102 protein-coding genes and 1 other annotated feature (1 of these 103 cut by a window edge) are annotated in these 115,343 nt (G+C 55.1%); of the genes, 80 read left to right on the plus strand and 22 right to left on the minus strand.

Going from position 1 to position 115,343, the window contains the following annotated elements; translation table 11 throughout:
* Positions 1–404: 404 nt before the first annotated feature.
* The 5 genes from pepV (at position 405) to NST29_RS04065 (ending at position 5,657) form a co-directional block, all read left to right on the plus strand.
* A complete protein-coding gene (pepV, locus tag NST29_RS04045; RefSeq protein WP_033020154.1) occupies positions 405–1,820 on the plus strand; it encodes a dipeptidase PepV in 1,416 nt (471 codons plus the stop codon).
* Positions 1,821–1,911: 91 nt separating this feature from the next.
* Entirely contained in the window at positions 1,912–3,120 is a 1,209-nt protein-coding gene (locus NST29_RS04050; protein WP_081897309.1) for an MFS transporter, read from the plus strand.
* A 5-nt stretch (positions 3,121–3,125) separates the two neighbouring features.
* Entirely contained in the window at positions 3,126–3,704 is a 579-nt protein-coding gene (thpR, locus tag NST29_RS04055) for an RNA 2',3'-cyclic phosphodiesterase (RefSeq protein WP_033020168.1), read from the plus strand.
* Between the two features lie 13 nt (positions 3,705–3,717).
* The gene (locus NST29_RS04060) at positions 3,718–4,635 is read left to right on the plus strand and encodes an NERD domain-containing protein (RefSeq protein ID WP_033020153.1); all 918 of its coding nucleotides are present in this window, start codon (positions 3,718–3,720) and stop codon (positions 4,633–4,635) included.
* A 227-nt stretch (positions 4,636–4,862) separates the two neighbouring features.
* Positions 4,863–5,657: a phosphotransferase family protein gene (locus NST29_RS04065; protein ID WP_033020152.1), complete on the plus strand. Its 795-nt coding sequence runs from the start codon at positions 4,863–4,865 to the stop codon at positions 5,655–5,657.
* 425 nt (positions 5,658–6,082) lie between these two features.
* On the opposite strand, the gene NST29_RS04070 is transcribed toward NST29_RS04065, so the two are convergent.
* Positions 6,083–6,352 carry a YtzH-like family protein gene (locus tag NST29_RS04070; protein WP_033844364.1) on the minus strand — a complete coding sequence of 90 codons (270 nt, stop codon included), beginning with the start codon at positions 6,350–6,352 and terminating at the stop codon, positions 6,083–6,085.
* Between the two features lie 295 nt (positions 6,353–6,647).
* Here NST29_RS04070 and trmB point away from each other — a divergent pair, with 295 nt between their 5' ends.
* Both trmB and NST29_RS04080 read left to right on the plus strand, forming a co-directional pair.
* Positions 6,648–7,298, plus strand: a complete 651-nt coding sequence (gene trmB / locus NST29_RS04075; RefSeq protein ID WP_033021986.1) for a tRNA (guanosine(46)-N7)-methyltransferase TrmB — start codon at positions 6,648–6,650, stop codon at positions 7,296–7,298.
* Between the two features lie 415 nt (positions 7,299–7,713).
* The gene (locus tag NST29_RS04080) at positions 7,714–8,565 is read left to right on the plus strand and encodes an MBL fold metallo-hydrolase (RefSeq protein WP_033021984.1); all 852 of its coding nucleotides are present in this window, start codon (positions 7,714–7,716) and stop codon (positions 8,563–8,565) included.
* Here the strand turns inward: NST29_RS04080 and NST29_RS04085 are convergent.
* On the minus strand, positions 8,560–8,856 hold the full coding sequence (locus NST29_RS04085) for a PepSY domain-containing protein (protein ID WP_033021981.1): 297 nt from the start codon (positions 8,854–8,856) through the stop codon (positions 8,560–8,562). The two genes, NST29_RS04080 and NST29_RS04085, sit on opposite strands and share 6 nt — an antisense overlap.
* A gap of 96 nt (positions 8,857–8,952) precedes the next feature.
* Between NST29_RS04085 and NST29_RS04090 the strand changes: the two genes are divergently transcribed.
* From NST29_RS04090 to NST29_RS04145, 12 genes are all read left to right on the plus strand, one after another.
* The gene (locus NST29_RS04090; RefSeq protein ID WP_033021979.1) at positions 8,953–10,029 is read left to right on the plus strand and encodes a M42 family metallopeptidase; all 1,077 of its coding nucleotides are present in this window, start codon (positions 8,953–8,955) and stop codon (positions 10,027–10,029) included.
* A gap of 84 nt (positions 10,030–10,113) precedes the next feature.
* Complete coding sequence (locus NST29_RS04095) at positions 10,114–10,644, plus strand: DUF84 family protein (RefSeq protein WP_033021977.1); 531 nt, start codon at positions 10,114–10,116, stop codon at positions 10,642–10,644.
* Positions 10,645–10,689: 45 nt separating this feature from the next.
* Positions 10,690–11,487 (plus strand): DUF1444 domain-containing protein, encoded by a 798-nt coding sequence (locus tag NST29_RS04100; RefSeq protein WP_033021974.1) that lies wholly within the window; start codon positions 10,690–10,692, stop codon positions 11,485–11,487.
* A gap of 18 nt (positions 11,488–11,505) precedes the next feature.
* Positions 11,506–12,111: a YtpR family tRNA-binding protein gene (gene ytpR, locus NST29_RS04105; RefSeq protein ID WP_033021972.1), complete on the plus strand. Its 606-nt coding sequence runs from the start codon at positions 11,506–11,508 to the stop codon at positions 12,109–12,111.
* A 141-nt stretch (positions 12,112–12,252) separates the two neighbouring features.
* Positions 12,253–14,814 carry a DNA translocase FtsK gene (locus tag NST29_RS04110; protein ID WP_033021969.1) on the plus strand — a complete coding sequence of 854 codons (2,562 nt, stop codon included), beginning with the start codon at positions 12,253–12,255 and terminating at the stop codon, positions 14,812–14,814.
* 147 nt (positions 14,815–14,961) lie between these two features.
* The gene (gene murC / locus NST29_RS04115) at positions 14,962–16,266 is read left to right on the plus strand and encodes a UDP-N-acetylmuramate--L-alanine ligase (RefSeq protein ID WP_033021967.1); all 1,305 of its coding nucleotides are present in this window, start codon (positions 14,962–14,964) and stop codon (positions 16,264–16,266) included.
* 105 nt (positions 16,267–16,371) lie between these two features.
* The gene (locus NST29_RS04120; RefSeq protein WP_231559903.1) at positions 16,372–16,809 is read left to right on the plus strand and encodes a DUF948 domain-containing protein; all 438 of its coding nucleotides are present in this window, start codon (positions 16,372–16,374) and stop codon (positions 16,807–16,809) included.
* Positions 16,793–17,428 carry a YtxH domain-containing protein gene (locus NST29_RS04125; protein WP_081897244.1) on the plus strand — a complete coding sequence of 212 codons (636 nt, stop codon included), beginning with the start codon at positions 16,793–16,795 and terminating at the stop codon, positions 17,426–17,428. Before NST29_RS04120 ends, NST29_RS04125 begins: the two co-directional genes overlap by 17 nt.
* Positions 17,391–17,720 (plus strand): bacillithiol system redox-active protein YtxJ, encoded by a 330-nt coding sequence (ytxJ, locus tag NST29_RS04130; RefSeq protein ID WP_033021963.1) that lies wholly within the window; start codon positions 17,391–17,393, stop codon positions 17,718–17,720. The genes NST29_RS04125 and ytxJ overlap by 38 nt, the downstream gene beginning before the upstream one ends.
* A 322-nt stretch (positions 17,721–18,042) precedes the next feature.
* Positions 18,043–19,125, plus strand: a complete 1,083-nt coding sequence (locus NST29_RS04135) for a bifunctional 3-deoxy-7-phosphoheptulonate synthase/chorismate mutase (RefSeq protein WP_033021961.1) — start codon at positions 18,043–18,045, stop codon at positions 19,123–19,125.
* 296 nt (positions 19,126–19,421) lie between these two features.
* On the plus strand, positions 19,422–20,414 hold the full coding sequence (gene ccpA, locus NST29_RS04140) for a catabolite control protein A (RefSeq protein WP_033021960.1): 993 nt from the start codon (positions 19,422–19,424) through the stop codon (positions 20,412–20,414).
* A complete protein-coding gene (locus tag NST29_RS04145) occupies positions 20,411–20,713 on the plus strand; it encodes a hypothetical protein (RefSeq protein WP_051985105.1) in 303 nt (100 codons plus the stop codon). The genes ccpA and NST29_RS04145 overlap by 4 nt, the downstream gene beginning before the upstream one ends.
* A gap of 7 nt (positions 20,714–20,720) precedes the next feature.
* On the opposite strand, the gene NST29_RS04150 is transcribed toward NST29_RS04145, so the two are convergent.
* From NST29_RS04150 to NST29_RS04160, 3 genes are all read right to left on the minus strand, one after another.
* Positions 20,721–21,890, minus strand: a complete 1,170-nt coding sequence (locus NST29_RS04150) for an acetoin utilization protein AcuC (protein WP_033021959.1) — start codon at positions 21,888–21,890, stop codon at positions 20,721–20,723.
* Positions 21,887–22,531 (minus strand): acetoin utilization AcuB family protein, encoded by a 645-nt coding sequence (locus NST29_RS04155; RefSeq protein WP_033021957.1) that lies wholly within the window; start codon positions 22,529–22,531, stop codon positions 21,887–21,889. Before NST29_RS04155 ends, NST29_RS04150 begins: the two co-directional genes overlap by 4 nt.
* Positions 22,532–22,699: 168 nt before the next feature.
* Positions 22,700–23,332, minus strand: a complete 633-nt coding sequence (locus tag NST29_RS04160) for a GNAT family N-acetyltransferase (protein ID WP_033021955.1) — start codon at positions 23,330–23,332, stop codon at positions 22,700–22,702.
* A gap of 185 nt (positions 23,333–23,517) precedes the next feature.
* On the opposite strand from NST29_RS04160, the gene acsA reads away from it, so the two are divergent.
* Positions 23,518–25,233: an acetate--CoA ligase gene (gene acsA / locus NST29_RS04165; RefSeq protein WP_339232747.1), complete on the plus strand. Its 1,716-nt coding sequence runs from the start codon at positions 23,518–23,520 to the stop codon at positions 25,231–25,233.
* A 503-nt stretch (positions 25,234–25,736) separates the two neighbouring features.
* Here acsA and NST29_RS04170 read toward each other — a convergent pair.
* Positions 25,737–28,508 carry a transglycosylase domain-containing protein gene (locus tag NST29_RS04170; RefSeq protein WP_051985104.1) on the minus strand — a complete coding sequence of 924 codons (2,772 nt, stop codon included), beginning with the start codon at positions 28,506–28,508 and terminating at the stop codon, positions 25,737–25,739.
* 186 nt (positions 28,509–28,694) lie between these two features.
* Positions 28,695–28,993, plus strand: a binding site (T-box leader).
* Positions 28,994–29,045: 52 nt separating this feature from the next.
* On the opposite strand from NST29_RS04170, the gene tyrS reads away from it, so the two are divergent.
* On the plus strand, positions 29,046–30,305 hold the full coding sequence (gene tyrS / locus NST29_RS04175; protein WP_033021952.1) for a tyrosine--tRNA ligase: 1,260 nt from the start codon (positions 29,046–29,048) through the stop codon (positions 30,303–30,305).
* A 116-nt stretch (positions 30,306–30,421) separates the two neighbouring features.
* Here tyrS and NST29_RS04180 read toward each other — a convergent pair whose 3' ends face one another.
* The gene (locus NST29_RS04180; RefSeq protein WP_033018017.1) at positions 30,422–31,990 is read right to left on the minus strand and encodes an IS1182 family transposase; all 1,569 of its coding nucleotides are present in this window, start codon (positions 31,988–31,990) and stop codon (positions 30,422–30,424) included.
* Positions 31,991–32,141: 151 nt separating this feature from the next.
* Positions 32,142–32,744, minus strand: coding sequence for a 30S ribosomal protein S4 (gene rpsD / locus NST29_RS04185; protein WP_033021951.1), 603 nt, complete (start codon positions 32,742–32,744; stop codon positions 32,142–32,144).
* Between the two features lie 141 nt (positions 32,745–32,885).
* Between rpsD and NST29_RS04190 the strand changes: the two genes are divergently transcribed.
* Genes NST29_RS04190 through NST29_RS04200 form a run of 3 tightly spaced genes read left to right on the plus strand, consistent with a single transcriptional unit; the run spans position 32,886 to position 34,902 of the window.
* Positions 32,886–33,098 carry a hypothetical protein gene (locus tag NST29_RS04190; protein WP_165570945.1) on the plus strand — a complete coding sequence of 71 codons (213 nt, stop codon included), beginning with the start codon at positions 32,886–32,888 and terminating at the stop codon, positions 33,096–33,098.
* Positions 33,070–33,444, plus strand: a complete 375-nt coding sequence (locus NST29_RS04195) for a hypothetical protein (RefSeq protein WP_339232749.1) — start codon at positions 33,070–33,072, stop codon at positions 33,442–33,444. Before NST29_RS04190 ends, NST29_RS04195 begins: the two co-directional genes overlap by 29 nt.
* A 3-nt stretch (positions 33,445–33,447) precedes the next feature.
* A complete protein-coding gene (locus tag NST29_RS04200; protein WP_339232751.1) occupies positions 33,448–34,902 on the plus strand; it encodes a diguanylate cyclase in 1,455 nt (484 codons plus the stop codon).
* A gap of 60 nt (positions 34,903–34,962) precedes the next feature.
* Here the strand turns inward: NST29_RS04200 and NST29_RS04205 are convergent, their stop codons facing one another.
* A complete protein-coding gene (locus NST29_RS04205; RefSeq protein ID WP_033021944.1) occupies positions 34,963–35,439 on the minus strand; it encodes a GAF domain-containing protein in 477 nt (158 codons plus the stop codon).
* Between the two features lie 16 nt (positions 35,440–35,455).
* Positions 35,456–36,295: a histidinol-phosphatase HisJ gene (gene hisJ / locus NST29_RS04210; protein ID WP_033021938.1), complete on the minus strand. Its 840-nt coding sequence runs from the start codon at positions 36,293–36,295 to the stop codon at positions 35,456–35,458.
* 189 nt (positions 36,296–36,484) lie between these two features.
* On the opposite strand from hisJ, the gene ezrA reads away from it, so the two are divergent.
* The 6 genes from ezrA to NST29_RS04240 all read left to right on the plus strand — a co-directional run bounded on the left by ezrA (position 36,485) and on the right by NST29_RS04240 (position 44,868).
* The gene (gene ezrA, locus NST29_RS04215) at positions 36,485–38,188 is read left to right on the plus strand and encodes a septation ring formation regulator EzrA (RefSeq protein WP_033021936.1); all 1,704 of its coding nucleotides are present in this window, start codon (positions 36,485–36,487) and stop codon (positions 38,186–38,188) included.
* Between the two features lie 509 nt (positions 38,189–38,697).
* A complete protein-coding gene (locus NST29_RS04220; RefSeq protein ID WP_033021989.1) occupies positions 38,698–39,861 on the plus strand; it encodes a cysteine desulfurase family protein in 1,164 nt (387 codons plus the stop codon).
* The gene (gene thiI, locus NST29_RS04225; protein WP_033021988.1) at positions 39,851–41,056 is read left to right on the plus strand and encodes a tRNA uracil 4-sulfurtransferase ThiI; all 1,206 of its coding nucleotides are present in this window, start codon (positions 39,851–39,853) and stop codon (positions 41,054–41,056) included. Before NST29_RS04220 ends, thiI begins: the two co-directional genes overlap by 11 nt.
* An 80-nt stretch (positions 41,057–41,136) precedes the next feature.
* Positions 41,137–41,340 carry an alpha/beta-type small acid-soluble spore protein gene (locus NST29_RS04230; protein WP_025949520.1) on the plus strand — a complete coding sequence of 68 codons (204 nt, stop codon included), beginning with the start codon at positions 41,137–41,139 and terminating at the stop codon, positions 41,338–41,340.
* 157 nt (positions 41,341–41,497) lie between these two features.
* Positions 41,498–43,066, plus strand: a complete 1,569-nt coding sequence (locus tag NST29_RS04235) for an IS1182 family transposase (RefSeq protein ID WP_033018017.1) — start codon at positions 41,498–41,500, stop codon at positions 43,064–43,066.
* A 206-nt stretch (positions 43,067–43,272) separates the two neighbouring features.
* Positions 43,273–44,868 (plus strand): acyl--CoA ligase, encoded by a 1,596-nt coding sequence (locus NST29_RS04240; protein ID WP_339232754.1) that lies wholly within the window; start codon positions 43,273–43,275, stop codon positions 44,866–44,868.
* A gap of 309 nt (positions 44,869–45,177) precedes the next feature.
* Here the strand turns inward: NST29_RS04240 and NST29_RS04245 are convergent, their stop codons facing one another.
* Complete coding sequence (locus tag NST29_RS04245; RefSeq protein WP_033844349.1) at positions 45,178–45,981, minus strand: NAD kinase; 804 nt, start codon at positions 45,979–45,981, stop codon at positions 45,178–45,180.
* 107 nt (positions 45,982–46,088) lie between these two features.
* On the opposite strand from NST29_RS04245, the gene sppA reads away from it, so the two are divergent.
* The 7 genes from sppA to NST29_RS04280 all read left to right on the plus strand — a co-directional run bounded on the left by sppA (position 46,089) and on the right by NST29_RS04280 (position 52,298).
* Positions 46,089–47,096, plus strand: a complete 1,008-nt coding sequence (gene sppA, locus NST29_RS04250; protein ID WP_033023438.1) for a signal peptide peptidase SppA — start codon at positions 46,089–46,091, stop codon at positions 47,094–47,096.
* Positions 47,097–47,110: 14 nt separating this feature from the next.
* Positions 47,111–47,581, plus strand: coding sequence for an RDD family protein (locus tag NST29_RS04255; RefSeq protein WP_033023439.1), 471 nt, complete (start codon positions 47,111–47,113; stop codon positions 47,579–47,581).
* 110 nt (positions 47,582–47,691) lie between these two features.
* Positions 47,692–48,375 (plus strand): DUF2953 domain-containing protein, encoded by a 684-nt coding sequence (locus NST29_RS04260; protein WP_033844347.1) that lies wholly within the window; start codon positions 47,692–47,694, stop codon positions 48,373–48,375.
* An 11-nt stretch (positions 48,376–48,386) separates the two neighbouring features.
* Positions 48,387–48,851, plus strand: coding sequence for a GerW family sporulation protein (gene ytfJ, locus NST29_RS04265; RefSeq protein WP_033023443.1), 465 nt, complete (start codon positions 48,387–48,389; stop codon positions 48,849–48,851).
* Positions 48,852–48,975: 124 nt separating this feature from the next.
* Positions 48,976–49,476: a thiol peroxidase gene (tpx, locus tag NST29_RS04270; RefSeq protein WP_033844346.1), complete on the plus strand. Its 501-nt coding sequence runs from the start codon at positions 48,976–48,978 to the stop codon at positions 49,474–49,476.
* Positions 49,477–49,637: 161 nt separating this feature from the next.
* Positions 49,638–50,627 carry a class I SAM-dependent methyltransferase gene (locus NST29_RS04275; protein ID WP_033844345.1) on the plus strand — a complete coding sequence of 330 codons (990 nt, stop codon included), beginning with the start codon at positions 49,638–49,640 and terminating at the stop codon, positions 50,625–50,627.
* A 480-nt stretch (positions 50,628–51,107) separates the two neighbouring features.
* A complete protein-coding gene (locus NST29_RS04280; protein ID WP_033023484.1) occupies positions 51,108–52,298 on the plus strand; it encodes an acetate kinase in 1,191 nt (396 codons plus the stop codon).
* Between the two features lie 131 nt (positions 52,299–52,429).
* On the opposite strand, the gene NST29_RS04285 is transcribed toward NST29_RS04280, so the two are convergent.
* Positions 52,430–53,035, minus strand: a complete 606-nt coding sequence (locus NST29_RS04285; RefSeq protein WP_033023486.1) for a TetR family transcriptional regulator — start codon at positions 53,033–53,035, stop codon at positions 52,430–52,432.
* Between the two features lie 97 nt (positions 53,036–53,132).
* Positions 53,133–54,644 carry a DHA2 family efflux MFS transporter permease subunit gene (locus tag NST29_RS04290; protein ID WP_033023452.1) on the minus strand — a complete coding sequence of 504 codons (1,512 nt, stop codon included), beginning with the start codon at positions 54,642–54,644 and terminating at the stop codon, positions 53,133–53,135.
* A gap of 640 nt (positions 54,645–55,284) precedes the next feature.
* On the opposite strand from NST29_RS04290, the gene NST29_RS04295 reads away from it, so the two are divergent.
* The 17 genes from NST29_RS04295 to NST29_RS04375 all read left to right on the plus strand — a co-directional run bounded on the left by NST29_RS04295 (position 55,285) and on the right by NST29_RS04375 (position 74,439).
* Positions 55,285–55,797, plus strand: coding sequence for a hypothetical protein (locus tag NST29_RS04295; RefSeq protein ID WP_033844993.1), 513 nt, complete (start codon positions 55,285–55,287; stop codon positions 55,795–55,797).
* A 135-nt stretch (positions 55,798–55,932) separates the two neighbouring features.
* A complete protein-coding gene (locus NST29_RS04300; protein WP_033844344.1) occupies positions 55,933–56,277 on the plus strand; it encodes an SCP2 sterol-binding domain-containing protein in 345 nt (114 codons plus the stop codon).
* A 112-nt stretch (positions 56,278–56,389) separates the two neighbouring features.
* A complete protein-coding gene (locus tag NST29_RS04305; protein WP_033023455.1) occupies positions 56,390–57,934 on the plus strand; it encodes a long-chain-fatty-acid--CoA ligase in 1,545 nt (514 codons plus the stop codon).
* Positions 57,935–57,979: 45 nt separating this feature from the next.
* Positions 57,980–59,104, plus strand: coding sequence for an acyl-CoA dehydrogenase family protein (locus NST29_RS04310; RefSeq protein WP_033023457.1), 1,125 nt, complete (start codon positions 57,980–57,982; stop codon positions 59,102–59,104).
* Positions 59,101–60,315, plus strand: a complete 1,215-nt coding sequence (locus tag NST29_RS04315) for an acyl-CoA dehydrogenase family protein (RefSeq protein WP_033023458.1) — start codon at positions 59,101–59,103, stop codon at positions 60,313–60,315. Before NST29_RS04310 ends, NST29_RS04315 begins: the two co-directional genes overlap by 4 nt.
* A gap of 171 nt (positions 60,316–60,486) precedes the next feature.
* On the plus strand, positions 60,487–61,278 hold the full coding sequence (locus NST29_RS04320) for an enoyl-CoA hydratase/isomerase family protein (RefSeq protein ID WP_033023460.1): 792 nt from the start codon (positions 60,487–60,489) through the stop codon (positions 61,276–61,278).
* 15 nt (positions 61,279–61,293) lie between these two features.
* Entirely contained in the window at positions 61,294–62,136 is an 843-nt protein-coding gene (locus NST29_RS04325; protein WP_033023461.1) for a 3-oxoacyl-ACP reductase family protein, read from the plus strand.
* 320 nt (positions 62,137–62,456) lie between these two features.
* Complete coding sequence (locus NST29_RS04330) at positions 62,457–63,599, plus strand: thiolase family protein (RefSeq protein WP_033023463.1); 1,143 nt, start codon at positions 62,457–62,459, stop codon at positions 63,597–63,599.
* 21 nt (positions 63,600–63,620) lie between these two features.
* Positions 63,621–65,366 carry an AarF/UbiB family protein gene (locus NST29_RS04335; RefSeq protein ID WP_033023464.1) on the plus strand — a complete coding sequence of 582 codons (1,746 nt, stop codon included), beginning with the start codon at positions 63,621–63,623 and terminating at the stop codon, positions 65,364–65,366.
* 221 nt (positions 65,367–65,587) lie between these two features.
* Complete coding sequence (locus tag NST29_RS04340; RefSeq protein ID WP_033023465.1) at positions 65,588–65,920, plus strand: hypothetical protein; 333 nt, start codon at positions 65,588–65,590, stop codon at positions 65,918–65,920.
* Between the two features lie 23 nt (positions 65,921–65,943).
* Positions 65,944–67,050, plus strand: a complete 1,107-nt coding sequence (locus NST29_RS04345; protein ID WP_051985134.1) for a Zn-dependent alcohol dehydrogenase — start codon at positions 65,944–65,946, stop codon at positions 67,048–67,050.
* Between the two features lie 376 nt (positions 67,051–67,426).
* Positions 67,427–67,855 carry a hypothetical protein gene (locus NST29_RS04350; protein WP_033023467.1) on the plus strand — a complete coding sequence of 143 codons (429 nt, stop codon included), beginning with the start codon at positions 67,427–67,429 and terminating at the stop codon, positions 67,853–67,855.
* A 57-nt stretch (positions 67,856–67,912) separates the two neighbouring features.
* On the plus strand, positions 67,913–69,400 hold the full coding sequence (locus NST29_RS04355) for an aldehyde dehydrogenase family protein (RefSeq protein WP_033023468.1): 1,488 nt from the start codon (positions 67,913–67,915) through the stop codon (positions 69,398–69,400).
* A gap of 243 nt (positions 69,401–69,643) precedes the next feature.
* On the plus strand, positions 69,644–70,582 hold the full coding sequence (locus NST29_RS04360) for a R2-like ligand-binding oxidase (RefSeq protein WP_268746106.1): 939 nt from the start codon (positions 69,644–69,646) through the stop codon (positions 70,580–70,582).
* Positions 70,583–70,937: 355 nt separating this feature from the next.
* Positions 70,938–71,543, plus strand: coding sequence for a DUF6230 family protein (locus NST29_RS04365; RefSeq protein ID WP_033023471.1), 606 nt, complete (start codon positions 70,938–70,940; stop codon positions 71,541–71,543).
* 587 nt (positions 71,544–72,130) lie between these two features.
* Complete coding sequence (locus tag NST29_RS04370; RefSeq protein ID WP_231559853.1) at positions 72,131–73,276, plus strand: DUF6114 domain-containing protein; 1,146 nt, start codon at positions 72,131–72,133, stop codon at positions 73,274–73,276.
* A gap of 14 nt (positions 73,277–73,290) precedes the next feature.
* Positions 73,291–74,439, plus strand: coding sequence for a hypothetical protein (locus NST29_RS04375; RefSeq protein WP_033023472.1), 1,149 nt, complete (start codon positions 73,291–73,293; stop codon positions 74,437–74,439).
* Positions 74,440–74,592: 153 nt separating this feature from the next.
* On the opposite strand, the gene NST29_RS04380 is transcribed toward NST29_RS04375, so the two are convergent.
* Entirely contained in the window at positions 74,593–76,116 is a 1,524-nt protein-coding gene (locus NST29_RS04380) for a response regulator transcription factor (protein WP_033844327.1), read from the minus strand.
* 313 nt (positions 76,117–76,429) lie between these two features.
* Between NST29_RS04380 and NST29_RS04385 the strand changes: the two genes are divergently transcribed.
* From NST29_RS04385 to NST29_RS04400, 4 genes are all read left to right on the plus strand, one after another.
* The gene (locus NST29_RS04385) at positions 76,430–76,942 is read left to right on the plus strand and encodes a molybdenum cofactor biosynthesis protein B (RefSeq protein WP_033023473.1); all 513 of its coding nucleotides are present in this window, start codon (positions 76,430–76,432) and stop codon (positions 76,940–76,942) included.
* A 423-nt stretch (positions 76,943–77,365) separates the two neighbouring features.
* Positions 77,366–78,568 (plus strand): MFS transporter, encoded by a 1,203-nt coding sequence (locus NST29_RS04390; RefSeq protein WP_033023476.1) that lies wholly within the window; start codon positions 77,366–77,368, stop codon positions 78,566–78,568.
* Positions 78,569–78,616: 48 nt separating this feature from the next.
* Positions 78,617–79,813: an ATP-grasp domain-containing protein gene (locus NST29_RS04395; protein ID WP_033023478.1), complete on the plus strand. Its 1,197-nt coding sequence runs from the start codon at positions 78,617–78,619 to the stop codon at positions 79,811–79,813.
* Positions 79,814–79,837: 24 nt separating this feature from the next.
* Positions 79,838–80,944 carry an ArsR family transcriptional regulator gene (locus NST29_RS04400; RefSeq protein ID WP_033023480.1) on the plus strand — a complete coding sequence of 369 codons (1,107 nt, stop codon included), beginning with the start codon at positions 79,838–79,840 and terminating at the stop codon, positions 80,942–80,944.
* A gap of 43 nt (positions 80,945–80,987) precedes the next feature.
* Here NST29_RS04400 and NST29_RS04405 read toward each other — a convergent pair whose 3' ends face one another.
* Both NST29_RS04405 and NST29_RS04410 read right to left on the minus strand, forming a co-directional pair.
* A complete protein-coding gene (locus NST29_RS04405; RefSeq protein WP_033023481.1) occupies positions 80,988–82,646 on the minus strand; it encodes an AMP-binding protein in 1,659 nt (552 codons plus the stop codon).
* A 199-nt stretch (positions 82,647–82,845) separates the two neighbouring features.
* A complete protein-coding gene (locus NST29_RS04410) occupies positions 82,846–83,181 on the minus strand; it encodes a hypothetical protein (RefSeq protein WP_033023482.1) in 336 nt (111 codons plus the stop codon).
* Positions 83,182–83,287: 106 nt separating this feature from the next.
* On the opposite strand from NST29_RS04410, the gene NST29_RS04415 reads away from it, so the two are divergent.
* Genes NST29_RS04415 through argH form a run of 3 tightly spaced genes read left to right on the plus strand, consistent with a single transcriptional unit; the run spans position 83,288 to position 86,144 of the window.
* Positions 83,288–83,479, plus strand: coding sequence for a hypothetical protein (locus tag NST29_RS04415; RefSeq protein ID WP_061912416.1), 192 nt, complete (start codon positions 83,288–83,290; stop codon positions 83,477–83,479).
* Positions 83,480–83,497: 18 nt separating this feature from the next.
* On the plus strand, positions 83,498–84,718 hold the full coding sequence (locus NST29_RS04420; protein ID WP_033019520.1) for an argininosuccinate synthase: 1,221 nt from the start codon (positions 83,498–83,500) through the stop codon (positions 84,716–84,718).
* A 49-nt stretch (positions 84,719–84,767) separates the two neighbouring features.
* Positions 84,768–86,144 carry an argininosuccinate lyase gene (gene argH, locus NST29_RS04425; RefSeq protein ID WP_033019518.1) on the plus strand — a complete coding sequence of 459 codons (1,377 nt, stop codon included), beginning with the start codon at positions 84,768–84,770 and terminating at the stop codon, positions 86,142–86,144.
* A gap of 454 nt (positions 86,145–86,598) precedes the next feature.
* Here the strand turns inward: argH and NST29_RS04430 are convergent, their stop codons facing one another.
* A complete protein-coding gene (locus NST29_RS04430; protein ID WP_033019516.1) occupies positions 86,599–87,045 on the minus strand; it encodes a universal stress protein in 447 nt (148 codons plus the stop codon).
* Positions 87,046–87,158: 113 nt separating this feature from the next.
* On the opposite strand from NST29_RS04430, the gene NST29_RS04435 reads away from it, so the two are divergent.
* From NST29_RS04435 to ald, 3 genes are all read left to right on the plus strand, one after another.
* Positions 87,159–87,299, plus strand: coding sequence for a hypothetical protein (locus NST29_RS04435; RefSeq protein WP_165570922.1), 141 nt, complete (start codon positions 87,159–87,161; stop codon positions 87,297–87,299).
* A gap of 94 nt (positions 87,300–87,393) precedes the next feature.
* Positions 87,394–88,158: an SDR family oxidoreductase gene (locus NST29_RS04440; protein ID WP_339232760.1), complete on the plus strand. Its 765-nt coding sequence runs from the start codon at positions 87,394–87,396 to the stop codon at positions 88,156–88,158.
* Between the two features lie 85 nt (positions 88,159–88,243).
* Positions 88,244–89,362 carry an alanine dehydrogenase gene (gene ald, locus NST29_RS04445; protein ID WP_033019507.1) on the plus strand — a complete coding sequence of 373 codons (1,119 nt, stop codon included), beginning with the start codon at positions 88,244–88,246 and terminating at the stop codon, positions 89,360–89,362.
* A gap of 241 nt (positions 89,363–89,603) precedes the next feature.
* Here the strand turns inward: ald and NST29_RS04450 are convergent, their stop codons facing one another.
* Positions 89,604–90,698 (minus strand): Xaa-Pro peptidase family protein, encoded by a 1,095-nt coding sequence (locus NST29_RS04450; protein WP_033019506.1) that lies wholly within the window; start codon positions 90,696–90,698, stop codon positions 89,604–89,606.
* Between the two features lie 138 nt (positions 90,699–90,836).
* Between NST29_RS04450 and NST29_RS04455 the strand changes: the two genes are divergently transcribed.
* Positions 90,837–91,517, plus strand: a complete 681-nt coding sequence (locus NST29_RS04455) for a metal-dependent hydrolase (protein WP_033019505.1) — start codon at positions 90,837–90,839, stop codon at positions 91,515–91,517.
* Positions 91,518–91,778: 261 nt separating this feature from the next.
* The gene (locus tag NST29_RS04460) at positions 91,779–93,086 is read left to right on the plus strand and encodes a CBS domain-containing protein (RefSeq protein ID WP_033019504.1); all 1,308 of its coding nucleotides are present in this window, start codon (positions 91,779–91,781) and stop codon (positions 93,084–93,086) included.
* A gap of 151 nt (positions 93,087–93,237) precedes the next feature.
* Here NST29_RS04460 and NST29_RS04465 read toward each other — a convergent pair whose 3' ends face one another.
* Positions 93,238–93,543, minus strand: coding sequence for a YtpI family protein (locus NST29_RS04465; protein WP_033019503.1), 306 nt, complete (start codon positions 93,541–93,543; stop codon positions 93,238–93,240).
* 101 nt (positions 93,544–93,644) lie between these two features.
* Between NST29_RS04465 and NST29_RS04470 the strand changes: the two genes are divergently transcribed.
* Complete coding sequence (locus tag NST29_RS04470; protein ID WP_033019502.1) at positions 93,645–94,592, plus strand: bifunctional oligoribonuclease/PAP phosphatase NrnA; 948 nt, start codon at positions 93,645–93,647, stop codon at positions 94,590–94,592.
* 220 nt (positions 94,593–94,812) lie between these two features.
* Here the strand turns inward: NST29_RS04470 and ytrI are convergent, their stop codons facing one another.
* Together ytrI and NST29_RS04480 are read right to left on the minus strand one after the other, a co-directional pair.
* Positions 94,813–95,316: a sporulation membrane protein YtrI gene (gene ytrI, locus NST29_RS04475; RefSeq protein WP_033019501.1), complete on the minus strand. Its 504-nt coding sequence runs from the start codon at positions 95,314–95,316 to the stop codon at positions 94,813–94,815.
* A complete protein-coding gene (locus tag NST29_RS04480; protein WP_033019500.1) occupies positions 95,313–95,654 on the minus strand; it encodes a YtrH family sporulation protein in 342 nt (113 codons plus the stop codon). Before NST29_RS04480 ends, ytrI begins: the two co-directional genes overlap by 4 nt.
* Before the next feature lie 101 nt (positions 95,655–95,755).
* Here NST29_RS04480 and dnaE point away from each other — a divergent pair, with 101 nt between their 5' ends.
* The 5 genes from dnaE to pyk all read left to right on the plus strand — a co-directional run bounded on the left by dnaE (position 95,756) and on the right by pyk (position 104,206).
* Positions 95,756–99,037, plus strand: coding sequence for a DNA polymerase III subunit alpha (gene dnaE, locus NST29_RS04485; protein ID WP_033019499.1), 3,282 nt, complete (start codon positions 95,756–95,758; stop codon positions 99,035–99,037).
* Between the two features lie 118 nt (positions 99,038–99,155).
* Positions 99,156–100,028, plus strand: coding sequence for an acetyl-CoA carboxylase, carboxyltransferase subunit beta (accD, locus tag NST29_RS04490; RefSeq protein WP_033019498.1), 873 nt, complete (start codon positions 99,156–99,158; stop codon positions 100,026–100,028).
* Complete coding sequence (gene accA, locus NST29_RS04495) at positions 100,013–100,990, plus strand: acetyl-CoA carboxylase carboxyl transferase subunit alpha (protein ID WP_033019496.1); 978 nt, start codon at positions 100,013–100,015, stop codon at positions 100,988–100,990. Before accD ends, accA begins: the two co-directional genes overlap by 16 nt.
* Before the next feature lie 239 nt (positions 100,991–101,229).
* The gene (gene pfkA / locus NST29_RS04500) at positions 101,230–102,189 is read left to right on the plus strand and encodes a 6-phosphofructokinase (RefSeq protein ID WP_033019495.1); all 960 of its coding nucleotides are present in this window, start codon (positions 101,230–101,232) and stop codon (positions 102,187–102,189) included.
* 253 nt (positions 102,190–102,442) lie between these two features.
* A complete protein-coding gene (pyk, locus tag NST29_RS04505; RefSeq protein ID WP_033019494.1) occupies positions 102,443–104,206 on the plus strand; it encodes a pyruvate kinase in 1,764 nt (587 codons plus the stop codon).
* A 161-nt stretch (positions 104,207–104,367) separates the two neighbouring features.
* Here pyk and ytvI read toward each other — a convergent pair whose 3' ends face one another.
* Positions 104,368–105,486 (minus strand): sporulation integral membrane protein YtvI, encoded by a 1,119-nt coding sequence (gene ytvI, locus NST29_RS04510; RefSeq protein WP_033019493.1) that lies wholly within the window; start codon positions 105,484–105,486, stop codon positions 104,368–104,370.
* A 106-nt stretch (positions 105,487–105,592) separates the two neighbouring features.
* On the opposite strand from ytvI, the gene NST29_RS04515 reads away from it, so the two are divergent.
* From NST29_RS04515 to polA, 8 genes are all read left to right on the plus strand, one after another.
* Positions 105,593–106,048, plus strand: a complete 456-nt coding sequence (locus NST29_RS04515; protein WP_033019485.1) for a DUF441 domain-containing protein — start codon at positions 105,593–105,595, stop codon at positions 106,046–106,048.
* A 290-nt stretch (positions 106,049–106,338) separates the two neighbouring features.
* Positions 106,339–107,457 (plus strand): citrate synthase, encoded by a 1,119-nt coding sequence (gene citZ, locus NST29_RS04520; RefSeq protein WP_033019482.1) that lies wholly within the window; start codon positions 106,339–106,341, stop codon positions 107,455–107,457.
* A gap of 94 nt (positions 107,458–107,551) precedes the next feature.
* Positions 107,552–108,823, plus strand: a complete 1,272-nt coding sequence (gene icd / locus NST29_RS04525; RefSeq protein WP_033019480.1) for an NADP-dependent isocitrate dehydrogenase — start codon at positions 107,552–107,554, stop codon at positions 108,821–108,823.
* A 171-nt stretch (positions 108,824–108,994) separates the two neighbouring features.
* A complete protein-coding gene (mdh, locus tag NST29_RS04530; RefSeq protein ID WP_033019478.1) occupies positions 108,995–109,933 on the plus strand; it encodes a malate dehydrogenase in 939 nt (312 codons plus the stop codon).
* 144 nt (positions 109,934–110,077) lie between these two features.
* Positions 110,078–110,545 (plus strand): MaoC/PaaZ C-terminal domain-containing protein, encoded by a 468-nt coding sequence (locus tag NST29_RS04535; RefSeq protein ID WP_033019476.1) that lies wholly within the window; start codon positions 110,078–110,080, stop codon positions 110,543–110,545.
* A 244-nt stretch (positions 110,546–110,789) separates the two neighbouring features.
* Positions 110,790–111,497, plus strand: coding sequence for a response regulator transcription factor (locus NST29_RS04540; protein ID WP_033019474.1), 708 nt, complete (start codon positions 110,790–110,792; stop codon positions 111,495–111,497).
* Complete coding sequence (locus NST29_RS04545) at positions 111,490–113,238, plus strand: ATP-binding protein (protein WP_033019472.1); 1,749 nt, start codon at positions 111,490–111,492, stop codon at positions 113,236–113,238. Before NST29_RS04540 ends, NST29_RS04545 begins: the two co-directional genes overlap by 8 nt.
* 152 nt (positions 113,239–113,390) lie before the next feature.
* Positions 113,391–115,343, plus strand: partial view of a DNA polymerase I gene (gene polA, locus NST29_RS04550; RefSeq protein WP_033019470.1) — the 5' portion only. Its footprint extends 684 nt past the window's final position; 1,953 of the gene's 2,637 nt are visible here — the first part of the coding sequence; its start codon is at positions 113,391–113,393; the stop codon falls past the right edge of the window.

Here is a 115,343-nt window from a genome sequence, read left to right on the forward strand (position 1 = left end):
AAAATTTAAACTTTTTGTTGCCGAATCGAAAACAAATGGTGACAAACGAAACATTTTGACTTCTTTTTTTTGATATGGTACGTTGACAACAGATGGAAAACCACGATGATACTGGACCGGAGACGGCTGGAAGATCGTTCGGACCCGAAGGCGGGGAAGCGATCCGGCTTGGCCGGTTTTTCCCGCGGTTGTCGACGGAGAAATGAGGCGAGCTGGCTGCGCTCTTGGCCGGCAGATCGTGTTTGAATGGCTTATCGGAGGCCGGTGATTGACTCGCGCAACCGCTTACCGGAACCGTTTCTCAAGTCGAAAAGCTTGTTTCATCAGCCTCTATGTTTGCGCGTTCCATCATCGATCAAGGCAGCGATTTTTCACCAACCTTATAGGACTGGAGGGGGAAGGGAATGACGGTAAACATCGATTGGTTCGAAGAGGCGCGGAAGCGGAAGGATGAGCTAGTTCGCGAGCTGCAAGCTCTCGTCCGCATCCCGAGCGTTCGCGATGACCGCAGCGCGGGTCCGGGCGCGCCGTTTGGCCTGAAGGTGGCTGAAGCGCTTGACTATTTGCTCCGCCGCGGTCGCGAAGAAGGATTTCGCGTGAAAAATGTCGATGGATTCGCCGGGCATTTGGAGATGGGGAACGGGGAGGCGCTCATTGGCGTGCTCGGTCATATCGATGTTGTGCCGGCGGGTGACGGCTGGACCGTTGACCCGTTTGCCGCCGAGGTCAAAAACGGTCGCCTTTACGGGCGGGGGGCGATCGATGACAAAGGCCCGACGGTGGCGGCGTTTTACGCGATGAAAATCGTCAAAGAGCTCGGGTTGCCGTTGAACAAGCGGGTGCGCCTTATCATCGGGGGCGACGAAGAGAGCGAGTGGCGGTGCGTCCGCCATTATTTCGAGCATGAAGAAATGCCGGACGTCGGGTTTGTGCCTGATGCCGATTTTCCGATTATCCATGCGGAAAAAGGAATCATTGACGCCGATTTGATCTACCGGCCGGACGGCGAGAAAGAGGGGGAAGGGGCGACGCTTGTCTCGTTTCAAGCCGGCCGCCGCTATAATATGGTGCCTGATGCGGCCGAGGTCGTCATGAAAGGGGCGAAGGGGGCGGACGAATGGATCCGCCGGTATGAAGCGTTTTGCCGGGCGCGCGGGCTAAACGGCACGGCGAGCCGGGCGGACGAAACGGTGACGCTGGCGCTTGAAGGAGTGTCGGCCCATGGAGCGGAGCCGGAGAAAGGAACAAACGCCGGTGTGGCGTTGATGGAGTTTTTGGCGCTTCTTCCGCTTGATGGCCGCAGCCGCCCGTTTGTCGAGTTTGTTGCAGCAACCTTTGCCGGCGATACGCGCGGCCGGCGGCTCGGCCTTGCCTATCGCGATGAGGCGAGCGGCGAGTTGACCGTGAACGTTGGTTTGTTGTCGTATGACCGCGAGCGCGGCGGAACCGTGGGGCTAAATATTCGCTATCCGGTGACGGCGGATGGCGAGTCGATCCGGCGCACGCTTTCCGACAAAGCGGCTCGATCCGGCTTGACGCTTGGCCGGTTTTCCGATACGAAGCCGCATTACGTTAAGCCCGATCAAGAGTGGATTCGCACGCTGCAGCGCGTCTATGAGGAGCAGACCGGCGAGCCGGCTCGCCTATTGGCCATCGGCGGGGGAACGTATGCCCGCGCGCTCAATGCCGGCGTAGCGTTTGGCGCGTTGTTTCCCGGTCGGCCCGATGTCGCCCATCAAAAAGATGAATACATCGACATAGACGATGTAATCAAAGCGACCGCCATTTATGCGCAAGCGATTTATGAATTGGCGCGATAGCCATCCCGGCTCGGCTCTCGCGACACGAGGGCGGCAAACGTTTGTGAAAAACGTGTTTTCTTGGCTTTTCACTAAAAAGGGCGGTGACGACATGGCACATGATGTTCTTGAGCATTGTTTCTCCGATCGAAAAGCTCTGAAGCATGCGGCGGAGCGAAAATCGATGTTCCCGCTCTTTTATTTCTTGATTTTTTTCGCGTTTGGCGCATTGTTTCCGCTGTTGTCCCTCTATTTGCAGGAAGAGGCGCGCTTGGCGGGGACGGCCATCGGCTGGATCATGTCGCTCCCCCCGATTGTGACGATGGCGGCGCAACCGCTGTGGGGGATGGCTGCCGACTATACGCGCAAGCCGGTCGGGTTGTTGATGATGGCGCTTGGGCTGGCGGCGCTGTTCGGATGGTTGTATTCGTTCGCCGATGGGTATCGGGCGTTTGTGGTGCTGACCGTTCTTCTTTCAGCGGCGCAAAGCGCCATCGTGCCGCTTTCCGATAGCATCGCTCTTGAGCATGTGCGGACGCGAGGGGGAAACTACGGTGCGATTCGGCTTTGGGGGTCGCTCGGATTCGCCGCAGCGGTTCTTTTGTCCGGTTGGTTGTCCGAGCGTTTCGGATTCGCCGCCATCTTTTACGCATTTTCGGCGATGCTGTTGGCGGCGGCCGCGTTGGCTGCCCGGCTGCCGCGCTCGCAGGCGGCGCCGACGGGGCGGTTGACGAGGCGCGCTATCGGCGGGTTGCTGTCGATTCGCCCGTTCCGTTTGTTGTTGGTGGCCGTCTTTTTGCTGTTCGGCCCGATTTTGGCCAACAACTCATATTTCGGGCTGCTCATTCATGAGCTCGGGGGAACGCTCACCGGCATCGGGGTTGCTTTTTTGCTCGCGGCTGGCAGCGAGGCGCCGTTTATGAAAGCGGCCGATCGCCTCATTCTGCGCTTCGGCATGGCCCGTCTGTTGCTGTTTGCGGCGTTCGTGTCGGCTGCCCGCTGGTGGCTGTATGTCGCCGATCCCCCCCTTTGGCTTGTGTATATGACGGCAGTGGTTCAAGGGTGTTCGGTCGGGCTGGCGATTCCAACCGCGCTCCAGTGGGCGCGCCGCTTGGCACCAGAGCCCGTGCAGGCGACGGCTGTGGCGCTGTACTCGGCAGTCAGCAACGGCTTGGGCGCGTGGTTTTGCACGCTGGTGGGCGGTTATTTGCTCGAGCGCTGGGGGATGGGCGCGGTCTATTCGTTTTTTGGTGTCTGTACGCTCGCTGGCGCCGCGGTGCTTTTGGCGCTTAGAAAACGAGAGGATCAAATGGGCAGGTGAACAGATTGAAACGGACTCATTATTTTATCGCGGTTCCATTGACGGATGAGGCAAAGCAAGCCATGGCTCGCTTTGCGGATCAGGCGGCGCCATCGCTGCCGTTCCGAACATGGGTGCACGAAAAAGACTACCATATTACTCTCGCTTTTTTGGGCGATGTGCCGCCGGATCAGATGGTGCCGCTTTCTGAGGCGTTAGCGGCAACGACCGCCCATCATGCCTCGTTTTCCCTTCAGCTCGCTAGATTAGGGACGTTTGGGGAGCGGAAGGCGCCGCGCGTTTTTTGGCAAGGCGTCATCGAAAGCGAGCCGCTGCGCGCGCTGCAGCGCGATGTGTACGAAGCGTGCCTCCGCCTTGGCTTTTCCCTCGATCGGCGCCCGTTTGCCCCGCATATTACGATCGCCCGCCGCTGGCAAGGGGAAGAGCCGTTTGCGCCGGACTGTCTTCGCCCATTGGCGCCCGCTTCGGCGACGTTTTCTGTGCCCGAAATCGTGCTGTATCGGACGAATATGGAGCGGACGCCGAAGTATGAAGCGATGGCCGCGTTCCCGCTGCTTGGGACGCCGACGGCCAGCAAGCGGTAGGAGGAAGGAGGCCATGGCACAGCTCATCAAGCTGCGGGATTGCATTTCTCGCTATGAAACGGACATTTATCATTATGTGCCGGAATTCATCCGCTTGAAAAGGCGGCAGTGGGAGCGGGCGAAGGCGCGATGGGAGGCGGAGCGAGAAGAGTGGGATAGGGGGAGCGGTGGCACGATTGAAATTAGGGAAGATTGGCTTGATCAGCCGTCGTGGTGGGAGCGGCTGTTTCGGCGGCGCGCTGATGAGGTCGCGGACGAGCCGCCGGCAGCGTCGCCGGGGGCTTCGACATTGGATGAATTGAAGCGGCAGTTTCTAGAGGAGATGTTCGCACTGCAACTTCGTTGGGCGAGTTCAACGGTCGGGCATGCTTCGTCTTTCGATGAGTCGCTATACAGAGATGAAACGCTGAAATATTTGTTGCAGCGGTTTCCAGACACGCATTTATGTTTTTATCGACCGGTCGCTATCGTTGGGCGGGCGGCGGTGGAATTGGACACGGTGGTGGTGACGCCGACGGCCGCTTGGTGTCTCGTCTTCGCTGAAGGAGCGCGTGATAACATCATCATCGCCTCGACCGGGCGCTTTTGGGTCGAGCGAGCTGGAGCGGTTGAGCGGAAGCGGGTCAGTCCGGTGGCGTCGCTGCGACGAACGGTTCGGGTCGTGACCGATATTTTTGAAAAAGAAGGGATCGATTGGCCGCTTCACCCGGTGCTCCTCAACCGGTATGGCTATGTCGACAGCGGCGGTTTGTTTCCGTTCGTTCACTATATTGATAAGCGAAATTATGATGAATGGTTTTCGCGGCTGCGCCGTTCTCCGCTTCCGCTTCGCCATGGGCAGCTGAAGGCAGCGGCCGCGTTGCTTCGCCATTGCGCCAGTTTTTACGATGAGCGGCTTGCCTGGGCGGATAGCGAGGAAGGCGGATCATGAGCGATGGAAGCGCGCTCGACGTATTTGGGGCACCGGTGGTTCGCTCGGAAGTTGGCAGTTTTCGGCATGGAGGCGGGCACGAAAAATGTTTGCATGCCGGGGCGGTATTTCAGTATAATACAAGTAAAATGAACGGAAGAAGGACGCGGCATAGCCGTCCTTTTTATTTGTGCGCAAGAAGCAAACGGACACGTTTTTCTATTTTTTAAGTCGCAGGTGAACAAGCTTTGGAACAGTTATTAGGTAAGGAGTGGGAGATCACTCCGGCTGGCGGCGCTACAGGGGATGCGTATTTTGCCGAGTATGAAGGGAAAAAGCTGTTTTTGAAGCGGAACTCTTCGCCGTTTCTTGCCGTTTTGTCGGCGGAAGGGATCGTTCCGAAGCTCGTCTGGACAAAACGGTTGGAAAACGGCGATGTGTTTACGGCTCAGCAGTGGCTAAACGGCCGGGAGCTCAAGCCGTGTGAGATGGGGAGCGGCCAAGTGGCAGCGCTGCTCCGAAAAATTCATACGTCCAAGGAACTGGCGGCCATGCTCATGCGGCTCGGCAAGTCTCCGCTGCCTCCGAGCGGGCTGCTGGCTGCGCTGGAACGGCAGCAGCGGCGCCAGCCGAGCGGGGAGCCTTTGGTTCGAAAAGCGCTGGACTGGCTCGAACAGCGCGTTTGGTCGCTGCCTGACGATCAGCGTGCCGTTTGCCATTGCGACATCAACCATAACAATTGGCTGTTGGCTGATGACGGCACGTTGTATTTAATCGATTGGGACGGCGCGGTCATCGGCGATCCGGCGATCGACATCGGCATGTTGCTTTATTTGTATATTCCGCGCGCTAGGTGGAACGCATGGCTTGACCGTTATGGGCTGGCGTGGAGCGAGGGGCTTGCCCTTCGAATCAAATGGTACACGCTTGCTCACGCGCTTCATTCGCTGTTTTGGCCGAAGGGAAAAGACCGCGACAAAGAGCGGGAGCAGTCGCTTCATTTAGTGAAACGGGTGCTGGCTGGCGACGAAGCGGAGCCATAAGCGAAAGAGGTCGCCCGTGGCGAGGATTGTCCGAGATGGCCCGGATCAACGGAGCGAGCCGTAAGCGAAAGGCGGTGATCGGCGGCTCCCTCGCCCCTTTGGCGCCCGGCGAGCGCGGATGGGCCCGGAACTTAGGAAACGTACGGACCCGTTGTCTAGAAGGCTGGTGACTTAGGGGCAATACCGCTTTCCAACATTGTTTCTCAAACAACGCTACCCTTTCACACTTGGAATTTTTAACCAATCGAGCGAATCGGTTGTTTTTCACCAGCCTTCTAGTTCTTGGCCACGCGGTCGCCCGCCGGGAGGGCGCTGGCGCGAGGGAGCGAAGAAACGCGGGGCCGAAACAAGATCGCCGCCTAGCTCCGCTGGGCAAAAAACCGATCCGGCCCAAGCCGGTCGATTAGCGGCCGAGCAGAGCCGGGTTACGACAGTTGGTCCACCCAGTCAGCCAGCTCGCGTTGGTGCGCGCTAATGTGGGCGTTCAGATCGGCGGTGAATTTCCCGCCTTGTCCGTAGGCATAAATGTTCGGCAGAATGTCCTTGACATTTGCGCTCACTTCGTTGTTCGCAAGCAGCGACTTGACAAGCCGTTCGATTTGCTCGCATTCGGCCACCGTTCCGCAGCAATCGAGTTGATGTTCCGACAAAATGTCGCGGAGGATGGTCAATTGGTGGGTGTGGTCGAGCGGCATGTCGGTCACCGTCCTTTCACAAAATGGGTACGGTTGTAGCATGCCCCGGCGGTGCGCCGTTTATAAGAGAGCGAGCGAGAAAACCCACTTTTTTCGATGGGGGATGAAAGCGAGCCCAACGATCTAACCCGATGGGACGGGCGATGACACACCTTTTCACTCGGGCGTTGTCCGAACCAGAAATGAATGAAGGCGTGAACGATCTTAGGATGAAATCACGAGTCTTTTGGGCTGTTTGCTTCTTTGACTGCCACTCCTTCAAGGCAACAAATCGAACATGAGTAGAGGTGTCCATATGCGTTTGCGCAACAAACCATGGGCGAAAGACAAAATCGCCGCTTATCCGCAACATGTCATCCCTGATCCGGAAGCCCAGCGCGGGCGCTGGCACGAGCTGTTTGGCAACGACGGGCCGATTCATGTAGAGATCGGCACGGGGAAAGGGAAGTTTCTCACCGAAATGGGCCGTCTTCACCCCGATATGAATTTTATCGGCATTGAGCTGTACCCGAGCGTGCTCGTGTCCGCGCTTGACAAGCTGATCGAAAGCGGGCTTCCGAACGTCAAGCTGCTCAATGCGAACGCCAAAGACCTCACCGCCTTTTTCGCCGAAGGAGAAGTCGCCCGCATTTATTTGAACTTTTCCGATCCGTGGCCGAAAAAGCGGCACGAAAAGCGGCGTCTGACGCATCGAGGTTTTTTGTCGCTCTATGAGCGCGTTTTGGCAGAAGACGGAGACATCCATTTGAAAACGGACAATCAGTCGTTTTTTGAATACTCGCTTGTCAGCTTGTCCCAATACGGATTTGTGCTTGCCGCCGTTCAGCTCGATTTGCATCGGAGCGATGTCGTCGGCAACGTCATGACGGAGTACGAGGAAAAATTTTCCTTAAAAGGGAACCGCATTTATCGCTGCGAGGCGGTGCGCCCGCCTAGGCGGCCATGATCGGCGCTGGCTGAAAAAGGGAACTGCTTTTAACCTAATGGAAGTAGCGGGCCAGCGCGGCGGCCGGAGAGGACGGATGGGTGACCGCCTGCTTTGAACCTAATGGAAGAAGCGGTCTCGCGCTTCTTGGGTAAGGCCGCCGATTCAGCCTGCTTTTAACTTACCTAACGGAAGAAGTCTCCCACTTCAAAACAAAGTGAAAAAAGGAGATGAATTCCGGTTCCATCTCAAAAAGGAAGGTCGGCTCCCTTCAATCACCAGCCTTTTAACCGTCCGCGTAGGCGATGGGAGTATGTCACGACATAACAACCAGCAAGCACATATAGACGAGAGAGGGCGCTCTTTTTGCATCCCTCTCTTTTTGATTTCCACCCGATGAAGAAAATGGTACACTAAAGATAGGGGGGAGAGGAGCATGGAGCAATTGACAGTCGGACAAGTGACATTGACTTGGCTGAACGGAGGAGTTACGCATCTTGACGGCGGGGCGATGTTCGGGGTTGTGCCGAAGCCGCTTTGGTCGAAAAAATATCCGCCCAATGCCAACAATCAAATTGAGCTGCGCACCGACCCGATTTTGGTCGAGGCCGGCGGCAAGCGGTTGCTCATTGAGTCCGGCATCGGCAACGGCAAGCTGACTGAGAAGCAAAAGCGCAATTTCGGCGTCACCGAGGAATCGGCGCTTGACGAATCGCTCGCCGCCCTTGGGTTGACGCGCAACGACATTGATGTGGTTCTCATGACCCACCTTCATTTCGATCATGCGTGCGGGCTGACGGTTTGGGAAGACGGCCGGCTCGTACCGGCGTTTCCGCGCGCGGCCATCATCACTTCGGAGGTCGAGTGGGAAGAGATGCGCCAGCCCAACATTCGCTCGCGCAACACGTATTGGAAAGAAAATTGGGAACCGATCGCCGACCAAGTCGTGCCGTTTGCGAAAGAAACGGAAGTCGTCTCCGGCATTCGCCTCATACATACCGGCGGGCATAGCGCCGGCCATGCGATCATCTTGATCGAATCGGAGGGGGAAATGGCGATCCATCTCGGCGATTTGCTCGGCACGCACGCCCATCAAAACGTCCTTTGGGTGATGGCGTATGACGATTACCCGATGGATTCGATTTTCGCCAAACAGCGCTGGCTTCCGTACGGCATCGAGCGGAACGCGTGGTTTACGTTTTACCACGATGCCTATTACCGGGCAGTCAAATGGGGGGAGGACGGCGCGATCGCGGAACAGGTGAAGCGCAACCGGCCGTCGCTATAACGGCCGCGTGTCAACGATGGCGCCGGTGTACGTGTTCACCCAAAACTCGTCATCCCCGTCATCGCGGCAAAGGCCGCCGCGGTAGACGGTGTACGTCCACCCGTTTTTTTCATAGCGCTCGGGATGGGTTTGAATCCAAGAGCCGCGAATCGGGTGCGCCCCGCCGAGCGCTTGTTTTGCCAGCTTCAGCGCGCGTTCGGGCGAAAGAAGCGCAGGGCGGCCGGAAGCGCGCGCCATGTACAGGGCCGCGGCACCGACGGCGGCGCCAACGAGCCACTTTTTCCAAGCCATGTGCACATTCCTCCTTTTGCTTTGCTATCGTTTAGTATAGCCGATGTTGGCGAACGATGTAAGCAAAGCGGAAGGGAAAAAGAAAGGAGAACGGTGATGAACGAAGACACACGGCAACTGTTTCAAACGCTGACCGAACTGCCGGGAGCGCCGGGCCATGAACACGCGGTGCGGCAGTTTATGCGCAATGAGCTCGCCAAATACGCGGATGAAATCATTCAAGATCGCCTCGGCAGCATTTTCGGTGTCAAGCGCGGCGACGAGACGGGCCCGACGGTGATGGTCGCCGGCCATATGGACGAGGTCGGGTTTATGGTCACGGCGATTACCGACAATGGCATGATTCGCTTTCAAACGCTCGGCGGCTGGTGGAATCAAGTGCTGCTCGCCCAGCGCGTGCAAATTATCACGAACGACGGACCGGTCGTCGGCGTCATCGGCTCGATTCCGCCCCATTTGCTCGATGACGAGCAGCGGAATAAACCGATGGAAATCAAACAGATGCTCATCGACATCGGTGCGGAAAGCCGTGAGGACGCCGAGCGGATCGGCATTCGTCCGGGGCAGCCGATCGTGCCGGTCAGCCCGTTTACGGTGCTGGCAAACGGGAAAACGGTGATGGCGAAAGCGTGGGACAACCGGTTCGGCTGCGGGCTCGCCATCGAGCTGTTAAAAGAGCTGAAAGAGGAATCGGTGCCGAACGTGTTGTATGCCGGCGCCACGGTCCAAGAGGAAGTCGGGCTGCGCGGGGCGCAGACGGCGGCAACGATGATCGATCCGGACATCTTTTTTGCCCTTGAGGCGAGCCCGGCAAACGACATGTCCGGCGACAAACAGGCGTTTGGCCAGATCGGCAAAGGAGCGCTCGTCCGTTTGTACGACCGGACAATGGTGATGCACCGCGGCATGCGCGAGTTCGTGCTCGATACGGCGGAAACGATTGGCGTTCCGTATCAGTTTTTCATTTCCCCAGGCGGAGGGACGGACGCCGGACGGGTTCATATCGCCAACCGCGGCGTGCCGTCGGCGGTGATCGGCCTTTGCGCCCGTTATATTCATACGCATGCCGCGATCATTCACGTCGATGATTATGCGGCGGCAAAAGCGCTCATCGTTGAGCTTGTCAAACGGTGCGACCGGGCAACCGTTGAAGCGATCCGCGCCAACAGCTAAACAAAAACGAATGGCGGCAAAGAGGCAAAACAGATCAGGGGGAGAAGCATCGGCTTCTCCTTTTCCATGCTAGGAGGTTGAGCAATGAAAACAATTGCGGTCGGAACAAAGAACGAAGCGAAAATCGCTGCCGTCCGCGCGGTGTTCGGGGAGACGGGCGATCGCCTCGTTCCGCTTGAGGTGCCCTCAGGCGTCTCCCGGCAGCCGCTTTCGGACGAGGAAACGCGGCGTGGCGCGATCGAGCGCGCCAAGCGGGCGCTGGAAGCGATAGAGGCGGACATCGGCATCGGGCTTGAGGGCGGTGTGATGAACATCGACGGGCAATGGTGGCTTTGCAACTGGGGAGCGCTCATTGACCGAAACGGCATGACGGTCGCGGCCGGCGGCGCGCGCCTCGCCTTGCCGCCGGAGCTCGGCGCCGGGCTTGAGGCGGGGCGCGAGCTCGGCGAACTGATGGAGGAGTATACAGGGCGGCGGAATATCCGCACAAAGGAAGGGGCGATCGGCGTATTTACGAACGGACGCATCGACCGCGCGGCGATGTTTTCCCATATCGTCGCGCTGTTGGCTGGCCAATACGAATTTTTTTGTCAAAACGGTCCGTTCACGGTATGATAAAGGAGAATCGCTGGCGCCGCCATAAAACAAGGAGGCAGACGGATGAACAGCCGGCAAATGTATGAAATGATCAAGGAACGTCTCGCAACTTATCCGCACTGGACGTTCCACTTTGATGCCCGACAAGACACGATGCGCATCGAAGACCGCCGCACGAACAAAGGGGTGACGATCTCGCTTCCCGGCGTGATCGCCAAGTGGCACGAACAAAAAGACGAAGCGGTGCGCGAAATCATTTATTACGTGGAAGAAACGCTGAAAACGATGGAGGAAGCGGCAACGCTTTCCGGAAACGAACGGAACATTTATCCCGTCATTCGCTCGACGTCGTTTCCGACGGAAACGAAAGAAGGCGTTCCGCTCCTTTATGATGATCATACGGCGGAAACGCGTGTTTACTACGCGCTTGATCGAGGGAAAACGTACCGCTTGATTGACGAACGAATGATCGAGAGCGAGCGATGGAGCCGCGACCGGGTGAAAGAGATCGCCCGTTTTAACGTTCGCTCGCTGCCGACGCCGGTCAAAGAAGACCGCGTCGCCGGCAACGTGTTTTATTTTGTCAACACGAACGACGGCTATGACGCGAGCCGAATCCTAAACGATGCGTTTTTGGCCGAAATGCACACGCGCATCGAAGGAACGATGGCGTTGGCCGTTCCGCATCAAGACGTGCTCATTCTTGCCGATTTGCGCAATGAGATCGGCTACGATGTGCTCGCGCAAATGACGATGAGCTTTTTTGCCGGCGGCCGCGTGCCGATCACGGCGCTGTCGTTTTTATACGAAAACGGCAAACTCGAACCGATTTTCATTTTAGGAAAAAAACGGAGAACGTAAATAAGGAGGAGCCAAGCGATGAACGTGTTCTACAACCGCGAAGGGATCGGTGATGTGCTGCTCGTATCGCTAAAGCCGACAGCTGACGAGGAGCGGGCGTTTACGAAACAAGGCGATGTCGTCCGCATCGTTTCTGAGCGCACCGGCGAGCCGGTCGGCTATAATATTTTTTCCGCTTCTTCCTACTATCCGTTTTCAGGAAACGGCCCGCTGGAAGTGAACGAGGAACTCGTCGGCATCATCAATGATATTTTGGCAAAAAACGGCTATGATGAACAGATTGACGCGGACTTGTCGCCGAAATTCGTCGTCGGGTATGTGAAGGAAAAAGCGAAGCATCCGAACGCTGACAAGTTGAGCGTCTGCCAAGTCGATGTCGGCGATGAGGTGCTGCAAATCGTCTGCGGGGCGCCGAACGTTGCCGAAGGGCAAAAAGTCGTCGTCGCGAAAATCGGCGCGGTCATGCCAAGCGGTCTCGTTATTCAAGAAAGCGAGCTGCGCGGCGTCCGGTCATCGGGCATGATTTGCTCGGCGCGTGAGCTCGGATTGCCGAACGCTCCGCAGGAAAAAGGCATTTTGGTGCTTTCCGACGAGTACGAAGTCGGTCAACCGTTTCGTTTTTAGCAGGCGGTGAACGAACGTCACTGGAAGTTCCGGTGGCGTTTTTTCCCGTCTTTTCCCAGCAGCAACCAAGCGGGGCAAGCGGCTCGGAACGGGTCACCGGACCGGCGTTCGGCCCCTAGAAAGAAAGCGTGGAATGAATCGATGAATTGGTGGAAACGATGGCTTCGTTTTTGGACAGGCGAGGAAGAGAGGGAAGAGAGCGGGGCGCCCATTCGTCGCCTTCCGTCGGCCGGAACGTTTGACGAGGGCGAGGCAAGCGGTGGCGATCGATATCCGCAAGGCCGTTTTCGTTTCCCGCTCATTCCCGATGATCCGCCTTCCGAAAGGCGGGAGGCGCCGCAGCGGCCCGCAGGAGAAGAAGTCCGGAACAATGTCAACCGTCAGCGAGCGGGCGGTGCGATGAGAAGAGAAGGAGAAAAGCGGCCGTTCCGACCGTCCGATGTGCCTTCTCCCGTTTTTGGCTATCATAAGCAGAAACGCGAACAACAGGAAGCGGCGGAGGAGCGGAACGCGGTCTCCTTGGCGCCGGAACGGGAAAGCGCTAGGCTGCGGACAGCGCTAGAACGCGGAAACGTTCGGCCGGGTGGGCCGTCGACCGCAGCGGAGGAAACTGAAGCGGACAAAAGCGCCGGCTCGCGTCGCCAGCCGCCGAACGAGATGAACGATGGGAGCGCCCAATCGTCTAGCGACACCGGAACGCGATGGCGCGCTGCGGAGTTGGGGGAGCCGGCAGTCGAAGAAGCCGTTCCGAACGCGGATCGGGCTCCGACGGAAGAACGGCTCGATGACAGCGGCGCCAGTGCGTTCGTTGGCGATGACAGCGGGCCGCTTGCCGAGCGAGCGGCGGGCTGCCAGAAGACGGCGGCGCACCAAGGGAACAGCGACACCGGTTTCGGTCGAGCCTCATTGGTCCCCTCCTTTCACCGTCATCAAATCCGGAACAGCGACATCGGTATCGATCGAGCGGAAGCGGCGCCGGTGACTGAGCCGCCGGTGGCCGACGAAGCGGAGGAGGCGGCGGAACAGGGGGACAGCCAGCACTTATGCGGCGTTGAGCCGTCCAAGTCGCCGACTGACGAAGGGAAAGCGGACGGCGAAGGAGACGGGCGGCTGCCGCAAGAGGTGCCGGAAGAAACGGCGGCACCATCGCAGGAGAACGATCAGGGTGGCGAGCTGGCGGCCGTTTCTTCCAAAGTGGAGCGGATCCGCATCCCGTATAATGTCATCATGTTGCAGCAGGACCGGCGCAAGCTGGCTGAGAAGACCGTTTCCAGCCCGAACCGCTATCGCCGGCCGCCGCTTGCGCTTCTTGACCCTCCGGCGGAACTGGACGTCCGCGATGAGCAATGGCTGGCGGAACAGTGCGCCCGTCTCGCCCGGACGTTTGAAAGCTTCCATATTGGTGCCAACGTCGTCGGAGCGACCCAAGGGCCGACCGTCACCCAATTTGAAGTGCAGCCCGATTTAGGGGTGAAAGTGAGCAAAATCACCAGTTTGCTCGATGACATCAAGCTCAGCTTGGCGGCGGAAGACATCCGGATCGAAGCGCCGATTCCCGGCAAGCGGACGATCGGCATCGAAGTGCCCAACCCCGCGAGCCGTCCGGTGCGTCTGCGAGAAATCCTAGAAAGCAGCGCCTTCCGCGATCGCCATTCGCCGTTGACCGTCGCGCTTGGACTCGACATCAGCGGCGCGCCGGTTGTCACGGATATTCAAAAAATGCCGCACGGACTGATTGCCGGAGCGACCGGCTCGGGCAAAAGCGTCTGCATGAACGCCATGCTGGTCAGCATGTTGTATAAAGCCGCCCCTCATGAAGTCAAATGGCTGTTGATCGATCCGAAAATGGTCGAGCTCGCTCCGTACAACGGTTTGCCCCATTTGCTCAGCCCGGTGATCACCGAGGCGAAGGCGGCAGCCGGAGCGCTCAAATGGGCGGTCGGCGAGATGGAGCGGCGATATGAACGGTTTGTCCATGCCGGCGTGCGCGACATCGAAAAGTACAACCGCCATCTTCGTGAAGCCGGCGGCGGTGAGCCACCGCTGCCGTATATCGTCATCGTCATTGACGAGCTCGCCGATTTGATGATGGCCGCTCCGGCCGATGTCGAGGAATCGATTTGCCGGCTGGCGCAAAAGGCGCGCGCGTGCGGCATTCATTTGCTGATCGCCACCCAACGGCCATCGGTCGATGTCATTACTGGGTTGATCAAAGCGAACATCCCGACTCGCTTGGCGTTTTCCGTCTCTTCCCAAGTGGATTCGCGCACCATTTTGGATGCGAATGGGGCCGAGCGGCTGCTAGGGCGCGGCGATATGCTGTTTTTGGAAAATGGATCGGCCAAACCGATTCGGCTGCAAGGCTGTTTTATTTCCGATGAAGAAATCGAGCGGGTGACCGCGCATGTAAAGGCGCAGCAAAGCCCTTCCTATCTGTTCAGCTCGGACGATTTTCGCCAAGCGGCGGCGTTTGGCGAAGAAGATGACGATTTGTTCGACGAAGCGTGCCGGTTTGTCATCGCGCAAGGCGGGGCATCGACGTCGAGTTTGCAGCGTCACTTCCGCATCGGCTACAACCGCGCCGCCCGATTGATCGAGATGATGGAAGAGCAAGGGCTGATTTCCGAAGCGCGCGGCAGCAAACCGCGCGAGGTGTTGATGAGCGAGGAAGAATGGGAGCGCCGGCGCGGGCAAGGCAGCTAAGCGCGGGCCGATCAAGGTAGTGTTTTGGCCGGCATCATGCTATAATGGGAAAATGAAACGACCGGCACAGCCGGATGAAAGAAATGGCAAAACGAGTGTGAGATCATATACTGTCTTACAGAGAGACGATGGTTGGAGGGCTTAGCGATGACCGTTTACCATTTTGTTGGCATTAAAGGCACGGGGATGAGCGCGCTTGCCCAAGTGCTTCACGGCCTTGGCCATACCGTGCAAGGCTCGGACGTGGAAAAATGGTTTTTTACGCAGCGGGCGCTTGAGGAGCGGGGCATTCCGATTTTGCCTTTTTCGAGAGACAATATTCGCCCGGGCTGCATCGTCATTGCCGGCAACGCGTTTCCGGATACGCATGAGGAGATTGAGGCGGCCCGCGAGCTCGGCGTTCCTGTCATCCGTTACCATCGCTTTTTGGGCGAGTTGGCCAGCCAGTTTACAAGCGTTGCGGTGACCGGTTCGCACGGAAAGACGACAACAACGGGGTTGCTCGCTCATGTGATGCAAGGAGCGCATCCAACGTCGTATTTAATCGGGGACGGAACGGGAAAAGGGGAGCCTAGCAGCCAATACTTCATCTTTGAAGCGTGCGAATACCGCCGGCATTTCCTATCCTATTTTCCAGACTATGCAATCATGACGAATATTGATTTCGACCATCCTGATTATTTCGCCAATATTGACGATGTGTTTTCGGCGTTTCAGGAAATGGCGAATCAGGTGAAAAAAGCGATCGTCGCCTGTGGAGACGATCCGTATTTGCCGAACATTCAAGCGAAAGTGCCGATGTTGTTTTACGGGCTTGGCGAAGAAAACGACGTTCAAGCGCGCAACATCGTGAAAACGTCGGACGGGATGGCGTTTGACGTGTTTGTGCGCAACACGTTTTTTGCTTCGTTTGCCATTCCGCGCTTCGGCACTCACAATGTGCTCAATGCGCTTGCCGTCGTCACCCTTTGCCACTATGAGGGAGTGGAGGCCGAGGTGATCGCCAAAGGGCTGCAAACGTTCCAAGGAGTGAAGCGCCGGTTCAGCGAAAAGACGGTCGGGCGCCAAGTGCTCATCGATGATTATGCCCACCATCCGCGCGAGATTACGGCGACGTTAGAAGCGGCTAGGCAAAAATATCCGGGGCGTGAAGTCGTCGCCATTTTCCAGCCGCATACGTATACAAGGACGCAAACGTTTTTGCGCGAGTTCGCCGAAAGTTTGCGGCAAGCTGATCACGTGTATTTGTGCGACATTTTCGGCTCGGCGCGCGAACATGAAGGCGAGTTGACGATCCGCGATTTGCAGGCGGAAATTCCGCGTTCACATCTGCTCGCGGAAGAAAATGTCGCCGTGCTCAAGCGACATCAAGACGCGGTGCTGGTGTTTATGGGCGCCGGTGACATTCAAAAATTCCAGCAGGCGTATGAGCGGGTCGTTCTTTCCGCCTGACGACCGTCAAGCAAGCGGGCCAAGGAGGGGAAGGCCCGCTTCTGTTTCAAGTCGAAACCATTAGGGTAAAAAAAACAGAAGAGGGGAGGAAATGGAGTGGAGTGGATGTTGTATGCAAGCCTCGCTGTCGTGGCGCTTGCTTTTGCGCTTTTGGCCGTTTACATAGCGAAAACGCTGACGGTGTTGCAGGAGACGCTCCGGCGCTTAACGGAAATGATCGGCCACACGGATGAGCAAGTGCAAGCGGTGGCGGGGGAAATGCGCCAGCTTTTGCAGACGGCTAACGGGGTTGCCCATGATGTGCAAAAAAACGTTCACGCCCTTTCCGGGGTGGTGGAAGCCGTTGGGGAAACCGGGGAGGCGCTGAAATTGGCCAATCGTGCCCTGCGTCAGACGGCGGCCACGCTTTTGCGCGCGGCCGATTCATCGAAAATGAAATGGTGGGAAACGCTGCAAAAGGCAAATGTTTTCCGCAAACGATGGGCAAAATGGAGAAGAAAACAATCAGGCAAGGAGGTTGAAATCAATGGGCAAAGACAATAACTTTTTGCTTGGCGCACTGGTTGGCGGTTTGGCCGGCGCGGCGGCGGCGTTGTTTTTGACGAGCGAAAAAGGGCGGAAATGGCTCGCCGAATGGGGCGATCAAGAAGCATGGAAGCCGGTCAAAGATACGGCGAACGACTTTTTGACAACGGCGAAAGAAAAAACGAAAGAAGTGGCAGAATACATCCCGATTAAAGCGAACGAAATGGTGTCGAATGTCGGTGCAGCCACAAAGGAAGCAGCCGCCAACGCCAAACAAAGACTCAAAGAAACGGCCAATCAAATGAAACATACGGCAAAAGAAATGATGACCACGGTGGAAAAAACGATCAGCGAAACGGCGCCGCGCGCCAAACAGGTCGCAGATCGAGCCGCCAAGAAGGTGGAACAAGCGGCGGATGAGGTGGCGGCGCAGGCGGGAAATGCCGTTGACAACGTGGCGAAGATCGCCGAAAACATAAAAGACGTGGCGGCGTCAGGAAACATGGACCGCGACACGCTCCAACGCCTTCTGAAAGAAGCGGAAACGGCCTTGGATGATGCCGAGAAAAACGTGAAGCCGCCGAAAGAAGGGGAGAGCTATGGGCATGAAGAAGCTGGAGACGATCGAACAGTTTGAACGCCTCAAGAGTGAAACGGGCCGCTTTTTGTTCGTCAAGCACAGCCTGACCTGCCCGATCAGTCGGGCGGCGTTCCGCGAATGCGAAACGTTTGCGGCCGACCATCCAGAGCTGCCCGTATATTGCTTGTACGTCCAAGAGGCGCGCCCGCTTTCCAACCATATTGCCGAGACGACCGGGGTGAAGCACGAGTCGCCGCAAGCGTTGCTGTTTGAAAACGGCCGCGTCGTTTGGCACGCCTCGCATGGGAACATCACGTACGCGACGCTAGAAACGGCGGCGGGAAGCTGATTTCTTCAGACGAGCGGACGGCTATTGTCGCCAGCACGGGATGAACGAGGTTGGCGGTGGCCGGCCGCTCGTTGTTTGACGCACAAAGCAAGTTCCTTCACAATCGCCGGCTGTCCGGCGCTTGTCTCGCCAAGCTCGTCTGCCCTCGTTTTTTGTTTTTTGCTTTAATGCTTAAAAGCGTTTAATTAAAAAAGCAATTTTTTCGTGACAACGATGCGGCTATCGATTATAATAAACACTAATTAAAAAACTCCGTTCGCCATGACGGGGATGCCGCTGGGCGGCGCAATGATGTACGATATTGGGAAAGGATGAGGGAAGCATGAGCAATGACAGATTAGACGAGCTGCGGGCGCGCGTGGACGAGATCAACTTGCAGCTGCTGAAGCTGATCAATGAACGGGGGCGGCTCGTTCAGGAAATCGGCAAAATCAAAGAGGCGCAAGGAACGCACCGCTATGACCCGGTGCGCGAGCGGAAGATGCTCGACCTCATCTCCGAGCATAACGACGGGCCGTTTGAAACGTCAACGCTGCAGCACATTTTCAAGGAGATTTTCAAAGCGGCGCTCGAACTGCAGGAGGACGACCATCGGAAAGCGCTCCTTGTCTCGCGCAAAAAACATCCGGAAAACACGATCGTCGAGATCAAAGGGGAGCGAATCGGCGACGGCAGCCAGTATTTTGTCATGGGGCCGTGCGCGGTCGAAAGCTATGAGCAGGTCGCCGCTGTCGCTGCCGCGGTGAAGAAGCACGGCATTAAATTGCTGCGCGGCGGCGCCTACAAACCGCGCACCTCGCCGTACGACTTTCAAGGGCTCGGCGTGGAAGGGCTGAAAATTTTAAAACGGATCGCCGATGAATTTGATTTGGCGGTCATCAGTGAAATCGTCACACCGGCGGATATTGAAACCGCCTTGGATTATATCGATGTCATCCAAATCGGCGCGCGCAACATGCAAAACTTCGAGCTGCTCAAGGCAGCTGGTCAAGTAAACAAGCCGATTTTGCTCAAGCGCGGTTTGGCGGCGACGATCGAAGAGTTTATCAACGCCGCCGAGTACATCATGTCGCAAGGAAATGGGCAGATCATTTTGTGCGAGCGCGGCATCCGCACGTACGAGCGGGCGACGCGCAACACGCTCGACATCTCGGCGGTGCCGATCTTGAAGAAAGAAACGCACTTGCCGGTGTTCGTCGATGTCACCCACTCGACCGGGCGGCGCGATCTGCTTCTCCCGTGCGCCAAAGCCGCCTTGGCGATCGGCGCCGACGGCGTTATGGCCGAAGTGCATCCGGATCCGGCTGTCGCCCTGTCCGATTCCGCCCAGCAAATGGACCTTGCCCAGTTTGATGAGTTTATGCGGGAAGTGCGCGCCTTCCAGCGCCAGTTTGTTCAAGCGTAACGCCGCTTCCCCGGCTTGCGCCGTACAGGGTCCGCCGAAAAAAGCCGTCCATTTGATGGGCGGCTTTTCTCATGCCCGGCGATTGTTTGGGGAAAGCTACCTGTGAACGGTCGTTTGTGAACCAATCCGCTGTTTCCGCCCGTTGTTGTCAAGCGGTGCCGTTCGTGAACGGTTTGTGAACAAACCGGCAAAATGGTTGCGATTTCGTTGCGAGTTGGCGATAATGTATCGTATGATAGGTGTACATACATTCGGAATTCACCGGGTATCGGATCGAGTAAAAAGGAGTGAACGGAATGACCGTAACGATTTACGATGTGGCCCGTGAGGCGAACGTTTCGATGGCGACCGTTTCGCGCGTCGTCAACGGAAACCCGAACGTCAAACCATCGACAAGGAAAAAAGTGCTTGAAGCGATCGAGCGGCTTGGCTATCGCCCGAACGCTGTGGCGCGCGGCCTCGCCAGCAAAAAAACGACGACGGTCGGGGTGATCATCCCGGATATTTCGAGCATCTTCTTCGCCGAGCTGGCCCGCGGCATTGAGGACATCGCCACGATGTACAAATACAACATCATTTTGAGCAACTCCGATCAAAACAAGGAAAAGGAGCTGCATTTGCTCAATACGATGCTCGCCAAGCAAGTGGACGGCCTTTTGTTTATGGGCGGGACGATCACCGAGGAGCACGCCGCCGAATTTCAAAAGTCGTCCGTGCCGATTGTGCTGGCGGCGACGATGGGTCCGGAGGAGATTCCGTCGGTCAACATCGATTACGAGCAGGCGGCGTTTGAAGCGGTGACGTATTTGTTGGAAAAAGGGAACCGCCGCGTGGCCTATGTGACTGGGCCGACCGACGACCCGATCAACCAGCGGAAGTTGGCCGGGTATCGCCGGGCGCTTGAGGAGCGCGGGGTGTCGTATGATGAAGAGCTCGTCATCGAGGGCGACAACTCGTACGATTCGGGCTTGGAGGCGTATGAAAAAATCGCCGAGCTTGCCGAACGGCCGACGGCGGTGTTTGCAGGCACCGATGAAATGGCGCTTGGCATCATTCACAGCGCCCAAGACCATCGGGTGCGCGTGCCGGATGACTTGGAAGTCGTCGGTTTTGATAACACGCGATTGGCGACGATGGTGCGGCCGCGGCTGACGACCGTCGTCCAGCCGATGTATGACATCGGGGCGGTGGCGATGCGGCTGTTGACGAAGTATATGAACAAAGAGCCGGTTGACAACCATATCGTTGTGTTGCCGCACCGGCTCGAGGTACGCGAGTCGACGAAATGACAAAACGGCTGATTCCACGCCTAGACGCGTTCGGAATCAGCCATTTTCGTTCGTGCGGGCAAAAAAGATTCGTTCCGCTCTTTTGCCAAGCGGGATGTTTGCCGATCGTGAAGGCCGTTGGCTTTCAACCAGCCTCAGAAGTCTTCATCCCAAGCGCCGGCGCGAAGCCGCGCAGGAAAGGAGGAGGCGCCGTTCGCCCGGCGAGCGGGGCGGACCGCCAGCTGCCGAAGTCGTCCGGCGTTGGGGCTGTCGGCAGCGGCTGGCGTTCAGGACATCGCCGCGTCCGCTTTGCCGCCTAACACACGGCTACAGCTGGTTCGAATGGGAACGGCGGATGAACGACAACGCCTTTTCCACCGTATGGGCGTTTTTTTCGTTAATTTCCGCTCGGCGCGGAATGGGCGGGTACAAATCATCCGGGTCATCCCACTCGAGCGGCAACGCGACGGGTGAAAGCGGTTGCCATCGTTCGCGCCAAGCGGCCGGCAATGGGCCGAATACATCGGCTTGATCGGTCATCTCCAGCCAAAGGAGGGCCCATGCCCGCGGCACGACGCGCCAGATGTCATAGCCCCCGCCGCCGACGGCGATCCAGCGTCCGCCGCAATATTCATGAGCGATTTGATGCGCAAGTCTTGGAATGACCCGATACGTTTTCATCGTCACCGACAAATGGGTGAGCGGGTCATAGTAATGGGCATCGACTCCGTTTTGCGTCACGATGACGTCGGGACGGAAAAAATCGGCGATTTCCCGGAGGGCGGTCGTGTAGGCGGCCAGCCATGATTCATCTTCCGTAAACGCGTCGACCGGGATGTTGAACGAATAGCCATACCCCGCCCCATGGCCTCGTTCGTTGACATTTCCCGTCCCTGGAAACAAGTAGCGGCCCGTTTCATGAATCGAGAACGTGCAGACGTTCGGATCATCGTAAAACGCCCATTGCACCCCGTCCCCGTGATGGGCGTCGGTGTCGACGTACAATACGCGCAGCCCGTATTTTTCCCGGATATATTGAATGGCGACCGCGCTGTCATTGTAGACGCAAAAGCCGGACGCCTTGCCGCGAAACCCGTGATGCAAGCCGCCGCCAAGGTTGAGCGCGTGCTCCACCCGCCCGGACAGCACGGCGTCGACGGCGGTGAGGGTGCTGCCGACCAACAGAGCGCTCGCTTCATGCATGTTTGGAAACACCGGCGTATCTTCTGTGCCGAGGCCGTAGTTGAGCGCCACCGTCTCCGGCAGTTCGCCGCGCCCGGCTGCTTTGACCGCCGCAATGTACGAACGGTCATGAATGAGCGCAAGTTCATCGTCCGTCGCCATGCGCGGGGCGATGATATGTCGATCATCCAAAGCGCCGAGCGTGCGCAGCAAATCATGCGTCAGTTTGACCCGCAGCTGGTTGAACGGGTGGTCGTCATGAAATTTGTACTGAAGAAAATCCTCGCTGTAGACAAAGGCGCAGTTTTGGCTCATGACGTAACCCCCGGCAAGTTCGGCCATAGCACGTGATAGCCGGCGTTTTGCAAGTCGCGGATCAACGGCAGCGGGTTCATCGTCTGCACGCGGAAAACTAAAATTTTGTCGTTCGGGTCCGGGTCCGGGTACAACAGGACGCTGGCGATGTTGACATGGCGCTCGCTGATGATGGCCGCCGCTTTGCTAAGCATTCCGGCTTCGTTCGGGACTTTAATTTCGATTTGCGATCCCGGCTGATGCACGCCGGTCAGTTCCACGAACGTGCGCAACAAATCCGTCTGCGTAATGATGCCGACGAGTTTTCCGTTGTTGACGATCGGCAGGCAGCCGATGCGGTGTTCGTAAAAGAGCGCGGCCACTTCCTCGACAAAGTCGAGCGGATGGCCGACGATGACGTCGGTGTTCATGATGGAGCCGACCGGTTTTTGCAGATCATCGAGCTGTTTAGGAAGATCGTCAATCGGCGGGCTGGCGCTGCGCAAATCGCGGCTGGTGACAAGCCCGATCAAGCGCCCTTCGTCATCGACGACCGGCAAATGGCGGATGCGGTGCGTTCGAAGCAGCTGCAGCGCCTCAGCGATCGTGTTCGCGGCGCGGAGCGTAACGACCGGCGATTTCATGATTTGCTCAACAAGCATCGTTTCCCTCTCCCTTTATGAGGCTGGTGATTTAGTGCAAAAACGACTGATTCCACTCATTTCTCAATTAGAAAAAACCTTGCAGAATCCGCTTTCTCTTCTGAATGAAAACGCCGCCGATCGGCGTGTGACAGCGGTTTGTCACCGGCTTTTTAGGCATCCGATATGTTAGTACATGTAGCGGTTCATAAACCGAAGCCGGTCGAACCGTTGGATCGATTCGGCGTCGACCCGTTTGCCGATGCGGACCATCAAGCAGTTCGCCGGATGCGAGCAAATTTCCGGGTCGTCGGTCGCATACCAGACAAGTCCGCCGGCGTTCATCATTTTCTCCATCACTTTTCGGTATTCCCATACGTTCAGCCCAGTGCCTTTTAGATCCCAATGCCAATAATATTCGGTTGTAATGATGATGTAGTCTTCCATGGCATCGTCCATCATCGAGACGATCAGCAAATTTTTGCCGACGCCAAACCCACGAAACTCGGGGATGACTTCAATGGCGCCCAGTTCAAGCAAATTTTCCATGTTCCCTTCCGACCACCGCTCGAGCGGGTCGGGATACAAAAACGTCACATAGCCGACGATCGTTTCGCCGCGGCGGGCGATAATGATGCGCCCCTCGGGAAGATGGGCGATGTCAATGAGCGCGCGGTGCTGTTTCTCGGGTTGGCGAAAGGACGTCAAATCATGGTGAAACGCATAGCGGGCCAACGCTTCCGGCGTCACTGGCCCTTCGATGAGCAGCGTTCCTTTTGGTGTTTTCAGCTCTTTGGCATTATACGTTTTTCGATGCTCCATTCGGTCACCACCTGAATCGATCGTTCTGCTTCCATTATACATGAAAACAGGAATGAAAACGCTATCATAACAAGCGATTCAAAAAAAATTCAAAAAGCGAGGACGATGAATATTTTAAAAATTGAGAAACTGTGAACGATCCACTATAATAAAAATGTAACCACTTACATAAGGGGGATCGGAGAATGAAGACGGAACTGTTGCCAGCCGTACAAGGGGATTACAACTTGAAAAGCTATGAGGACACATATCCCCATTTTCAATGGTCAGAAGCTGAGAAAGCATTTTCTTGGTATGAAACGGGACGAGTCAACATGGCGTACGAGGCGATCGACCGCCATGCCGAATCGTTCCGCAAGAATAAAGTGGCGCTTTACTACCGTGATGCGGTTCGGAAGGAAAAATATACGTTCAAAGAAATGAAAGAGCTGTCCAACCAAGTAGCGAACGTGTTGAGACAGACGGTTGACATTCAAAAAGGCGATCGCGTGTTTGTTTTTATGCCGCGTTCTCCGGAGCTGTATTTTGCCGTTCTTGGCATCATCAAAACGGGCGCTATCGTCGGACCGCTGTTTGAGGCGTTCATGGAAGACGCGGTGCGCGACCGTCTCGAAGACAGCGGGGCGAAAGCGATCGTGACGACGCCGGAGCTGCTGCCGCGCGTGCCGGTCGGCGACCTGCCGGAGCTGAAATACGTTTTCTTGGTCGGGGACGGCATCACCGAGGAAGGGCCGTACATCGATTTGAAAACGCGGATGAAGGAAGCGAGCAAGCACTTTGACATCGAATGGGTCGACCGCCAAGACGGGTTGATTTTGCATTACACCTCCGGTTCAACCGGCAAGCCGAAAGGTGTTTTGCACGTCCATAACGCGATGATTCAACACTATCAAACGGGGAAATGGGTGCTCGACTTAAAAGAGGACGACATTTACTGGTGCACGGCCGACCCGGGCTGGGTGACCGGGACGTCGTACGGCATTTTCGCCCCATGGCTGTGCGGAGCGTCCAGCGTCGTCGTCGGTGGCCGGTTCAGCCCGGACGCTTGGTATCAAACGATTCAAGATTTCGACGTCACCGTTTGGTACAGCGCGCCGACGGCGTTCCGCATGCTGATGGGCGCCGGCGATGAGATCGTGAAAAAGTACGATTTAAGCTCGCTCCGCCACATTTTGAGCGTCGGCGAGCCGCTCAACCCGGAAGTGATTCGCTGGGGGATGAAAGTGTTTGGCCGCCGCATCCATGACACGTGGTGGATGACGGAAACAGGGGCGCACTTGATCTGCAACTATCCGTGCATGGCCATCAAGCCGGGATCGATGGGGAAACCGATTCCGGGCGTTGAGGCGGCGATCATCGACGACCAAGGCAACGTCCTGCCGCCGTACCGGATGGGCAACTTGGCCATCAAAAAAGGCTGGCCGTCGATGATGAAAACGATCTGGAACAATCCGCAAAAATATGAATCATATTTCATCGGCGACTGGTACGTCTCCGGCGATTCGGCCTACATGGATGAAGACGGCTACTTCTGGTTCCAAGGGCGCGTCGATGATGTCATCAACACGTCGGGTGAGCGCGTGGGGCCGTTTGAAGTCGAAAGCAAGCTCGTTGAGCATCCGGCGGTGGCTGAAGCCGGCGTCATCGGCAAGCCAGACCCGGTGCGCGGCGAAATCATCAAGGCGTTTATCGCGCTTCGTGAAGGGTACGAGCCGTCCGAGGAGCTGAAAGAGGACATTCGCCAATTTGTGAAACAAGGGCTCGCTGCCCATGCGGCGCCGCGCGAGATCGAGTTCCGCGGCAAACTGCCGAAAACGCGGAGCGGGAAAATTATGCGCCGCGTCTTAAAAGCGTGGGAGCTCAACTTGCCGACCGGCGACTTGTCGACGATGGAAGACTGAACATTTGCTAGACGGCTGGTGAAAAGCGGTTGTTTCTTTTCGGCAATGGGGGAGCGTGTGAAAGGCGATCTGATGTGACAGGGTGTTTCTATTTGGGAAACAAGATTGGTGTGCGGCCGGCTCCCTTCAATCACCCGCCTTCTAGAGGGCTTGGTGAAAAATCATTGTTTGCCTTGATCAACGATGGAACGTGTGAACATAGAGGCTAATGGAACAAGCTTTTCTACTCGGAAAAGCGGTTGTGCGAGTAAATCACCTGCCTCCTAGAGCGGGCTCAAGAAAAGGATAGAATAAGGGTGGGCCGAAGCGCACCGTTGCATTTGGGGGCCACGCCGGGTGAAACAAACGGGGCGAGTAGGGTCGAACAAAAAATGAGGGAGGGTGTCCCAACGGGGGCGGGACACCCTCTTTATTTACTAGATACGAATCGGCTGCTTCTGTTGGCTGTTGTGCTCCTCTTAGGCTGGTGATGTAATCGTGGATACAGCTTTACAACGAAGGGATCAGTCGGCATCCGTCTCTTCCTCGGCTGCTTCCGAATGGGGAGGAGTGTCGTTCTTCGCCCCGTCCTCGGCGGCCGGCGGTGTGGGTCGTTCGGCCGCCGTCTGCGAAACGAGATTGGATGGCGCCGATTCTTGGCCGGCGATGTCCACTGCCGTGACATCGTACGATGCTCCGGGTTCGAGCGCGGAAAACGCCGTCGGCTCCCCGGCTTTCACCACCGCCACTACGCGCCGCGCTCTGCCATCGCCCACTCGGTAGACGCGATACCCGATGACATCGCGTTCGCGGTGGGGCGTCCAGACAAGGGTGTGGCCATCAAGACGCGCGGACGGAGGGGCGGGCGGATGGCCGTTTTCTTTGAGCACCGCAGCGGTGAAATCCATTCTGTCCCAGTCGTCTTTCGCCATTTCCCAAGCGGCGAGCAGCTCAGGCTGGGCGATGACTCCGCGGGTGACAAACTCCTCTGGCGTCGTCGCCAACGCTAAGTAGCGGCGTCCGTCAATGACCACGAGCCGGCTTTCCGTCAAATCGGCGCCGCTCCCTTCTTTGGGCGCAAAGCGCGTATTGTACAAATCGTAGCGGACAAGCCCGGCTTTTTGGCACGCCTCCGACGGGCTGAGGCCGGTGGCGGCGCAGTAGGCGCGCCGGACGATGCCTCCAGGCATGGCAAACCGCTCCCGCGGAGCGATGAGCTTCGGATGAACCCGATAGGCGGCGTTCATGAACTGCGCCCACAACAGTTGGGTACGTTTCCCATAGGAAAGCCCTTTATAATACGTTTCCAGCGGCGCTGGCCGGTCGTAGCCGATCCAAACGCCAAACGTAACGTTCGGGTTGACGGCGACAAACCACGAATCGCGGTTGGCTTGCGACGTGCCGGTCTTGCCGGCCCAGTCGGCGGAAAACGCTAAATAGCTAGGCAGTGAAGACGCCGTTCCGCCATGGAGCACATCGCGCATCATGTCGATCATCAAGTACGATGTTTGCGGGGAAAAGACGGAAACGGGCTTGCTTTGATGTTGATAGACGACGGTTCCGTTCTTGTCAACGATTTTTTCAATCATATAGGCATCGACAAACGTGCCGTAGTTGGCGAACGTTGCGTAGGCGTTGACGTTTTCTTCGACGGTGATGCCGACGTTTGTTCCGCCGATCGCTAAGGCCGGATGGCTTTCCTCTTGCTTGGTAACGCTGGTGATCCCCATTTTGTGCAAATAGTCGACCGGGTGGCGATGCTGAATTCGCATGTAGGCGCGAACGGCTGGGATGTTGAACGATTGCTGCAAGGCATAGCGCGCCGTGACGAGCCCGTGCGTTTTCCCATCCGCGTTTTTTGGCTTGTACGAGCCGATGGACAGCGGAAGGTCAGGGATGATGGTAGCGGGCTGGACGATGCCCATTTCCATCGCCGGTGCGTACACCAAGAGCGGCTTCATCGTTGAGCCGTTGGATCGGTGCGCTTGGGTGGCATGGTTCAGCTGTTCGCGCTTATAGTCGCGCCCGCCGACAAAGCTGAGGATTTTGCCGGTTTTGTTTTCGATGAGCATCGCCCCGACTTCCACAGGCTGGCGATGGGCGATCGTTTTGCCTGTTTGTTTGTCTTTCGCGTAATAGACGTTGTCGTTGCCATAGTATGGATAGCGGGCGGCGATGCGCTGCATTTGCTCATACAGGTCCTTGTCGATCGTCGTGTAAATTCGGTATCCGCCTTGGCGCAGCGCTTTCTCGGCTTCACCGACGTAGCGCTGGAACAGAGAAGGGTTGCGCTTCAGTTTGGCCGGTTGGTGGCCGTCGCGCTTAGCGAGCACCTCCGCTAAAATGTCTTTGGCTCGCCGCTCAATTTCCATGGTCAAAAACGGATACTGCTCGAACGGCGAGGGCTTCGGAGCGGCGAAATGCTTGGCGACGTCGTATGCCAGCGCCTCGTTGTACTGCTTCTCGGAAATGTAGCCGGCGCGTTTCATCCGGTAGAGCACGGTTTTCATCCGCCGCAGTCCGGCCGAAATGTCCGGTTTGACGCTGCCGTCTGGCGCAAACGGCGTATAGACGAACGGATTTTGCGGCAAGCCGGCCAAAAAGGCGGCTTGGGCGAGGTTGAGGTCTTTGGCGTTAACGCCAAACACTCCTTGTGCGGCGGCTTGAATGCCGGCGATGTTCCGTCCCGAGGAACTGCGGCCGAACGGCACGACGTTCAAATACGCCTCTAAAATTTGTTGTTTGGAAAAAAACGTTTCCAATCGCAGCGCCAAGAGCATTTCTTTCGCTTTGCGCTCAAACGATACTTCGTTGGTGAGGAGCTGGTTTTTGACGAGCTGCTGCGTAAGCGTGCTGCCGCCGCTTTTGATCGGCGAGTTGGTCAGCTCCTGGAACATGGCGCGGATGACCGCTTTCGGAACGACCCCGTGATGCTCGTAAAAATGTTCATCTTCGGTAGCGATGATGGCTTGCACAACATACGGGGAGACATTAGACAGCGGCACCGCCTCGCGGTCGAGGTCGGACCGGAAGCGCCCTAAATAGACCCCATTGGCAAAATACATATGGCTCGTTTCCTCGTAACTGGAAATCGCGCTGTACATGCTCTCGCGTGAAGGGGCGTCCATATCTTTGACCAAAAACGCGAAATAGCCCGCGCCCGCGCCGACAGCAAAGCAGGCGAGACAAAGCAGGGCGACGAGCAACGCGAAGACGGTGTTCCAAACGAGGCGGTAAGTACGTGAAAAATAATGCCACGTTTTTTCCAAAGAAAGTGGAAACGGCTGGTGTTTCATGACGGCCCCCCTATCTTGGCCAATCGGTGTTTCTATAAGTATACCATACCGATGGCGGCTGTTGTGGAATTTTGCCGTTTTTTCGCTGCTGAAGACGAAAAAGGACGCAAATTTTGGTCGGGGCGTTGCGTGCACCCGGTTGACATGGAGCGCCGCATATGGTAAAAGAAAGTATAGCTTCATCATGACAAAGCCATGACGGGAACAAGTAGCGGCTGTCTCCCTGGTGCAGAGAGCTGGCGGGCGGTGCGAGCCAGCCCAAAGGCAGGCGTGAATTACCTCCCTGAGCAGCGATGGCGAACGGTTTCGTTTTTTGCGGTCGGGTCAAACGAGGCATCGGCTCCGTTTTGCGACGGAGCTGGCGCGGAGGACCACGCCGCTGGCGGCCTAGTAGCCATTGGCCGGCATGCGCCGTTACCGAAATGAGCGAGAAAGCCTATGGCTTTCTAAGTAGGGTGGTACCGCGATGAACACTCGCCCCTTCATACAGGGCGGGTGTTTTCTTTATGTAGAACATTCCATAGAGAGGTGAAGGACATGGATTTGCTTGCAGAATTGCAATGGCGCGGGCTCGTCAACCAAACGACGGATGAAGACGGGCTCCGAGCGCTGCTGAACGAGGAAAAAGTGACGCTTTATTGCGGGTTTGACCCGACGGCCGACAGCTTGCACATCGGCAACTTGGCCGCCATTTTGACGCTGCGCCGTTTCCAACAGGCGGGCCATCAACCGATTGCGCTAGTCGGCGGGGCCACTGGATTGATCGGCGATCCGAGCGGGAAAAAAAGCGAGCGCACGCTCAATGCCAAAGAGACGGTCGAAGCGTGGAGCGCCCGCATTAAAGGGCAGTTGGAACGGTTGTTGGACTTTACGGCTGTAAACAACCCGGCGAAAATGAAAAACAATTACGACTGGATCGGGCCGCTGGATGTGATCTCGTTTTTGCGCGATGTCGGCAAGCATTTCAGCATCAACTACATGCTGGCGAAAGAGTCGGTGCAGTCGCGCATTGAAACCGGCATTTCGTTCACCGAGTTCAGCTACATGATGCTGCAGGCGTATGACTTTCTGAAGTTGTACGAGAGGGAAGGCTGCCGCCTGCAAATCGGCGGGAGCGACCAGTGGGGCAACATTACGGCCGGGCTGGAACTCATTCGCAAAACGAACAGCGAAGCGAAGGCGTTCGGCTTGACGATTCCGCTTGTGACAAAGGCGGACGGGACGAAATTTGGCAAAACGGAAAGCGGCACGATCTGGCTCGATCCCGAGAAAACGTCGCCGTACGAGTTTTACCAGTTTTGGATCAACACTGACGACCGTGATGTGATCCGTTACTTGAAGTACTTTACGTTCCTGTCAAAAGAGGAAATCGAGGCGCTTGAGCACGAGCTGCGTGAGGCGCCAGAGAAGCGGGCGGCACAAAAAGCGCTCGCTGAGGAAGTGACAAAACTCGTGCACGGCGAAGAGGCGCTCAAGCAAGCCGTCCGCATTTCCGAGGCGCTCTTTAGCGGCGATATTGCGAAGTTAACGGCGGCGGAAATTGAACAAGGCTTCAAAGATGTGCCGTCATTCGTTCATGAAGGAGGCGACGTTCCGCTCGTCGAGCTGCTTGTCGCCGCCGGTATTTCGCCGTCGAAACGGCAAGCGCGCGAAGACGTCCAAAACGGCGCCATTTATGTGAACGGGGAGCGCATCCAAGACGTGGGCGCCGTCCTGACCGCCGCGCATCGCTTGGAAGGGCGCTTTACCGTCATCCGCCGCGGAAAGAAAAAGTATTATTTGATTCGCTACGCGTAAACAAAAAGATGAGGCTGTCCCAAAAGGTCGGTAAAACGACCTTTTGAGGACAGCCTCCTGCTTTTGTTTTTACATTATTTGTCTATTTTTTACTTTCTCAAAGGATCTGCTTCTTCTTATCCCCGTATGTTCTCCCTTTTTCTTTTTATTGGGTGGACGGTGGCCGCCCACTTTCTCAAATTGTGGGCAGCACAAATAAGCCCCCATTCCACGGTAATTTTTGGGAGCCCCCTTAACAAAAAGCGCTGGAATTGCTGGTTATGCTTGATTTGCCCAAACACCGGCTCGTTTTCGATTTGCCGTCTTCGATATGTCGCCGCCCCTTCTTCCGTGGACAGCCGTTCCCGAATCTCCTGCCGTTGTTGTTGATTCTTCAAAGAAACGCGGATGGTTTTCGTGTCTTTGCCTTTGGCGCATGCCGTTTGAAACGGGCATCCGGCACATGCCGTACAACGATACGTCCGTTTGACGGTAACGTACCCATTGTCGGTCGTTTCCTTCCGTTCATACACAAACACCAACCGTTCCCCTTTGGCGCAAATCCACTCATCCAGCTCCTCATCATACGTCATGTTCTCGATTCGGCCGGTCTCTTTCGCCCACGCTTTCGTTTGTTCCCGGTCCAGCGTGTTGTACTTGATCAGGGCGACGATCTTCTTTTTCTCGCAGTACGTGTAGTTCTCCTCACTCCCATAGGCGGAATCCGCAATGGCCCGTTTGGGCATTGGGCGTCCATAGGCGGCCAATTGCTCCAAATGCGGAATGAAACATCCGGCATCCCCCGCCCGTTGATGCACGCTAAATCCAGTGATGAATTGGTTCTCTGTCCCAATCTGCACATTATATCCCGGTTTGAGCTGGCCGTTTTTCATATGGTCGTCTTTCATTCGCATGAATGTCGCATCCGGATCCGTTTTCGAAAAGCTGTTCCGTTCGCCCAACACTTCTTTGTATTCTTCATACTTCTTCTTACGGGGGAGAAGATCTTGCTCCAATTGCCGTTTTGCTTTCTTTAACGTGCGATTCTTCGGCTCTTTCTTTAGGCGTTCTTCCACTTGTTCGATGACGGCTTCGATCTTTTCGGACGTAATCGGTGAAGCTTCCAGTTTTTCTTGAAAATCCCCTTCTTGTTCCGCCTCTTCATCTTCTTTCGCCACCTGTTCGATCGAGGCAACGATTTGCCGGAATTTCTCCTCCAGCTTCTGATCGTACTTTTCCGTTGATTTGCGCCAAACGAACGTGTATTTGTTGGCATTGGCCTCGATTTTCGTTCCATCCAGAAAGTAATCCTCTAGTTTGACGAGCCCTTCTTGACGCAGAAGATCAACAATGGAGAAAAACGTTTCGTAAATGACGTCCTTCATCCGTTCCGAGCGAAATCGGTTGATCGTGCGGAAATCCGGTGTTTGATGGCCGGAGAGCCACATAAAGTAAATGTTTTCTTTCAACTGCTTGGCGATTTGGCGAGAGGAGTAGATCCGATTGGCGTAGGCATACAGGATGACTTTCAACATCATTTTCGGATGATAGGCTGGGCGGCCTCCACCAGGATAGAGGGAAACGAGCAGAGCCGGATCCATTTTTTCCACTGCCAGATCCACGATCCGGCAAAGATGATGTTCCGGAATGAAAATTTCAAGATCCATTGGCAAAATGAGTTGATCTCGGTTATAATAAATGTACATAAGAAAACCGTCCTTTCTTGGTAGGGTTATGGTGACTTTATTATACCAAAAGAGGAACGGTTTTCTTATTTTTTTTTGCGAAAAAAAGGAGGGTGTCCGAAAAGCGAACGCTATGCGAACACTTTTGGGACACCCTCATCTTTTTTGCGCCTTAACGCGAGTAGAACTCAACGATGAGCGCTTCGTTGATTTCCGCCGGCAGTTCGGAGCGCTCCGGCAGGCGGGTATACGTGCCTTCCATTTTTTCCGGATTGAACGTCAAGTAATCCGGAATGTAATTGCTCGCTTCGATCGCTTCTTTAATCACTTGCAAGTTGCGCGATTTTTCGCGGACGGCGATCGTTTGCCCCGGTTTGACGCGGTACGACGGGATGTTGACGCGGCTGCCGTCAACCAAGATGTGGCCATGCGTCACGAGCTGGCGAGCTTGGCGGCGCGTGCGGGCCAACCCTAAGCGATAGACGAGGTTGTCCAAACGCGACTCGAGCAAAATCATGAAGTTTTCGCCGTGTTTGCCCGGCATTTTGCCTGCTTCATCGAACGTTTTGCGGAACTGGCGCTCGTTCACGCCGTACATATGGCGCAGCTTTTGCTTTTCTTGCAGCTGCAAGCCATATTCCGACAATTTCCGCCGTTGGCCAGGGCCGTGTTGACCCGGCGGATACGGGCGTTTTTGCAATTCTTTCCCCGTGCCGCTCAACGAGATGCCAAGGCGGCGGGAAACTTTCCATGTTGGTCCGGTATAACGAGCCATGCACTGCTCCTCCTTATGCTTTTATTCCCGTAAAATAAAAGCAGATGTGCGCCAACAATTATGGCCATTTTGTTTTCATGCATCCTCGCTCTCGCAGCTAAGAGTTACGCGATGCACCTCGACGGGAAGCCGAGGAACAAAATGGGCCATAAAGGTGAGCACAAAGGCTGCTATATTTTACACAAAGGCTATTATATGATTTTTTGCAAACAAAGTCAACATTTTGTTTTCCCTTTTTCCGGTTTCTATGATATAATAAAAGATGCAATTTTTAGAAAAAATTCGCTTATATCTATTGACAATGCCAATTTAGGTGGAAAAGATGATGTGCATGGAAGAGATGAAGCGATATGAATCATTTAAACAAAAATTTTTCCACTGGTTTTTGGCGTTTCCTGACGACGAACCGTTTCTGGCGGCGGCCGACGAGCTGCTCGCGCTGTTGAAAGAGGAGATGGGGCTCGAGCAAGCCGTTTTTTATTTGTTCGATCCGGAGCGGGCGGCGTTTTATCCGGAAGCGTCCGCCGGCGGGGCGATGGGAGCGGGGGCGGTGGCAGCTGACGGAGGGCAGGAAATCGCTTTGCTCGATGGCGGCTCGCATGAGAAAGCTAGGCTCTTTTTTTCGCTTCCGGACGGAACGCCGGCGTTGCTCGAGCTGACATACCGCAAAGAACGCGCCATCGACCGACCGTTGCTCTAGGCGGTGCGGGCCGATTTTGCTGATTTGTTCGGCAAACTCGCCGCCATGCTTCAAGGGGAGGGCGAAGAAAAGCGGTACGGGCAGCTGCATCGGTTTGCGGCGAAAATCCATTCCTCCATGCGCATTGATGATGTGCTCGAGGAAATTATCCGCACGCTGCAAAACGTCTACCCATCGTTTACATACTATCTTCTCTTGTCGCACGACAACCACCTGCGCGATCATTTGCCGATCAAAGTGCTCGCTTTGGATGAAGGCGAAGGACAAACCGCGGCGTTGCGGGCGTTTTTGACCGGCCAAGTGCAGTGCGACGAGCTGGAAACGCCGCGCCGTTCCGTATTGTATGCGCCGATCAAAGGAGTTCAGGCCGTGTATGGGGTCATTCAAATTATCGCGCCGTATGCGGCCCCGTTTCCGCAGCGGGAGGTTCGTTTTATTTCCTTGCTTGCCGGAACGGCGGGCAGCGCGCTCGAGAACGCCAAATTGTACGAGCAGTCGCGTCGGCTCGTGGCCGACTTGCAGCTCATTAACGACACGATGCGCCAGCTGAACGCCCGCATGCGCCTGCACGAAGGCATTGAGTACATGGTGTCGCAAATTCGCCAGTCGTTTGGCGCCGATGAAGTCGGTTTTTTCTTGTTCGCGGACGGCCGGCGGGAGCTGTTGCCGGGAAGCACGCCGTTTTTTTATGAAGAGCGGTCGGCGATGTACGTCAAATGGGTGGAAGAGCGGCGCCGGGATGGACAAGATATTTTGTTTGCCGGTGATGCATGGGCGTCTTCCCTTACGCCGTTCCGCTCGATCATGGCCGCGCCCATGCAGCAAAACAAGGAAACGAAAGGCGTTTGCATCGCGTTGGCCCGCGAGCCGTACCGATTTACGTTTGAGATGTTCAAGCTGCTCGAGTCGCTCGTGCAGCATTCGACATTGGCGTTTATGAACGCCATTTTGCGCGAGGAACTGGAAAAGCTCGTCGTCACCGATTATTTGACGAAGCTGTATACACGCCGTTATTTGGACGAGACGATCCAAAAGTCGATGGAAACGGACGGTTCGGGGGCTTTTTTGCTGATTGATATCGACAATTTTAAGCAAATCAATGACTTGTACGGCCATCAAATCGGTGATGAGGTGTTGATCCGCGTGGCTGAGACGGTTCGGGCTAGCGTTCGTGAAAACGATGTGGCTGCGCGCTGGGGCGGCGAGGAGTTGGCGGTGTATTTGCCGAATGTCCATCTCGTCGATGCCGTGGCTGCGGCTCGCCGCATCACGGAAAAAGTAAGGCAACATACGGCTCCCGCGGTGACGGTGTCATGCGGCGTTTCTTGGTGGGGGCGGCGCTTTGGCGACAATGCGAAACAGCTGTTCAAACAGGCGGACAAGGCTCTCTACCGGGCGAAAGAGATGGGAAAAAACTGCATTTTCGTTTATGACGGCCGTCGCTTGTATAAGGCGTAAAAAAAGGAATCCGAGCGGATTCCTTCTTTGTGTCCGCCGCTCGCGTTCGTCCGCTTGGCGTCAAGCGGAGACGAGCGCCGCGGCAAACTGCTCCAAATAGCGGCGATCGACGTCATCAAAGCGGTTTTTGATCGGGCTGTCAATGTCTAAGACGCCGATGACGCGGCCGTCCTTGATGAGCGGCACGACGATTTCCGACTGGGACGCCGCGTCGCAGGCGATATGGCCGGGGAATTGGTGCACGTCAGGGACGACGACCGTCCGCCGCTCAGCCGCGGCCGTGCCGCATACCCCTTTGCCGAACGGGATGCGCACGCACGCCGGAAGCCCTTGGAACGGTCCGAGCACCAGCTCGTCGCCGTCTGCCAAATAAAACCCGACCCAGTTGATCTGCTCAAGAAACTGGTTGAGCAAGGCGGCGGCGTTCGCCAAGTTGGCGATGAGATTCGGCTCCCCGGCGATGAGCGCCTTCAACTGTTCGATCACAAGCGTATAGTTTTCTTCACGGGTGCCGTTGTAGGCCATGCGATGAAACATAAGGCTGCCTCCTTTTTCATTTTGGCTCATTGTATGACGGGGCGCCGCCGTTGTCAACGAAAAGCGCTCCGCGGTCCATGGCGTCTCGCCCTTGGTGAAGGTCGGCGGCGCAATGGGCGTCCGAACCGTAGACGATCGGGATGCCTCGCCGCTGCGCTTCGGCTATGATTTGGGTGGGCGGATACGGTTCTAAACAAAGCGGTTTGGCCAAGCCGGCTCCGTTGCCATCGAGTTCGCCGCCGAACCGCTCGATGTCATCGAGAATCGCCACCATCCATTCCGTCATCGGCTCGGGGCATGGAAAGCGGCGTTGGAATTTGCGGACGAGCGTCATGTGCCCGATTCGTTTCGGCTTATAGCGGCCGAGCTCGGCGCGGATCGATTGGCGCACGGTTTCATAGTACGCGCGATGGACGCGCTCTACCGAACCGAACAGGCGGATGATGTGGGCGAACATGTCCGCGCTGTAATCGATGCATACATACTGTCCGCGGCAAGGCAAAAAATGGACCGATAAAATGCTGTCATCGAGCAGAGGACCGACTTCATCCAGCATTCGAGCGGTCTCCTCTTCGAAACCGGGGATGAAGTCGACCTCGAGCCCCACGCGAATCGTAATGTCGTTTCGATAGCGCGCCTTGATGTCAGAGACTGCGGCCAAATAGCGCTCAAGCTCCCGGCTGTTCATCGCGCTGTCCCGCTCCGGCGTCGGATCGATAAACCGCTCCGGCAGCGGGGCATGCTCCGTAAATGAGATGTCGGTATAGCCGAGCGCAATCGCCCGCTCCACGTACCGCTCCAGCGGGTCGCTGCTTCCGTGCGGGCAAAACGGCGTATGAATATGTCCGTCGCGCATGGCGGGTTCCCCCTTTCCTTCTTCACGCATCATCGCGAAAAAATTGAAGCTTCCTGTAAAAAAAATTAAAATTTTGGTCAAAAAATGTCGTTAACATGGTATCATAAAAACATTGAAAAAGATATAGTCTTCCTGTTTTCGGCTCGTTTGTCTGATGTGAGTAGGTTGAATGCAAGGGGGCATCAACGGATGGAAATAGCCTGGATTGTTCTGCTCCTCAGCGTGGGGGCGATCATATATAACCAGTGGCAGCGGAAGCGAATGTACCGGGAAATCGACCGTCTGGAGGAATGGAAAATCAGCTTGATGAACCGGCCGGTGCCGGACGAGCTGGCGAAAGTCAAACAGCTGAACATGACCGGGGAGACGGAGCAGCTGTTTGAACGGTGGCGCCAGCAATGGGACGACATCGTGGCGGTCAAGCTGCCCGATGTGGAGGAAAAGCTGTTTGATGCGGAGCAGTTGTTGGATCGATACCGCTACCGGCGGGCCGCCCGGCTGCTCGAACAGATTGAGGACGATTTGCGCCGCCTCGAGAGGGAGGTGCACGGGATCATCCATGAAGTCAACGAACTGATTGGCAGCGAAGAGCAAAGCCGCGTGGAAATCGAAGAGCTGCGCGCGCTCCATCGCGAGGCGAAAAAAAACTTGCTCGCCTATCGTTATACGTTTGGGGCGGCGGCCGATCCGCTTGACGCCCGTTTGACGGAGGCGGAGCGGCAATTTCAGCGGTTTGCCGAGTTGACCGAAGCCGGCAACTATTTGGCGGCGCGCGATGTCGTTCTTGCCTTGAAGGAAGAGCTCAGCCGCCTTTCCGTCATGATGGAAGACGTCCCGGCGCTGCTTGGCGAATGTCAAACATCCCTTCCAGCTCAGCTGGCCGAGCTCGCTGACGGCTATCGCGAGATGGAGCAAAGCGGGTACATTCTTGACCATTTGCAGATGGAGCGCACGCTGCAAGAAAAGAGGGAGAAAATCGATCAATGCCTAGCGATGATCGGCGAATTGCGCGTCGAGGAAGCGAAGGAAGCGGTCAGCGAACTGAAGGAGGAGCTTGAGGCGCTGTACGACTCGTTAGAAAACGAAGTGCTCGCTCATCAATACGTCCAAACCGAGATGCCGCGCATCGGCGGCATGATTGCCGAGCTGGTCGCCGAAGCGAAAGAAACCGAGGCCGAAGCGCTGTTCGTCCAGCAAAGCTATCACTTGTCGCCAAGCGATCTTGACAAATACCGGAGCGTCGAAAAACAATTGCATCAGCTACAAAAGCGATTCCTTCTTCTTGAAGGGCGGGCCGCCGAGGCGAAAACGGCGTATTCGCTCCTGAAAGAAGAGCTCGATCAGCTTGTCGGGCAAATGAGCATGATGAAAGAAGAGCACGAGCAGTTCCGGACGATGCTGCAAACGCTGCGCAAAGATGAATTGGTCGCGCGCGAAAAGCTTGACGACATGAGAAAAAAACTGGCGGAGGCGCTCCGTCTCGTACAAAAAAGTCGGCTCCCCGGGTTGCCTGAGCCGTACTCGCTGGAATTGGCCGAAGCCAAACGGCGCTTGCAGACCGTCGCCGCCCGCCTCGATGAAAAGCCGTTGGATATGGCGGCTGTCGATCGGGCGATCGAAGAGGCGAAGACGGCGGTCGGGCAGCTGTATGAACGGACGATCGGGATGATTGAGCAGGCGACGCTCGCCGAGCGGACGATTCAATACGGCAATCGTTACCGCCGCCGCTATCCGTCCGTGCGAAAAAAATTGGAGGAAGCGGAATCGCTGTTCCGGCATTACGAGTACGAAGAAGCGCTGCGCCAAGCGGTGGCGGCTGTGGAGGACGTCGAACCGGGGGCGTTTGACCGGGTGCAGCGCCTCTGGCAGGAGGACAGCGGCCGCGAATCGTAAAGAAAAACCCGATAAATGTCGGTTTCGACCGATATTTATCGGGTTTTTGGCGAATAATGTAAATGGGCATTTCCGCCTTCTGGAAGGCTGTGGCAAAGGGCTTGATTCCGAACGGGGGCAAACGGCGGGGGAAACGGTTGATTCGGCCACAGAGGGCGCCGCACGAAGGGCAGGAGCGGTCAGCGGCGGGGGAAACGTGCCATCATCCCGAACCGATCTTTGGCTGCGCGAACGACAAAATGACGCGATCGTGGAACGTCGTCTTCTCATCTCGAGCTTGCCGGAATGTTCGTTCCGACCATATGTTCCGCTTGCGCCTGCCTGCTTTTGAGGTCCCCCGGGGCGCTGGCGCATCCGGGCGGCGACCATGTGTTCCGCTTGCGCCCGTCCGATTTTGAGCTTGACAGGAAAACGCTCGCCCCGGCGGCGTATGGATGTTTTTCGTTGCCGTTTTCGCCCTGCTTTTATATGATGATAGATGGATCGATGACGAGCGGAGGATGGACATGATGATTTATCTGGATAACAGCGCGACGACCAAGCCGTTTCCGGAAGTGGTCGATGCGTTCGCTACGGTCGCCTCTCACTATTTCGCCAATCCGTCTTCGCTTCACGGGCTGGGCATGAAGGCAGAACGGCTGCTTAGGCAGGCGCGTGAACAGATCGCCGCCATGCTTGATGTCAAACCGAGCGAAATCGTGTTTACGTCCGGCGGAACGGAGGCGAACAACTTCGCCATTAAAGGGGTGGCGTGGCAATACCGGCGGCGTGGCCGGCATATCATTACGACCGAAATCGAGCATCCGTCCGTTGCCGAGCCGTGCCGGCAGCTTGAGGAGCTCGGGTTTGAAGTGACCTACTTGCCGGTCGGACCTGATGGACGAGTGTCAGCCGAACAGGTCGCGCGCGCCCTGCGCGATGACACGATCCTCGTGTCGGTCATGCACGTCAACAACGAAGTCGGCGCGGTGCAGCCGATTGAGGAAATTGGAGCCGTGCTCGCTCGCCACCCGAAAACGCTGTTTCATGTCGATCGGGTGCAAGGCATCGGCAAAGTTCCTCTTGATGTGAAACGGTGCGGCATCGATTTGTTTACAGTCTCAGCCCATAAGTTTCATGGGTTGCGCGGCGCCGGCCTTCTTTACGTCCGCGACGGCGTCCGCCTGACGCCGCTGATCGCCGGCGGCGGGCAAGAGCGGCAGCTTCGGTCCGGGACGGAAAACGTCGCCGCCATCGTGGCGATGGCGAAGGCGCTCCGTCTGGCCTTGGAACGGTATGAACGAGACATCGGCCGGCTGCGGGAGTTAAAAGCCGAATGGCTGCAGGCGCTCGCCGCGATTCCAAGCCTTTCGATCAACACGGCGGAGCGCGGTTCGGCGCCCCATATTATCAACTTTTCGCTGCCAAGCGGCATCAAGCCGGAAGTGTTCGTTCATGAGCTCGAAAAAAGCGAGATTTACGTTTCCACAACATCCGCCTGCTCCTCGAAAAGACGGGCGCCGAGCAAAACGCTGCTGGCGATGGGCGTTGGCGAAGGCCGGGCGGAGCGCGGCATCCGCATCAGTTTGTCTTTTGACAACAGACGTGAAGAGATCAAACCGGCTGTCGCGGCGATTCAACAGGCGATCAAAACGTTAAGCGAGGTAACGGGATCACATGGAGATGAAGTATGACCGCATTTTAATCCGTTATGGGGAAATGACGACAAAAGGAAAAAACCGCAACCTTTTCGTGCGGCGGCTTAGACAAAATATCGCCCGCAAGCTGCGGGCGTTTCCGCGCATCGACATTGAATACATGCACGATCGAATGTACATCTTATTAAACGGTGAGCCGCACGAACCGATCATCGCCAAGCTGAAAACGGTGTTTGGCATCCATTCATTCAGCTTAGCCATGAAGTGCGAAAACGAGCTTGAAGCCGTGAAAGAAACGGCGCTCGCCGCCATCCGGCAGCTTCCGTATCGAGGGAAAACGTTTAAAGTAAGCGCCCGCCGCGTCAACAAACAGTTTCCCTATCGGAGCGAAGAGCTCAACCATGAGGTGGGCGCCCATATTTTGCGGCAGACGGACGGGCTGACGGTCAACGTGCGCGAACCGGATATCGATGTGCGCATCGAAGTGCGCCAGGACGGCACGTATGTGACCTGTCATGACATTTTCGGGGCTGGCGGCCTGCCAGTCGGAACGAGCGGCAAGGCGATGCTCATGCTCTCGGGCGGTATTGACAGCCCGGTCGCTGGCTATTTGGCGATGAAGCGGGGGCTGGAGATCGAAGCTGTTCACTTTTTCAGCCCCCCGTTTACAAGCGAGCGGGCCAAGCAAAAAGTCATCGACTTAGTGAAGCAGCTGACCGTTTACGGCGGAAGAATCAAACTTCACATCGTTCCGTTCACCGAAGTGCAACAAGCCATCTATCAAGGAATGCCAAATGAATATTCACTGATCTCCACCCGAAGGGCGATGCTGAAGATTACAGACGCGCTCCGCCGCCGCCATCGGGCGTTGGCGATCGTCACGGGCGAAAGCCTTGGCCAAGTCGCCAGCCAGACGCTGGAAAGCATGTATGTCATTAACGACGTCACGAATACGCCGGTGCTGCGGCCGCTCGTTTCAATGGATAAAATGGAAATCATTGAAATGGCTAAGCAAATCGGCACACATGACATCTCGATTCTTCCTTATGAGGACTGCTGTACCATTTTTACGCCACGGGCGCCAAAAACAAAGCCGAAGAAAAAGAAAGTGCTTCATTACGAGAGCCAGCTCGATCTTGCGCCGCTGCTCGAAAAAGCGGTCAACGACACGGAAACGATCGTCCTCGACGAACAGGACGGGCAAGTTGACGAGTTTGCCGACCTCTTTTGAATCTCAAAATTTACCAAAACCAACGTTGCATACATCCATCTGTTTTCACACACTCTATAGGTGCAAGGAGGTGAAAACAGATGGCACGCAACAACACGAATCAATTGCTTGTTCCAGGCGCGCAGCAAGCGCTTGAGCAAATGAAATATGAAATCGCCCAAGAATTTGGCGTCAACTTAGGCGCTGACACGACATCGCGCGCGAACGGTTCGGTCGGTGGCGAGATTACGAAACGTCTCGTCGCGATGGCGCAACAACAATTGGGCGGTGCACGCCAATTCTAATTTCATCACCATGGCTTGGGGAGGGTGTCCCAAAAGTGTTCGCATAGCGTTCGCTTTTCGGACACCCTCCTTTTTTTCGCAAAAAAAAATAAGAAAACCGTTCCTCTTTTGGTATAATAAAGTCACCATAACCCTACCAAGAAAGGACGGTTTTCTTATGTACATTTATTATAACCGAGATCAACTCATTTTGCCAATGGATCTTGAAATTTTCATTCCGGAACATCATCTTTGCCGGATCGTGGATCTGGCAGTGGAAAAAATGGATCCGGCTCTGCTCGTTTCCCTCTATCCTGGTGGAGGCCGCCCAGCCTATCATCCGAAAATGATGTTGAAAGTCATCCTGTATGCCTACGCCAATCGGATCTACTCCTCTCGCCAAATCGCCAAGCAGTTGAAAGAAAACATTTACTTTATGTGGCTCTCCGGCCATCAAACACCGGATTTCCGCACGATCAACCGATTTCGCTCGGAACGGATGAAGGACGTCATTTACGAAACGTTTTTCTCCATTGTTGATCTTCTGCGTCAAGAAGGGCTCGTCAAACTAGAGGATTACTTTCTGGATGGAACGAAAATCGAGGCCAATGCCAACAAATACACGTTCGTTTGGCGCAAATCAACGGAAAAGTACGATCAGAAGCTGGAGGAGAAATTCCGGCAAATCGTTGCCTCGATCGAACAGGTGGCGAAAGAAGATGAAGAGGCGGAACAAGAAGGGGATTTTCAAGAAAAACTGGAAGCTTCACCGATTACGTCCGAAAAGATCGAAGCCGTCATCGAACAAGTGGAAGAACGCCTAAAGAAAGAGCCGAAGAATCGCACGTTAAAGAAAGCAAAACGGCAATTGGAGCAAGATCTTCTCCCCCGTAAGAAGAAGTATGAAGAATACAAAGAAGTGTTGGGCGAACGGAACAGCTTTTCGAAAACGGATCCGGATGCGACATTCATGCGAATGAAAGACGACCATATGAAAAACGGCCAGCTCAAACCGGGATATAATGTGCAGATTGGGACAGAGAACCAATTCATCACTGGATTTAGCGTGCATCAACGGGCGGGGGATGCCGGATGTTTCATTCCGCATTTGGAGCAATTGGCCGCCTATGGACGCCCAATGCCCAAACGGGCCATTGCGGATTCCGCCTATGGGAGTGAGGAGAACTACACGTACTGCGAGAAAAAGAAGATCGTCGCCCTGATCAAGTACAACACGCTGGACCGGGAACAAACGAAAGCGTGGGCGAAAGAGACCGGCCGAATCGAGAACATGACGTATGATGAGGAGCTGGATGAGTGGATTTGCGCCAAAGGGGAACGGTTGGTGTTTGTGTATGAACGGAAGGAAACGACCGACAATGGGTACGTTACCGTCAAACGGACGTATCGTTGTACGGCATGTGCCGGATGCCCGTTTCAAACGGCATGCGCCAAAGGCAAAGACACGAAAACCATCCGCGTTTCTTTGAAGAATCAACAACAACGGCAGGAGATTCGGGAACGGCTGTCCACGGAAGAAGGGGCGGCGACATATCGAAGACGGCAAATCGAAAACGAGCCGGTGTTTGGGCAAATCAAGCATAACCAGCAATTCCAGCGCTTTTTGTTAAGGGGGCTCCCAAAAATTACCGTGGAATGGGGGCTTATTTGTGCTGCCCACAATTTGAGAAAGTGGGCGGCCACTGTCCACCCAATAAAAAGAAAAAGGGAGAACATACGGGGATAAGAAGAAGCAGATCCTTTGAGAAAGTAAAAAATAGACAAATAATGTAAAAACAAAAGCAGGAGGCTGTCCTCAAAAGGTCGTTTTACCGACCTTTTGGGACAGCCTCTTTCTTTTGTCAAAAAAAATAATTCAAAATAGACTGATTATTTTGTATAATAGAAATTGTCATCCATATAAATGAAACCGGAGAAAGGGGAAAGGGACGAATGAAGAGGGAAGAATTGGTCGCCCCCGAGCGCTACAACTTGACGTCAGAAGTCGAGCGGCACGCGGCTTTTCATCCAACCCGCATCGCGCTAAAATGGGAGAGCGAACAAGGCGAGACAAAAGAGATTACATACGGCCGCCTGATGGCGCGCGCCAACCAAATTGGAAACGTTTTCTTATCGCGTGGACTGCAAAAAGGAGACAAAGTGCTCATCATGGTGCCCCGTCTCATTGAAGCCTATGAAGTGTACTTAGGGGCGCTGAAAGCGGGACTTGTCGTCATCCCGAGCTCGGAGATGCTGCGGACGAAAGATCTGGAATACCGACTCACCCATAGCGAGGCCAAAGCGGTCGTCGCCTACGCACCGTATCTTGACGAGTTTGCGCCGATCGCAGGCATTGACCGACTCACCAAGTTCGTCATCGGAAACGAGGGTCAAGACGGGTGGATCTCACTGGAAACCGCCATGGCGAACGAGAGCGAGACGCTTGAGGCGGCGGACACCGCGCGCGATGACATGGCGTTTTTGTCCTACACCTCTGGCACGACCGGCAATCCGAAAGGGGTTGTCCATTGCCATGGCTGGGCGTACGCTCACTTGCGGACAGCGGCCAAAAATTGGCTCTGCATTGAGGAAGGCGACCTTGTTTGGGCGACGGCCGGGCCGGGGTGGCAAAAATGGATTTGGAGCCCGTTTTTATCGGTGCTCGGCTCGGGGGCGACCGGGTTCGTCTATTACGGCCGTTTTGAGCCGGAAAAATATTTGCAGCTACTAGAAAAATACAACATCAATGTGCTGTGCTGCACGCCGACCGAGTACCGCCTCATGGCGAAAGTGCCGGATATCGGCCGCTACCGTTTGCCGCATCTGCACAGCGCCGTATCGGCCGGCGAGCCGCTCAATCGCGAAGTGATCGACACGTTCGCCAAGCATTTTGGCGTCCACGTGCGCGACGGCTATGGGCAGACGGAAAACACGCTGCTTGTCGGCGTCATGAAAGGGATGGACATCAAACCGGGGTCAATGGGGAAACCAACGCCGGGCAATCTTGTCGAGATCATTGACGAAAACGGCGAACCGTGCCCTGTGGGCGTCGTCGGGGATATCGCCGTCCATGTCGACACGCCGGCGCTGTTTAAGTATTACTACAAAGACCCGGAGCGGACGGCGATGCAGTTCCGCGGCGACTATTACATCACCGGCGACAAAGCGCGCAAAGACGAGGATGGCTACTTCTGGTTTGAAGGCCGCGGCGATGACATCATCGTCAGCTCCGGCTATACGATCGGCCCGTTTGAGGTTGAAGACGCGCTCGTCAAGCATCCGGCGGTGAAAGAATGCGCCGTCGTCGCCAGCCCGGATGAAGTGCGCGGTCATGTCGTCAAAGCGTTCGTCGTTCTCCGGGATGGGGTTGACAAAAACGATCCATCGCTCATTCCGGCATTGCAGGAGCATGTCAAACAATTGACCGCTCCGTACAAATACCCGCGCAAAATCGAGTTCGTCGATGACTTGCCGAAAACGGCGTCCGGGAAAATTCGCCGCGTTGAGCTGCGCGAGCGGGAAGCGCGCTTGGCCGGCCGGTCGTCGTAAGCGCGGGATATGGAAACGCGAGGGCAATGAAAGGCCGCAAAACAGCCCGCCTCCTTAACGTGAACCAGCCTGAAGGCCACCCGTTTCGGGAGGGGGCGAGCCGTTCATAAAACGAAAGAGGGTGTCCCGAAAGGATCGGGATCCCCTCGTTCGTTGCTCTATATACGTGCTGACTGCTTCTGCCGCACGATCGGTTGTGCCGATCTTGAAGGCAGACAGCCTTTTGGGTCAGCCCCTCTTCCATCCATACGCACCAAATATTCGCGCACACCTTGTCGTCTCGCGAAGAACGGCGACCTTGCGCGCCGTTTATAAAAAGACGCGTTTCACCTTATCCCAGAACGAATTGTCTTTCAGCCGCACCGTTTTGACGACGCGATCGCTCAGGCGGATGTCGATTCGTTCGATATGCTGGATGCTAAGCGCCTCGTTGTCGAGGCCGATGATCGGAAAATGGCTTGCTTCTTCCGACATTTTTAGCGTCAGCTTCCGCGCTCCGCTTAAAATGAACGGTGAGCCGAGCGTTCGGTAGCGGTTGTTGTTAAGGGAAGCGAGCTCGCTCACTTGGAAGCACGGCAAAAGTGGATCAACGACCGCCCCGTGCACCGATTTATTGTAGCCGGTGCTGCCGGTCGGCGTAGAGACGATCAAGCCGTCGCCGCGGAACGTTTCAAAATGAAGGTCGTCAATAAAGACATCGACCGCCATCGTTTTTATGATTTGCGAGCGAATCGAGCATTCGTTTAAACAAAAGAACGAGGTCGTGCCATCGATCGTCACTTCAATGATCGGATAGCGCCGCACTTCAAGTCGCCAATTTTTGGCCGCTTCCACCATATGATCGATATCGTTGATATGGAAATCGCAGTAAAATCCGCGCGTCGGCAGCACGGACACACCGACATACAGACTGTCGGGACGGAACCCGGTTTGTCGAACCGCTTGTAAAAATGCCCCATCATCGCCGATGCTGACGATAATATTCGCCTCGCGAAAGTCATCGACCACGACGAACGGCCCGCGTTTCGTTCTTTCGATGAGCGGTTTTACTCGTTCAACAAGACCGTCATCATAATTGTAAAAAAAGTAGAGGTGATTGCGTTCTTTGTTCATTTTTTGACCTCCTACTAGCATTCTTGTATAATCCAATGTACAATATCTATCGTACCATATTTTCCATCAGTTCTAAAAACAGGAGAACTACGACGGGAGGAAGACGAATGAATCGGAAACGATGGGTGGCATTGGCCATCGCTGCAGTTCTGTTCATCATTTCAGTGTTGGTGCAAGCGGTCAGTGCGTTGTTATCCGACAAGGCAGGTGGATGGTCTGAAAAATGGATGGCGCTCATGGATTCGCCATTCAGTGAGGAAGTCATTGCTGATGGCAATCCAACCAAAAAAATTGCCGTACTAGAAGTTGATGGTGTCATCCAAGACAGCGGTGAAGGAGGGACGGTGCTGTCGTCATCTTCCTACAATCATCAGGCATTTTTACAGATGATCCAGCAAGCACAGGAAGACCATGATGTCAAGGCAATCATTCTACATATCAATTCGCCGGGGGGCGGCGTCATGGAAAGTGCCGAAATTCATGATCAGCTCTTGAAGCTGAAAAAGAAAACGAACAAGCCGATTTACGTGTCGATGGGGGCGATGGCCGCTTCCGGCGGCTACTACATCGCGACCGCCGGGGATAAAATTTTCGCCAGTCCAGAGACGATCACTGGTTCGATTGGTGTCATCATGCAAAGCGTTAATTATGAAAAGCTGGCGAAAAAGTACGGGGTAGAATGGGTGACGATCAAAAGCGGGCCATATAAAGATATTATGAATCCTGCTCGCCCTATGACAGAAGCGGAGCGTACCTTGCTGCAACGACTCATCAACAACTCCTATGAACAGTTTGTCAATGTGGTTGCCAGTGGGCGAAAGATGCCAAAAGATGTGGTCCGCAGACTGGCCGACGGTCGCATTTATGACGGTCGCCAAGCGAAATCGCTTCGTTTGATTGATGAGTTTGGCTATCTCGATGATGTGATCGAGGCGCTAAAGAAAGAACACCATCTCAAAGGAGCGCAAGTGGTCAAATATGTGTCCGATAAGCCGTGGAGCTCACTGTTGCGTGCTGCCACCACCCAGCTAAAGCCAACCGACGAGACGGTGTTGTTCATTCGCCAGTTGGCGCATCCGTCATCGCCGCGTCTGATGTATTTGTATGCTGAGTAAAGGAGGAACCCATCATGACAGAGAGAGAAGCAGCGGCGTTGCTAGGAGAAGTTGTTCCGCCGACGGTGTGCTCTGTATATTACGGTGGATTTTGGCTCCGTTTCTGGGCTTATTGTCTGGATATCATCGTAGTCGCAAGCATCAATCGCCTGATTGTATGGCCTTTGTTCCGTCTGTTTGACTGGCCGCTTGAGCAGGATGGGATGTTTGCACCGGCCACGATCGCCGCAGCGATCGTGTTTTATGCGTACTTTGTGCTCATGACGAAAGCGTTCGGCCAAACGCTTGGCAAAATGGTGTTCGGCTTAAAAGTGGTTGACGAACGGGGCGGGCGGCTCACATGGCTGACGGTGCTGTTCCGCGAAGTCGTCGGCAAGTTTATTTCCAAAACGCTGTTGTTTGTCGGTTTTCTGTTCGTGGCGTTTTCCGAAAAGAAAAAAGGTATGCACGATCAATTCGCCGATACGATCGTCATCCGCGAGTAGTCCCCGGCAAAGGGCGCCGGTCACTTCACCATCATCATCGACCTGCCGAAACGGCAGGTTTATTTTTTTGCCATATGGTGACAATGTATGGAGAAAGGAAGTGCGGACCGTTGAAAACAGGAATGGTAGTGATCATCATCGTTAGTTTTTTTCTGTTGCTGCTCGCCTCGATGAAAGTGTCGGTGGCCATCGCCTTCCGCCACGTACGGAATGATGAAGAATGCAAAATCGTAGTCCGTACGCTGTTTGGCCTTTTCCGTTATACGATCCGCATTCCGCTCCTCAAACCGGAATGGGACGGAAAAACGCCGCAGATGACGTTTGTCCAAAAGCAAGGTGTCGGCGGAACGAGGGACAAGGAGGAAAAAAAGGGAAAGTTGACCCCGGCGAAAGTGGCCCGCTTCATCCGGCAAGTAAAACGGTTTTTGCGGCAAGTTGTCGATTTGCACGAAATTATGAAACAATTTTATCGCTATGTAACGGTGACGCAATGGGAGTGGAAAACGAGAATCGGCACGGGCGATGCGGCGTCAACCGGCTTGCTTGTGGGGCTTGGCTGGTCATTGAAATACATGATCATCGGCGCGGTGAGCCGCTATATGAACATGAAAACCGTCCCGGTTGTTGCCGTTGTGCCGGCGTATGACCAAGCCGTGTCAGAAACGGCGTTTGCATGTATGATTCATTTTCGAATCGGGCATGCTATGGTAGCAGGATGGCGAGTGATTAAGCATTGGCGCGGGCGGCGGCCGGCAAAATGGTCGACCGCACGGCAGGTAAACGAAGGCTACTAGGAGGAATGAACATGACGAACCATCCGATTCAAGGGTTGATGACGACGGCGATGGAAAATTTAAAACAAATGATCGACGTCAACACGATTATCGGCGACCCGGTCGAAACGCCGGACGGCAGCGTGATTTTGACCGTGTCGAAAGTCGGGTTTGGCTTTGCCGCCGGCGGCAGCGAGTTTATGGTTGACGGCCAACAACATGGCCAGCAAGGAACACAAGCGGGCGGAAACGGACAGGCACAAGGGAACGGACATCCGTTTGGCGGCGGCAGCGGCGGCGGCGTGTCGATTACGCCGATTGCGTTTCTCGTCGTCAACTCGTCCGGGGTGAAGCTGCTTCATCTGGACGAAAGCACGCACTTATATGAAAAAATTCTCGATGTCGCTCCGCAGGCGCTTGAAAAAATTCAGGCGATGCTGAAGAAAAACAAGAAAGATGGCGGCGCCCGCGAACAGACGAACGACTTTGACATTTAGCCGGACCGCTGGCGTCCGGCGTTTTTTTTGTTTGGCAACCGTATCGGACAAAATCGTTGAAAAATTCCGTGTTGCGCTTTAGTATGGAAGTAGTACATATTTTTTCTAAAGGGGGAGAGAACCCATGGCTCAGGTGACGTTTAAAGGGCAGCCGGTGACGCTTGTCGGCAACGAAGTGAAAGTCGGCGACAAAGCGCCGGATTTCACCGTGCTTGATCAAAACTTGCAGGAAGTGACGCTCGCCGACACGAAAGGGCATATCCGGCTGATCAGCGTCGTTCCGTCGCTCGATACCGGGGTTTGCGACGCGCAGACGCGCCGATTCAATGAGGAAGCGGCGAAGCTGGACAATGTGAAAGTGTTGACGATCAGCGTCGATTTGCCGTTTGCGCAAAAGCGGTGGTGCGGCGCCGCCGGCATTGAGAACGTGCAAGTGTTGTCCGACCATCGCGATGTCTCGTTCGGACAGGCCTACGGCGTCTTGATCAAGGAGCTGCGCCTGCTTGCCCGCGCCGTGTTTGTCATCGACAGCAACGACACGGTGACGTATGTCGAATACGTGCCGGAAGTGACGAACCATCCGAACTACGAAGCGGCGATTGAAGCGGCAAAAGCGGCGAAATAACGATGAGCGGCGGACATCCGCCCCCATAGGATGCCCGACCATAGGGGCCCCGACTCGTTCGGGGCCTTTTCACGTTTTCGATTGGCCCCTTTCTTGCGGTGTGAGGCGGACGGGCGTACAATATACAGAAGGGACGTTGGTAGAAAGGTGGGGACGGATAGATGATGACGCCAGTTGAACGGTTGTTCACGGTCGTTGACGAGACGGCCCGGATTTTGCAAGAAGAATTGCAATGCACGTATTTGGAAGCTGTTGCCGAGACGGGAGAAAATTTGTTTCATGGCGACGTGTTGCAAGACGAAGTGAGCGAGCTGAACGCGAAACGGTTGAAAAAGCAGTATCGCGAACTGCTGCTGGAACGGTTTCAAAACGAAGACATCCGCAAAGCGTTCCAGCTCGCGGTGCTAAAAGGGATGCGAACGCATGTCCAGCCGCATCATCAAATGACCCCGGATGCGGTCAGCTTGTTTTTGGCCTATTTAGTCCGCGAGTTTACGCGCTCGCATTTGGCGGTGACGATTCTCGACCCAGCCGTCGGCACGGCGAATTTATTGACGGCGGTGTTAAACGGCCTGCGGGGCAAACAGGCGGCCAGCTACGGCAGCGATGTCGACGACCTGCTCATCAAATTGGCCTATGTCAACGCCAACTTGCAAAAGCATGCGGTGCAACTGTTTAACCAAGACAGTCTCAGGCCGCTGTTTGTCGAGCCGGTCGATGTTGTCGTCTGCGATCTGCCGGTCGGCTATTACCCGGATGACGACAATGCCGCCCGCTTCGCCTTAAAAGCAACCGAAGGAAAGTCGTACGCCCACCATTTGTTCATCGAGCAAAGCTTGCGCTATACGAAAGAGGGGGGCTACTTGTTTTTCCTCATCCCGAATACGTTGTTTTCAAGCCCGCAGGCGGGGCAGCTGAACGAATTTTTAAAAGAGGCAGCCATCGTTCAAGGCGTCTTGCAGCTGCCGCTGTCGATGTTTAAAAACGATCAGGCGGCCAAAAGCGTGTTGATTTTGCAAAAGAAAGGGCCAAACGTCAAAAAGCCCAAACACGTGCTGCTTGTTGATTTGCCTAGATTTTCCAATAAATCAGCGATGCAGGCGATGATGGCCAAAATCGACGCCTGGATCACTGCGGAAAAAGGACAGTGACAAGAGGGTGTCCCCAATGGCGATGGGACACCTTTTTTGATCACCGGCCCGCCAAGCCTCTCCGCCAAACGGGAAGTTGCCTCTTCCTCCCTCTTGCGCTCACGCCTAGGAGACCGGTGATTTAAGCGGGCAAGCCGCTTATCAAGCCCGTTTTTCAAATAGAAAAGCCTCATCGCATCAGGATCACCTTTCAAACGATCCCCCCATTGCTCAAAAGAAACAACCGTTTTTCACCAGCCTTCTAGAGGAGGGGCTTCTCGATGATCAAGGCTTGCTCTTGCCCCTCCCTTTGTAATCAGCATCGTTTTCATTTTTCGCAACATAAAAACTTTTTCTTGCAACCGGTTGCGAACCAAAACTGCGCTTGAAACGGGGAAACGGGGTGCATACAATGAAAAAGGCATAGTGAAACGGACGCGCATCGCGCACACTAATGGCAAGCGCGAGCGGATTTTTGTCAAAAAGGAGCGGGATACGTCTATGGCGAAAGTGCTAGCCATTAATGCAGGAAGTTCCTCGTTGAAGTTTCAGCTGTTTGAGATGCCGGCGGAAACGGTGCTGACCAAAGGGGTGGTCGAACGGATCGGTTTTGACGACGCGATTTTTACCATCGTCGTAAACGGCGAAAAGCATCAAGAAGTGACGGCGATTCCGGACCATGCCGCGGCGGTGAAAATGCTGCTGGATAAACTCATTCGCTACGGCATCATCCGTTCGTTTGCCGAGATCGATGGCATCGGGCACCGCGTCGTCCACGGCGGCGAAAAGTTCAGCGATTCGGTGCTGATTACCGATGAAGTGATCCGGCAAATCGAAGAGGTGTCCGAGCTCGCTCCCCTTCATAATCCGGCCAACCTCGTCGGCATTCGGGCGTTTCAGGAAGTGCTGCCGGACGTGCCGGCGGTGGCGGTATTTGATACGGCGTTTCACCAAACGATGCCGGAACAATCGTTTTTATACAGCTTGCCGTACGAGTATTACACGAAATATGGGATTCGCAAATACGGATTCCACGGCACGTCGCACAAATACGTCACCCAGCGAGCGGCGGAGCTTCTCGGCCGACCGATCGAACAGCTGCGCCTCATCTCGTGCCATTTAGGCAACGGAGCGAGCATCGCGGCGGTGGAGGGCGGCAAGTCGATCGACACGTCCATGGGCTTCACCCCATTAGCCGGCGTGGCGATGGGGACGCGCTCCGGCAACATCGACCCGGCGCTCATCCCGTACATTATGGAAAAAACGGGAATGACCGCCGATGAAGTGATTGACGTGCTGAACAAAAAGAGCGGCATGCTCGGTATATCCGGCATCTCGAGCGATTTGCGCGACTTGGAAAAAGCGGCCGCCGAAGGCAATGCGCGCGCGGAACTCGCGCTTGAAGTGTTTGCGAACCGGATTCATAAATACATCGGCTCGTATGCGGCGCGCATGTGCGGGGTCGATGCCATCATCTTCACCGCCGGCATCGGCGAAAACAGCGACGTCGTGCGGGCGAAAGTCTTGCGCGGCCTCGAGTTCATGGGAGTGTACTGGGATCCGATCCTCAACAAAGTGCGCGGCAAGGAAGCGTTCATCAGCTATCCGCACTCGCCGGTCAAAGTGCTCGTCATTCCGACGAACGAAGAGGTGATGATCGCCCGCGATGTGATGCGGCTGGCGCATTTGTAAACAAAGTGCCAAGGAGTTTCATAAATCAACAAACAAAAGGCTGTTCACAAAAGATCGTATTTTGACCTTTTGGAACAGCCTTTTCATTATTGAGCAAGCCGAACAGAAAACATGTGAAAAAGGAACAGCCGCTAGGTTGGCAAAGCAAATCCTTTTTCTAAATATCCCAATGCTTCGTCGATTACCTTCATATAGTCCGTTTCATGATGCTGGACACAATAAAATTGCATTGATAATACTGCTCCCATTAATGCTCCAGTAAGAGTGAGCACAAAAATGTCATCATGCTTGCGGCTCATACGTTCGGCTAACAGTCGAGAAATCATTTCCGCGGTTGCGGTGACTTGATGAAATGCCGCTGCCCGCAGTTCCCGCACTGTCAAAGCAAGTTCGATGCGCTCGCGAATGGCAGAACGCTCAGCTTCAGACAGACTGTTAAACACTTCTTTCAGCGCCAGACGAAACGCTTGAATCGGATGAAGGTGATGTGGTTGTTTCCGGAATGCATCTATGATCAGCGGATCATAATCGTCATCTAACACAACCGATTCTTTTGTTGGAAAATAACGAAAAAAGGTGCTGGGCGAGATTTCGGCCGCATTCGCGATTTGCTCGACTGTTGTTGCATGGTAGCCTTGCTCGCGAAAGAGGCGCAAGGCGCTTTGTTGAATGAGTGCTCTAGTCTTCGCTTTTTTTCGCTCTCTTAGCCCTGATTGAGATTGCTCCTGTGAAGACATCATTTCACCTCCGCCCCATAGATTGTCTGAGGAAAATAAGAGATATTGTCTTTATCTATAGTGTACAGCTTTTTCATCAGGGGCACAAATCCGTCATTTAATGGACTGACATTCTTTGTTTTGATTTGCTAGAGAATTGGTTAGGCAAAAAGGCGAATGACAAAATTGCGCCCAATATCGCGATTCCGCAACACGTCCATAGCATGGCCTCCATTCCATGAACAAAAGCTTTGCGCACAGAAGAGAGTAGTTGCATCGATTGGATTTGATGTGCTGCTTCCACCCCTGTTGATACGCTTTGTTTTACTATAGGTTTAAGCTGACTCGGCAACTGGATTGCTTCTATACGACTGCGATACTGTGAATTTACAATCGTGCCTAAAACGGCTACTCCAATCGACCCTCCGGCTTGCCGCAATGCCATAATGAGTGCTGAACCAACCCCGCTTCGTTCCGCCGACAGTTCTCCTAAAGCTGCATCCATGGCAGTGGGAAGCGCTAATCCTAAGCCGATCCCCACTATCGTGATCCAAAGAGCGATAAATTTGTATGGATGGTCGATCTGCGTCGTTCCGCCGATGCCTAACCCGATGGCAAGAAAGACAAAACCGATGAAGGCGTTGCTTTTGGGTCCAATTTTTTCCAAGAGGAAATCGGCCGACTTGGCTCCGACGATCAGCCCTCCAATGAGAGGGAGCAAACGCAAACCTGTTTCCAGTGTATCGTTGCCTTCTACTGATTGAAAATATTGGGGCAACGTGAATAAGAGACCGAACAGCGCATATGTGGCCAATGTGGCTAATATCGCCCCGAAAGTAAAGCTGCGGGAGCGAAAAAGGGACAGATCAACAAGTGGATGTTTGACCTTTTTCTCCAATATGGCAAACACAGACAGCATGAAGCATCCAATGGCCAGAAAGAGAATGACTTCATTATGGCTCCATCCTTTTTCTCCAGCTTTAATGGCTCCATACGTGATCGATACAAGACCGGCGCTTGATGTCAAGACTCCGAGCCAGTCGAGTTTAGAATGATGAGGGCTGCGCGACTCCGGCATGAGCCAAGAGACCGCTGCAAGCGCGACAACAACAAAGGGAAGATTCAATAAGAAGACCGATCCCCATTGGTAATGTTCAAGCAACCATCCACCGACAATGGGCCCAAGTGGAATCCCCAACATATTCGCTGTCGCCCAAATCATCATTGCCTTCGTGCGCTCCCGTTCGGAAAACAGCACCGGAAGAATGGAGATCGATAATGGGATCAGAAAAGCGGCTCCTAATCCAAGAAACGTCCTCATCCAGATCAATATTTCCGGAGAATTGGAATAAGCGCAGCCTATAGAAGCCAATCCAAATAAACATAAGGCAAATAACAGCAGCCTTTTCCGACCGAAACGGTCACCTAGCATGCCGGCTGGAAGAAGGAAGGCGGCCATGGCCAAATTGTACGAATCTACAAACCATTGAAGATCGCTTGTTGACGCATGGAGTTCTGTGGCTAAAGTTGGCAACGCTACATTCAAAATCGTAATATCTAGCCCTACTGCAATCAAACCTAGTGATAATGAACCAAGAATCCACCATCTTTTCATGTTGGTGTTTTGCATGTATAATCCCTCTCTTTCTTTAATGATATTATATTTCATTTGAAATTTTATATAAAATGAATGTGAATGTCAATTTATATTTTATATCTTTTTTGGAGGTAGAATTCAGTGCCTCCCATGGAAGTCAGGCCACCATTGAAAACAATCAAGAAAACTAGCCTTGGAGCTGGTCGAAGCTCGAAAGGAGAGGAGAAAAGAACCAACATGGTTGCAGCATACTTTAGGAGGCTGGTGATTTAAGGGAGCAAGCCGCTGATCAAGCCCGTTTCTCAAACAGATAAGCCTTGTCGCGTCAAGAGCGCCTTTCAAACGTTCCCCCATTGCTCAAGAGAAACAACCGTTTTTCACCGCCCTCTTAGATCTGCCTTCATTGTTTTGCCTAAGAACCGAAAGTATGGCGCAACCATAATCCGAACCTAGCCAAGCTCGCCGAATTGTGTGGCAACGGTTAGCAGGATGAATGATGTGAGGGATATTTCATATGTGCAGCAACATCGATTTTTCGCTTCTGGAGAGAGGGGGGGCGGCGGCTATCCCGGTATCTTGGCTGGTTTGTTTCCCCCTCAAAATTCGGAATGGTGCATCGTTTTGTTTTGATTTATGGTGGAAGGGGAGAAAGGTATGGAAGGAGGGCATGAACGTGCCTATTTTTCGTGATGATGTCCATTTTTATCAGGTTATCGGTGAATTCATGAATATTGCGACTCGTGAACGAACATGGGAAGAGCTGCGCGCATGGTGGGGCCATCATCCCGCCTATTATGAACAAGGGAACGAATTGGAGCAAATCAACCGCATCGGCGAGCAAATCCGCCGTTCCCGCGCCGCGTTCGTCTTTTACTTGACCGATCCGGAAGCGGTCATCAGCATCGATGCGAGGCGGCCAACGCCCGGCGAACATTACAAAGTGCTGTTCGGACGGGAGCTCGATCAGCCTGACGTCGCCATTGTAACAACCGGGGATGTCGCCCATCAATTTTGGGGTGGCAATATTAGCGTCCCGTTAGCCCTCATAACGGGAAAAATGAGAGTCAAAGGGTCGAAAGCGAAGGCGCTCCAGCTGCTGCCGCGCATCGTGCCGGCGTTTCCGCTTTACCGGCGCTACTTGGAGCTCATCGATGAGCCGGCGCTTCTGCGGGCGCTGCAAACGTAAAAATATCGGGAAACGCCAAGGGCGAGAAGGGAAAGTCCCGACAAAGTTCGGGATAGGACGGCGGTGGGAAAGGCGATATAGTAAAAGTGCGGAAATAAATTTCAGATAGTTCAAAATTTTAGGGAGGATATGAAGATGACAGCCGTAAAAGACATTTTTCAGCTGATTGATTCGCAGTTGAAGGAAGACCCGTCCCGTGCTGATGGGATTGTCGCCGTGTACCAATTCAATTTGAGCGGAGCCGATCCGGGGGTGTATCAAGTCGTCCTGCGCCCGGATGCCGGATTTGTCGTTGAAGGAGAACAGGAGACGGCCGATTGCACGCTCAGCATGGACAGCGACGATTTCAAAAAAATGGTCGACGGCGAGCTCAACGGAACGGAAGCGTTCATGAGCGGGCGGCTTCGCATCGATGGGGATATGGGGTTGGCGCTGCGGCTGCAGGAAGTGTTGGCTGCCTACAACAGCGCCAACCAATGAGCAAAGCGGGATGTTCCGAGAGCGATGACAGCATGGAGCAACAGGCAAACAAAGACGGCGGGCTTGCCCTTTTTCATCAGCCCGCCCATTTTGGCTAAAAGGAGACGAGGGCATGGATTTGCGCACGATTTGGACAAAAAACATCGAGCAGTTCGGTCCTTACGCGGCGTTGATATTTGAAGGAAAAGAGTACACGAACGTCGAGTGCGACGCCCGTTCGTCCCAATTGGCTCACACGTTGATCGAGCTAGGGGTCAGGCCGGGCGACCGCGTTGTCGTGACGATGCCGAACAGCCCGGAAGTCGTGATCGCCTTCAGCGGTGTCGTGAAGGCCGGTGCAGTCGTTGTGCCGGTGTTGCCGCTATTGCAGGCGCAGGAACTCCATTACATTTTTCAAGATTGCGAACCGAAAGTCGTGCTGACAGCGGAAATGTTGCTCGGGAAAGTGAGAGAAGCGGCGCGCGATTTGCTGCGCTCACCGTCCGTGTTGACGCTCGAGCCTTCTAACTCGCCTCACTCGCTGTGGGAGAGGATCAAGCAGGCCCTGGCCACTCTGCCGGAGGTGGAAATCACGGACAACGACGCGGCCGCCTTGCTTTATACATCAGGAACAACCGGCCAGCCGAAGGGGGTCGTGCTGACGCACCGCAACTTGTACGCCAATGCCGAAGCGGCGGCCGAAATGGCCAAGCTGCTGCAAATGAAGAGCGATCGTGTCGGCCTCGGGGTGTTGCCGATTTCTCATGCGTTCGGTTTTACGATGATGAATGTGGCGCTGCTGCTTGGTGAACGTGTCGTTCTTCTGCCGTATTTCGAGCCGAAAAAAGTGCTTGCAGCCATCGAAATGTACCGGGTCACGCACACCGCGATGGTGCCGGCCATGTTTCACGCCTTGTGTCATGTTCCTGAGGCCGATCGGTATGACACCTCCAGCCTAGTGGCCTGCGTGTCCGGCTCCGCCTCGCTGCCGCCGGCGCTTGCCGAACGGTTTCAGCGCCAGTTTGGCTGCTTGATTTTGGAAGGCTACGGCCTGTCAGAAGCGGCGCCCATCGTTACAGCAACCGATCCGACGAAACCGATCAAGCCCGGATCGGTCGGGCTGCCGCTGCCGGGGGTGAAGGTCGCCGTTGTCGATGAACAAGGAAATCCTCTGCCGCCCAATGAGGTGGGGGAGCTGATTGTTTCTGGGCCGAACGTGTTTTGCGGCTACTATGGAAAAGACGAAGAAACGCGTCGAGCGCTGCGCGACGGTTGGCTGTACACCGGGGACATGGCGCGCATCGATGAAGACGGGTACGTGTTTATCGTCGACCGGAAAAAAGATGTCATCATCCGCGGCGGATTCAACATTTACCCGCGCGATCTTGAAGAGCTGCTCATGTCGCATCCTGATGTGCTGGAAGCGGGCGTTGTCGGCGTTCCGTCGCCGAGGATGGGAGAAGAAGTCGCCGCTTACGTCGTCATCCGCCGCGGGGCGAGCGTGACGGAAGAGGAACTCATTCGCTTTTGCCAAGAGAAAGTGGCGAAATACAAAAGCCCGCGCTTTTTGAAGATCGTCGGTTATTTGCCAAAAAATTTGCTCGGGAAAACGGACAAGAAAACGTTGCGCGAGTGGGCGAACGAGTTCGTTCCCGCCGCTGTGGACGGGAATGAATAAGCGGAACGCGCCCCGTTGTGATTGGCATAAAAGGAGGGAGAAACGATGATCTCATTTCGGCCGACCGAAGAGGAGCGGGCGTTTTGCGAAGTGGCGAAAACGATCGCCGTTGAAGAGATGCGGCCGAGCGCCCGCGACTGTGAACAGCGCCGTTCTGTAAGCGCATCCATCGCCAAACGCCTTCACGAGTTGGGATTTTTAGGGCTTGAACTTCCCGAAAGCTGGGGTGGGCTGGAACTTCCGCTCATATCCCAAGCGCAAATTTGGCAAGTGCTCAGCTATGGGGATTTAGGGATTGTTCAAGGGCTTCCCGGACCCGGGGAAGCTGCCTCGCTCATGCGTCAGGCGCCTGAGCATCCCGTTTGGCGACCGTATCGGGACGCGGGGCAAACGGGAATATGGCCGACGGTGGCCTTCATCGACGGTGAAGAAACGATCGAGGTCCGCCGCAGCCGCGACGGTTATCGGCTCAACGGGACATCCGCGCCAGTCCGGCGCGCCGCTTTTGCCGATTGGGTGGTTGCAGCCGGCAAGGATAACGAGGGGGAACCGGTCATTGTCGTTTTCGATGAGCGCACATGGGAGACAATCGAAGGCGATTTCCGCCTCGGGCTGCTGGCCGCGGGGCTTGGGCGCATTCGCTTTTCCGATGTGTTCGCGGGCAACGACCGCGTGCTTGCCCGCGGAGAGGAGGCGTCGGCCTTGCTTGGGCACGCCCGCGCCCGCCAGTGCGTGCTTGAAGCGGCGAAGGAAGTCGGGTTGATGGAAGCGGCGCTCGATTACACTATCGAATACACGGCTGGCCGCAAGGCGTTCGGACAGGAAATCGCCAAATTCCAAGGTGTATCGTTTACGGTTGCGGAAATGGCGTTTGAATGCCGCGGGGCCCGGAACATCGCTTGGGCCGCCGCTTGCCGCGTTGACGAGCAAGGAAGGGCGGCGGAAGGCTTCGCTTGGCGGGCGCTCGCCCGCGCCCATCGGTCGGTGCGCTACGTCACCGATCAAGCCGTGCAAATGCTGGGCGGGCATGGCTATGTGCAAGAATATCCGGCCGAAAAATGGATGCGCGACGCCCAAGCGCAAGTGCTGCTGTATGCCCGGGAAACGGACTGGTTCATCCGCCGCGGCGAACAGCTGCTGGACGAACGGAAAGAGAGGGTTGCACCGTGATTTCATTTGCGTTGTCACCGCAGCAAAAACAAATCAAAGAGCTCGTTCATTGGTTCGCCCAACACGAAGTGCGCCCGCTTGCCCTCGAGGCCGACCGGCTCGGACGGGTCCCGGAGGAGTGGCTGCAAAAAGTGAACAAAATGGGCATCCAGCTGAACACATCGTCATTCGGCGGCGGGCGGTCGGCGCCAGCGGCGGGGCAGAAACCGGACAAAAAAGAACGCGAAGGCAACCGCGTGGCGGTGATTGCCGCCGAGGAGCTCGCGTGGGGCTGCCCGGCCATTGCCTTATCCCTTCCCGGTCCCGGCCTTGGCGGGCCGCCGATCCAGTCAAGCGGCACTCCGGAACAGAAGCAGCGCTTTTTATCGATATTTACGAAAGACGAACCGCGCTGGGGGGCGTACGCGCTGACCGAACCGGAGGCCGGTTCGGATGCGTCCGGCATTCGGACGACAGCGAGAAAAGTTGACGGCGGCTATGTGTTGAACGGGCAAAAAATTTTCATTACCAACGGTGCTCGCGCTTCATGGGTCGTCGTGTTCGCCACGGTCGATCCGAAGCTCGGCCGCGCCGGACACCGGGCGTTTGTCGTCGAAAAAGGGACGCCGGGCTTTTTGGCAACGCGCACCGTCCATAAAATGGGGCTGCGCGCCAACGAGACAGCGGAGCTCGTGTTTGAAGACTGCTTCGTCCCGGCGGAAAACTTGCTCGGTGGAGAGGAGTTGTACAGCGCCGCGGCCCATCAACCATCCGGATTTCAAGTGGCGATGAAAACGTTCGATAGCACGAGGCCGATCGTTGCCGCCATGGCGGTCGGCATCGCCCGCGCGGCTTACGAATATACGCTCGAGATCGTTCGCCGCGATTATCCGAAGCAAGGGCGGCTGTACTATGAAGCGGCTGAGCTGCTCGCCGAGGCGGAACAAGAGATCGATGCGGCGCGGCTGCTCACGTGGGAAGCGGCGTGGAAAGCGGACATCGGCGAAGCGAACGCGATGGAAGCGGCGATTTGCAAAGCGGTGGCTGGCAAAATGGCGCTGCGCGTATGCGCGATGTGCCTTGAGCTGCTCGGCCCGGTCGGTCTTGATGGGCATTTGGTGGAGAAACTGTATCGCGACGTGAAAGTGTTTGATATTTTTGAAGGCACACAGCAAATTCAGCGCCTTGTCACCGCCCGACGGTTGTATGCGCCATACGGCGTCCATGTATAACGTCTCCTATGCCCAACTCGTTTCGGGCGGAACGAGCTTGGGCGCTCTGACTCGCAGTCGCCAAGGATATCCCCGCCCGATCGGCATCGGTTCCCGGTCGATTCGGTCGTCATCGGAGCGGCCAGCGCCGTTGGCGGGGGCATCGCAGCGAACGAAAGGAGAGAGTGTGACTTGCCTTACGAAACGATTCGCATCGAACGGCGGGACAAAGGAGTCGCTTGGCTGATCATCGACCATCCGCCGGCCAACGCCATTAGTGAAACGTTGATGAACGAATTGGAACAAGCGGCCGATGAGCTGGAAGCCGACAGCAAGGTGCGCGTGATCGTCATTGCGTCGGCCCATCCGAAAACGTTTCTCGCCGGCGCCGACTTAAAGGACATGATTCGGCGGGGAAGCCAGTTGGCCGGCAATAAGGCCGGCATCGTCGAACAGAGCGCCCGCATGCAGCGCTGCTTCGACCGCTTCGCCAAAATGCCGAAACCGGTGATCGCGGCCATCAACGGCTATGCGCTCGGCGGTGGCTGCGAATTGGCGCTCGCTTGCGACTTCCGCATCATGGGCGGAGGCAAAATCGGCTTAACGGAAGTTTCCCTCGGCTTGATTCCAGGAGCAGGCGGGACGCAGCGGCTGACGCGCCTTGTCGGACGGGCGAAAGCGACGGAGCTTATTTTTCTCGCCCGCCGGCTCGATCCGCAAGAAGCGCTCGCGCTCGGCCTCGTTCACCGCGTGACCGCTCCGGAACGGCTGAACGAAGACGTAGCATCGTTTGCCGAACAGTTGTCCGAAGGCGCGGTGCGGGCGATGGGGCTGGCCAAGCGGGCGATCGATGCCGCCGAGGAGTGCGCTGAGGATGGGTTCGCTGTTGAAGCGGCATCCTTTGCGGCCACGTTTCAAACAGGGGAGCCGGCCATCGGGCTAGCGGCGTTTTTCCAAAAGAAACAACCGCAATTTTTACGATAAACGGAGGGATCAGCGATGTCATCGTGGGCGGAATTGTTGAAAGGAAAGGTGGCGGTCGTCACCGGTGCTTCGCGCGGCCTCGGGCGTGCGGACGCGCTCGCGCTGGCGGAAGCGGGGGCTGATGTCGTCATCACCGATATTTTGCTCGAATCGGATGAGGAAAGCAGGCAAACAGCGCAAAAATACGGACCGCTCTCCCAAGTGATGCAAAGCACGAACGTCGTGTACGCGGAAAAAACAGCGGAAGAAATTCGCGCCATGGGGCGGCGGGCAATGGCGATCAAAATGGACGTCACCGACCGCGAGCAAGTGAAGGACGTGTTCGCCCGCGTCAAAGAGGAGTTCGGATCGATCGACATTTTGGTCAATAACGCCGGCACGCTTGACCACGTTTCACAAATCGAAAAGCAAAACGATGCGTTGTGGGAGCGCGATTTGCGGGTGAATTTGACCGGCACGTACAACTGCACGAAAGCCGTGTGGCCGTACATGAAAGAGCAAGGATGGGGGCGGATCATCAACATGTCGTCCGTCGCCGGCACGCTCGGCGGCTTCGGGCAGGCGAGCTACTCGGCGACGAAAGGAGCGGTGTTGAGCTTTACGAAAAGCATGGCGCTGGAAGGAGCGCGCTACGGCATTACGGTGAACGCCATCGTGCCGGGCATTATCAATACGGAAGCGTTCCGCATGGGCAACCCGAAAATGAACGAACGGATGATCCAGCGCACGGCGTTCCGCCGCCCGGGTGAGCCCGAAGACGTCGCCAACGCCATCGTCTTTCTTTGCTCCGATAAGGCGAAATATATTACCGGCATTGGGTTGAACGTATCGGGAGGCATAGAACTGTTTACGTTTTGAGCCAAAAGCGCGGTGGTGGCCGAGCGCCAGCTGACCTTTGGGCTGTGGCGCAGCCTCGCGTTCTCACCGCGTCAGAAACGTTTGGCCAACCGGCTATCGGACTGTGAGCCTACACCCGAAGCGGGCACCGCGGGGGAAATGTTGTTGGCTAAGGCCAGCAAGTGAAGGTGGGCTCGGATCGGAAGCGGCGCGGCTTCGGCGGCCCGCAGCAGCTCGCTAAGGGGAGAGCGGATCGATGATGATCCGAGCGTGAGAGGCACTCGCCAAATCGCTCAACGATTTCGAGCAGACCGATTTTCAGACAGAACAGGAGGAGCGGCATGAGGGAAGTGGTCATTGTCGATGCCGTGCGCACGGCGATCGGCAAGAAAAAAGGAGCGTTCGCCAACGTCCATCCGGTTGACTTGCTTGTTCCGGTGCTGCGGGCGCTTGTCGAACGAAACGGATTGGACGCCGGCTTGGTGGAAGATATCGTTGTCGGCTGCGTGACGATGACCGGGGAGCAAGGCGGCAACATCGCCCGTCAAGCCGCGCTCGCTGCCGGCTTTCCGGTCGAAGTGCCGGCGTTTTCGTTAAACCGGATGTGCGGCTCGAGTCAGCAGGCCATCCATAACGCGGCGCAAGCGATTTTGGCCGGCGACATGGACATCGTCATCGCTGCCGGCGTAGAAAGCATGACCCGCGTTCCGATGGGAAGCGATATGGGGCGATTCAGCCGCCAGCTGACAAGTCGGTACAACATCGTGCCGCAAGGGATTTCCGCCGAGATGATCGCGAAAAAATGGGGGTTGTCGCGCGACGAGTTGGACGCGTTTGCGCTCACCAGCCATCAAAAAGCGGCGGCAGCCACCGATGGTGGAATGTTTGCGCGGGAAATCATCCCACTTGAAGTGCAGGGCGAAAACGGAACGATGACAGTTGCCCATGATGAAGGAATCCGCCGCGATACATCGAGGGAAAAGTTGGCAGCGTTAACGCCATCATTTCAGCCCAAAGGCGGTGTCATCACGGCCGGCAACTCAAGCCAAGTGAGCGACGGAGCGGCCGGCGTGCTGCTCATGTCGGCGGAAAAAGCCCGGCAGCTCGGGTTGCGGCCGAGAGCCCGCATCATCGCCCGCGCGGTCGTCGGCGAAGACCCGATTCTGATGCTTACCGGCGTCATCCCGGCCACGCGCCGCGTGCTCGAAAAAGCGGGGCTGCGCCTGGACCAAATCGATGTCATCGAAATCAATGAAGCGTTCGCTTCGGTCGTCAAAGCATGGGAGCGGGAGCTTGAGCCGGATATGGCGAAAGTGAATCCGCGCGGCGGAGCGATCGCCCTCGGACACCCGCTTGGCGCGAGCGGGGCGCGGCTGCTGACGACGTTGCTGCATGAACTCGAAGACATGAACGGGACTTACGGTTTGCAAGTGATGTGCATCGGATTTGGCATGGCGACCGCCACCATGATTGAACGCTTGTAAAGCGGAGAGGAGGGGAGCGGTTTGCACGCATCGATCGAAACAGCCAAACCGAAACAAAAGCGCGATTTTACGGCGGTCAGCGCCGCCATTGAAGCCGAGCTGGCCGCCATCACGGCGGGAAGGCGACGGCGAAAAATCATGACAACGTTTGTCAAAAACGGACTTGGCGTAGTGTTTAGCGACATCATCGCCCATAAACTGCGAGGAAAAGAAGGAGATAGTACTTCGTTGCGCCAAATCGGCCGCCGGCTCCGCCTAGCGTTTGAGGAGCTCGGCCCAACGTTCATCAAGCTTGGGCAGGTGCTCGTCACCAGGCAAGATTTGCTGCCGGAGCCGATCACGCTCGAGCTCGAACGGTTGCTTGACCGAGTGCCGCCGATCGAGTTTGCGAAAATCGAGTACATTCTCGAACGTGAGCTTCCGGACGGTCTTGAGACGTTTGAATGGATCGAAGAAACGCCGCTCGGTTCGGCGTCGCTTGCCCAAGTATACAAAGCCAAGCTGAAAGACGGGCCGGTCGTCGCGGTCAAAGTCGTGCGCCCGACGGTCGAAAAGCTGTTTCAAACCGACATCGCTGTTATCAAAAAAATGGCCGCCCGTCTGCAGAAGCGGCTGCCCCCTGAACTGCAGGCCGCCCTCGATCTTGGGGGGCTCGTGCAAGATTACTACAGCAGCGCCATGGATGAGCTGGATATGACGGAAGAAGCGCGAAAAATGCAAGAGATGAAGCAAAAATACGAAAGGAGGGCCGAACATGTCACGGTTCCGCACGTGTACGAAGCGACGAAAAGCGTCTTAATCATGGAATACATCGACGGCTGGCTCATAAAAGATTTCCCCGTTGATTTTCTCACCTTTGAAGAGCGGGTCAACATTATGATCGACCTCGTTCACCATTATGTGCAGATGATGCTCGATGGCCATTATCATGCCGACGCCCACGGTTCCAACATCATGATCGACAAGCGGACGAAAAAAGCGGTCATCATCGACTGGGGAATGACCGGGCGGATGGACAGCGTGATGGCGCAAATTTTGATGCGCGTCATTTTGCACATCCAGCTCAACCAAGCAGAAGACGCCGTCGAAGTGTTTATGGAGCTCATGTCGCCGACCATCTACACCGATGTCGTCAAATTGAAAGATGAACTGCGGACGCTGACGTTAAACTATGTGTCCGCCCACCAGGGAAGCAGCCGCTACAATTACGGCCGCCTCGTCCTTGAAGCGACGGCGATCGGGCTTCGCAATTATTGCAAAGTTCCAAACGGCTTGGCGCTTTGGGCGAAAGGGTTTTCCGCGACCGAAGGGACGGCGCGCTGGATTTGTCCGGAAATCTCGTACGGCGAAGTCATCGAGGCGTATGAAATCCCGATTTTAAAAAGCATTCTCGGAAAGCGTTTTAATTTCCGCGCCAACGCCAGCCTCGTCGCTGAAACGGCCGAATTGGTCGCCACCTTGCCGCGCCGGTTCAACAAAGTGCTCGAGACGGTGGCGGAAAACAAATGGCGCCTGACCGTGCAGCTGCAAACCGACCCGGTGACGCGCAATACGCTCAACCAAATTGCCAACCGGCTGGTGCTTTCCCTCCTCGCGTTTGCCATTATCGTCGCCACCGGATTGATTGTCGCCAGCATCCCGGGCGGAACGTTTTGGGGGATGGACAAAACGACGATCGCCAACATCGGATTGGCTGTTTCGTTCCTCTTGGTGGTGTTTCTTGGTTGGCGGCTGTTCCGCACGCGCAAGCAACGGCCGCGGTTTTAACCTAGCTTGTTGAAAAAATCGGCATCAGGCGGTCGGCGCGGTTCTGGAAGGGAAAGCTTCCGCTACGGCAATCGAATCGATCCGCGATGAAGAGTGCTAGCCATGTTCGCTGGATAGGAACGCCATCCGATAATGGCCGCGATCGGATCGATCCGCAACGAAGAGTGCTGGTCCCGGGCACGAGCGCATCGTGCCACATTGTCGCTAAAGGAGGGAACGATGTGCGCGACGAGCATGAGGAATGGACGATGTCCCAGCGTATCGAAGCGTTTTACCGCCAAAGTGGCGGACCGGGAAGCCCGGTAATTCGGCGCCTGTTGGAGAGGCATTTGCTGTATGGAAAAGACCATGGCATCCCCGGAAAACGGGAAGAATTCGCGGACGCGTTTCGCGAAGTGTTTTTGCATGACCATTCCACCCGCTCGCTCGTTCTTGGCCTGTTCAAGCTAAAAACCGCCTTGCAAGAGGAATGGAACACCTACTTGGAGGCGCTGCGAGGTCAAGGCGGCGCCCGTGAAGCAAACGCGGATTTCGCTGACAGGCGGGAGCGATAAGGCGGTGAAAGGGGAGAACAACGATGGTGAAAGCGGCGGTGTTGCACCATTACGGGGAGCCGCTGGCGATCGAGGAGCTGGATTTAGCTGCCCCCCGGTTTGGGGAAGTAAAAGTGAAAATGAAAGCGGCCGGCCTCTGCCATAGCGATTGGCATGTCGTGCAAGGCCAGCTGCCGCTTCCTTTGCCGCTGGTGCTCGGCCATGAAGGGGCAGGCATCGTTGAGGAGGTGGGCGAGGGAGTGACGAGCGTTCAAGCCGGCGACCACGTTGTGCTCAATTGGGTGCCGTCGTGCGGCCGCTGTCCTTATTGCCGCCTTGGCCGGCCCGACTTATGCGAAGCGGCGGCCCGGCTGACGGCGACCGGCACGCTGCCGGACGGGACGACGCGTTTTTCCCTTGGTGGAAAGCCAGTCTATCAATTTCTCACCGCCGGGGCGTTCAGCGAGCGCACGATCGTGCCGGAACAGGCAGCGATTCCGATTCGCCGCGATGTGCCGTTTGAATTGGCGGCCTTGATCAGCTGCAGCGTCATGACCGGGGTGGGGGCGGTCATCCATGCCGCGCGGGTGCGCCCCGGCAGCACGGTGGCCGTCATCGGCGCCGGTGGCGTCGGCTTCAACATCATCCAAGGAGCGGCGCTCGCCGGGGCCAAACAAATTATCGCCATCGACATTGTCGAGGAAAAATTGACGATGACGAAAACGTTCGGGGCGACGCATACGGTCAACGCCGGCGACGAAGATGCCGTCAGCGCGGTTCTCGACTTGACGGACGGCCTCGGCGTCGACTACGCGTTTGAAGCGATCGGCCGCCCGGAAACGATGGCGGACGCGTACAACATGACGAGAAAGGCGGGGATGACGGTCATCGTCGGCATCGCCGCTCCGCATGAAACGGTGGAAATCAACGCCTTCTCCTTGCCGTCGCAGGCAAAGACGTTGACAGGGGTGTGGCTCGGCCAAGGCAATCCCCCGGTCGACTATCCGAAGCTGCTCGACTTGTACGCGGCGGGCAAGTTGAAGCTGGAACCGCTCATCAGCGCCGTCTATGCGCTCGAACAAATCAACGACGGCTTCGCCGCCTTAAAGAGCGGACAAAACATCCGCGGCCTGATCCGCTTTGAGGAATAAACACGCACCAACAAGGAGGCGATGCCTCTCACGGCGAGCTTGGACCGCTGAGCTTGGGAATGCGGCCGGAAGCCGGATTTCGGAAGGCGGCCGCTCATTCGGCGCCATCACCGATGTGCAAGGTATAGGGAGAACGTCTTGAGGCGATATCGCCGACTTAGAAAGAACAAAGAGATCGTCTTGGCGATCACCGCCAACTTAGGAGGAACAGGAGAGGATCTTGCCGGTGACCGCAGCTTAGAAGGAACAAGGCAATCGTCTTGCTGGTGACCGTGGCTTAGAAAGAGCAAGGGCTCGTCTTGGCGGTCATCGCGATTTAGAAGGAACAAGGCGATCGTCTTGACGATCATCACCGACTGGGAAAGGGGAAAACGAGATGCCGGTGTTTCAAAGTGAGCAGGAGCTGTATGACGTTCTCGGCCGCTTTTTTGAAAAAGTGGCCGAGACGGACGAGTCGAAGGAATTGATCGCCTCGACAGAGTTAACCCCCGGCTATGACGCGTATGTCCAATATATTTTTCATAAGCCGGAAGCGAAAATTACGTGGACGCATGAAAACGGGAGACTGAAAATCGTCTGCGGCGAGACGGACTTGCGGCCGGAGCTCATCTTTGAACAGAGCGCCGATGTCGGACATAAATTTTGGCTCGGGCGGCTCGATTTGCAGCAGGCGCTTGCCCGCCAACAAATCAAAGTGCAAGGACCGCTCGTGAACGCATTGAAAGTGCTGCCGCAGCTTGACGCCATCTATCCGGCGTACCGCGACTATTTGCAAGAAATCGGCCGCAGCGATTTATTGCGATAGCTTGGTTCAAAATCCGATCAATCGAGAACATGGAGCGATGGAAAGGAGGAGACGGCAATGATTTCGATGCAAACGACGGAAGCCGATTTATGGATTGATGGAGAATGGCGGCCGGCCGCCAGCGGCAAACGGTTTGACGTCATCGACCCGGCGACGGGCGAAGTGACGGCCCGCGTCGCCGACGCTGGCGAGGACGATATCGACGCGGCGGTCACCGTCGCCGAAGAGGCGTTTTCGGATCGGCGCTGGCTGGCCATTTCCCCGCTTGAGCGCGGACGCATCTTGCGCCGCATCGCTGAACTGATCCGCCAGCATCACGATGAACTGGCCCGGCTGATGACAAGGGAAAACGGCATGCCGATCAACATGGCGCGGTTTATCGAAATTCCGCTCGCCGCCGACTGTTTCGACTTTTTCGCCTCGCTTGTCGTCAAGCCGCAAGGAGAGGTGCTACCGTTTTCCGTCGCCGGCACCGCCCCTGACTATATGGCGTGGACGGTCAAGGAGCCGATCGGGGTGGCGGGACTGATTACGCCATGGAACTTCCCGCTTTTGATGCCGACATGGAAAATCGCTCCGGCGCTGGCGGCGGGCTGTACGATGGTGGTAAAACCGGCCCCGGAGACGCCGCTGACGGCGCTTAAACTCGCCGAACTTTGCCAAGAAGCCGGCGTGCCGGACGGCGTTGTCAACGTCCTGCCGGGGCGGGATGAAGCGGGCAAAGCGCTCGTCCGCCATCCGCGCGTGCCGAAAATCGCGTTTACTGGCGAGACGGCAACGGGGCGCCACATCTTGCAGGCGGCCGCTCCCCACATTAAGCGGGTGACGCTTGAGCTCGGCGGCAAGTCGCCGAACATCATCTTTGCTGATGCGGATCTCGAACAGGCGGCCAAAAGCGCGCTGTTTGGCGTGTTCTACAACTCCGGGCAAGTATGCCAAGCGGGAAGCCGCATTTTAGTCGAACGGTCGGTGTATGAAACGTTCGTTCAGCTGTTGGCCGACCGGGCCAACACATTGCGAATGGGCCCCGGGATGAGCGCCCGCACCGACATTGGCCCGGTCGTCAGCCGCGAGCAGTACGACAAAGTGCTGCGCTACATTGACATCGGCCGGCAGGAGGGAGCGAAACTGGTCGCTGGAGGAAACGCGCGGCCGGAGCTCGGCGGCTACTTTATCGAGCCGACGATTTTTGCCGATGTCAAGCCGTCGATGCGCATCGCCCGTGAAGAAATTTTCGGTCCGGTGGCGGCCGTGATTCCGTTCGCCGATGAGGAAGAAGCGGTTCGCCTTGCCAACGATACGATCTACGGACTCGCTGCCGCTGTTTGGACGAACGATATCAAGCGGGCGCTCCGCTTGGCGCGCCGGGTGAAAAGCGGAACGGTATGGATCAACACGTATCAAGTGCTGTCGCCGACCGCCCCGTTTGGCGGCTATAAGCAGAGCGGCCTCGGCCGCGAGCTCGGGATGCAGGCGCTTGAACCGTATTTGGAGACGAAAACCGTCATTTGCGACGTAAACGACCGGCCGCTGACGTTGTTTTAAGAGAGGGAAAAGGCTGGCGAAAAACAGCCGTTTCCCTTCCATGGATGGGGAAACGCGTGTAAATGTGACAAAGCGTTTCGATGGGAAAACCAAGGCCGGAAAACGGGAGGTGCGATGCCATCACCAGCGTAGGAAAAGACCGGTGACAACCGGTCGGTTTGTGAGAAGCTGAAAAGAACGCGTGATGGTGCCGCGACATGTTTTCGCTTGAACAGCGCGGTTGGGAGCGCCTTGTTTCCTTACATTAACAACCTTAAAAGGAGGAGAAACGCGATGACTCGCCACGATGGGTTTCAAACGGTGAAAGGCACGATCGATTGGGAGCATCCGATGTACAAATTGTATGAAAAAGCGAAGCGCAACGGGAAATGGAATCCGGCCGACATCGATTTCAGCCAAGACCAAACCGATTTTGCCAGCTTGACGAGCGAAGAAAAAATATCGGCTTTGCCGCTTGTCGCCGGGTTTTCCGCCGGCGAAGAGGCGGTGACGCTCGACATCTTGCCGATGACAAACGCCCTCGCGCGCCAAGGGCGGCTCGAGGACGTCCTGTTTTTGACGACGTTTATGCACGACGAAGCGAAGCATGTCGAGATGTTTTCCCGCTGGCAGCAAGCCGTCGGCATCGGGCAGATGGACTTGTCCGTCTTTCATAACGACCATTACAAACGCATCTTTTACGAAGCGCTGCCGGAAGCGATGGACCGCCTGTATAGCGACGACTCGCCGGAAGCGATCATCCGCGCCGCCACGGTGTACAACATGATTGTCGAAGGAACACTGGCCGAATCGGGATATTACACGTTCCGGCAAATTTACAAAAAAGCCGGGCTGTTCCCAGGGCTGCTCCAAGGCATCGATTATTTGAACATGGACGAAGGCCGGCACATTCAGTTCGGCATTTATACGATCCAGCGGCTTGTCAATGAAAACGAACGATATTATGAGTTGTTCATCCGCTATATGGACGAATTATGGCCGCACGTCTCCGGATATGTCGCCTATTTGACCGAGCTTGGCAAACGCCAGCAGCACCTCGCCCGCGCACGGAGTCTGGAAATTGACTATGACATGCTAACCAACTATGTGGTCAAACAGTTTCACATCCGCAAAAAACAAATCAGCCGCACGAAGCGGTATGACAGCGTCGAGGAGCTAGAAAAAACAGCGGCCGAATTTTAAAAGGCTCGTGGAAAAGAGCGGTTTCTCTTTATCAGAAGCGCTTTTTTCGATTCGAGATCGAGAGCGAATATGCTTAATTCCGAGCAGACGGGCGGGTTTCGCCCGCCCGCGTCTTGACAGAAGAAAAAAATCGCTTTCGATCGTTTTCTTTTGGAGGAAGCCAGAAAGCAACAAGAGAGCAAGGAATGGAACGGGCGTGAGAACGTCACATTCAATAATGGGAACCGACAGCAGGGGGAGAGAAAGGCTTTTGTGATCAAACATAGTTGGTTTTGTTAGGAAACAAGGTATTTATTTTGGGGGGAATAGGAGGAAAATGATCATTTCATGGGAGAAAACGAGGGGGGCATGAAAAATGGGGAACTTGTTTGCGGTCAATCCAAAACGATTTGCGATTGCGGGCGGAGCGGGATTTCTCGCGGTCATCGCTCTAGTGGCTATGTTGCTTTTGTCAGGCACGGCGTTTGCCGCGTTTCCGCTGTCAGGTGTTGGGGGATTTACGATCAGCGCCGATAAAATTACAGGAACCGGATTTAAACTGTATCCTGCCATCGGTGAAACGGAACAAAGAGGGGCTTGGGGGCAAGCAGCCATTGACTTGGCGTCAGCGAATATCACCAATTTGGTGCTGGCGAAAAACATTAACACCGAGTCAGCTCTCGGCGCTTACGGCATTAAAAGCATCGATGTCGTTGTCACCGGCGGCAATGTAAGCGGACAAAATTTGAAACTGCGCGTCACTGGCATTCAAGCGGATAGCACGTCATTTGCCGGTTTGGAGACGCAAGAGCATAAAACCGACAACCCGCTCAACGTCATCGACTTAAGCGCGCCGAACTTAACGCTTGATAAACCGAGCTTGAATACGCATTACATGTCGGCAGGTTCGATCACCATCCCGAACATGAAGCTGAAAGTGATCGCTAACATGAAAGATGGGAGCCGGATCGGCGACTTTTAATTCGGTCTGATCATCATTGGGACGCGAGTTGTCCATCCCCTATTCCTCCCAAAATAAATAAGAAGTTCGAGTTGTCATCTTGTTTCCTGTGTGATCACGCATTTATGCTTAACGACTGTGCGCCGGTTTTTTCATGCTGGAAAATTTTCTTCTCTTCATCGCTTTTGGCAAATAAAGGGGAGAGGAAGAGGGAGCCAAGCGACGAACGGTGGCGCGTTTATAGATGATCAGTTGGTGTAAAACAGAACGATCGTTCTTGGTCAAGAAACAAACGGCGGCGCGTGTAGAAGACTGGTGAAAACCGGTTGTTTCACTCGAGAAATGGGAAGGGTGTGAAAGGCGATGCCTTAGAGCTTTTCTATTTGAGAAACGAGGGGGGAAGCGGCTTGCTCCTGAAAAGGTTGGTGAAAAACCGCTGGTTGCCTTGATCGGCGCCTGAACATAAAGGATAATGCAGCCAGTTTTTTCTACTTGAGAAACGATCCCGAGAAGCGGTGGCGCGAGGTAATCGGACTCTTCAATTGCCAGCCTTTTAGGCTAATGATGAGCCAAAAAGAACGAAAAAGAGGTAAAGGAGGCAAGATGGGATGATGAGGAAGCTAGTTGAAATCGGGCAAATGACGACCATCGGAGCACTGACGGGCGCGTTTATCGGCGGAATCGTCGTTGGCGGTGGAGGAAACGGAGCGCTGTTGGGGGGACTGCTGCTAGCAGTCGCTCTCTCCTTGCTTATCCCGTTTTTTTCGAACCGCCCAACGGCGATCGTCCGCGTGAAATACGGAGCGGCCGCTTTGTTGCCGGGGATGCTTGTAGGTGGGAGCCAATGGGTGTCGCTTGGAACGGTCGGCGCTGCGGCGGGAGGGATAGCTAGCAGTGTGCTTGCCGCTTTTTTTGCCCAAGACATCATCGAGAAACAAGAAAGGCAAGGACGATACATTCGTACACGGTTTCATTACGTGTGGTTGTTTTTTGGAGGATCCCTAGCCACATTTTGCGCGTTGAACGCCTTTTTTGCCGCCGAGCGGGCGGTACCGTGGCAAACATGGGTGCGCTCCATTCCAATGGTGGTGCAGACGACGGTCATTCTCGCCTTTGTGCTGCTTGGGGTTGTCATTGGCGTTGCTTGGAAAAAGAGAAACGCTGAAACTTGGCGGCAAGCATGGACGTCTGTCCGCCGCCCGGTACGGGGAGTCGTGGTCGGTGGAATCGTGGCTATCATCGTCGCTTCCTTTGTCCATTACGGCTTTTTGTCTGTCCGCACCGCCGCCCGCTTCGTCGGTCCTCTGTTATCCTATGCCTTCGGTTGGATATTGCCGTGTGCTGTCGGGTATTTGCTTGCTGTCAACCGCCGTCGCCCTGTTTTAGGATCGGTGTTGGCGATGATAGGGGCAGGGTTTGTCTTGATGGTAGGCATCAGTGTATTCCCCATGCTTCTGCTTCCTGGAAGTGGGCTGATGTGGGCCGGATTGGTCACAGGCTTAGTAATGGTGGTTTTGGCGATTTTAAGCATCATCAAGCCGCAAAGCCATGTAGTATTCGGCAGTTTTCTCATCCTTGCTTCCATTCTGTCGTTTGTCGGTGCGGCCGGCGGCCTGATCATCGGAGGTGTCATCGGTCTGGTGGGCGGTGCATTGGTGGTGGCATGGAACGGACGGCAAGCGGGGGAGATGGACAGCGACTATCCTCCTCCCGTTTCCCCTCTTTCCAATCGCTCATCAACAATGACAGGATAAAAGGGGGGATGCAAATGAAGGCAAGCAAATGGTGGAAAACCGCGCTTCTCGCTTTGGCGCTTTTTCTCTGCCTACCGCTTGGCGGGGCGCGTTCGCTCGCTGTGAGTGAAGAACAGGGATTTGTCATTCATGCCGATAAAGTGGTGGGCCTCTTGGACTTAGGTGGCATTGTTCTTGGGTCGCCGAAAGTGATCGTCGGCAAACTTCCCATTGCTTTCATCCAAACCGACATCAGCGGATTATCTATGGAACGGGCCATCGACACGCCGCAAGGAACGATTCGATTGTCCATTCAGTCGAAAGGAACGGCGCAAGCCAATTGGATGAAACTGGATGTAACGAAATTAAAGTTTGGCGGTCTTTGCTTCGACGGCTTCCCGATTAAGCAATGTTTGAAAGACGTCACATTGGTGGCGACGAAAATGACGGCTTCGCGCCTCGCCCTTCCTGATATGTCGCTGTCAGCCTCGTTTTCCGGCGCCTCGATGATGCAAGCGGAGCGAAGCGCACTCGAACAAACGGATCTCGCCCAAGAAGCCGAACGGCTCGTTTGGCAGCTTGATGAGCAAAAGCAAGGAACCGACAGCGCTGCCTACATGGTAAAGACGCTGCAGACGGATATCCCTACGCTTAGGAAGCGGGTTGAGTCGAGGACGGACGAATGGACGGCGATGGAAGAAAAACAAACCGCCGTTTCCGCTTCCCTCCAATCGCTTGAACAAGCTATGGCGGGAGAGCAGAGAGCCGGGAGTGAAGAACAAAGACAATATGAAGCGGTGGTGATGCGCTTTCAAGAGTGGAAACAAATGCTCGAACAGCAAAGCGCTGCTCTTAGTGAAGACGTAGGAAAATGGAATGAACAAGATGGGTTATGGGAAAAAGCCGCTTCATACGTCGCAAAGCGACTGCGGCTTGGGGAACAATCGAACGCGATGAACATTCTTTCGGCTTTGCGCTCATCGCTCGACGACATGAAACAGCAGCTCGACAAAGAGAGAAAAGCCCTAGCCGCTTGGAGCCAAACGGTGACCGAGTTCGAGAAGCGACTCAATGCGGTTGAGGAATGGGTGAAACGGAAACCGGCCACCCGGGAGGAGCGCGCAGCTGGGCGTTCCGACGTACCGCTTTCTTCGCCGAAAACAGATGGTGAAGTGACTCCATAGAAGAAGAAGGTGTCCCGGAAGGAGCGGGACACCTTGTTTCATCAATATAGGCCATATCCGTTTGAATGTACGATGGGGATTGCCCCTGTCTTGAAGACGGATCGAAACGGGGCCGTAGGGAGTTCGTCACGCGTCTAAGGTGCCGCCGTTGCCTTAAATGATTCCGTCGCGGATGGCCTTGACGATGGCTTCCGTCCGGTTTTTGGCGTTCATTTTTTGCAAAATCGCCGACACGTAGTCGCGCACCGTATACTCGCTCAAATGAAGACGTTTCGCCGCTTCATAGGTCGACGCCCCTTCGGCGACCAGTTTCAATACTTCGATTTCTCGCGGCGATAAGTGCGGGGTCGGTTGCACAAGCTCTGGGCGGCCGCCGCTGCATTTAGCTAAAATTTCCCCCGCGCTTTGGCCGAATTTCATTACCGCTGTGTAGAGGCCATTGGACAATTGAAAAGCGGTCTTCGGACCACAATCCAAAATGGCAGCACCGATGAGCCGATTTTCCGAGGGGGCATACATCGGGGCAATGACGATTGACTCAAGTTGAAACTGCTGAACGTATTTCATCGGCAATCCTTGTTCCGCATGGCGGACGTAAATCGGTGGTACGTTTGTCATTTGGCGACCGAGCAGCTGTAGTCGTTGAATGTATTGTTTAATGAAAGGAAGATGATCAATGTGTTCATGAATGCTTTTGATTTCATGATTATCAAGCTGATAGCCGTACAGTCCGAATCCGCTTTCATGAATGCTGGAATAGGCGAACAGCGCACATCGTTCAAATGGCAAGTAGGCGACAAACCCGGTTGAAATGTATTCAATGGCTTGATGCAGCGTTTTGGCTCGCATGATCCATTGGTCAAACAACAACACCGCGTCTTTCCAAAGCTGTTGCTCTTTCGTACGGATGGAAACCTTTTGAGCAGCATGAAACTGTTCGAGAGCGTGAAGCAGAAATGGAATGACGAACCGATCTTCCCCTTCGGTACAAACAAGCAAAAGATCGTCCCCCCATGGGAGTGGGATCAATCGCGTTTCGCTGACATCCATGTGGCAAAGAATGCGTTCACATAAGGCGAAAATCGTCTCTCCGCACACCGTGTTGTCGATAAGGGCATCAGCCACGCTTCCATACCATTTGGCGACGATGAAGCCGCCGTCGGCTGTTCTGGCCAGTTGGGCAATCCATGTGATCGGCAGCTGCTTGGATGAAACGGTTTGCTCAAGAAACTGCTCTAAATCGAACTCCGCACAATCAGGAGCGGTAACGGACTCATGAAGTTTCAAAAAAACGTACTGAATGGCTTGATGAACGCGAAAGTCCATAACGTCCCCCGACTGAATGACTTCGTGAGCTGCGTTTTCCATCATCGATAAAATGACGGTCGACTGGTTGGACGACAGCTTCCCGTTTCGTTTTTCCCATTCGCGGCGAAACGTCGCTAGCCATTCGGCGATATCACTTATCGGATGGTCCCATTGTGAAGAGAACGCCTCAATGGCAAGTCGCAAGGGGTGGGCGGCGGCGTGCAAGGGGTGGGCGGCGGCGTGCTGCTTGTCCTCCAGTTCCTCGCATTTGTCTAGCCAGGCTGAAAGAATGCTCTCGCGGTGATGTTCGAGCGTATTCCACCCTTCTTTCAAAATGGCATCCAATCGGTTTGAAAGGCGCAAGTTCATTCGGTTCCCCTCCTTAACTGGTTTCGGATAGGTTTTGCCTTGTTTTTGGTTTGAAAGATGAAATCGCTCTTTCTTGTCTATCCATCGTTTCGGACAAAACCAGGCTTGTTGGTCGAATAGGTCCGTGTCTGGAGAGAAAAACGGGTTCAATCATTTTGGCGATAAGAGAAATGGTTGTGGAGTGCCCCTTTTATTAAAACGTTCTTTATTAATAATATTATAACAATTCTGTCTATTATAATACAAATGGTTTGTCAATCGTATCTCTGTTGTGTACGATAGAGGCAAAGAAAGGAAAGGGGATTGCGAACGGATGAGCACGACCGAACATAAACGAGAAGCCCCGAAAACCGTCCGCTGCAAAGTCATCACCGTCAGCGACACGCGAACTGAGGAAACCGACCGGAGCGGCCGGCTGATGATCGAGCTGCTGACTGAGGCCGGTCATGACGTTGTTGGCTATGAAATTGTAAAAGACGAGGAAGCGGCCATTCGCGCGGCGGTGCTCGACGGCTGCCGCCGCCTTGATGTCGACGCGGTGCTCACCAACGGCGGCACCGGCATCGCCAAGCGCGATGTGACGATCGAAACGGTGAGCGCGCTGCTGGAGAAAGAACTCGTCGGCTTTGGCGAGCTGTTCCGCTTCCTCAGCTACACCGAAGACATTGGCGCCGCCGCCATGCTGTCGCGCGCCGTCGCCGGCGTGGCGATGGACACCGCCATCTTTTGCACCCCCGGCTCCACCGGAGCGGTACGCCTAGCGATGACGAAACTCATTTTGCCGGAACTCGGGCATGTTATAAGAGAGATTCGGAAAGACCGGTGAGGGAAATGAAGGTGTCTCCGCAACAACGGGACACCTTTTTCATGTATATCGCTATGTAACACTTCCATTTTCGTAGTGTAAGATGGTCCCCTCCCTATGTTCGGATTGTATTCCTTATCCAGTCAACATGAAGAGTGAGTCTCCCTATGATCCTGTGCACCCTAAGGAGGCGGTGACGTAATGCATCCTGCCGCTTTCAGGCATCATTTCCCAAATAGAACCACCTGTTCACATCGACCTTTTTTCAAATGTTTACTCATCGATCAAAGATAACATCTGTCTTTCACTGGCCTTATAGAGTGAATCTCACATACATCTTATTTTCGTCAGTTGACAAAAAAATCGATTGGTAGTACTATTTTTCATGAAATTACACAATTGCGCAATTACACAATTATAAAATTAAGTAAGAGAGGGGTACATATGTTTCCTAAGGTGAATGAGGGAATTTTAACTTTTGGCATCAGGGTGTTCAATTCCATTGGCTTTTTTGTGTATGTTCCGCTGCTTTCATTATGGCTAGTGAAAATGAAAGACCTCGATATTACTGAAACCAGTTTCATCATGGCGGCGTTTACATTTGTATCGAAGGCAGGGAATATGTTGGTTGGGGGAATTGTCGACAAGTTTGGGATTAAGAACAGTCTGGTCATTGGACTCTGGGGAGCGGCCCTGTTGTTAACGATGTTAACAATCGTTAATTCTTATCCATTGCTATTTTTGATCGCATTGGTATTGGGCATCTCGACTTCGCTTTACAATGTAAGTTTGAAAACACATATTTCCTTATTACAGGAAAATGAGAGACTGCGAGCGTTTGCCTTATTAAACATCGCTGTTAACGTTGGCGCTTCCATTGGTCCTTTTCTAGGCGGGTGGTTATTGGATTGGAATTCTTCTAGTACGATCATGGCGGCAATCGTTTGTTATGTTTTGGCTGGGGGGATTTCGTTGTTGTTGCCCCGCATCACCAGCGAGGATGCGGAGAAGGGAATCAATATCGTACAATTCGTTAAAAACAGCAGATCGGACCCGCATTTCTTTATCTTTATAAGATTTATTGCTTTTTCAGGGTTATTTTGGTTTTTGTACACACAACTATTTACAACTTTCCCTGTTGTCGTTTCTCAACATTTTTCAGGAAAAACGATTGGGTTGTTTTTTACCGTGAACGCGATGACGATTATTGTTTTTCAAGGTTTCTATCCAAAAATACAGCCAAAATGGAAAATGGAGTATTGGTACGCGCTGGCCTTGGTGCTCATCGTTGCTTCTTATTTCTTGTTGTGGATTTCCCATCATTTTTGGATCATCTTTGTTAGCGTGGTTTTGTTCAGCATGGCTGAAATCATTTGGGTTCCTATGATTGATCATCAGCTCATAGAAAAAAAGGGAATGTTAAGTTCTTCATGGGCCTTCGGAATATCCGGTGTACTTTGGGGAGTATGGGAATCGATCGGTGGATTCGTTGGTTTGAATTTGTATCAGTACGTCGGACAGCAAACCTTTTTTTACTTAGCCATCATAGGCATTGTGATTTTGGGCGGTTATTTGTTTCGCCTGCTATATAGAAACATGTCTTTCTTCACAAGTAAAAATCAAGTAGGGAGAAAGGACTGGAGATAATGGATTTGTTATTTGTTGAGACAAATACAACGGAATGGGGGATTGTATATGGATAAATATATCATCATTTTAGGGGCAAGCCGTTATGGAGCAGAAGCAGCGTTTCAATGTGGACTCAAACCTATTATTGTGACAGATCGGCACTCAAGCATTGATAAGGAAATAGCGCAGCTGACTGAGGCCGTATTTTATGTTCGTGATATTGCGGAGAAAACAGAGGTGTTTTACGCTGTAGAGAAAATCATGAGTTTCTATCAGACCGTAGAGCTTGTCGTAAGTTTTACAGAATTAGGGTTAGAGACAGCTGCTTATATTAGTGAAAGGATGAAATTACCAACCAATTCGCTTGAAACGGTGGTAAATACGAGGGATAAAGGAAGGATGCGTCGGATTTTGTCGAAAGATCCAGAATTGCGATTAGACGTTGTAAGTGGTAAGGGATCTGCTCTTCCTAAACAGTTTCCGTATTCAAGGCCAGCCATCATCAAACCGCTTGACGGATTTGGAAGTAAAGCGGTCGATTATATTTCCAATCAACAGGAGTGGGAAAAATGGTTAAAGAGAAATCAAGACCATTCTCACGAGTGGATTTTGGAGCCTTATATTGACGGTCCGGAATATAGTGTGGAGACGGTATCTTGGAGAGGAACGCACTTTATTTTAGGAATCACCGAAAAACAAACGACTGGGAAACCTCACTTTATTGAGACTGGGCATATGGTGCCAGCGAGACTGGGACAACAGGAAGTCGAGCGGATTGAACAAGTAGTGATGAAAGCGTTACATTTGTTGAATGTTCAGTATGGACCGGGGCATATTGAGATTAAATGGGATGTGGAAGAGGACAGGCCCGTGGTAATTGAAATGCACACGAGACCAGGAGGTGATTTTATCCCTTATTTACATCAATTAACCTCTGGTTTCAACCAGTATGAGCTAGGTATTTTATCCTATATGAACGAGATGCCACCTGTTGAAAAACCGATTTATCAAAAGGCAAGCCTTGTTAAGTTTTTGATGTTTCCAGAAGGGGTGTTGCGACAACTTTCTCTTGGTACAGAGGTCAATCGAGAATATATTCAAGATTGGGCCATCTATTATCGAGTCGGGGATCGGATAAGGAAAACGGTGGACTCGTATACTCGCTCGGGCCATGTTATTGTTTGCTCATCAACAGTTGAAGAATGCCAACGGTTATGCGACAATTTTGTTGATCAGTTGAAGTGTGAAATTGTTCATGAATAAAAAACAGAAGGCATGGGATGTCGAATGGCTGTATACACAATAGAGGAAGTCAACCATCGTTGTAAAGTTGAACTCTCGATCTCGTCCTTATTTGAAATGATGGCGTGTTTAAGAAAGTGCTACATTTCATCGGGAAAAATGGATGGTGCCCCTCCTTTTCCTGTTGCTCGTTTTGAGGAGTTTTTTCGCGAAAATGCATCGTTGCTGCAGAAGTTTTACGGTCGGTATGAGTACGGAGCACAGCTCGCCGAATTTTTGGTTGATTTGCCTGCTCCTCATACCTTTTCTCAACTCATGGCGTATATCGATCGCGTGTCTCGATATGAGTTTTTGTATTATTTATTTGGTCGATACTTGTCTGAAAAAGAGATCGAGATGTATCTGACGCAATTTGCTTCTCCGTTCGATGACATTCGCTCAAAAATCACGTCGTTGGGTGGGGTTGTGAATGATGAACAGTTGGAATTTGCACAGAACTATGAGCAATATTTGCAGGAGTTAACTTCTCTTTGGGAACGTTTTTATCAGCAATGTTACGCTCATATTGAATCGATCCTGTCCCCTCTCTGGGATCAAGCGAATGAACGATTGAGAGCGGAACTCAGGCAGTCTGGGATTGATAAAATAGTTCGAAAATTATTGTACGATTATCCAATCCCGGAACAGTTTCCAACAAAAGAAACAAAGTTGATCAAATTGTATCCATCCTATTTTGTGTCACCGAAATTTATTATCGTTTGGGGACTTGGTGAACTTCATATTGTTTATGATATCAAGCATTATCTAGACGGGAAAGAGATTTCTTTCAACGAACAGCGGCTGGAGATCCGATACGATGAGAGACAGCTGCAGTATGTTGCTGATATTGCGAAATCATTGTCTGAAATTGTTCGGGTGAAAATATTGTCATTGATTGCGAATGAAGAAAAAATAAGGTCACAAGAGATGGCCAATCAGTTAAATATTACCGTTCCTACTGTTTCACGACATTTAAACATCCTGAAACAATCCAATCTGATCATAGAGCGAAAAGAAAACGGTTATCACCTCTATGAGATCAACGAAAAGGAAGTGAGGAGCTATTGCTCCGCTGTAAAGAAAATTTTGGGCATCGAAAACGATGAGAGATAACGGCCAAGAGGATGCTCCGTTGCCGGGGCATCCTCTTGGTCGGTTAGGCCTTGATGGACTTTTCCCTTTCTTGATTGCGAAGGATGAAGCGTTGGATTTTGCCGCTTGGCGTTTTCGGGAGTTCGGCGACAAATTCGACTTCGCGCGGGTATTCATGTTTAGATAAGCGCGTTTTGACGAACAAAGACAGCTCTTCGGCCAGCTCGTCCGACGGCGCAAAGCCTTCTTTCAGCACGACAAACGCTTTGACGATCTCTCCTTTGATGGGATCCGGCTTCCCGACGGCGGCCGCTTCGACGACGGCCGGATGCTCAAGGAGGCAGCTTTCGATTTCAAATGGTCCGATGCGGTAGCCGGCGCTTGAAATGATGTCATCCGCCCGCCCTTGAAACCAGAAATACCCGTCTTCGTCTTTGGTTGCTAAATCGCCGGTCAAAAACCAATGGCGGACAAGCCGTTCGGCTGTTTTTTCAGGATCTTTCCAATACCCCTTAAAGACGTTTGGAATCGAGTTGGTGTTAAAGGCAATTTGTCCGACTTCGCCGTCGGCGACCGGACGCCCATTCTCGTCGAGCAAGGCGATGTCAAAGCCCGGAAGCGGCCATCCCATCGAGCCTAGACGGATGTCCATCGCGGCGGCGTTGAGGTTTCCAATCAGCATCAACGTTTCCGATAAGCCATAATGGTCGTGGATCGTGACCCCCACGTGCTCTTGGAAAAAGCGAATGACTTCCGGATTGAGCGGTTCGCCGGCTGAGCTCATGGCGCGCACGTTCAGCTGATAGCGGCGAATGACGTTCGCGCCGGCCGCCGCCATCGCTCGGTACGCGGTCGGGGCGGACGCGAAATTGGTCACCCGGTATTTTTCCATCAAGGAATAGCACGTTTCCGGTTGAAACGGCCCTTCATAAAAGACGATCGGCACGCCGAACGCCATCGGCGCAAAGGTGCAAAAGATCAACCCGTACGCCCAGCCTGGATCCGCCCCGCCGAAAAAGACATCCTCATCGCGCAGGCCGATCGCATAGCGCATATATGGATAAATGTTGATGAGCACGTTGTGCGACCACATGGCGCCTTTGGGCATTCCTGTGGAGCCGGACGTATACTGAATCGCAAGCAGATCGTCGACCGTCGTTTCTTCGATCGAATGCTCAGTTGACTCTTTTGAAAGCGTTTTCCAAAACAGCTGGTCTTGATCATGAGACGGCTCATCAATGACAAAAATGTGTTCGAGCGTCGGCATTTTTTCCTTTTCCGGCAGTTTGGCGCGCTGTTCGTTGTTCGTCAAGAGGACTTTCGCCTCGGAATGGTTGATGCGATATTCGATTGCCTGCGGACCAAACGCGGTAAAGAGCGGCACATATACGGCGCCGACTTTCCAAGCCGCCAAAATGTAGATGACAAGAGCCGGGTTTTTCGGCATGAGCGCGCAGACGCGATCCCCTTTTTTCACTCCGAGTTTGCGGAACACGTTCGCCATTTGGTTGGACCAATCGCGCAATTGCCGATAAGTGATCGTTTTTTGCTCTCCTAAAGCGTTTTCATAAACGAGCGCAATGCGGTTCGGATCCTTGGCATACCGGTCGCATACTTCATGAGCGGCGTTGAACCCGCTGCGGGAGTCCCAGTCGTAATGAGCAAATGCATAATCCCAAGAAAACGATTGAATGATTGAAACAGGTGCTGGATGGTTGGTCATGTCTGATCCCCCTCATTCTGTTCGAAAAGTAGTTAAATTAATAATAATTAAAATAAAAATAAAATTCAATACATTGTTAAAGAACAGTGTTAGAGCAAGTAAATCTGTTTGTACACAGCACTGGTAAAGCAGATGGTCTCGAAAGTCCCGGCAACGACGGCAGGCGAGGCCATGGACAAAAAAGAGGCGGCCGGTTTCGTCAGCGTGTTTTGCTTTTTACCACCGCTGTCTTTTTAAAGGAAATCGTAGGACTGATCCGATACCAAATCCACAAATCATTAATGATGGAAGCGAGTTCGGCGATGTCGGCGTTGAGTTGGCACGAGCGCGCAAAATCGGCTTCGCGGCCAAGCGCGTCTTGCTTCTCATTGATTTGCCGCTCCAGCGTCGCGATGCGGTCAGGGATCAAGCCGCGGATCGCTTCCCACTCGAGCAAAATCGCCTCCTGTTCCTCGGCGCTGTAGTCGTCCCAATGTTTATCCAACTGCGGCACGCGGATGCCGAGTCGCTTGTCTTCGATGAAGATGTCCCTCATTCTCATATCCTCCTTTTCCTCTATTATACAAAACGTCTCCCTGGAAGGCTGGTGAAAAACGATTGTTTCTGTTGAGCAATGGGGGATCGTTTGAAAGGAGATCCTGATGCGACGAGGCTTTTCTATTGGAGAAACGGACTTGACAAGCGGCTTGCTCCCTTCAATCACCGGCCTCCTAGAGCACGGTGGAATTTTTATGCTTTTTCATGAATACGTATTGAAAAATGAGAAGAAAGCTGATAAAGTGATTAATGTATCCGGTTTGAATATTTATTTATATTTAAGTATATTTATGTGACGGGAGAGGAGAACGACCATGGCAAATCCAAAATTGGTGCTGGCCTATTCCGGCGGTTTAGATACATCGGTAGCGATTAAATGGCTGCAGGAGCGCGGGTATGATGTGATCGCGTGCTGCTTGGATCTTGGGGAAGGAAAAGATCTTGATTTCGTGAAAGAAAAAGCGCTCAAAGTCGGCGCGATCAAATCGTACGTCATCGATGTCAAAGACGAGTTTGCCAACGACTATGCGCTCATCGCTTTGCAGGCGAATGCGCTGTATGAAGGGAAATATCCGCTCGTCTCGGCGCTGTCGCGTCCGCTCATCGCGAAAAAACTCGTTGAAATCGCCGAGCTGGAAGGCGCCGTGGCGGTCGCCCACGGCTGCACGGGGAAAGGGAACGACCAAGTGCGCTTTGAAGTGTCGATCAAAGCGCTCAATCCGGATTTGGACGTCATCGCCCCCGTGCGCGAATGGAGCTGGTCGCGCGAGGAAGAAATCGAATACGCGAAAAAACACGGCGTTCCGATCCCGGTTGATCTGGACAGCCCGTTTTCGATCGACCAAAACTTATGGGGCCGCAGCAACGAATGCGGCATTTTGGAAGATCCGTGGGCCGCGCCGCCGGAAGAGGCGTACGAGCTGACGGCTTCGCTTGAGGACGCGCCGGATGTGCCGGATGTCATCGAGATCGGCTTTGAACAAGGCGTGCCGGTGACGTTAAACGGAAACGCGTACCCGCTTGCCCAATTGATTTTGGAACTGAACGCGCTCGCCGGCAAGCACGGCGTCGGCCGCATCGACCATGTTGAGAATCGCCTTGTCGGCATCAAGTCGCGCGAAGTGTACGAATGCCCGGGGGCGATCACGCTGATCAAAGCGCATAAAGAGCTGGAAGACTTGACGCTTGTGCGGGAAGTCGCCCATTTCAAACCGCTCATCGAGCAAAAAATCGCCGAAGTTATTTACAACGGCCTTTGGTTCTCGCCGCTCAAAGACGCGTTGGTTGCATTTTTGAAAGAAACGCAGAAAAACGTCACCGGCGTCGTGCGCGTGAAGTTGTTTAAAGGCCATGCGATCGTTGAAGGGCGCAAATCGCCGTTCTCGCTCTATGATGAAAAACTGGCGACGTACACGTCGGAAGATGAATTTGACCATCAAGCGGCGGTCGGCTTCATTTCGCTGTACGGCTTGCCGACCAAAGTCAACAGCATCGTGAACAAGCAAAACAAAGCGTCGGTGTCGACCGGCCAATAAACCATCGGGAATAGGAAGGAGGAAGTCGCATTCCTCTGCGGCGTGAGGCGTGAAAAAGCTTTGGGGTGGACGGTTTACGAAAACAGCGGAAGAATGGGTCGACGAGTTTGGTGCGTCGATCCCGTTCGACCAAGAGCTCGTCGAAGAAGATATTGAAGGCAGCCTCGCCCATGTGACGATGCTCGGCGAGTGCGGCATTCTGCCGGCGGACGACGTCGAAAAAATTAAAGGCGGGCTTTTGCGCCTGCTCGAAAAAGCGAAGCGTGGGGAGCTTGAGTTTTCCGTCGCGTATGAAGACATTCATTTAAACATTGAAAAAATGTTGATTGACGACATCGGCCCGGTCGGCGGCAAGCTGCACACCGGACGGAGCCGGAACGACCAAGTGGCGACCGATATGCATCTATATTTGCGCAAGCGCGTCGAAGAGATTCTCGGCCTCATCCGCGGGCTGCAGCGGGCGCTTGTGTCTCAAGCCGAGAAGCATGTCGAAACGATCATGCCGGGGTATACGCATTTGCAGCGGGCGCAGCCGATTTCGTTCGCCCATCATCTGCTGGCGTATGTTTGGATGTTGGAGCGCGATTATGAGCGGTTTTCCGAGTCGCAAAAGCGCATCAACAAGTCGCCGCTTGGCGCCGGGGCGCTCGCCGGCACGACGTTTCCGATCGACCGGCAGCGGACGGCCGAGCTTTTGGGCTTTGCCGATAGTTACGAAAACAGCTTGGACGCCGTGAGCGACCGCGATTTCATCATCGAATTTCTAAGCAACAGTTCGATGCTTATGATGCACTTGTCGCGGCTCGCTGAGGAGCTTATCCTTTGGTCAAGCCAAGAATTTCAATTCATTGAGCTCGATGACGCGTTCGCGACCGGCAGCAGCATCATGCCACAAAAGAAAAACCCGGACATGGCCGAGCTCATCCGCGGCAAAACGGGCCGCGTGTACGGCCACTTAATGGCCTTGTTGACGGTGATGAAAGGGCTGCCGCTTGCTTACAACAAAGATATGCAAGAGGATAAAGAAGGCATGTTTGATACGGTGAAGACGGTCATCGGGTCGCTGAAAATTTTCACCGGCATGATTGAAACGATGAACGTGCGCGCGGATGTGATGGAGCGGGCGACGAAACAAGACTTTTCGAACGCGACCGAGCTCGCCGACTACTTGGCCGCCAAAGGCGTGCCGTTCCGCGAAGCGCATGAGGTCGTCGGCAAGCTCGTCTTGCGCTGCATCGAACAAGGCGTCTTTTTGGCCGATTTGCCGCTTGAGGTATATAAGGAAGCATCGCCGCTGTTTGAGGAAGACATTTATGACGCCCTCAATCCGCGCACGGCCGTCAACCGCCGCAACAGCGCCGGCGGCACCGGGTTCGCGGAAGTGCTTGCCGCGCTTGAAAAAGCGAAAGAACGATTGGGAGGCTAACCGAAAAAGGTACTCTCCCCTTAAGAAAGACACAATTATCGTGTGGCAGAGAAACAGCTGGCTACTTATATAGCGATGAGGCAAGGGGGCTGACCGAAAAGGTGCTCTCCCTTCAAGAAAGATACAACCTATCGTGTGGCAGGGAAGCGGCTGTTGTTTATCGTAGCGATGAGAGAGGGTGTCCCGGTCCGTTCGGGACACCCCCGTTACATCGTGCATACCGCTTCCCGGCATCGTGTCTCAAATAGAAAAACGTTGCTACATTGCCCACATTTATTCATCGGTCAAAGGAAACCGCTGTTTTTCCCACCCTTCTCGAAGGCTAGTGATTTAAGGAAGCAGGCCGCTTCCCGACCTCGTTTCTCAAATCGAAAAGCTCTGCCGCACCAAGATCGCCTTTCGTACGCCCCCATTTCAAGAGAAACAACCATTTTTTCCATCCTTCTAGCGAACGTCACTCTTTTCGGGTTCTGACGACCAGCACATCGCATTTGGCATGACGGACGATGTTTTCCGACACGCTGCCGATTAAGAACCGCTCGACCGCGTTCAACCCGGTCGCACCGCAAATGATGAGGTCGGCTTTGTGTTTCGGGGCGACGTCCTTGGCGATTTTTACCTTCGGTGAACCGAACTCGATGTCCGTTTCGACATCGTTGAGCCCCGCGGCGACGGCTTCTTGTTTGTATCGTTCAAGCAGCTCGACCGCGTATTGTTCCGATCGTTTCGTGAAGGTGTAATCAGAAAAGCCCATGGCGGTGTAATCTTGCACATCAATCACATGGGACAAAATGAGCTTCGCCCCATTGCGCTTGGCGATTTGAATCGCTTTTTTTAACGCCCACTCCGCTTCTTTTGAGCCGTCAACGGCGACGACAATCGTGCGATACGTCATCGTCACGGTTCTTCCCTCCCTTTGGATAAAAATGTTATTTCTATAAATCGTATACCCGCCCGATGCCGGCGATAAACTAGGCCATATAGAACGATTGATGAACAAGGGAGGAAATCGACATGGAAAAGCGGAATAACGATTGGCTGTATGATGAGGAAGAAGTGCGGACGATCACCGAACAAATCACGGAATCATATGAGAGCGGCATGATTGACGATAACGAATCGTATTACGATCCGCGCCGGGAGGTCGGTGAATAGCCATAGCGCCAGCGAGCTATGGCTCTTTTTTTGTATTCGCTCCTGTTTATAAAGTAAAATGGAGGAAAGAGAATGGCGAAAAGGAGGAGAAACGGTGCGGCACGCCTTGATTACGGCCGGAGCGAAAGGGCTGGGGAGAAAAGTGACGGAGCTGCTCCTTGATAAAGGGTATTCGGTGACGGTGAACTACCGGAGCGATGAGCAGGCGGTGCGCTCGCTGGCCGAGAAGTACCGCAGCGCCGCTGACCGCCTCCAGTTTGTGCGCGGCGATGTGACAAACAAAGACGATTTGGCAGCGCTCGTTGACGCCGCCATGGAGCGGTTCGGCCGCATTGACTGTTTGATTAACAACGCGGGACCGTACATTTTCGAACGGAAAAAATTGGCCGATTATACAGAAGACGAATGGTATGAAATGATAGAAGGCAATTTGAGCGCGGTCTTCCACTTGGTAAGACGGACGATTCCGATTATGCGCCAGCAGCGGTTTGGCCGCATTATCACCTATGGGTTTCAAGGAGCGGCGGATGCGCCGGGGTGGGTGCACCGCTCGGCGTTCGGTGCGGCGAAAGTTGGATTGGTGTCGCTGACGAAAACGATCGCTCTCGAAGAGGCGGAATACGGCATCACCGCCAATATGGTCTGTCCAGGCAACATCGTCGGTGAGATGAAAGAAGCCGGGATCGCCGCTGCCCGTAACAAGCGCGATGCCGAAACGCCTATTGGGCGCCCGGGCACCGGCGAAGACATCGCCCGCGTCATCGCCTTTTTGTGCGAGGACAATTCTGATTTCATCACCGGCGCCGTCATTGACATCATCGGCGGGGCGAACGTCATTTACCGCCATTTTTTCCGGTGAGAACAGCGCCTCCTTTTTCGTTTGCTTTCGCGTGAAACGGGGCACAATAAAAGGAGAAACAGAAAGGAAAAAGGAGGAAAAAACGATGAAGATCGGCATTCCAAAAGAAATCAAAAACAATGAAAACCGCGTCGCCATCACCCCAGCTGGCGTGATGACGCTCGTCAAAGCCGGGCATGACGTGTATGTGGAGACAGAAGCGGGCGCAGGGTCGGGATTTTCCGATTCCGAGTATGAAAAAGCCGGGGCGGTGATTGTGCCAAACGCCGAGGATGCCTGGGCGGCGGAGATGGTGTTGAAGGTGAAGGAGCCGCTTGCCGAAGAGTTTCGTTATTTCCGGCCGGGGCTCATTTTGTTTACGTACTTGCATTTGGCGGCGGCCGAAGCGCTGACGAAAGCGCTCGTCGAGCAAAAGGTGGTCGGCATCGCCTATGAGACGGTGCAGCTTGCCAACGGCTCGCTGCCGCTGTTGACGCCGATGAGCGAGGTGGCGGGCCGCATGTCGGTGCAAGTCGGGGCCCAGTTTCTCGAAAAGCCGCACGGCGGGAAAGGCGTTTTGCTTGGCGGAGTGCCTGGAGTGCGGCGCGGCAAAGTGACGATCATCGGCGGCGGAACGGCGGGGACGAACGCGGCCAAAATCGCGGTCGGCCTTGGCGCGGACGTGACGATCTTGGACATTAACGCCGAGCGGCTGCGCGAGCTCGACGATTTGTTCGGCGATCAAGTCACGACGCTCATGTCCAACCCGTACCATATCGCTGAATGTGTGCGCGAGTCGGATTTGGTTGTCGGCGCTGTTCTCATCCCAGGGGCGAAAGCGCCGAAGCTCGTCACAGAAGAAATGGTGCGCTCGATGACGCTAGGCTCGGTGTTGGTCGATGTCGCCATTGACCAAGGCGGCATTTTTGAAACGACCGACCGCGTCACGACGCACGACGATCCGACCTATGTCAAGCACGGCGTCGTTCATTACGCGGTGGCGAACATGCCGGGCGCCGTCCCGCGCACGTCGACGTTCGCACTCACGAACGTCACGATTCCTTACGCTTTGCAAATCGCCAACAAAGGCTACCGCGCCGCTTGCCTCGACAATCCGGCGCTGGTAAAAGGGATCAATACGCTTGACGGGCACATCGTGTATGAAGCGGTGGCGGCGGCGCACAACATGCCGTATACGGACGTTCATTCGCTGCTGCGAGGTTGACGCTGCTAGACCCGCGGGCCGTGGGTCCGCTTGGCCCAAATGGTCGGTCAAACGCGGCTGGTTCGTTTGCTTGGCGCGCAGCCAAAAGAAACTAAGCGAACGCGATTCCAGATTTGTTTGCTTCAAAAACGCGATTGGCGCTGTCGCAGGGGGAATGGGGAAGAAACACAAGCTGTCCGAGCGGAGCAACAGTCCACCGGCGGACAGCTTGTTTTTTCCTTGGCAGCCGCAGCGGTGCCGGCTACACGATGATCAGTTCTTTGCTGAAGGAGGTCAGCACTTCGATCCCGTTGGCGGTGACGGCGACATCGTCTTCGATGCGCACGCCGCCGGCCGGCGGAACGTAAATGCCCGGCTCGATCGTAAACACCATGCCGGCGGCGAGCGGCGCGCGGTTGGCGCTGTGCAGCGACGGGTATTCGTGAATGTCAATCCCTAAACCATGGCCGACGCGGTGAGTGAAGTACGGACCGTAGCCGGCTTGTTCGATGACGCGGCGGGCGGCGCGGTCGATCTCCCCCATGGCGATTTGCGGGCGGCAAGCATCGATCGCCGCCTGCTGGGCGCGCCGGACGGTTTCGTAAATGAACCGTTGTTCGTCGTCGAGCGTCCGGCAGGCGACGGTGCGGGTAATGTCTGAGCAATACCCGTCGACGACGACGCCTAAGTCGAACAAGACGAAATCGCCCGGAGCGACCGCTGCGGTTCCCGGCGTGCCGTGCGGATCGGCCGTTTTCGCGCCCGTGAGCACGGTCGTCGGGAACGACATCCGTTCGACGCCGAGCTTTTTCAGTTCATATTCAATGACGGCGACAAGTTCGAGCTCCGTCACGCCGGGACGGATGGCCGATACGCCGATTTCGATCGCCTTGTCGGCCAACTTCGCTGCCTGGCGCAACGCCTTCATTTCCCGCTCGTCTTTGATCATTCGGAGCTGGCGCAGCTTTTCCTCGCTGTCGTGCCAGTGGGCGTTTGGAAACAACGCCGCGAGCCGTTCGAAGCGGGCGAGCGACAAATGGTGCTTTTCGACGGCGATGCTAGTTGCCTGAATGTTGCGTTGTCGCAAGTGGCGGTCAATTTCTTTCCACGGGTCGGCGCTGTCATCATAGCCGATCACTGTGCATTCCAAAGCGCTTCGGCGGGCGCGTCGGACTTCCATGTGCGGGCAGACGAGCGCCGGTTCGCCGTCGGGGAACACCAAAAGCGCCAGCAACCGCTCGTGCGGGTCGCACCAAAATCCGCTCAAATAAAAGACGTTGGTGCTTGACGTGATCAAGGCGAATGAACTATGTTGTTGTTGAAGCCAAGAGGAAAATGCTTGCAGCCGTTCGTTCATCGTTTCCTGCCTCTCTTTCTTGCGATCATTCAGTTTGAGCGTACCAAGAAACGGGCCGCTTGTAAATGGGCAGGCAGGAAAAGAAGGAAATGAGCGGGCGGCGGCGAACCATGTGGAGTGGAAAGGAGAGATGTGGGGATGAAAGTCAGCTACCATGGCCATTCGGTCGTCCGCATTGAGACGAACGGAAAAACGATTTTGATCGATCCGTTCATCACCGGCAACGCGACGACCGACTTGAACGCGGCCGACGTCAAAGCGGATGTCATTTTGTTGACGCACGGACATGGGGATCATGTCGGTGACACGGTGGAGATCGCCAAGCGGAACAACGCCCTAGTCGTTGCAACGTTTGAGCTGGCGACGTATTTAAGTTGGCAAGGCGTTGAGACGTTTGGCATGAACATCGGCGGGGCGCGCGAATTTGACTTTGGCACCGTCAAGTTGACGCAGGCGTTCCACAGCTCCGGATTTGTGACGAATGACAAGCAGATCATTTATTTAGGCATGCCGACCGGCATTTTGTTCACCGCCGAAGGCAAAACGATTTACCATGCCGGCGACACCGGGCTGTTTTCCGACATGAAACTGATCGGCGAGCGCCATTCCATCGATGTCGCCTTCCTGCCGATCGGGGACAGCTTCACGATGGGGCCGGAAGATGCGGCCGTGGCCGCCGAGTGGCTCGGAGCCAAGCTCGTCGTGCCGATTCATTACAATACGTTCCCGCCGATCGCCCAAGACCCGGAACGGTTCGTTTCTCTCCTCCCGCCGGGGGTTGGCCGCGCCCTGAAGCCGGGCGAAAGCATCGAGCTGTAGCGCGTCGCTGGTGAGCGGAGCGGTTTGATGGGGACGGTGGCGCGAAAAGGGGTGGAAGAGAGGAAAGGAATTCGCCTTTCCTCTCTTTTTGTCCTGTGAATCTTCCCGTTTCCGTCGGACCGATGGACGAAGAGGCGACTTTGTGGCGCAAAACGACCAGCTTCCGCCACCGCGGTGCGGTTCGCCGGGTTTTCTCCCGTTGAATCGCGGCCGTTGCGGCCGTTATAATGAAAGTAACAACAGGCAAAGGGTGAAGAACCGTTGGCGACAAAACACGAACAAATTTTGGAATACATCCATCGGCTGCCGATTGGCGAGAAAATTTCCGTGCGCCAGATCGCCAAAGAAATGGGTGTGAGCGAAGGAACGGCGTACCGGGCGATCAAAGATGCCGAAAACAAAGGGTATGTGAGCACGATTGAACGTGTCGGCACGATCCGGATTGAGAAAAAGCGCAAGGAGAACATCGAGAAGCTCACTTACGCTGAGGTGGTCAACATCGTTGACGGGCAAGTGCTTGGCGGACGTGAAGGGCTTCATAAGACGCTCAACCGCTTTGTCATCGGCGCCATGCAGCTCGAAGCGATGATGCGTTATACCGGGGCGGGCGATCTGCTCATCGTCGGCAACCGGACGAAGGCGCACGAGCTGGCGCTGCAAGCCGGAGCGGCCGTGCTCATCACAGGCGGGTTTGACACGGCCGACCATGTCAAAAAGCTCGCCGATGAGCGGCAGCTGCCGATCATTTCGACGAGCTATGACACGTTTACGGTCGCGACGATGATCAACCGCGCCATTTACGATCAGCTCATTAAAAAAGAAATCGTGCTCGTTGAAGATATTATTATTCCAGTGGAAAAAACCGCGTACTTGCGCGTCGACGATCCGGTTGAGCGCTGGTACGCATTAAACAAGGAAACACGCCATAGCCGTTTCCCGGTCGTCGATGAAGATTGGAAAGTGCAGGGGATCGTGACGGCGAAAGATGTGCTCGATATGGATCGACAGCTGCCGATTGAAAAAGTGATGACGAAGCAGCCGATCACTGTCAGTGGAAAAACATCGGTCGCCTTTGCGTCTCACATTATGGTATGGGAAGGGATTGAGCTGCTTCCAGTGGTCGACGACCACCATCGGTTGCAAGGGATCATCAGCCGCCAAGATGTGTTAAAAGCGCTGCAGATGGCGCAGCGCCAGCCGCAAGTTGGGGAGACGATCGATGACCTCATCACCGCCCAGTTTCGCGAGTCCGGCGACAAAGAAACGCTGTTCCGCTGCACGATCACACCGCAGATGACGAACTATTTAGGCACGCTCTCGTACGGCGTGTTTACGACGATCGTCACCGAAGCGGCGGCGCGCATGCTGCGGGCGTACAAGCGCGGCGATTTGGTAATGGAAAACCTTACCGTCTACTTCATCAAACCGGTGCAGATTGATAGCACGGTCGACGTGCGAGCGAAGCTTTTAGAGCTCGGGCGCAAGTTTGGGAAAGTGGATGTCGAAGTGTACAATGAAGGCGATCTTGTCGGCAAGGCGATGATGATGTGCCAGCTGATCGATCGATGAACGGGCAAGGCAGCCAACAGCAATCCAGGCCCCGTTTTTGATCGCAACGAGCCCAAACAGCAAGGGGACGGCAAGGCAAACGAAAAGGATGCCCGCTTTCTGTCCGGGACATCCTTTTCCTTGTGCCGCCCGTTGTCAGCGCCAAACGGCCTTACTTTTGTTTGGCCGCCTCCGCTTCCTCGACCGCTTGGGGCAAGTAGTAGCGGTAGGCGCGGTAGCCGGCCCAAGCGCTGGCAAAGCCTAAGATGATAAAAATGGCGGCGATGATATACGTCACCGTTGTCTGATACAAAAACAATTGGTTGATTCCGAACAAGGCGACGAACAGCCCGAGCGCCACGCTCGCTTTCGCCGAGAGAAAGCGGCGCTCGATCGGACGTTCCGAACGGACGTAGCGGATTTTATAATAGACGTAAAACGAAAAGGAAAATATAATGAAAATAACCAAAGCTGGCATGGTGGATCCCTCCGTTGTCCATTTCGTTTTCCATTGTACATAGAAGCAGGGAAAAAGGCCAGCGGTTGACTATGACAGGTGACGAAAAAGGGGAAAAACGAATGAAACCGGTTCAGCAACAAATTGTTGATGCGATTCGCGAGTTTGACACGATCATCATCCATCGCCACGTGCGCCCGGATCCGGACGCGTACGGATCGCAAGGCGGGTTGGCGGCGCTGCTGCGGGCGTCGTTTCCAAACAAGCGGGTGTATGCGGTGGGGACGGACGACCCGTCGTTGTCCTTTTTACGCCAAATGGATGTCATTGACGATGCGGTCTATGAGCAGGCGCTCGTCATCGTCTGTGACACAGCCAACGAGGAACGGATTTGCGACAGCCGCTACCGGCTAGGGCGAAAGCTCATTAAAATCGATCATCATCCGAACGACACGCCGTATGGCGACATCATGTGGGTCGACACCGCCGCCAGTTCAACAAGCGAGATGATTTATGAGTTGTATTTGTCTGGGAAAGACAAAGGGCTGACGATGACCGCTGAGGCGGCGCGCCTCATTTACGCCGGCATTGTCGGCGATACGGGCCGCTTTTTGTTTCCGCGCACGAGCGAAAAAACGTTCCGCTACGCCGGGGAGCTCATTTCGTACGGTTTTTCGCTGGCGAAATTGTACGACGGATTGTATCGAACGAGCTTGCCGCTTGCCCGCTTAAGCGGCTATGTGCTGTCGAACTTTACGATCGAAGAAGGAGTGGCGGCCGTCAAAATGCCGCGGGCGCTGCTTGAGGAATATGGGGTCACCCCGCTCGAGGCGTCGCAGCTTGTCAGCTTGCTCGGCAATATCGACGGCATCATCGCTTGGGTGTTTTTTATTGAGGAGGAGAAGGACATCCGCGTCCGCTTCCGCTCGAAAGGACCGATCATCAACACAGTCGCCAAACGCTACGGCGGCGGCGGACACCCGCTTGCGGCCGGCGCGTCCATCGCGTCATGGGAAGAAGCGGATCGCGTTATTGAGGACGTGAAGGCCATCTGCCGCCCTGAGCGGTAGCCTCAACGCTATTATTCTAGCGCCTGCTGCGGCATTCCGTTTGGAGTGCTGTCACCCGGCGGCGGGGCGTCGCGCTTGCGGTGGCGACGCTGAGCAGGGATTGTGCTTGAGAATTGCGGTCACCCGGCGCCGGGATGTTGTCCGTGCGGTGGCGCCGGGAAAAGGGCTCCGCCCGCTTCGGGCCGCTTCTTTTGCCGCCGGCGCGCGAAGGCGTGTCGGATTACGGGAGCGGCGTTACTTTTACTTCAACGGCTAAAACGGTGAAAATGGTGAGGGTGTGAAGTTGCAGCCGGTATTGTTTTTCATGGATTGAGAACGTTTTGTTCTCGACGGCCCGCTTGATCAATTCACGGCTGTTGTACACTGTTTCAATGTCCTTTGTAATTAAATGGGACAAGTCTTCTTTGACGCTGTCTTCGATGCGGAATGTCGTGTACGAATCAAATTTATACTGCTCAGCGTTGGCGAGATGAACAGTGATGTCTTGGACGGTCAGCTTTTTTTTCATTTCTTTGTTGTAATGAATATAATCTTCCTGCCAGATGCGAATCTCTTTTTGCAGATCGGCGATTTGCTCGTTCAGCTCATTGACATGCCGCACTTGTTTTTCTTGCAGAACGCCGAAAATGTATAAAAAGACGAACCAACTGATCAGCGCTCCGATCGCGACGCCGGCAAAAAAGCGTTGCCATGATGGGGATTGATAATACGGAGGAATTCTCATGGCGAAATGTGCTCCTGCGTCAGCCACGTAACGATGGCTACCCCTGTTTGCGCGCCGCCCATGGCAGACAAAATGAGCAAAAATTGGCGCACAATATCTTTCGTTTCGCCAAGAAACAGCCCCCGTTCGACGACATAAAACGTATCAAACGTCCCGCCGATGGCGGCCACCACCGCCCAAATGCGCAAATCGCCGGCGAACCGATACATGGCGGTCAGCGGTTGGCCGCCGCTCAAAAAAGCGCCGAGCGCGCCGATCATGGCGCCGCCGAGCAGCACGCCGACCGCGATAAAATAGCTTTGAATAAACGCCGGCAAAAAAGCCACTTTTTCGTTCATCGGTTTCCCCGTCCTTTCTTTATTTATGTATATCAGGCCATCGGACGCAATATGTAGCGGAAGAGAAAGTTTTCGCCCGCGAAACGGAGAGGGGGAGGACCATGTCGTTCGTTCATTTGCATGTGGTCAGCGCGTATAGCTTGCTGCAAAGCGCGGCGACGGTCGAGGCGCTTGCGGCCAAAGCGAAACAGCTCGGCTATGAGGCGTTGGCGCTCACCGACCGCCATGTGCTGTATGGCGCCATTCCGTTTTACCGGGAGTGCGAGCAGCACGGCCTCCGCCCCATCATCGGCATGATGACGGATGTCATCCTCGAGGGAGATGAAGCGGCATTTCCGCTCGTCCTGCTGGCTGCCAATGAGGAAGGATACCGCCATTTAATCGAAATCAGCACAGCGGTGCAAATGGGGGAAGAAAAGCGCATTCACGAGGACGTCCTCCGCCGCTTGAACGGGGGAATCATGGCCATCACGCCAGGGCCTAACGGGCGGGTCGAATCGCTGCTCGCCGCTGGGGATGTGGCGCGGGCGAAAGAAACGTTGTTCCGCTACCGCCAGCTGTTTGCTGGCCGCCTGTATATCGCCATCCAGCGCGGCGAGCGGTGGCGCGCGCCGTATGAGGACGGGCTGCGGCGGCTTGCGGAGGAGCTCGGGATACCGCCCGTTGCGACGAACGATGTCCGCTACGTGGAGCGCGAGGATGCGCTTGCGTTTCGCTGCTTGCAGGCGCTGAGCCGCGGGGTACCGCTCGCAAACATTGCTGAAGAGGACGGGCGTCACTTGGCGGCGCCGGACGAGATGGCCCGCCGCTTTGCCGATTGGCCGGAGGCGCTTGCCAACAGCATCGAGATCGCCAATCAGTGCGCGCTCCGCCTCGAGTTTGGTCGCCGGCGGCTACCGAAGTTCCCGGTGCCGGATGGGGAAACGGCGGATGGCTATTTGCGCCGCCTTTGCGAACAAGGACTCGCTCGCCGCGTGCCATCAGCGGATGCGCGCTATTGGCGGCGGTTGGAGCACGAGTTGGCTATCATTGAATCGCTTCGTTTCAGCGACTATTTTTTGATCGTCGCCGATGTGCTCGCCTACGCGCGCCGGCGCGGCATCATGACCGGACCAGGCCGCGGCTCGGCTGCCGGCTCGCTTGTCGCTTACGCGTTGTCGATCACCGATGTTGATCCGCTGGAATACGGGCTGTTGTTCGAGCGGTTTTTAAACCCGGAGCGCGTGTCGGTGCCGGATATTGACTTGGACTTTCCCGACGATCGACGCGAGGAAATGATTCGTTACGTCGCCGACAAATACGGTCATGATCACGTCGCGCAAATCATTACGTTCGGCACGTTCGGCGCCAAAGCGGCGCTGCGCGAGACGGCGAAGGCGCTCGGCCTTCCCGGGGAGGAAACGGAGCGGGTGATCGCGCTGCTGCCCAACCGGCAAGGACTCACGATTCGTCGCTGGCATGACGAATCGGCTGCCTTTCGTCGGGCGGTTAGCGCCGTGCGCGGCGGGGATCGTTGGCTTTTTGTAGCGCAAAAACTGGAAGGCTTGCCGCGCCACACGTCGATTCACGCCGCCGGCGTCATCATCAGCCCCGAGCCGCTGCTCGCCCATGTGCCGCTGCAGCCTAGCCACGGCCCATGGCCGCTCACGCAATACGCGATGGGCGCGCTTGAGGCGCTAGGGTTGTTGAAAATCGATATTCTCGGGTTGCGCACGTTGACGCTGATCGGCCGGATGGTGCGCCTCGTCGAGCGGCAGACGGGGCGGCCGTTTGCGGTTGACGCGCTGCCGCTCGATGATGTCAAAACGTACGCGCTCCTTAGTTCGGGGGACACGAACGGCATTTTTCAGCTCGAATCCGCGGGAATGAAGCGCGTGCTTGCTGAACTGCGGCCGTCCGAGTTTGAGGATTTGGTCGCGGTCAACGCATTGTACCGCCCCGGCCCGATGGAGATGATCCCTGTTTACATCCGGCGCAAGCGCGGCGAAGAGCCGGTGTCGTATGCGCACCCGGATCTCGCTCCCATTTTGGCGCCGACTTACGGTGTGTTGATTTATCAGGAGCAAATTATGCAAATCGCTGCCCGGCTGGCAGGCTTTTCGCTCGGACAAGCGGACGTGCTCCGGCGAGCGGTGGCGAAAAAGGAAAAGGCGCTGTTGGCCGAGCAGAAAGAGGCGTTTGTCGCCGGCTGCCTTGCGAACGGTTACGCCGAGGACGTGGCCGAGGAGCTGTACCGGCACATCGTTCGCTTTGCCCATTATGGTTTTAATCGAAGCCACGCGGTCAGCTATGCGCGGCTGTCGTATGCGATGGCGTATATTAAAGCGCATTATCCGCTCTGTTTTTATGCGGTCATGTTGGCAGATGCGGCCGGCGATCGGGAAACGATGGCGCTTTACAGCCGCGAGGCGGAGCGGAAGGGCCTTCCGGTTTTGCCGCCGTCGATCAACCGGAGCGGCTATCGGTTTGCGATCGAAGGGGAGGCGATCCGCACGGGGCTTTCGGCGGTGAAGCATGTCGGCTCGGCTGCGAAGCTCATCATCGATGAGCGAAAAGCGCACGGGGCGTTTGCCGACTTTTTCGACTTTGCCGTTCGCCTGCTGCCGAAAGGATTGGCGCGTCCGGCGCTGGAGGCGCTGATTTCTGCCGGTGCCTTCGATGAGTTTGGAGTCGAGCGCGCCGTCCTTTCAGCGAGCATTGAGATCGCCGCCGAACATGCCGAATGGCTGAACGCGTACGGGAGAGCGATCGGATTTTCACCCCAGCCGAAATACGCCGAGGCCAAACCGTGGACGCCCAGCGAGCGGCGCCGCCGGGAGAGAGAATGTCTCGGTTTTGCCGTCACCCCGCATCCAGCGGCGGTATGCCGACCGTTGTTTCAGGCGGCGCATGCCGTGTTCGCCGCTGAGGCGGACGGCCCGTCCGTGGTGGTCGGGGGGGCGGTCGCGCAGCTGCGGAAAACGCGGACGAAGTTTGGCGAGGAGATGGCGTTTTTGACCATCGGCGATGAAAGCGGAGAAGTGGAGGCGGTCGCTTTTCCACCGATATATGCCCGCGCTGCTGCTGAGCTCGTGGAGGGAGCGTTCGTTTTGCTTTCCGGGACGATGGAAAGGCGCGGAGGACGGCGCCAGCTCGTTATCCGCCGCGCGTGGGGCTTGCCGGTGTCGGCGCTCTACATCAATGCCAGCGGCGCGGACAGCGGCCGGCTCGCTGCGCTGAAACAGCTGCTTGAACAGCATAGCGGCCGCACGCCTGTTTACTTGTATGACGAACGTAAACGCGCGCTTCTCCGCCTGCCGGAGCGGTATGCGGTAGCTTTGACGGCGCCCTTTGTCGATGAACTGATCGCTTTGTTCGGATTTGGCGCCGTTGCCGTCAAATAAATCGCTCTTTACGGAAAAAGCTCCATGGGCAGCGCGATCTGCCCTCCACTTTTCTTTTTCGGTGTTGCAGTATAAACCAGGAAACCGATACAATGGATCATAAAGGAGGGGCTCCCTCATGTGGAAAGACTTATTTGGCAAAAAGAAAAAATACGCGCCGCTGCCTGCCGAACAACTGAAGCATGAAGTTCCGGAAGGCGTGATGACGAAATGTCCGCAATGCAAAAAAATTATGTATACGAAAGAATTGGTCAAAAACTTGCGCGTCTGCCTAAGCTGCGGCTACCATCACCCGCTGCCGGCGCGCGAGCGAATTGCCAGCCTTCTGGATGACGGCAGCTTCCGCGAGTATGACGCCGATATGATCTCGGTCAATCCGCTCGGTTTTCCGGGCTATAGCGAAAAGCTGGAAGAAGACCGGCGCAAGTCCGGACTGAACGAGGCAGTCGTCACCGGCGAAGGGACGCTTGACGGCCATCCGCTCGTCATAGCTGTCATGGATTCGTCGTTCCGCATGGGCAGCATGGGCTCGGTTGTCGGCGAAAAAATCGCCCGTGCCGTTGAACGGGCGAGGGAGCAAGGCGTGCCGTTTCTCATTTTCACCGCGTCCGGCGGCGCCCGCATGCAAGAAGGGGTGCTAAGCCTCATGCAAATGGCGAAAACGAGCGCCGCGCTCAAACGATTCAGCAACAGCGGCGGCTTGTTCATTTCCGTCATGACCCATCCGACAACCGGCGGTGTATCGGCGAGCTTTGCCTCGCTTGGGGATTATAACTTTGCCGAACCGGGGGCGCTCATCGGCTTTGCCGGCCGCCGCGTCATCGAGCAGACGGTGCGCGAAGAGCTGCCGGAAGACTTCCAGACGGCGGAGTTTTTGCTGAAGCACGGGCAGCTGGATGCTGTCATCCATCGTCATGAGCTGAAGGAAAAGCTGGCCGTTGTGCTGGCGATTCATAACGGAGGAGGGGAAGCGGGATGGTGGCGGAATTAGAATTTGAAAAGCCGCTTGTTGAGCTGCGCGGCAAAATTCAAGAGTTGAAAGAGTTCATGAAAACGGCAGACGTTGACTTATCGGCGGAAATCGAAAAGCTGGAGGCGCGCCTAGCGAAATTGGAAAACGAAGTGTACGCGAACTTGACGCCGTGGGATCGCGTGCAAATCGCCCGTCACCCGCACCGGCCGACGACGCTCGATTACATCGAGCGGCTGTTTACAAACTTTCTCGAGTGCCACGGCGACCGCTGCTTCGGCGATGACGAAGCGATCGTCGGCGGCATTGCCATGTACGACGGGCTTCCGGTGACGGTGATCGGCCACCAGCGCGGCAAAGATACGAAAGAAAATTTGCGCCGCAATTTCGGCATGCCGCACCCGGAAGGCTACCGGAAAGCGCTGCGGCTCATGAAGCAGGCGGAAAAGTTTTCCCGTCCGATCATTTGCTTCATTGATACAAAAGGCGCCTATCCGGGCAAAGCGGCGGAAGAGCGCGGGCAAAGCGAGGCGATCGCCCGCAACTTGTTTGAAATGGCGGGACTCACCGTGCCGGTTGTCTGCATCGTCATCGGCGAAGGCGGAAGCGGTGGGGCGCTGGCGCTTGGCGTCGGCAACCATATTCATATGCTCGAAAACTCCACGTACTCGGTCATCTCGCCGGAAGGGGCGGCGGCGATTTTGTGGAAAGACGCCTCATTGGCGCAGCGGGCGGCGGAAACAATGAAAATCACCGCCCACGACTTAAAAGCGTTTGGCGTCATTGATGAAATCATCCCAGAAGTGAAAGGCGGCGCCCACCGCAATGCCGATGAACAGGCGAAAGAAATCGACCGCGTGCTGCGCGCTTCGCTGAAAGAGCTGCTGGCGCTCGACGGCGAGGCGCTCGTGGAACAGCGCTACGAAAAATTTAAACAAATGGGCCGCGTCTCGTTTTTACAAGAGACGATTCGGGCAAGATAAGAAACAAGCTGTCCTCCGCTGGCGGGACAGCTTTGTTCTGTCTAAACAATGGCGTCTCAACACATGATCCGGTTCCCTATGGACAGCTTTGTTCTGTTTAAAAAATCGCCCCTTGTAAGCCGTTTCAGCGTGCGTTCCCTGTTGTGTTCAACAGGCGTTCATGGTACATTAGGAATGTTTAGAGGCGACAGACGTATGAGGTCGGACGTGTGCAATTCGAGACAAATGAGGTGGAAGTGATGAAACGGATTGGTGTATTGACGAGCGGCGGCGACTCGCCGGGCATGAACGCGGCCATTCGCGCGGTCGTCCGCAAAGCCATTTACCACGGCGTCGAAGTGTACGGCGTGTATCATGGTTATGCCGGGCTGATTGCCGGCAATATCAAAAAGCTCGAAGTCGGCGATGTCGGGGATATTATCCATCGCGGCGGCACGATTCTTTACACCGCCCGCTGTCCGGAGTTTAAGACGGAGGAAGGACAGAAAAAAGGAATCGAGCAGCTGAAACAACACGGCATTGAAGGGCTGGTCGTCATCGGCGGTGACGGGTCCTACCAAGGGGCAAAAAAATTGACCGAGCATGGCTTTCCGTGCGTCGGCGTGCCTGGGACGATCGACAACGATATCCCGGGGACGGATTTTACCATCGGGTTTGATACGGCGTTGAACACCGTTATTGACGCCATTGACAAAATTCGCGACACGGCGACGTCGCATGAGCGGACGTATGTCATTGAAGTCATGGGCCGCCATGCCGGCGACATTGCCTTATGGTCGGGGCTTGCCGGCGGGGCGGAGACGATTTTGATCCCGGAAGCGGACTACGATATGGATGATATCATCGCTCGCTTGAAGCGCGGCCATGAACGCGGCAAAAAACATAGCATCATCATCGTCGCCGAAGGAGTCGGCAGCGGCGTTGACGTTGGGCGGCAAATTCAAGAGGCGACCGGTTTTGAGACGCGCGTGACGGTGCTTGGCCACGTGCAGCGCGGCGGATCGCCGACGGCGTTTGACCGCGTGTTAGCGAGCCGTCTCGGCGCCCGGGCGGTCGAACTTTTGCTTGAAGGCAAAGGCGGTCGTTGCGTCGGCATCCAAAACAACCGGCTCGTCGACCATGACATCGCCGAAGCGTTGAGCCAAATTCATACGATCGATCAGCGGATGTATGTGTTGTCGAAAGAGCTGTCGATTTAACGGTTTTGAAAACCATCTCCCGGCGCCAAGAAAGGGCGAGCGGCGGTCCCATGGGCCCGCCGGGAGAGGAAGCGCGGTTGGCAATCATTGACGAATATGCTAGTCTACGAGTAGAGCAGACATTTCGGAATGAAAGACAGCGTAGTCGGGATGGTGTCTTGCCGTTCGGCAAACACGTCCAAGCCGCTTGAAGCCCCCGCCTGTTCGGAAGCGGCGGGGAGTTCACTTCCCGAGGGGAAAGGAAGAAGAAGCGATGAAGCGGAAAACGAAAATTGTTTGTACGATTGGGCCGGCAAGCGAAAGCGTGGACAAGCTTGTGCAATTGATCGAGGCAGGCATGAACGTAGCGCGCCTCAACTTTTCGCACGGCGATCATGAAGAACACGGGAGGCGCATTGCCAACATTCGCACAGCGGCGCAGCAAACCGGGAAAACGGTGGCGATTTTGCTTGACACAAAAGGTCCGGAAATTCGCACGCATAACATGGAAAACGGCGCCATCGAGCTGAAGGAAGGCGCGAGGCTCGTCATTTCGATGAACGAAGTGCTCGGGACCCGAGACAAAATTTCCATCACTTATCCGGGACTGATCGATGACGTGTCCGTCGGCTCGACCATTTTGCTCGATGATGGGCTGATCGGCCTCGAAGTCACGGCGATTGATAAAGAAGCGGGGGAAATTGCCACCACCGTCTTAAACGGCGGGGTTCTGAAAAACAAAAAAGGGGTCAACGTTCCCGGCGTGCGCGTCAATTTGCCGGGCATCACCGACAAAGATCGCGCTGACATTTTGTTCGGCATCCGCCAAGGGATCGACTTCATCGCTGCGTCGTTCGTGCGCCGGGCGTCCGATGTGTTGGAAATCCGCGAGCTGCTTGAAGCGAACGATGCGCTCGGCATCCAAATCATCGCCAAAATTGAAAACGAAGAAGGCGTGGCCAACATCGATGAAATTTTGGAAGCAGCCGACGGCCTCATGGTGGCGCGCGGCGACTTAGGTGTGGAAATTCCGGCTGAGGAAGTCCCCCTCATCCAAAAAATGCTCATTAAAAAATGCAACATGCTCGGCAAGCCGGTCATTACAGCGACGCAAATGCTTGATTCAATGCAGCGGAACCCGCGTCCGACGCGGGCGGAGGCCAGCGACGTCGCCAACGCCATTTTTGACGGTACGGATGCGGTCATGCTTTCCGGGGAAACAGCGGCCGGCCACTACCCGGTCGAAGCGGTCCGCACGATGCACCAAATCGCGCTTCGCACCGAACAGGCGTTGGAGCACCACGATATTTTGTCCCAGCGTACAAAAGAAAGCGCGACGACGATTACTGATGCCATCGGGCAGTCGGTCGCCCATACAGCGTTGAATTTGGATGTCGCGGCGATCGTTACGCCGACGGTGAGCGGAAAAACGCCGCAGATGGTGGCCAAATACCGTCCGAAAGCGCCGATTATCGCCGTTACCTCAAACGAAGCGGTATCGCGCCGGTTGGCGCTCGTCTGGGGCGTCTATACGAAAGAGGCGCCGCATGTAAACACGACGGATGAAATGTTGGATGTGGCCGTCGATGCGGCGGTGCGTTCCGGTTTGGTGAAGCACGGCGACTTGGTCGTGATCACCGCCGGCGTGCCGGTCGGCGAAACCGGTTCGACGAACTTGATGAAAGTGCACGTCATCAGCGATCTGCTCGCCAAAGGGCAAGGCATCGGCCGCAAGTCAGCGTTCGGCAAGGCGGTCGTCGCCAAAACGGCGGAAGAGGCGTGCCGAAAAATGGTGGAAGGCGGCATTTTGGTCACCACCAGCACCGATGCCGATATGATGCCGGCGCTGGAAAAAGCGGCGGCGATCATCACCGAAGAAGGCGGGCTGACGAGCCATGCGGCCGTCGTCGGGTTAAGCCTCGGCATTCCGGTCGTCGTCGGGGTCGAGAATGCGACCCGCCTGTTTCAAGACGGACAAGAAATCACGGTCGACGGCGGGTTTGGCGCCATCTACCGCGGACATGCGAGCGTCTTGTAGCCGGTTCACATCAAAAGAGGGTGTCCCCAATGGATGGGAACACCCTCTTTCCTCATCTATTTTTTGTGCCGCGCGATATGTTGAGCCTGTCTTCACGGAAGACGGCTTTTTCCGCCGCCCCCTTTCGCCTAAACCGACAAACGGCAGCTGCGCTCTGTCAGTTATGCGGCCGGCTTGCCGATGATAAACCGCCAAATGTCGCGAAAGACGTTGGCGCTGTGAAGGGTGCGGATGATGACGAGCGCAACCGGCCCGGCGATCAGCCCGAGAAAGCCAAGCAGCTTGAAGCCGACGAACAAAGCGATGAGCGTGGCGAGCGGATCAAGGCCGATCGATGAGGAGAGCACTTTCGGCTCCATAATCTGCCGCTGGACGAGCACGACGATATACAAAACGCCAAGGCCGATCGCAAACGGGATGTCGCCGCTCACCGCCGCGTAAATGATCCAAGGGACGAATACGATCCCGGTTCCTAAATACGGCAAAAGATCGACGAACCCGATGATCAAGGCGATGGTAATCGCGTAATCGACGCGCAAAATCAACAGGCCGATTAACACGATGACCGTCGTAATCGAAATGAGCGTCGCCTGCGCTTTCATAAAGCCGAACAGCGCCCGCTTCAAATCGACGAACACCGTTTTGCCGCTTGTGCGAGCTTTCGCCGGCAGCCAGCGCTGCGCCATGCGCATGAGCCGATGCCAGTCTTTGCTGATGAAAAACGTGGCCAGCAGCGAAAAAATAAAGACGGTCGCGATATTGGGCAGCCAGGCGAGAAGCTGGGGAATGTTTCGCAAAATCGTTTGGATAAATTCCCCTACCGTTGTGCCGATTTTTTGCCCTACCGACTGGATGTTTTTCATGATCGTATCTTGCTGCTGGCTGCTTAAACTTTTGAACATGCCCGCCAAATCTTTGTAGATCGGGATGAGCTGATCGGCAACGAACGTTTCGATGTACGAAACTAGTGCTTGAAATTTGCTAGGCACGACATCGGCCAAATATTGCGTTCCCGACACGATTTCGGCGATCAACAGCGTCACGATCCCAGCGACGGCGGCGAACAGGACGATAAGCGTGACACTGACCGCCAGCCAGCGCGGCATTTTCGCTTTCCGCTCCAGCCCATCGACGAGCGGATTAATGAGCAGGGCGATGAGGAAAGCGATGATAAACGGGTACGTCAACGTTGCGATGTAATACAGCGCCCAAACGCTAATGCCGGCGATGGCAACGACGAAAAAAAAGCGCAAAAAACGGTCGACATACACTCGGGACAATGTTTCACCCCCAACCGAATCTCCATATGGATAATATTACACGTTTGTTTACGAAGAAGCAAAAAAAAACAAGTTTCCTATCCCGCTCGAAGGAGGATGAGCCGCCGTGAATGAATCGGTGTTGTTTTTGCTGGCGCTGTTGGCGCTTGGCTTGCTGTCGAAAAACGAGTCGCTTGTGATCGCAGTCGCTGTGCTGCTGGCCGTAAAGTGGTCCGGCTTTAGCGAGCCGCTTTTGTCGACCCTTCAATCGAAGGGGATTCATTGGGGAGTGACCGTTATTACGATCGCGGTGCTCGCTCCGATTGCCGCTGGACACATCGGCTGGAAAGAGCTCGTTGGTTCACTGCAATCGCTGTCGGCTTGGATCGCTTTGTTATCTGGCATTTTGGTCGCCTTGATCGCCAAAGGAGGAGTGACACTGTTGGCGAGCGATCCGCAAATGACGGCCGCTTTGGCGTTCGGGACGATCATCGCCGTCGCGCTTTTCCATGGTGTGGCGGTCGGTCCGCTGATTGGGGCTGGCATTGCCTATGCGGTCATCAAAATGGTAGAATATTTTTAACCGCTCGGGCAAACGACCGGTTCGTTTGTCGGCGAAGCGTGTTCCGCTTGTTCGTGGCGCCTGTCTCTTTACGACGTATGACAGCTGACAAAAGTCTGATAATTGTTTATAATAATAAGCGTGAGTTCGTTTTTCGGGCCAAGCGGGGAACAGCGTTTTTGCAAGGCGGGTGGCGCGGCGATGTAAGCACTTTCGCCCATGCCTTCGTTTTTGCCACGGTTTCGAGCAAGCGCTCATCGTCCTTCCAACGATGATGGGCGGAACTTATGAAAAAGAAGGGGAGATTGGACATGACGGTAACCCGCGGTTTAGAAGGGGTTGTGGCGACAACCTCAAGCATCAGCTCGATCATCGATGATACATTGACGTACGTCGGCTACGATATTGACGATTTGGCCGAAAACGCTTCCTTTGAAGAGGTCGTTTATTTGCTTTGGCATCGGGAGCTGCCAACAAAAGCGCAGCTCGAAGAATTGAAGAAGCAGCTGGCGGAAAACGCGGACATTCCAAAGGAAATCGTTGAGCACTTCAAGCTGTATCCGATTGCCAACGTGCATCCGATGGCGGCGTTGCGCACGGCGGTTTCGCTTCTTGCGCTGTACGACGAGGAAGCGGACGACATGACGAAAGAGGCGAACTACCGGAAAGCGATCCGTCTGCAGGCGAAAATCCCGACGATCGTCGCGGCGTTTGCCCGCGTGCGCAAAGGGCTGGAACCGGTTGCGCCGCGCCGAGATTTGAGCTTTGCTGCCAATTTCTTGTACATGCTGACCGGACAAGAGCCGGACGCCGTTGCTGCCGAAGCGTTCGACAAGGCGCTCGTGTTGCACGCCGATCACGAGTTGAACGCATCGACGTTCACGGCGCGCGTTTGCGTGGCGACGCTCTCCGACATGTATTCCGGCATTACAGCGGCGATCGGCGCCTTAAAGGGACCGCTTCACGGTGGGGCAAACGAAGCGGTGATGAAAATGCTGACGGAAATCGGCACCGTTGACAACGTTGAGCCGTACATTCGCGGAAAGCTGGCCAATAAAGAGAAAATCATGGGCTTTGGCCATCGCGTGTACCGGAAAGGCGACCCGCGCGCCAAACATTTGAAAAAAATGTCGGAAAAGCTGACGAAGCTCGTCGGCGAGCCGCATTGGTACGAAATGTCGACGAAGATTGAAGAAATCGTCACATCGGAAAAAGCGCTGCCGCCGAACGTTGACTTTTATTCCGCCTCGGTTTACCATTGTTTAGGAATCGATCATGATTTGTTTACGCCGATTTTTGCGATCAGCCGCACGTCGGGATGGATCGCCCATATTTTGGAACAATATGACAACAACCGGCTCATCCGTCCGCGCGCCGAGTACACGGGTCCGGGCAAGCGGTCGTACGTGCCGATCGACGAGCGCGGCTGAATAAGGCTGAATAAGGCGAAACAGGTGGACAAGGCGGGAAGGCGCGCCTTCACGCCTTTGCAAAATAAAAACCATGGCATTGGGGGTTTGACTCGTGACGCAAGGGGAAAAAATTACTGTCACCAATGGTGTGCTCAACGTTCCAAACAATCCGATCATCCCGTTCATTGAAGGGGACGGAACCGGCCCGGACATTTGGGCGGCCGCTTCGCGCGTGCTCGAGGCTGCGGTGGAAAAAGCGTACAAAGGCGAGAAAAAAATCGTCTGGAAGGAAGTGCTCGCCGGCGAGAAAGCATACAAACTGACGGGCAGCTGGCTTCCGGATGAAACGCTCGAGACGATCCGCGAATACATAATCGCCATTAAAGGGCCGCTGACAACGCCGGTTGGCGGAGGCATCCGCTCGCTGAACGTCGCGCTTCGTCAAGAGCTTGACTTGTTCGTCTGCCTGCGGCCGGTTCGCTACTTCCAAGGCGTTCCGTCGCCGGTGAAACGCCCGGAAGACACCGATATGGTCATTTTCCGCGAAAACACGGAAGACATTTACGCCGGCATTGAATATGCCAAAGGCACGCCGGAAGTGAAAAAAGTGATCGACTTTTTGCAAAACGAGATGGGCGTGCGCAAAATCCGCTTCCCGGAAACGTCCGGCATCGGCATTAAGCCGATTTCCGAACAAGGAACGAAACGGCTTGTGCGCGCGGCGATCAACTATGCGATCGAACATGGCCGCAAATCGGTGACGCTCGTTCATAAAGGAAACATTATGAAATTCACTGAAGGCGCGTTTAAAAACTGGGGCTATGAACTCGCTGAGGAAGAGTTTGCCGACAAAGTGTTCACATGGGCGCAATACGACCGCATCGTCGAAGCGGAAGGCAAAGAAGCGGCGAACAAAGCGCTGGCCGAAGCAGAAGCGGCCGGAAAAGTCATCATCAAAGATGTGATCGCCGACATTTTCTTACAGCAAATCTTAACGCGCCCGCGCGAGTTTGACGTCATCGCGACGATGAACTTAAACGGCGACTACATTTCCGACGCGCTCGCGGCTCAAGTCGGCGGCATCGGCATCGCGCCGGGGGCAAACATCAACTACGAAACCGGTCACGCCATCTTCGAAGCGACGCACGGCACGGCGCCGAAATACGCCGGGCTTGACAAAGTCAATCCGTCGTCCGTCATTTTGTCCGGCGTCATGATGTTTGAGCATCTCGGCTGGAACGAAGCGGCGCAATTGATCATCAAAGCGATGGAAAAAACGATCGCCGCGAAAATCGTGACGTATGACTTTGCCCGCCTGATGGAAGGGGCAACCGAAGTGAAATGTTCGGAATTCGCTGATGCGCTCATCCGCAATATGGACTAATGTTGGAAAAATAGCCGATCAACGACGAGAGAAGAGTATAGTTGGAAAATCGATGCAGTGGGAAGGAATACAAAACCACGTTTTATCCAAGTTTGTCGATTTGAACAATCTAGCATTTCCCTCGTTTCTTTTGATCTAATCACCAACCTTAAAAGAAAGGGATGGCAAACGATGGCGATGAAGCGGAAAAAAATCTCGGTGATCGGCGCTGGATTCACGGGGGCGACAACGGCGTTCCTGCTGGCGCAAAAAGAGCTCGGCGACGTCGTGCTCGTCGACATTCCGCAGCTCGAAAACCCGACGAAAGGAAAGGCGCTCGACATGCTCGAGTCGAGCCCGGTGCTCGGGTTTGACGCCAACATCGTCGGCACATCGGACTACGCCGATACGGCGGACTCCGACATCGTCGTCATTACGGCCGGCATCGCTCGCAAGCCGGGCATGAGCCGCGACGATTTGGTGACGACGAACCAGAAAATTATGAAGCAAGTGACGAAAGAAGTCGTCAAATACTCGCCGAACTGCTACATCATTGTCTTGACGAACCCGGTCGATGCGATGACGTACACCGTCTTCAAGGAATCCGGCTTCCCGAAAAACCGGGTCATCGGCCAATCGGGCGTCCTCGATACGGCGCGTTTCCGCACGTTCGTCGCCCAGGAGCTGAACATTTCGGTGAAGGATGTCACCGGGTTTGTGCTCGGCGGCCATGGCGACGACATGGTGCCGCTCGTCCGCTATTCGTACGCCGGCGGCATCCCGCTCGAAAAGCTGATTCCGAAAGACCGTTTGGACGCCATCGTTGAGCGGACGCGCAAAGGCGGCGGGGAAATCGTCAATTTGCTCGGCAACGGCAGCGCCTACTACGCGCCGGCCGCTTCGCTTGTTGAAATGGTCGAGGCGATTTTGAAAGACCAGCGCCGCATTTTGCCGGCGATCGCCTACCTCGAAGGCGAATACGGATACGAAGGCATTTATTTGGGTGTGCCGACGATCTTGGGCGGCAACGGCATTGAGAAAGTGATCGAGCTCGAGCTGACGGAAGAGGAAAAAGCAGCGCTCGCCAAGTCGGTCGAGTCGGTGAAAAACGTCATGCGCGTGCTCGAATAGTACGATGCAAAAATTCGGGCTTGGCCCGGATTTTTGCCGCCGCTTTTTGAAAGCGCTTTCTGATTTAGGGTGCGAAAACAGCGCTTGGCGCCGCTAGTGACGACCGCAGACCATGAGGATCAGGAGCAACAAAGGGGTGGAACTATGTTGAAAAAGCGAAAGCTGGGGAGACGAATCGGAGAAATTCAAGTTGGGGAAAAACTTGTGTTCCAAGCGGCCATCGAAGACAAAGATTTGCTGCTTTACCTCGGGTTGACCTACGATGCCAACCCGCTCTACATTCAGCACGATTACGCTTCGCAAACGCCGTTTGGCAAGCCGGTCGTTCCGCCGATCATGCTGATGGGAATGATCACATCGGCGGTGTCGAAATATTTGCCAGGCCCGGGCAGTTATATTACAAGGAATGATATTCGCTTTCTCCGGCCAGTGTATCATTATGAAACGCTTGAATTTTTGCTGGAAGTGACTGACGTGGATGAAGAAAGCCATTGCGTCACGTTGGCGGTGACGGCGACGCGCGGGGCGGAAATGGTGCTCACCGGCGAGCTGTCCGCCTGTCCGCCGCATACGTTGCCACGTTTGGACAGCCGTGCGCTTGAAAATTTTTAGGCTGAAAGAGCAGCGCTCACTTGGACGGGAAGATGGAACAGGGGAGGCGAGATGGGCGCGGGACGGATGCGAAAGGGGGCTGCTTTCGGGCAGCCGGGCGGTTATGAACGGAGAACGTCTGTTTTTATAGCGAAAAAGAGGGGGTCTTGCCGCAGTTTGCGACCCCCTCTTTCTTTTTTTGCCGAACGAAAGCGGAAAGTATGGTATGATACAAATAGAATGACTGGCGAATGGGAGGAGCGGAATGAGTAAGAAAATTTTGGTTGTTGACGATGAGCAGCCGATTGTGACGTTGTTGACCTACAATTTGGAGAAGGCCGGTTTTCAAGTGGCCGCCGCCTATGATGGCGAAGAGGCGCTAGATAAAGTGGAGCGTGAACAGCCGGCGCTGATGATCCTCGATTTGATGCTGCCGAAGCTGGACGGCGTTGAAGTGTGCAAGCGGCTTCGCCAGCGGCAAATCATGACGCCGATTTTAATGTTGACGGCTCGCGATGATGAGTTTGATAAAGTGCTCGGGTTGGAGCTGGGCGCCGATGACTATATGACGAAGCCGTTCAGCCCGCGCGAGGTCGTCGCGCGGGTGAAGGCGATTTTGCGCCGCACCGAGCTTTCTCAACCGGCGGCTGAGTTAGGCGAACGGCTTGTCATCGGGCAGTTGGAAATTTTCCCGGACCGCTACGAAGCGACGGTGGGCGGCAGACCGCTCGAGTTGACGCCGAAAGAGTTTGAATTGCTTCTTTATTTGGGCCGTCATAAAGGAAGGGTGCTGACGCGCGACCAGTTGCTCAGCGCGGTTTGGAATTACGATTTCGCTGGTGATACGCGCATCGTTGACGTCCATATCAGCCACTTGCGCGACAAGATCGAAGACGATACGAAAAAGCCGGCGTACATCAAAACGGTGCGCGGCCTCGGATACAAACTGGAGGAGCCCAAACGGCATGAGTAGCCTTCGCTCCCGGCTTCTTTTCTGGCTTGTGGCGCTGATTGCGGCCGTGTTGATCGCCCTCGGCTTTTTGCTTGGTCAGCTGCTGAAAGAGTTTTATACCGAGACGATCAATAAGCGGATGGAAAAGGAGGCGAAAGCGCTCGCCATTTTGCTGGAAAATGAACCGCTTGAGCGCATTCGCACCGATTTGCAAGAAATGGGGGACGAGCTGTCCTCGCGCATCACCGTGCTCGATCGCGATGGGCGGGTGCGGTTTGACAGCGGGCGCATCGCGGCGATCAGCGACAAGGACCACGCGCGCATCATCCGCTCCATTTTGCCGACGACAACGTCCGCGCGCTTTTCGGTGATTGAAAAAACGGACGATGTGTACTACTGCCTTGTTCCGTATGGGCCAAGCGGACAGGACGGATACGTCGTCGTCAGCACACCGACGAGCTCGCTCAAAGCGGTGAACGAGCGGATTTGGGGGGTTCTCATCAGCAGCCTTGGCATGGCGCTCGTTGTCATCATCGCCCTTGGCTGGAAAATCGCCAATCAATATATGAGACCGATTGAAGAGGCGACCAAGGTGGCGTTTGAGCTGGAAAAAGGCAATTACGCCGCCCGGGTGCCCGATGGCGAATATAAAGAAGCCGGCATGTTGGTCCGTTCCATCAACCGGCTCGCTCGCCATTTGCAAGAAATGAGCCGGGCGCGGGAAATTCAGACCGATCGCCTTCATACGCTCATTGAAAACGTCGGCAGCGGCCTTCTGTTCATCGATCACCGCGGCCATGTGTTTCTCATCAACCGCGCCTTTCAGTCCCAATTTCACATCGATCCGTCCGACGCCTTGTATCGCCCGTATGCCGATGTGCTCCCGCACCGCGACATCGTCCGCTTGATCGACGAGATTTTCATGACCGAGGCGGCGATGCGCCGCCATATGCGGCTGACGGTCGGGATTGAGCGAAAGCACTTTGACGTCTACGGCGCCCCGATTATCGGAAAAGGCGCTGAGTGGAAAGGGATTGTCGTCGTCTTCCATGACATTACCGAACTGAAGCGGCTCGAGCAAATCCGCAAAGATTTTGTCGCCAACGTCTCGCATGAACTGAAAACGCCGGTGACATCGATTAAAGGGTTTGCCGAAACGCTGTTGGATGGAGCGATGAAAGATGAGCAGGCGCTCGAGCACTTTTTGGCCATTATTTTAAAAGAAAGCGAACGGCTGCAAACGCTCGTCGAAGAGCTTCTTGATTTATCGAAAATCGAGCAGCAAGGCTTTCAGCTTCAGTGGGAGGAAGTGAACGCGGCCGAGATCATGGAGGAAGCGGCAGCGGTGTTCCGCCAGCGGGCGGCGGCCAAGCGAATCGCTTTGCAAGTCAAGGCGCCGCCGGATCTGGTCATTCGCGGTGATCGAAACCGGCTGAAGCAAATTTTGCTTAACTTGTTGGCCAACGCCATCGCCTATACGCCCGAACAAGGGCAAGTCACCGTCGACGCCGGGGAGACGGCGCAGGAAGTGTGGCTGCGCGTCAAAGATACCGGCATCGGCATTGAGAAAAAGGAGATTCCTCGCATCTTTGAGCGCTTTTACCGCGTCGATAAAGCGCGCAGCCGCGATTCGGGCGGGACCGGGCTGGGCCTTTCGATCGTCAAGCATCTCGTCGAAGCCCATCACGGCTCCATCACCGTGGAAAGCGAAGTCGGGCGCGGCACGGTGTTTACGATTCACTTTCCCAAGCCGGAGCGGTAGCCGGCTTTTTTCATCGCTGGCGGGTTGGGGGAGGGCGAGTCCATTCGGGCTGAGACGGCCCTTCAGCACCGCTTTGGGGGCTGGAGCAGCGAGGCGATGTTTCTGGAACGCCGCCGCATGATACAATAAAAACAAGAAGCATCCGAGGAGGGATGGGGTTGAAGAAAAAACTGGTCTTGATTGACGGCAACAGTGTGGCCTATCGCGCTTTTTTTGCGCTGCCGCTTTTGCATAACGACAAAGGTGTTCATACGAATGCGGTCTACGGATTTGCCATGATGCTGCGCAAAATCGTGGCGGAAGAGGCGCCCACCCATTTGTTAGTGGCGTTTGATGCGGGCAAAACGACGTTTCGTCATGAAGTGTTTCGCGAGTATAAAGGCGGGCGCCAGCAGACGCCCCCGGAATTGTCCGAGCAGTTTCCGCTGCTGCGCGAGCTGTTGAACGCCTATCGCATTCCAGCTTACGAACTTGACAACTACGAAGCGGACGACATTATCGGAACGCTCGCCGCCCGCGCTGAGCAGGCCGGGTTTGAGGTGAAAGTCATCTCCGGAGACCGGGATTTGACCCAACTCGCCTCCCCCCATGTGACGGTGGAAATCACGAAAAAAGGGATCACCGAGATGGAATCGTACACGCCGGAAACGATTCGCGAAAAATACGGGCTCGCTCCCGAGCAAATCGTTGACTTAAAAGGACTGATGGGGGATAAATCGGACAACATCCCTGGCGTGCCCGGCATCGGCGAAAAAACGGCGGTCAAGTTGTTAAAGCAGTTCGGGACAGTCGAAAATGTGCTCGACTCCATTGATGAAATCCAAGGGGAAAAGCTGAAAGAAACGCTGCGTCAACATCGCGATACCGCCCTCCTAAGCAAACGGCTGGCGGGCATTTGCCGCGACGCTCCGATCGCCCTGTCGCTTGAGGATACGGCCTACGAAGGCGAAGACTGGGAGAGCGTGATCGCTTTGTTTAAAGAGCTCGGGTTTCAGTCGCTCCTTGAGAAGATGGAAGGGCCGAGGGCGGAAGAGAGCGAGCCGCTTGCCCACATCGACTTCACCATGGCGGAGCGCGTGACGGAAGAGATGCTCGCTGACAAGGCGGCCTTGGTCGTTGAAGTCGTGGAAGACAACTATCATGACGCGCCGATCGTCGGCATTGCTGTTGTCTCGGAACGCGGGCGGTTTTTCCTGCCTTCGGAGGCGGCGCTGGCTGACCCGCAGTTTCGCGCTTGGCTTGCCGATGAGACGAAGAAAAAAAGCATGTTTGACTCGAAGCGGGCGATGGTCGCTTTACGATGGAAGGGGATCGACCTGCGCGGCGTCTCGTTTGATTTGCTGCTGGCGGCGTATTTGCTCAACCCTGGACAAGATGCTAGCGATGTCGCGGCGGTGGCCAAAATGAAACAATACGAGGCCGTGCGGTCCGATGAAGCGGTCTACGGCAAAGGGGCGAAACGGTCTGTTCCGGACGAGCCGGCACTCGCCGAGCATCTCGTCCGCAAGGCGGCGGCGATTTGGGCGCTCGAGCGGCCAATGATGGATGACCTGCGCCGCAACGAGCAGGACGAGCTGTTGATGGCGCTTGAGCAGCCGTTAGCGGCGATTTTGGCCGATATGGAATTCACCGGGGTGAAAGTGGACACCGAGCGCCTGAACCAGATGGGGCAGGAACTCGCCGAGCAGCTGCGCGCGGCCGAACGGCGCATTTACGAACTGGCCGGCCAAGAATTCAATATCAATTCGCCGAAACAGCTCGGTGTCATTTTATTTGAAAAGCTGCAACTGCCTGTGTTGAAAAAAACGAAGACCGGCTATTCGACATCGGCGGACGTGCTGGAAAAGCTTGCGCCCCATCACGAGATTGTGGAGAATATTTTGCACTACCGCCAACTAGGCAAGCTGCAGTCGACATATGTCGAAGGGTTGTTGAAGGTCGTGCGCCCGGATACGAAGAAAGTGCATACGATCTTCAATCAAGCGTTGACGCAAACCGGTCGCCTCAGCTCGACGGAGCCGAACTTGCAAAACATTCCGATTCGGCTGGAAGAAGGGCGGAAAATCCGGCAAGCGTTCGTGCCGTCCGAGCCTGGCTGGCTCATG

The sequence above is a fragment of the Geobacillus sp. FSL W8-0026 genome (assembly GCF_037966255.1).
GTDB classification, from domain to species: Bacteria; Bacillota; Bacilli; order Bacillales; family Anoxybacillaceae; genus Geobacillus; species Geobacillus icigianus.

Bases quoted from the DNA above. Each gene is read 5' to 3' on its own strand.
- pepV (WP_033020154.1), top strand. From the start codon at position 405: ATGACGGTAAACATCGATTGGTTCGAAGAGGCGCGGAAGCGGAAGGAT.
- NST29_RS04050 (WP_081897309.1), top strand. From the start codon at position 1,912: ATGGCACATGATGTTCTTGAGCATTGTTTCTCCGATCGAAAAGCTCTG.
- NST29_RS04060 (WP_033020153.1), top strand. From the start codon at position 3,718: ATGGCACAGCTCATCAAGCTGCGGGATTGCATTTCTCGCTATGAAACG.
- NST29_RS04070 (WP_033844364.1), bottom strand. From the start codon at position 6,352: ATGCCGCTCGACCACACCCACCAATTGACCATCCTCCGCGACATTTTG.
- trmB (WP_033021986.1), top strand. From the start codon at position 6,648: ATGCGTTTGCGCAACAAACCATGGGCGAAAGACAAAATCGCCGCTTAT.
- NST29_RS04080 (WP_033021984.1), top strand. From the start codon at position 7,714: ATGGAGCAATTGACAGTCGGACAAGTGACATTGACTTGGCTGAACGGA.
- NST29_RS04085 (WP_033021981.1), bottom strand. From the start codon at position 8,856: ATGGCTTGGAAAAAGTGGCTCGTTGGCGCCGCCGTCGGTGCCGCGGCC.
- NST29_RS04090 (WP_033021979.1), top strand. From the start codon at position 8,953: ATGAACGAAGACACACGGCAACTGTTTCAAACGCTGACCGAACTGCCG.
- NST29_RS04095 (WP_033021977.1), top strand. From the start codon at position 10,114: ATGAAAACAATTGCGGTCGGAACAAAGAACGAAGCGAAAATCGCTGCC.
- NST29_RS04100 (WP_033021974.1), top strand. From the start codon at position 10,690: ATGAACAGCCGGCAAATGTATGAAATGATCAAGGAACGTCTCGCAACT.
- ytpR (WP_033021972.1), top strand. From the start codon at position 11,506: ATGAACGTGTTCTACAACCGCGAAGGGATCGGTGATGTGCTGCTCGTA.
- NST29_RS04110 (WP_033021969.1), top strand. From the start codon at position 12,253: ATGAATTGGTGGAAACGATGGCTTCGTTTTTGGACAGGCGAGGAAGAG.
- murC (WP_033021967.1), top strand. From the start codon at position 14,962: ATGACCGTTTACCATTTTGTTGGCATTAAAGGCACGGGGATGAGCGCG.
- NST29_RS04120 (WP_231559903.1), top strand. From the start codon at position 16,372: ATGTTGTATGCAAGCCTCGCTGTCGTGGCGCTTGCTTTTGCGCTTTTG.
- NST29_RS04125 (WP_081897244.1), top strand. From the start codon at position 16,793: ATGGGCAAAGACAATAACTTTTTGCTTGGCGCACTGGTTGGCGGTTTG.
- ytxJ (WP_033021963.1), top strand. From the start codon at position 17,391: ATGGGCATGAAGAAGCTGGAGACGATCGAACAGTTTGAACGCCTCAAG.
- NST29_RS04135 (WP_033021961.1), top strand. From the start codon at position 18,043: ATGAGCAATGACAGATTAGACGAGCTGCGGGCGCGCGTGGACGAGATC.
- ccpA (WP_033021960.1), top strand. From the start codon at position 19,422: ATGACCGTAACGATTTACGATGTGGCCCGTGAGGCGAACGTTTCGATG.
- NST29_RS04145 (WP_051985105.1), top strand. From the start codon at position 20,411: ATGACAAAACGGCTGATTCCACGCCTAGACGCGTTCGGAATCAGCCAT.
- NST29_RS04150 (WP_033021959.1), bottom strand. From the start codon at position 21,890: ATGAGCCAAAACTGCGCCTTTGTCTACAGCGAGGATTTTCTTCAGTAC.
- NST29_RS04155 (WP_033021957.1), bottom strand. From the start codon at position 22,531: ATGCTTGTTGAGCAAATCATGAAATCGCCGGTCGTTACGCTCCGCGCC.
- NST29_RS04160 (WP_033021955.1), bottom strand. From the start codon at position 23,332: ATGGAGCATCGAAAAACGTATAATGCCAAAGAGCTGAAAACACCAAAA.
- acsA (WP_339232747.1), top strand. From the start codon at position 23,518: ATGAAGACGGAACTGTTGCCAGCCGTACAAGGGGATTACAACTTGAAA.
- NST29_RS04170 (WP_051985104.1), bottom strand. From the start codon at position 28,508: ATGAAACACCAGCCGTTTCCACTTTCTTTGGAAAAAACGTGGCATTAT.
- tyrS (WP_033021952.1), top strand. From the start codon at position 29,046: ATGGATTTGCTTGCAGAATTGCAATGGCGCGGGCTCGTCAACCAAACG.
- NST29_RS04180 (WP_033018017.1), bottom strand. From the start codon at position 31,990: ATGTACATTTATTATAACCGAGATCAACTCATTTTGCCAATGGATCTT.
- rpsD (WP_033021951.1), bottom strand. From the start codon at position 32,744: ATGGCTCGTTATACCGGACCAACATGGAAAGTTTCCCGCCGCCTTGGC.
- NST29_RS04190 (WP_165570945.1), top strand. From the start codon at position 32,886: ATGGGCCATAAAGGTGAGCACAAAGGCTGCTATATTTTACACAAAGGC.
- NST29_RS04195 (WP_339232749.1), top strand. From the start codon at position 33,070: ATGTGCATGGAAGAGATGAAGCGATATGAATCATTTAAACAAAAATTT.
- NST29_RS04205 (WP_033021944.1), bottom strand. From the start codon at position 35,439: ATGTTTCATCGCATGGCCTACAACGGCACCCGTGAAGAAAACTATACG.
- hisJ (WP_033021938.1), bottom strand. From the start codon at position 36,295: ATGCGCGACGGACATATTCATACGCCGTTTTGCCCGCACGGAAGCAGC.
- ezrA (WP_033021936.1), top strand. From the start codon at position 36,485: ATGGAAATAGCCTGGATTGTTCTGCTCCTCAGCGTGGGGGCGATCATA.
- NST29_RS04220 (WP_033021989.1), top strand. From the start codon at position 38,698: ATGATTTATCTGGATAACAGCGCGACGACCAAGCCGTTTCCGGAAGTG.
- thiI (WP_033021988.1), top strand. From the start codon at position 39,851: ATGAAGTATGACCGCATTTTAATCCGTTATGGGGAAATGACGACAAAA.
- NST29_RS04230 (WP_025949520.1), top strand. From the start codon at position 41,137: ATGGCACGCAACAACACGAATCAATTGCTTGTTCCAGGCGCGCAGCAA.
- NST29_RS04235 (WP_033018017.1), top strand. From the start codon at position 41,498: ATGTACATTTATTATAACCGAGATCAACTCATTTTGCCAATGGATCTT.
- NST29_RS04240 (WP_339232754.1), top strand. From the start codon at position 43,273: ATGAAGAGGGAAGAATTGGTCGCCCCCGAGCGCTACAACTTGACGTCA.
- NST29_RS04245 (WP_033844349.1), bottom strand. From the start codon at position 45,981: ATGAACAAAGAACGCAATCACCTCTACTTTTTTTACAATTATGATGAC.
- sppA (WP_033023438.1), top strand. From the start codon at position 46,089: ATGAATCGGAAACGATGGGTGGCATTGGCCATCGCTGCAGTTCTGTTC.
- NST29_RS04255 (WP_033023439.1), top strand. From the start codon at position 47,111: ATGACAGAGAGAGAAGCAGCGGCGTTGCTAGGAGAAGTTGTTCCGCCG.
- ytfJ (WP_033023443.1), top strand. From the start codon at position 48,387: ATGACGAACCATCCGATTCAAGGGTTGATGACGACGGCGATGGAAAAT.
- tpx (WP_033844346.1), top strand. From the start codon at position 48,976: ATGGCTCAGGTGACGTTTAAAGGGCAGCCGGTGACGCTTGTCGGCAAC.
- NST29_RS04275 (WP_033844345.1), top strand. From the start codon at position 49,638: ATGATGACGCCAGTTGAACGGTTGTTCACGGTCGTTGACGAGACGGCC.
- NST29_RS04280 (WP_033023484.1), top strand. From the start codon at position 51,108: ATGGCGAAAGTGCTAGCCATTAATGCAGGAAGTTCCTCGTTGAAGTTT.
- NST29_RS04285 (WP_033023486.1), bottom strand. From the start codon at position 53,035: ATGTCTTCACAGGAGCAATCTCAATCAGGGCTAAGAGAGCGAAAAAAA.
- NST29_RS04290 (WP_033023452.1), bottom strand. From the start codon at position 54,644: ATGCAAAACACCAACATGAAAAGATGGTGGATTCTTGGTTCATTATCA.
- NST29_RS04300 (WP_033844344.1), top strand. From the start codon at position 55,933: ATGACAGCCGTAAAAGACATTTTTCAGCTGATTGATTCGCAGTTGAAG.
- NST29_RS04305 (WP_033023455.1), top strand. From the start codon at position 56,390: ATGGATTTGCGCACGATTTGGACAAAAAACATCGAGCAGTTCGGTCCT.
- NST29_RS04310 (WP_033023457.1), top strand. From the start codon at position 57,980: ATGATCTCATTTCGGCCGACCGAAGAGGAGCGGGCGTTTTGCGAAGTG.
- NST29_RS04325 (WP_033023461.1), top strand. From the start codon at position 61,294: ATGTCATCGTGGGCGGAATTGTTGAAAGGAAAGGTGGCGGTCGTCACC.
- NST29_RS04330 (WP_033023463.1), top strand. From the start codon at position 62,457: ATGAGGGAAGTGGTCATTGTCGATGCCGTGCGCACGGCGATCGGCAAG.
- NST29_RS04345 (WP_051985134.1), top strand. From the start codon at position 65,944: ATGGTGAAAGCGGCGGTGTTGCACCATTACGGGGAGCCGCTGGCGATC.
- NST29_RS04350 (WP_033023467.1), top strand. From the start codon at position 67,427: ATGCCGGTGTTTCAAAGTGAGCAGGAGCTGTATGACGTTCTCGGCCGC.
- NST29_RS04355 (WP_033023468.1), top strand. From the start codon at position 67,913: ATGATTTCGATGCAAACGACGGAAGCCGATTTATGGATTGATGGAGAA.
- NST29_RS04365 (WP_033023471.1), top strand. From the start codon at position 70,938: ATGGGGAACTTGTTTGCGGTCAATCCAAAACGATTTGCGATTGCGGGC.
- NST29_RS04370 (WP_231559853.1), top strand. From the start codon at position 72,131: ATGATGAGGAAGCTAGTTGAAATCGGGCAAATGACGACCATCGGAGCA.
- NST29_RS04375 (WP_033023472.1), top strand. From the start codon at position 73,291: ATGAAGGCAAGCAAATGGTGGAAAACCGCGCTTCTCGCTTTGGCGCTT.
- NST29_RS04380 (WP_033844327.1), bottom strand. From the start codon at position 76,116: ATGAACTTGCGCCTTTCAAACCGATTGGATGCCATTTTGAAAGAAGGG.
- NST29_RS04385 (WP_033023473.1), top strand. From the start codon at position 76,430: ATGAGCACGACCGAACATAAACGAGAAGCCCCGAAAACCGTCCGCTGC.
- NST29_RS04390 (WP_033023476.1), top strand. From the start codon at position 77,366: ATGTTTCCTAAGGTGAATGAGGGAATTTTAACTTTTGGCATCAGGGTG.
- NST29_RS04395 (WP_033023478.1), top strand. From the start codon at position 78,617: ATGGATAAATATATCATCATTTTAGGGGCAAGCCGTTATGGAGCAGAA.
- NST29_RS04400 (WP_033023480.1), top strand. From the start codon at position 79,838: ATGGCTGTATACACAATAGAGGAAGTCAACCATCGTTGTAAAGTTGAA.
- NST29_RS04405 (WP_033023481.1), bottom strand. From the start codon at position 82,646: ATGACCAACCATCCAGCACCTGTTTCAATCATTCAATCGTTTTCTTGG.
- NST29_RS04410 (WP_033023482.1), bottom strand. From the start codon at position 83,181: ATGAGGGACATCTTCATCGAAGACAAGCGACTCGGCATCCGCGTGCCG.
- NST29_RS04415 (WP_061912416.1), top strand. From the start codon at position 83,288: ATGCGACGAGGCTTTTCTATTGGAGAAACGGACTTGACAAGCGGCTTG.
- NST29_RS04420 (WP_033019520.1), top strand. From the start codon at position 83,498: ATGGCAAATCCAAAATTGGTGCTGGCCTATTCCGGCGGTTTAGATACA.
- NST29_RS04435 (WP_165570922.1), top strand. From the start codon at position 87,159: ATGGAAAAGCGGAATAACGATTGGCTGTATGATGAGGAAGAAGTGCGG.
- ald (WP_033019507.1), top strand. From the start codon at position 88,244: ATGAAGATCGGCATTCCAAAAGAAATCAAAAACAATGAAAACCGCGTC.
- NST29_RS04450 (WP_033019506.1), bottom strand. From the start codon at position 90,698: ATGAACGAACGGCTGCAAGCATTTTCCTCTTGGCTTCAACAACAACAT.
- NST29_RS04455 (WP_033019505.1), top strand. From the start codon at position 90,837: ATGAAAGTCAGCTACCATGGCCATTCGGTCGTCCGCATTGAGACGAAC.
- NST29_RS04465 (WP_033019503.1), bottom strand. From the start codon at position 93,543: ATGCCAGCTTTGGTTATTTTCATTATATTTTCCTTTTCGTTTTACGTC.
- NST29_RS04470 (WP_033019502.1), top strand. From the start codon at position 93,645: ATGAAACCGGTTCAGCAACAAATTGTTGATGCGATTCGCGAGTTTGAC.
- ytrI (WP_033019501.1), bottom strand. From the start codon at position 95,316: ATGAGAATTCCTCCGTATTATCAATCCCCATCATGGCAACGCTTTTTT.
- NST29_RS04480 (WP_033019500.1), bottom strand. From the start codon at position 95,654: ATGAACGAAAAAGTGGCTTTTTTGCCGGCGTTTATTCAAAGCTATTTT.
- dnaE (WP_033019499.1), top strand. From the start codon at position 95,756: ATGTCGTTCGTTCATTTGCATGTGGTCAGCGCGTATAGCTTGCTGCAA.
- accD (WP_033019498.1), top strand. From the start codon at position 99,156: ATGTGGAAAGACTTATTTGGCAAAAAGAAAAAATACGCGCCGCTGCCT.
- accA (WP_033019496.1), top strand. From the start codon at position 100,013: ATGGTGGCGGAATTAGAATTTGAAAAGCCGCTTGTTGAGCTGCGCGGC.
- pfkA (WP_033019495.1), top strand. From the start codon at position 101,230: ATGAAACGGATTGGTGTATTGACGAGCGGCGGCGACTCGCCGGGCATG.
- pyk (WP_033019494.1), top strand. From the start codon at position 102,443: ATGAAGCGGAAAACGAAAATTGTTTGTACGATTGGGCCGGCAAGCGAA.
- citZ (WP_033019482.1), top strand. From the start codon at position 106,339: ATGACGGTAACCCGCGGTTTAGAAGGGGTTGTGGCGACAACCTCAAGC.
- mdh (WP_033019478.1), top strand. From the start codon at position 108,995: ATGGCGATGAAGCGGAAAAAAATCTCGGTGATCGGCGCTGGATTCACG.
- NST29_RS04535 (WP_033019476.1), top strand. From the start codon at position 110,078: ATGTTGAAAAAGCGAAAGCTGGGGAGACGAATCGGAGAAATTCAAGTT.
- NST29_RS04540 (WP_033019474.1), top strand. From the start codon at position 110,790: ATGAGTAAGAAAATTTTGGTTGTTGACGATGAGCAGCCGATTGTGACG.
- NST29_RS04545 (WP_033019472.1), top strand. From the start codon at position 111,490: ATGAGTAGCCTTCGCTCCCGGCTTCTTTTCTGGCTTGTGGCGCTGATT.